98 protein-coding genes, 6 tRNA genes and 1 other RNA gene (2 of these 105 running past the window's edge) are annotated in these 115343 nt (G+C 71.6%); 63 read left to right on the forward strand and 42 right to left on the reverse strand.

From position 1 onward, the window contains the following. Positions 1–878: the 5' portion of a cellulose binding domain-containing protein gene (locus N3K63_RS06985; RefSeq protein WP_261579447.1), read on the reverse strand. The gene continues 1138 nt to the left of window position 1, outside the view; only the first 878 of its 2016 coding nucleotides appear in the window; it begins with the start codon at positions 876–878; its stop codon lies off the left edge, out of view. A gap of 134 nt (positions 879–1012) precedes the next feature. Then, on the reverse strand, positions 1013–1579 hold the full coding sequence (gene def, locus N3K63_RS06990) for a peptide deformylase (protein ID WP_261579448.1): 567 nt from the start codon (positions 1577–1579) through the stop codon (positions 1013–1015). Between the two features lie 57 nt (positions 1580–1636). Here def and N3K63_RS06995 point away from each other — a divergent pair, with 57 nt between their 5' ends. From N3K63_RS06995 to N3K63_RS07015, 5 genes are all read left to right on the forward strand, one after another. After that, positions 1637–2692 (forward strand): DMT family transporter, encoded by a 1056-nt coding sequence (locus tag N3K63_RS06995; protein WP_261580060.1) that lies wholly within the window; start codon positions 1637–1639, stop codon positions 2690–2692. Between the two features lie 14 nt (positions 2693–2706). Further along, positions 2707–2780: transfer RNA gene (locus N3K63_RS07000), tRNA-Ile, on the forward strand. 109 nt (positions 2781–2889) lie between these two features. After that, the gene (locus tag N3K63_RS07005) at positions 2890–3561 is read left to right on the forward strand and encodes a TetR/AcrR family transcriptional regulator (RefSeq protein ID WP_261579449.1); all 672 of its coding nucleotides are present in this window, start codon (positions 2890–2892) and stop codon (positions 3559–3561) included. Next, the gene (locus tag N3K63_RS07010; protein ID WP_261579450.1) at positions 3558–5291 is read left to right on the forward strand and encodes an MDR family MFS transporter; all 1734 of its coding nucleotides are present in this window, start codon (positions 3558–3560) and stop codon (positions 5289–5291) included. Before N3K63_RS07005 ends, N3K63_RS07010 begins: the two co-directional genes overlap by 4 nt. A gap of 154 nt (positions 5292–5445) precedes the next feature. Continuing rightward, positions 5446–5973 carry a DUF3145 domain-containing protein gene (locus N3K63_RS07015; protein WP_261579451.1) on the forward strand — a complete coding sequence of 176 codons (528 nt, stop codon included), beginning with the start codon at positions 5446–5448 and terminating at the stop codon, positions 5971–5973. A gap of 149 nt (positions 5974–6122) precedes the next feature. On the opposite strand, the gene N3K63_RS07020 is transcribed toward N3K63_RS07015, so the two are convergent. The 6 genes from N3K63_RS07020 to aceE form a co-directional block, all read right to left on the reverse strand. Continuing rightward, positions 6123–7361: a beta-ketoacyl-[acyl-carrier-protein] synthase family protein gene (locus N3K63_RS07020; RefSeq protein ID WP_261579452.1), complete on the reverse strand. Its 1239-nt coding sequence runs from the start codon at positions 7359–7361 to the stop codon at positions 6123–6125. A gap of 88 nt (positions 7362–7449) precedes the next feature. Then, positions 7450–7698: an acyl carrier protein gene (locus N3K63_RS07025; protein WP_121058750.1), complete on the reverse strand. Its 249-nt coding sequence runs from the start codon at positions 7696–7698 to the stop codon at positions 7450–7452. Between the two features lie 90 nt (positions 7699–7788). Further along, positions 7789–8790 carry a beta-ketoacyl-ACP synthase III gene (locus tag N3K63_RS07030; RefSeq protein ID WP_261579453.1) on the reverse strand — a complete coding sequence of 334 codons (1002 nt, stop codon included), beginning with the start codon at positions 8788–8790 and terminating at the stop codon, positions 7789–7791. Next, a complete protein-coding gene (locus N3K63_RS07035; RefSeq protein ID WP_261579454.1) occupies positions 8787–9707 on the reverse strand; it encodes an ACP S-malonyltransferase in 921 nt (306 codons plus the stop codon). Before N3K63_RS07035 ends, N3K63_RS07030 begins: the two co-directional genes overlap by 4 nt. A 266-nt stretch (positions 9708–9973) precedes the next feature. Next, positions 9974–11179 carry a PucR family transcriptional regulator gene (locus N3K63_RS07040; RefSeq protein WP_261579455.1) on the reverse strand — a complete coding sequence of 402 codons (1206 nt, stop codon included), beginning with the start codon at positions 11177–11179 and terminating at the stop codon, positions 9974–9976. Positions 11180–11187: 8 nt separating this feature from the next. After that, a complete protein-coding gene (aceE, locus tag N3K63_RS07045) occupies positions 11188–13917 on the reverse strand; it encodes a pyruvate dehydrogenase (acetyl-transferring), homodimeric type (protein WP_261579456.1) in 2730 nt (909 codons plus the stop codon). A 150-nt stretch (positions 13918–14067) separates the two neighbouring features. Between aceE and N3K63_RS07050 the strand changes: the two genes are divergently transcribed. Continuing rightward, positions 14068–14140, forward strand: a tRNA-Val gene (locus tag N3K63_RS07050). An 8-nt stretch (positions 14141–14148) separates the two neighbouring features. On the opposite strand, the gene N3K63_RS07055 is transcribed toward N3K63_RS07050, so the two are convergent. Beyond that, positions 14149–15654, reverse strand: a complete 1506-nt coding sequence (locus N3K63_RS07055) for an amino acid permease (protein WP_261579457.1) — start codon at positions 15652–15654, stop codon at positions 14149–14151. 110 nt (positions 15655–15764) lie between these two features. Here N3K63_RS07055 and N3K63_RS07060 point away from each other — a divergent pair, with 110 nt between their 5' ends. Beyond that, the gene (locus N3K63_RS07060) at positions 15765–16496 is read left to right on the forward strand and encodes a zinc ribbon domain-containing protein (RefSeq protein WP_261579459.1); all 732 of its coding nucleotides are present in this window, start codon (positions 15765–15767) and stop codon (positions 16494–16496) included. An 18-nt stretch (positions 16497–16514) separates the two neighbouring features. Next, complete coding sequence (locus tag N3K63_RS07065; RefSeq protein ID WP_261579460.1) at positions 16515–18221, forward strand: bifunctional 3'-5' exonuclease/DNA polymerase; 1707 nt, start codon at positions 16515–16517, stop codon at positions 18219–18221. A gap of 10 nt (positions 18222–18231) precedes the next feature. Here the strand turns inward: N3K63_RS07065 and N3K63_RS07070 are convergent, their stop codons facing one another. Together N3K63_RS07070 and N3K63_RS07075 are read right to left on the reverse strand one after the other, a co-directional pair. Then, the gene (locus N3K63_RS07070) at positions 18232–19980 is read right to left on the reverse strand and encodes a DUF4012 domain-containing protein (protein ID WP_261579461.1); all 1749 of its coding nucleotides are present in this window, start codon (positions 19978–19980) and stop codon (positions 18232–18234) included. Continuing rightward, positions 19973–20680 (reverse strand): LPXTG cell wall anchor domain-containing protein, encoded by a 708-nt coding sequence (locus tag N3K63_RS07075; RefSeq protein ID WP_261579462.1) that lies wholly within the window; start codon positions 20678–20680, stop codon positions 19973–19975. Before N3K63_RS07075 ends, N3K63_RS07070 begins: the two co-directional genes overlap by 8 nt. A 128-nt stretch (positions 20681–20808) precedes the next feature. Between N3K63_RS07075 and rnpB the strand changes: the two genes are divergently transcribed. Next, positions 20809–21168, forward strand: an RNA gene (rnpB, locus tag N3K63_RS07080) — RNase P RNA component class A. 288 nt (positions 21169–21456) lie between these two features. Here the strand turns inward: rnpB and ppgK are convergent. Continuing rightward, a complete protein-coding gene (gene ppgK / locus N3K63_RS07085; protein ID WP_261579463.1) occupies positions 21457–22278 on the reverse strand; it encodes a polyphosphate--glucose phosphotransferase in 822 nt (273 codons plus the stop codon). A 70-nt stretch (positions 22279–22348) separates the two neighbouring features. On the opposite strand from ppgK, the gene N3K63_RS07090 reads away from it, so the two are divergent. From N3K63_RS07090 to N3K63_RS07105, 4 genes are read left to right on the forward strand one after another with little or no spacing between them, the layout of a single operon-like run. Then, positions 22349–22576, forward strand: coding sequence for an SPOR domain-containing protein (locus N3K63_RS07090; protein ID WP_261579464.1), 228 nt, complete (start codon positions 22349–22351; stop codon positions 22574–22576). Between the two features lie 30 nt (positions 22577–22606). Further along, positions 22607–23944, forward strand: coding sequence for a type I glutamate--ammonia ligase (gene glnA / locus N3K63_RS07095; protein WP_261579465.1), 1338 nt, complete (start codon positions 22607–22609; stop codon positions 23942–23944). A 6-nt stretch (positions 23945–23950) separates the two neighbouring features. Beyond that, positions 23951–26944 (forward strand): bifunctional [glutamine synthetase] adenylyltransferase/[glutamine synthetase]-adenylyl-L-tyrosine phosphorylase, encoded by a 2994-nt coding sequence (locus tag N3K63_RS07100; protein ID WP_261579466.1) that lies wholly within the window; start codon positions 23951–23953, stop codon positions 26942–26944. A gap of 22 nt (positions 26945–26966) precedes the next feature. Beyond that, a complete protein-coding gene (locus N3K63_RS07105) occupies positions 26967–27422 on the forward strand; it encodes a hypothetical protein (RefSeq protein WP_261579467.1) in 456 nt (151 codons plus the stop codon). Positions 27423–27437: 15 nt separating this feature from the next. Here the strand turns inward: N3K63_RS07105 and N3K63_RS07110 are convergent, their stop codons facing one another. From N3K63_RS07110 to glnA (N3K63_RS07120), 3 genes are all read right to left on the reverse strand, one after another. After that, a complete protein-coding gene (locus N3K63_RS07110) occupies positions 27438–27815 on the reverse strand; it encodes a hypothetical protein (protein WP_261579468.1) in 378 nt (125 codons plus the stop codon). 71 nt (positions 27816–27886) lie between these two features. Beyond that, on the reverse strand, positions 27887–28186 hold the full coding sequence (locus N3K63_RS07115; protein WP_261579469.1) for a hypothetical protein: 300 nt from the start codon (positions 28184–28186) through the stop codon (positions 27887–27889). 278 nt (positions 28187–28464) lie between these two features. After that, positions 28465–29889 (reverse strand): type I glutamate--ammonia ligase, encoded by a 1425-nt coding sequence (gene glnA, locus N3K63_RS07120; RefSeq protein WP_261579470.1) that lies wholly within the window; start codon positions 29887–29889, stop codon positions 28465–28467. Between the two features lie 165 nt (positions 29890–30054). Here glnA (N3K63_RS07120) and N3K63_RS07125 point away from each other — a divergent pair, with 165 nt between their 5' ends. Then, positions 30055–30441, forward strand: a complete 387-nt coding sequence (locus N3K63_RS07125) for an RDD family protein (protein ID WP_261580061.1) — start codon at positions 30055–30057, stop codon at positions 30439–30441. 15 nt (positions 30442–30456) lie between these two features. Here N3K63_RS07125 and N3K63_RS07130 read toward each other — a convergent pair whose 3' ends face one another. Then, on the reverse strand, positions 30457–31167 hold the full coding sequence (locus tag N3K63_RS07130; protein ID WP_261579471.1) for a DUF4191 domain-containing protein: 711 nt from the start codon (positions 31165–31167) through the stop codon (positions 30457–30459). 129 nt (positions 31168–31296) lie between these two features. Between N3K63_RS07130 and N3K63_RS07135 the strand changes: the two genes are divergently transcribed. Beyond that, entirely contained in the window at positions 31297–32775 is a 1479-nt protein-coding gene (locus tag N3K63_RS07135; RefSeq protein ID WP_261579472.1) for a hypothetical protein, read from the forward strand. A gap of 28 nt (positions 32776–32803) precedes the next feature. Here the strand turns inward: N3K63_RS07135 and sucB are convergent, their stop codons facing one another. The 3 genes from sucB to N3K63_RS07150 are packed head-to-tail and all read right to left on the reverse strand — an operon-like array spanning position 32804 to position 37446. Beyond that, positions 32804–34552 carry a 2-oxoglutarate dehydrogenase, E2 component, dihydrolipoamide succinyltransferase gene (gene sucB, locus N3K63_RS07140; RefSeq protein WP_261579473.1) on the reverse strand — a complete coding sequence of 583 codons (1749 nt, stop codon included), beginning with the start codon at positions 34550–34552 and terminating at the stop codon, positions 32804–32806. A 57-nt stretch (positions 34553–34609) separates the two neighbouring features. After that, positions 34610–35980 (reverse strand): dihydrolipoyl dehydrogenase, encoded by a 1371-nt coding sequence (gene lpdA / locus N3K63_RS07145; RefSeq protein WP_261579474.1) that lies wholly within the window; start codon positions 35978–35980, stop codon positions 34610–34612. Continuing rightward, a complete protein-coding gene (locus N3K63_RS07150) occupies positions 35977–37446 on the reverse strand; it encodes a leucyl aminopeptidase (protein WP_261579475.1) in 1470 nt (489 codons plus the stop codon). The genes lpdA and N3K63_RS07150 overlap by 4 nt, the downstream gene beginning before the upstream one ends. 131 nt (positions 37447–37577) lie before the next feature. Between N3K63_RS07150 and N3K63_RS07155 the strand changes: the two genes are divergently transcribed. The 3 genes from N3K63_RS07155 (at position 37578) to N3K63_RS07165 (ending at position 40770) form a co-directional block, all read left to right on the forward strand. Continuing rightward, positions 37578–38501, forward strand: a complete 924-nt coding sequence (locus N3K63_RS07155) for a proteasome assembly chaperone family protein (RefSeq protein WP_261579476.1) — start codon at positions 37578–37580, stop codon at positions 38499–38501. 206 nt (positions 38502–38707) lie between these two features. Then, positions 38708–40078 (forward strand): RNA polymerase sigma factor, encoded by a 1371-nt coding sequence (locus N3K63_RS07160; RefSeq protein WP_261579477.1) that lies wholly within the window; start codon positions 38708–38710, stop codon positions 40076–40078. After that, positions 40075–40770: a coenzyme F420-0:L-glutamate ligase gene (locus tag N3K63_RS07165; protein ID WP_261579478.1), complete on the forward strand. Its 696-nt coding sequence runs from the start codon at positions 40075–40077 to the stop codon at positions 40768–40770. Before N3K63_RS07160 ends, N3K63_RS07165 begins: the two co-directional genes overlap by 4 nt. Before the next feature lie 36 nt (positions 40771–40806). Here N3K63_RS07165 and N3K63_RS07170 read toward each other — a convergent pair whose 3' ends face one another. Both N3K63_RS07170 and N3K63_RS07175 read right to left on the reverse strand, forming a co-directional pair. Further along, a complete protein-coding gene (locus N3K63_RS07170; protein WP_261579479.1) occupies positions 40807–41832 on the reverse strand; it encodes a sugar-transfer associated ATP-grasp domain-containing protein in 1026 nt (341 codons plus the stop codon). A 101-nt stretch (positions 41833–41933) separates the two neighbouring features. Continuing rightward, a complete protein-coding gene (locus N3K63_RS07175) occupies positions 41934–42146 on the reverse strand; it encodes a DUF7455 domain-containing protein (RefSeq protein ID WP_261579480.1) in 213 nt (70 codons plus the stop codon). 203 nt (positions 42147–42349) lie between these two features. Between N3K63_RS07175 and N3K63_RS07180 the strand changes: the two genes are divergently transcribed. Continuing rightward, complete coding sequence (locus N3K63_RS07180; protein ID WP_261580062.1) at positions 42350–44422, forward strand: DNA gyrase/topoisomerase IV subunit B; 2073 nt, start codon at positions 42350–42352, stop codon at positions 44420–44422. 237 nt (positions 44423–44659) lie between these two features. Here N3K63_RS07180 and N3K63_RS07185 read toward each other — a convergent pair whose 3' ends face one another. Continuing rightward, on the reverse strand, positions 44660–47107 hold the full coding sequence (locus N3K63_RS07185) for a DNA gyrase/topoisomerase IV subunit A (RefSeq protein WP_261579481.1): 2448 nt from the start codon (positions 47105–47107) through the stop codon (positions 44660–44662). Positions 47108–47167: 60 nt separating this feature from the next. Here N3K63_RS07185 and N3K63_RS07190 point away from each other — a divergent pair, with 60 nt between their 5' ends. Continuing rightward, positions 47168–48307, forward strand: coding sequence for an alkaline phosphatase family protein (locus N3K63_RS07190; protein ID WP_261579482.1), 1140 nt, complete (start codon positions 47168–47170; stop codon positions 48305–48307). 24 nt (positions 48308–48331) lie between these two features. On the opposite strand, the gene sepH is transcribed toward N3K63_RS07190, so the two are convergent. Continuing rightward, the gene (gene sepH / locus N3K63_RS07195) at positions 48332–49348 is read right to left on the reverse strand and encodes a septation protein SepH (RefSeq protein ID WP_261579483.1); all 1017 of its coding nucleotides are present in this window, start codon (positions 49346–49348) and stop codon (positions 48332–48334) included. A 216-nt stretch (positions 49349–49564) separates the two neighbouring features. On the opposite strand from sepH, the gene N3K63_RS07200 reads away from it, so the two are divergent. Then, positions 49565–49858 (forward strand): DUF4193 domain-containing protein, encoded by a 294-nt coding sequence (locus N3K63_RS07200; protein ID WP_261579484.1) that lies wholly within the window; start codon positions 49565–49567, stop codon positions 49856–49858. A gap of 100 nt (positions 49859–49958) precedes the next feature. Here the strand turns inward: N3K63_RS07200 and N3K63_RS07205 are convergent, their stop codons facing one another. Further along, positions 49959–50426, reverse strand: coding sequence for a DUF3093 domain-containing protein (locus N3K63_RS07205; RefSeq protein WP_261579485.1), 468 nt, complete (start codon positions 50424–50426; stop codon positions 49959–49961). A gap of 24 nt (positions 50427–50450) precedes the next feature. On the opposite strand from N3K63_RS07205, the gene dut reads away from it, so the two are divergent. The 6 genes from dut to pepN all read left to right on the forward strand — a co-directional run bounded on the left by dut (position 50451) and on the right by pepN (position 59906). Next, positions 50451–50900 carry a dUTP diphosphatase gene (dut, locus tag N3K63_RS07210; RefSeq protein WP_261579486.1) on the forward strand — a complete coding sequence of 150 codons (450 nt, stop codon included), beginning with the start codon at positions 50451–50453 and terminating at the stop codon, positions 50898–50900. Beyond that, positions 50897–51517, forward strand: coding sequence for a DUF3710 domain-containing protein (locus N3K63_RS07215; RefSeq protein ID WP_261579487.1), 621 nt, complete (start codon positions 50897–50899; stop codon positions 51515–51517). Before dut ends, N3K63_RS07215 begins: the two co-directional genes overlap by 4 nt. Continuing rightward, positions 51514–52293: a DUF3159 domain-containing protein gene (locus N3K63_RS07220; protein ID WP_261579488.1), complete on the forward strand. Its 780-nt coding sequence runs from the start codon at positions 51514–51516 to the stop codon at positions 52291–52293. The genes N3K63_RS07215 and N3K63_RS07220 overlap by 4 nt, the downstream gene beginning before the upstream one ends. 146 nt (positions 52294–52439) lie before the next feature. After that, the gene (acnA, locus tag N3K63_RS07225; RefSeq protein WP_315943083.1) at positions 52440–55268 is read left to right on the forward strand and encodes an aconitate hydratase AcnA; all 2829 of its coding nucleotides are present in this window, start codon (positions 52440–52442) and stop codon (positions 55266–55268) included. 115 nt (positions 55269–55383) lie between these two features. Continuing rightward, positions 55384–57342 (forward strand): 1-deoxy-D-xylulose-5-phosphate synthase, encoded by a 1959-nt coding sequence (dxs, locus tag N3K63_RS07230; RefSeq protein ID WP_261579489.1) that lies wholly within the window; start codon positions 55384–55386, stop codon positions 57340–57342. Between the two features lie 56 nt (positions 57343–57398). Beyond that, on the forward strand, positions 57399–59906 hold the full coding sequence (pepN, locus tag N3K63_RS07235) for an aminopeptidase N (RefSeq protein ID WP_261579490.1): 2508 nt from the start codon (positions 57399–57401) through the stop codon (positions 59904–59906). Positions 59907–59940: 34 nt separating this feature from the next. On the opposite strand, the gene N3K63_RS07240 is transcribed toward pepN, so the two are convergent. The 5 genes from N3K63_RS07240 to N3K63_RS07260 form a co-directional block, all read right to left on the reverse strand. Continuing rightward, complete coding sequence (locus tag N3K63_RS07240) at positions 59941–60657, reverse strand: SPFH domain-containing protein (protein WP_261579491.1); 717 nt, start codon at positions 60655–60657, stop codon at positions 59941–59943. A 221-nt stretch (positions 60658–60878) separates the two neighbouring features. Beyond that, a complete protein-coding gene (locus N3K63_RS07245) occupies positions 60879–63023 on the reverse strand; it encodes a 3-hydroxyacyl-CoA dehydrogenase NAD-binding domain-containing protein (RefSeq protein ID WP_261579492.1) in 2145 nt (714 codons plus the stop codon). A gap of 11 nt (positions 63024–63034) precedes the next feature. Continuing rightward, positions 63035–64237 carry a thiolase family protein gene (locus N3K63_RS07250; protein ID WP_261579493.1) on the reverse strand — a complete coding sequence of 401 codons (1203 nt, stop codon included), beginning with the start codon at positions 64235–64237 and terminating at the stop codon, positions 63035–63037. A gap of 73 nt (positions 64238–64310) precedes the next feature. Next, positions 64311–65507 (reverse strand): HRDC domain-containing protein, encoded by a 1197-nt coding sequence (locus tag N3K63_RS07255; RefSeq protein ID WP_261579494.1) that lies wholly within the window; start codon positions 65505–65507, stop codon positions 64311–64313. Further along, the gene (locus tag N3K63_RS07260; RefSeq protein WP_261579495.1) at positions 65500–66081 is read right to left on the reverse strand and encodes a DUF3000 domain-containing protein; all 582 of its coding nucleotides are present in this window, start codon (positions 66079–66081) and stop codon (positions 65500–65502) included. Before N3K63_RS07260 ends, N3K63_RS07255 begins: the two co-directional genes overlap by 8 nt. Before the next feature lie 25 nt (positions 66082–66106). Here N3K63_RS07260 and N3K63_RS07265 point away from each other — a divergent pair, with 25 nt between their 5' ends. From N3K63_RS07265 to N3K63_RS07280, 4 genes are all read left to right on the forward strand, one after another. After that, positions 66107–67330, forward strand: a complete 1224-nt coding sequence (locus N3K63_RS07265) for an alpha/beta hydrolase family protein (protein ID WP_261579496.1) — start codon at positions 66107–66109, stop codon at positions 67328–67330. Next, on the forward strand, positions 67327–68349 hold the full coding sequence (gene zapE / locus N3K63_RS07270) for a cell division protein ZapE (protein ID WP_261579497.1): 1023 nt from the start codon (positions 67327–67329) through the stop codon (positions 68347–68349). The genes N3K63_RS07265 and zapE overlap by 4 nt, the downstream gene beginning before the upstream one ends. A 166-nt stretch (positions 68350–68515) precedes the next feature. Continuing rightward, complete coding sequence (locus N3K63_RS07275; RefSeq protein ID WP_261579498.1) at positions 68516–69784, forward strand: ammonium transporter; 1269 nt, start codon at positions 68516–68518, stop codon at positions 69782–69784. A gap of 130 nt (positions 69785–69914) precedes the next feature. Further along, positions 69915–70433: a type II toxin-antitoxin system PemK/MazF family toxin gene (locus tag N3K63_RS07280; protein WP_261579499.1), complete on the forward strand. Its 519-nt coding sequence runs from the start codon at positions 69915–69917 to the stop codon at positions 70431–70433. A 12-nt stretch (positions 70434–70445) separates the two neighbouring features. On the opposite strand, the gene N3K63_RS07285 is transcribed toward N3K63_RS07280, so the two are convergent. Together N3K63_RS07285 and N3K63_RS07290 are read right to left on the reverse strand one after the other, a co-directional pair. Beyond that, positions 70446–70784: a YnfA family protein gene (locus N3K63_RS07285; protein ID WP_261579500.1), complete on the reverse strand. Its 339-nt coding sequence runs from the start codon at positions 70782–70784 to the stop codon at positions 70446–70448. A gap of 80 nt (positions 70785–70864) precedes the next feature. Beyond that, a tRNA-Val gene (locus N3K63_RS07290) sits at positions 70865–70940 on the reverse strand. Between the two features lie 157 nt (positions 70941–71097). On the opposite strand from N3K63_RS07290, the gene N3K63_RS07295 reads away from it, so the two are divergent. The 5 genes from N3K63_RS07295 (at position 71098) to N3K63_RS07315 (ending at position 72675) form a co-directional block, all read left to right on the forward strand. Beyond that, positions 71098–71169: transfer RNA gene (locus N3K63_RS07295), tRNA-Gly, on the forward strand. A 55-nt stretch (positions 71170–71224) separates the two neighbouring features. Beyond that, positions 71225–71295 (forward strand) — tRNA-Cys (locus tag N3K63_RS07300). Between the two features lie 26 nt (positions 71296–71321). Beyond that, positions 71322–71393: transfer RNA gene (locus N3K63_RS07305), tRNA-Val, on the forward strand. 90 nt (positions 71394–71483) lie between these two features. Next, on the forward strand, positions 71484–72002 hold the full coding sequence (locus N3K63_RS07310) for a glycine cleavage system protein R (RefSeq protein WP_261579501.1): 519 nt from the start codon (positions 71484–71486) through the stop codon (positions 72000–72002). 7 nt (positions 72003–72009) lie between these two features. Continuing rightward, on the forward strand, positions 72010–72675 hold the full coding sequence (locus N3K63_RS07315) for a DNA alkylation repair protein (protein ID WP_261579502.1): 666 nt from the start codon (positions 72010–72012) through the stop codon (positions 72673–72675). Between the two features lie 46 nt (positions 72676–72721). Here the strand turns inward: N3K63_RS07315 and N3K63_RS07320 are convergent, their stop codons facing one another. Then, the gene (locus N3K63_RS07320) at positions 72722–73882 is read right to left on the reverse strand and encodes an SLC13 family permease (RefSeq protein ID WP_261580064.1); all 1161 of its coding nucleotides are present in this window, start codon (positions 73880–73882) and stop codon (positions 72722–72724) included. 212 nt (positions 73883–74094) lie between these two features. On the opposite strand from N3K63_RS07320, the gene thrS reads away from it, so the two are divergent. After that, entirely contained in the window at positions 74095–76104 is a 2010-nt protein-coding gene (gene thrS / locus N3K63_RS07325) for a threonine--tRNA ligase (RefSeq protein ID WP_261579503.1), read from the forward strand. Beyond that, positions 76101–76643, forward strand: a complete 543-nt coding sequence (locus N3K63_RS07330) for an HIT family protein (protein WP_261579504.1) — start codon at positions 76101–76103, stop codon at positions 76641–76643. The genes thrS and N3K63_RS07330 overlap by 4 nt, the downstream gene beginning before the upstream one ends. A 176-nt stretch (positions 76644–76819) precedes the next feature. Here the strand turns inward: N3K63_RS07330 and pdxY are convergent, their stop codons facing one another. Both pdxY and N3K63_RS07340 read right to left on the reverse strand, forming a co-directional pair. Further along, the gene (pdxY, locus tag N3K63_RS07335) at positions 76820–77671 is read right to left on the reverse strand and encodes a pyridoxal kinase PdxY (protein WP_261579505.1); all 852 of its coding nucleotides are present in this window, start codon (positions 77669–77671) and stop codon (positions 76820–76822) included. Positions 77672–77675: 4 nt separating this feature from the next. Beyond that, the gene (locus N3K63_RS07340; protein ID WP_261579506.1) at positions 77676–79007 is read right to left on the reverse strand and encodes an aminotransferase class I/II-fold pyridoxal phosphate-dependent enzyme; all 1332 of its coding nucleotides are present in this window, start codon (positions 79005–79007) and stop codon (positions 77676–77678) included. Between the two features lie 135 nt (positions 79008–79142). On the opposite strand from N3K63_RS07340, the gene pdxS reads away from it, so the two are divergent. From pdxS to N3K63_RS07390, 10 genes are all read left to right on the forward strand, one after another. Then, a complete protein-coding gene (gene pdxS / locus N3K63_RS07345; protein ID WP_261579507.1) occupies positions 79143–80033 on the forward strand; it encodes a pyridoxal 5'-phosphate synthase lyase subunit PdxS in 891 nt (296 codons plus the stop codon). Then, on the forward strand, positions 80023–80613 hold the full coding sequence (gene pdxT, locus N3K63_RS07350; RefSeq protein WP_261579508.1) for a pyridoxal 5'-phosphate synthase glutaminase subunit PdxT: 591 nt from the start codon (positions 80023–80025) through the stop codon (positions 80611–80613). Before pdxS ends, pdxT begins: the two co-directional genes overlap by 11 nt. 79 nt (positions 80614–80692) lie before the next feature. Beyond that, the gene (locus N3K63_RS07355) at positions 80693–81451 is read left to right on the forward strand and encodes a YebC/PmpR family DNA-binding transcriptional regulator (RefSeq protein WP_261579509.1); all 759 of its coding nucleotides are present in this window, start codon (positions 80693–80695) and stop codon (positions 81449–81451) included. Between the two features lie 60 nt (positions 81452–81511). Next, on the forward strand, positions 81512–82078 hold the full coding sequence (gene ruvC / locus N3K63_RS07360; protein WP_261579510.1) for a crossover junction endodeoxyribonuclease RuvC: 567 nt from the start codon (positions 81512–81514) through the stop codon (positions 82076–82078). Positions 82079–82133: 55 nt separating this feature from the next. Beyond that, positions 82134–82751, forward strand: a complete 618-nt coding sequence (gene ruvA / locus N3K63_RS07365) for a Holliday junction branch migration protein RuvA (RefSeq protein WP_261579511.1) — start codon at positions 82134–82136, stop codon at positions 82749–82751. Further along, positions 82744–83784 carry a Holliday junction branch migration DNA helicase RuvB gene (gene ruvB / locus N3K63_RS07370; protein ID WP_261579512.1) on the forward strand — a complete coding sequence of 347 codons (1041 nt, stop codon included), beginning with the start codon at positions 82744–82746 and terminating at the stop codon, positions 83782–83784. Before ruvA ends, ruvB begins: the two co-directional genes overlap by 8 nt. A 70-nt stretch (positions 83785–83854) precedes the next feature. After that, positions 83855–84370, forward strand: coding sequence for a preprotein translocase subunit YajC (locus tag N3K63_RS07375; RefSeq protein WP_261579513.1), 516 nt, complete (start codon positions 83855–83857; stop codon positions 84368–84370). A 44-nt stretch (positions 84371–84414) separates the two neighbouring features. After that, entirely contained in the window at positions 84415–86127 is a 1713-nt protein-coding gene (gene secD / locus N3K63_RS07380; protein WP_261579514.1) for a protein translocase subunit SecD, read from the forward strand. Next, positions 86127–87116 (forward strand): protein translocase subunit SecF, encoded by a 990-nt coding sequence (secF, locus tag N3K63_RS07385; RefSeq protein WP_261579515.1) that lies wholly within the window; start codon positions 86127–86129, stop codon positions 87114–87116. Before secD ends, secF begins: the two co-directional genes overlap by 1 nt. Before the next feature lie 51 nt (positions 87117–87167). Continuing rightward, positions 87168–89459 (forward strand): RelA/SpoT family protein, encoded by a 2292-nt coding sequence (locus N3K63_RS07390; RefSeq protein WP_261579516.1) that lies wholly within the window; start codon positions 87168–87170, stop codon positions 89457–89459. Here the strand turns inward: N3K63_RS07390 and N3K63_RS07395 are convergent. The 3 genes from N3K63_RS07395 to N3K63_RS07405 form a co-directional block, all read right to left on the reverse strand. Beyond that, positions 89446–89994 (reverse strand): SAM-dependent methyltransferase, encoded by a 549-nt coding sequence (locus tag N3K63_RS07395; protein WP_261579517.1) that lies wholly within the window; start codon positions 89992–89994, stop codon positions 89446–89448. The genes N3K63_RS07390 and N3K63_RS07395 overlap by 14 nt on opposite strands. Positions 89995–90125: 131 nt before the next feature. Beyond that, the gene (locus N3K63_RS07400; RefSeq protein ID WP_390895124.1) at positions 90126–91751 is read right to left on the reverse strand and encodes a DUF349 domain-containing protein; all 1626 of its coding nucleotides are present in this window, start codon (positions 91749–91751) and stop codon (positions 90126–90128) included. Positions 91752–91817: 66 nt separating this feature from the next. After that, positions 91818–92141, reverse strand: a complete 324-nt coding sequence (locus tag N3K63_RS07405) for a dioxygenase (RefSeq protein ID WP_261579518.1) — start codon at positions 92139–92141, stop codon at positions 91818–91820. Between the two features lie 122 nt (positions 92142–92263). Here N3K63_RS07405 and N3K63_RS07410 point away from each other — a divergent pair, with 122 nt between their 5' ends. From N3K63_RS07410 to N3K63_RS07465, 12 genes are all read left to right on the forward strand, one after another. Further along, positions 92264–93586: a replication-associated recombination protein A gene (locus tag N3K63_RS07410; protein WP_261579519.1), complete on the forward strand. Its 1323-nt coding sequence runs from the start codon at positions 92264–92266 to the stop codon at positions 93584–93586. After that, positions 93583–94497 carry a tetratricopeptide repeat protein gene (locus N3K63_RS07415; RefSeq protein WP_261579520.1) on the forward strand — a complete coding sequence of 305 codons (915 nt, stop codon included), beginning with the start codon at positions 93583–93585 and terminating at the stop codon, positions 94495–94497. Before N3K63_RS07410 ends, N3K63_RS07415 begins: the two co-directional genes overlap by 4 nt. A gap of 181 nt (positions 94498–94678) precedes the next feature. Continuing rightward, the gene (rpsD, locus tag N3K63_RS07420) at positions 94679–95308 is read left to right on the forward strand and encodes a 30S ribosomal protein S4 (RefSeq protein WP_261579521.1); all 630 of its coding nucleotides are present in this window, start codon (positions 94679–94681) and stop codon (positions 95306–95308) included. Between the two features lie 144 nt (positions 95309–95452). Continuing rightward, positions 95453–95827, forward strand: a complete 375-nt coding sequence (locus N3K63_RS07425) for an ATPase (protein WP_261579522.1) — start codon at positions 95453–95455, stop codon at positions 95825–95827. Positions 95828–95892: 65 nt separating this feature from the next. Then, the gene (alaS, locus tag N3K63_RS07430) at positions 95893–98550 is read left to right on the forward strand and encodes an alanine--tRNA ligase (protein ID WP_261579523.1); all 2658 of its coding nucleotides are present in this window, start codon (positions 95893–95895) and stop codon (positions 98548–98550) included. Continuing rightward, positions 98550–99023, forward strand: a complete 474-nt coding sequence (gene ruvX, locus N3K63_RS07435; RefSeq protein ID WP_261579524.1) for a Holliday junction resolvase RuvX — start codon at positions 98550–98552, stop codon at positions 99021–99023. Before alaS ends, ruvX begins: the two co-directional genes overlap by 1 nt. Further along, positions 99023–100552 (forward strand): endolytic transglycosylase MltG, encoded by a 1530-nt coding sequence (gene mltG / locus N3K63_RS07440; RefSeq protein WP_261579525.1) that lies wholly within the window; start codon positions 99023–99025, stop codon positions 100550–100552. Before ruvX ends, mltG begins: the two co-directional genes overlap by 1 nt. 9 nt (positions 100553–100561) lie before the next feature. Further along, entirely contained in the window at positions 100562–101401 is an 840-nt protein-coding gene (locus N3K63_RS07445; protein WP_261579526.1) for a shikimate dehydrogenase family protein, read from the forward strand. 4 nt (positions 101402–101405) lie between these two features. Further along, positions 101406–102617, forward strand: a complete 1212-nt coding sequence (aroC, locus tag N3K63_RS07450) for a chorismate synthase (RefSeq protein ID WP_261579527.1) — start codon at positions 101406–101408, stop codon at positions 102615–102617. Next, entirely contained in the window at positions 102614–103138 is a 525-nt protein-coding gene (locus N3K63_RS07455) for a shikimate kinase (protein WP_261579528.1), read from the forward strand. Before aroC ends, N3K63_RS07455 begins: the two co-directional genes overlap by 4 nt. Further along, a complete protein-coding gene (gene aroB / locus N3K63_RS07460; RefSeq protein ID WP_261579529.1) occupies positions 103135–104217 on the forward strand; it encodes a 3-dehydroquinate synthase in 1083 nt (360 codons plus the stop codon). Before N3K63_RS07455 ends, aroB begins: the two co-directional genes overlap by 4 nt. Beyond that, positions 104214–104732: a GNAT family N-acetyltransferase gene (locus N3K63_RS07465; protein WP_261579530.1), complete on the forward strand. Its 519-nt coding sequence runs from the start codon at positions 104214–104216 to the stop codon at positions 104730–104732. Before aroB ends, N3K63_RS07465 begins: the two co-directional genes overlap by 4 nt. A 12-nt stretch (positions 104733–104744) precedes the next feature. On the opposite strand, the gene N3K63_RS07470 is transcribed toward N3K63_RS07465, so the two are convergent. Both N3K63_RS07470 and N3K63_RS07475 read right to left on the reverse strand, forming a co-directional pair. Beyond that, positions 104745–105239: a GyrI-like domain-containing protein gene (locus tag N3K63_RS07470; RefSeq protein WP_261579531.1), complete on the reverse strand. Its 495-nt coding sequence runs from the start codon at positions 105237–105239 to the stop codon at positions 104745–104747. Positions 105240–105338: 99 nt separating this feature from the next. Continuing rightward, positions 105339–107390 (reverse strand): M3 family metallopeptidase, encoded by a 2052-nt coding sequence (locus N3K63_RS07475; RefSeq protein ID WP_261579532.1) that lies wholly within the window; start codon positions 107388–107390, stop codon positions 105339–105341. Between the two features lie 90 nt (positions 107391–107480). On the opposite strand from N3K63_RS07475, the gene N3K63_RS07480 reads away from it, so the two are divergent. After that, positions 107481–108086, forward strand: coding sequence for a winged helix-turn-helix domain-containing protein (locus N3K63_RS07480; RefSeq protein WP_261579533.1), 606 nt, complete (start codon positions 107481–107483; stop codon positions 108084–108086). 19 nt (positions 108087–108105) lie between these two features. Continuing rightward, positions 108106–109485 (forward strand): MFS transporter, encoded by a 1380-nt coding sequence (locus N3K63_RS07485; protein ID WP_261579534.1) that lies wholly within the window; start codon positions 108106–108108, stop codon positions 109483–109485. Positions 109486–109540: 55 nt separating this feature from the next. Here the strand turns inward: N3K63_RS07485 and N3K63_RS07490 are convergent, their stop codons facing one another. From N3K63_RS07490 to N3K63_RS07500, 3 genes are all read right to left on the reverse strand, one after another. Then, positions 109541–109777: a hypothetical protein gene (locus tag N3K63_RS07490; RefSeq protein ID WP_261579535.1), complete on the reverse strand. Its 237-nt coding sequence runs from the start codon at positions 109775–109777 to the stop codon at positions 109541–109543. Then, positions 109777–112353 (reverse strand): valine--tRNA ligase, encoded by a 2577-nt coding sequence (gene valS / locus N3K63_RS07495; RefSeq protein WP_261579536.1) that lies wholly within the window; start codon positions 112351–112353, stop codon positions 109777–109779. The genes N3K63_RS07490 and valS overlap by 1 nt, the downstream gene beginning before the upstream one ends. A 121-nt stretch (positions 112354–112474) precedes the next feature. Continuing rightward, positions 112475–113131 carry a hypothetical protein gene (locus tag N3K63_RS07500; protein ID WP_261579537.1) on the reverse strand — a complete coding sequence of 219 codons (657 nt, stop codon included), beginning with the start codon at positions 113129–113131 and terminating at the stop codon, positions 112475–112477. 227 nt (positions 113132–113358) lie between these two features. On the opposite strand from N3K63_RS07500, the gene ileS reads away from it, so the two are divergent. Further along, positions 113359–115343: the 5' portion of an isoleucine--tRNA ligase gene (ileS, locus tag N3K63_RS07505; protein ID WP_261579538.1), read on the forward strand. 1381 nt of this gene lie beyond the right edge of the window; 1985 of the gene's 3366 nt are visible here — the first part of the coding sequence; the start codon lies at positions 113359–113361; its stop codon lies off the right edge, out of view.

The following is a 115343-nucleotide window of genomic DNA, read 5'->3' on the forward strand; positions in this document are numbered from 1 at the left end:
ACCGGGGTCACCGACTGGCCGGTGCGGGTGTCGTAGACGCGCACCCGCGCACCCCAGCCGTACGAGACGATGTCGTGTCCGATGGACTGCACCTGGTCGGCCTGGTAGGCCCAGAACGCGGAGCTGTCGTCCTGCAGCGTCGTCCAGCCCTGCGCGTCCCAGCGCTCGAGCGGACCGAGCACGTCGCCCAGCACCGCCGAGGTGTAGAGCTTCCCGTCGACGGCCTCCATCCAGTAGTAGCGCGACAGATCGCCGGTGCCGACGCTGCGACGCTGGATCAGCTGCCAGTCCGAGACGCCGTCGGGGGAGTACCAGATCGCGGCGTAGGCCTGGCCGGTGGCGGCGTCGTTCGAGCTGCCCGCGAGGAACAGGTCGACGCCGTCGGTGGAGGCCACGTCGAACACGTGCACCATCGGCGCGACGCCCTCGTTCGCCCAGGCGCCCGAGCGGTTCGAGGCGAACCCGACATTGGTGTCCCAGCCACCCCGCGGATCGATCTCGGGGGCGTACAGCGCGTCACCGACCCGGGTGATCACGTCGATGTCCTCGGTGGGGACGGTGAGGTGCCGGGTGGGTGCGGCGGTGCCCAGATCGTAGCTGTAGAGGTCGATCGGGCCGGTGTTCGCGCCGTAGTCGCCGTAGCCGGCGTAGAGGCGGCCGTCGTCGATGATGAGGTCGCCCACCTTGCGCCCTTCGGCGGTGGGCTGGGTGTCGGCGCCGCGGGCGGCGGCGAACACCGACAGGGCGAGCGGGGTGGTGCGGTCAGCGGCCGATGCCGGTGCCGCCAGGGCGATGCCGGCGCTGACGGCGAGGGTCGCCGTCAGCGCGAGCGCGACGGTGCGTCGCCCACCGCCTCGCAGCGGGGAGGGGTTGTTCACGGGGGTCTCCTTATGGGGTAGGAACGAACACCGCCCCACCGGCGCTGCAGCGACGGTGACGACGGTGTCGTGGTTCACATTCCCATATCGGATGCCGCCGCGACGGCGTGAGGGCCGCGGCAAACCCCGTGGGGTCAGGCGTCGATCTCGTCGACTCCCGGCATCCAGCTCGCACCGGGGCGTCCCCACCCGCGTTTGCGGGCGATCTTCTGCACCGTCTTCCAGTCGCCGTCGTCGAGCCGGTCGATGTAGAGCACGCCGTCGAGATGGTCGAACTCGTGCTGCATGATGCGCGCGCGCCAGCCGTCGACGTCGATCTGCACCGGTGCGCCCTCGAGGTCGGTGCCCGTCACGCGCACGCGGTCGGAGCGGCGCAGCGCGAAGCGCTCACCCGGGAACGACAGGCAGCCCTCCGACTCGTCGTCGGGGTCGGGGGCGCCCGGCTCGGGCGGGGTCATCCACAGCTCGGGGTTGATGATCACCCCGCGCCAGGGGGCGCCGTCGTCGTCCTGGTAGGTGTAGGTGTAGATGCGCAGGCCCACCCCGACCTGCGGGGCGGCCAGTCCCACGCCGGGGGCGGCGTCCATCGTGTCGAACATGTCGGCGACGAGCGTGCGGATCTCGTCGGTCACCTCGCCGACGGGGGCGGCGGGGGCGTGCAGGACGGGATCGCCCATGATGCGAATCGGAAGAACGGCCACGTCCTGAGCCTATCGAGCGGAGCCTGCGGCTAGGGTCGAGGGGTGGAAGCCGCGGTCATGGCGCTGGAGGAGATCACCGACGAACTGGTCGGCATCTTCAAGGACCCCGCGATCCTCATCGGGATCCCGCTGGCGCTGCTGGGCGCGGTGTTCATGTCGTTCGGTGCGCAGTACCAGCACCGCGGCGTGCAGAAGGTCGAACGCCTCACGGCGGTCTCGGGCAACACCGGCCTGACCGGCGGTCAGCTCGTCAACCTGCTGCGGCGCCCCTCGTGGGTGCTCGGCACGGTCATGCTGGGGCTCGCCATCGTCTGCCAGCTCGCGGCCATGTCTTTCGCGCCGCTGATCATCGTGCAGCCGATCGGCGCGATCTCGCTCGTGATCACCACGTTGCTCAACGCCCGCATCAGCGGTCACAAGCCCACACGGCGCTCCATCACCGCCATCGCGCTGTGCGTCGTGGGCATCTTCATCTTCGTGACGATCGCCGCCCTCTACGCCACCGAGACGGCCGTCAGCGACCAGCAGCTGATCACCGTGCTGATCATCCTGGCGGTGGTCATCGTCGTCATCGGCGGTACCTGGCTGTGGCTGCGCCAGCGCACCTCGGCGCTGTTCTACATCGTCGCCGCCGGCGTGATCTACGGCTTCGTGGCCACCCTCGCCAAGATCGTCATCACCCGCATCCAGTACGGCGACTTCGACTGGCTCACCATCATCTGCGTCATCGCGCTCGTGGCCGGCACCGCAGCCGGGGCCTACTTCGTGCAGACCGCCTATGCCTCGGGCCCGCCCGACCTCGTCATCGCCGGCCTCACCGTGGTCGACCCGATCGTCGCTATCGTCATCGGCCTCACCGTGCTGCACGAGGCGGCCACCGCCCCCTTCGGGGCCTACATCGGCTTCGTCATCGCCGGTGCCCTCGCCGTGACCGGTGTCTTCCAGCTGGCCCGCTACCACCCGCAGGTCGTCAGCGACAGCCAGGAGATCCCCATCGCCCGCGGCAGCGAGCCTGCCGTCAAGACCGGGGCGATCCGGCTCACCGAGGCGGTGTCGAAGGTGTGGCCCGAGCCGCCCGTCGACGACGAGAGGCCGCCGCGCACGCGCCGGTAGGCTGGATGGCCCAGGGGGCGGTGGCCAAGCTGGTCAAGGCAGCGGGCTCATAACCCGACGATCGTGGGTTCAAGTCCCACCCGCCCTACGCGAGAGAGCGGTCGCTTCGGCGGCCGCTCTCGGCATGTCCGGGAGCCGTGCGCGCCGCGCGACGTGACGTTCTGCACTTGTAGATGAATAGTGCAATAATGCACTACGTGATCGAAAGTGCAACAGCGTCCCCGCGCGAACGGCGACGGGTCGAGACCACCCGCACCCTGGTCTCGCTGACGCGGCGGGCCACCGCCGCGCACGGCCTCGCGGGATTCACGATCGAGGAGATCTGCGCGCAGGCGGGTGTCTCGCGGCGCACGTTCTTCAACTACTTCGCCTCGAAAGAGGATGCCGTGCTGGGGGTGCCGCTGGGCGCCGACTCCGCCGACGAGGACGAGTTCTTCGTCGCCATGCGGCCGCGCACGCCGGCGGGTCAGCTGTCGCACAACCTCGTCGACGACTTCGCCACGCTCATCGCCGCCCGCTGGGCCAAGCTCGACATCGACCGGGCGTCGGCGGCCGAGCTGATGGCCGCCGCCGAACGGGAGCCGCAGCTGCTGCCGCACATGCTCGAGCGCGGGCGCCTCGACCAGCAGAAGGACATCGCCCTCATCGAGCGGCGCGAGCAGCTGCAGCCGGGCGACCCCCGGGCCGCGGTGCTCGTGCAGATCATCGTGCACCTCGGCCACCTGGCGCTGCCCCTCTCGCTCGACCCCGACGACCCCGAGCCGTTCCCGGCCGCGCTGCAGCGCCTGGTGGCCACGGCATCCGCCCTGTTCTCCTCCCACGACCGCCACCGCCTCCCGAACCCCCACGACCCCGAAAGCGCCGCATGACCGCCACCGCCCCCACACCGACCGTCGCCGCCGGCGACGCGCCGATGCTGCTGACCAGACGCCGCGTCTGGCTGATCTTCTCCGCCCTCATCGCCGGCATGCTGCTGTCGAGCCTCGACCAGACGATCGTCTCCACCGCGATGCCGACCCTCGTCGGCGAACTCGGCGGTGTCGAGCACCAGGTGTGGATCACCAGCGCCTACATCCTGGCGACGACCATCGTCATGCCGATCTACGGCAAGTTCGGCGACATCCTCGGCCGCCGCACCCTGTTCCTCGCCGCCATCGCCATCTTCACCCTCGCCTCGGTGGGATGCGCGTTCGCGACCGACTTCTGGATGTTCGTCGTCTTCCGCGCGATCCAGGGACTCGGCGGCGGCGGGCTGATGATCCTCTCGCAGGCGATCATCGCCGACATCGTGCCGGCCAACGAGCGCGGCAAGTTCCTCGGCCCGCTGGGCGCCGTGTTCGGCCTGTCGGCCGTGGCGGGGCCCCTCCTGGGCGGCTTCTTCGTCGACCACCTCACCTGGCAGTGGGCGTTCTACATCAACATCCCGGTCGGGATCGCCGCGTTCCTCATCGCGCTGTTCGCCCTGCAGCTGCCCAGCAAGCGCGCCGTCAAGCCGATCGACTGGGCCGGCGTCGTGTTCCTGTCGATCGCCACCACCTGCCTCATCTTCTCCACCGACTTCGGCGGCGACCGCGACCACGGCTGGGGCGACCCCGTCACGTGGATGTGGGGCGCGGGCCTGATCGTGGCGGTGGCGCTGTTCATCTTCACCGAGTCGCGCGCCGCCGACCCGATCATGCCGCTGTCGCTGTTCCGCAACCCGGTGTTCGTCAACGCCACCGCGATCGGCTTCGTCATCGGCATCGGCATGTTCTCGGCCCTCGCGTTCGTGCCCACCTTCCTGCAGATGGCCTCGGGCACCTCCGCGGCCGCCTCCGGGCTGCTGATGATCCCGATGATGGTCGGCGTCATGGGCACCTCCATCGCGTCGGGTCTGCTCATCACCAAGACCGGGAAGTACCGCATCTACCCGATCCTCGGCACGGCGATCACGGGCCTGGTCATGGCCGTCATGACGACCCTCACCGCCGACACCCCGATCTGGCTGATCTGCGTCTACCTGTTCGCCCTGGGCGCCGGACTCGGCTTCGTGATGCAGGTCGTCGTGCTCGTCGTGCAGAACGCCGTGCCCGCCGCTGAGCTCGGCACCGCCACCAGCTCGAACAACTACTTCCGCGAGGCGGGGGCGGCGCTGGGCATCGCCGTGTTCGGCGCGATGTTCACCTCGCGGCTCACCGACAACCTCACCGCCGCCTTCACCGGCTCGGGCGCCTCGGCGGCCGAGGCCGCCCAGGCGACGGCGACGATCGACCCGTCCACCCTCAGCGCGCTGCCCGACGAGGTGCGCGACGGCATCGTCACCGCCTACGCCGACGCGCTGGCGCCGGTGTTCTGGTACCTCGTGCCGTTCTTGGCAGTCGCCTTCCTCCTGGCCCTGTTCCTCAAGCAGATCCCGCTGTCCGACGTCGCCGGGCTCGTCGCCCGCGGCGAGGCGATCAGCGGCGAGGAGGCCGAGGCGCTCGAGGCCGCCCAGCGCGCCGAGGCCCGCACCCGGGGCGGTCGCCCCGCCCCGGCCGACACGGCGCCGCACGGCGCCGAGGCGCCCACCGGCGCGGCATCCGCCGCCGGGCGAGACGCGCGCGCAGACGCCGCCGACTGAGGCGCGGCCACCCCGCCGATGGGTCACCGAATCACACGCTTGTGATTTGCGTGGCCCATCGGCGATAATGGGCGCATAACCGCATAGCCCGCCGCTCATCGGCGTCTCGCATCAGGTCGTAGGGGAAGACGTACCTGACAACAAGGAGACGATGATGGTGACACCTGCGTCGACCCCTCGGTCGACCGCACAGGCGCGTGGAGTGATCTTCATCCACTCCGCGCCCCGGGCGCTGTGCCCCCACCTCGAGTGGGCGGTCGGTCGCGCCCTCGGACACGCGGTGAGCTTCGACTGGGCCGACCAGCCGGTGCTCTCCGGCAGCCGCCGCGCGGAGTTCTACTGGGAGGGCCCCGCCGGCACGGGCGCGGCCCTGGCCACGGCGATCCGCGGCTGGGAGCACCTGCGCTTCGAGGTGAGCGAAGACCCCACCCCGCGCAGTGACGGCGGGCGCTGGATGCACACGCCCGACCTCGGCATCCACTTCGCCCAGACCGACACCGCCGGCAACGTCGTCATCCCCGAAGACCGCGTGCGCTACGCGATGGAGATCTCGGCCGGCGACCTGTCGGAGCTGCAGCGCGAGCTGCAGGTGGCGCTGGGCTCGGCGTGGGACGAAGAGCTCGACGCGTTCCGCCACGCCAGCGACGACGCACCCGTCGTCTGGCTGCACAAGGTGGGCTGAGACCCACCCGCACAGACTCGGGCGGGGCAGAGCGCCCGTACCGGCCTCGGACGGCTTCCCGGGGACCGGGATCGCGACCGCACCGCCCGACACGAAAGAAGACGCCCCCGGGGTCCATACCCGGGGGCGTCTTTCGTGGTGTCGCGGGGTCAGACCGAGGCGAACACCGCGACGGCGTTGTGGCCGCCGAAGCCGAACGAGTTGCTGATCGCGAGCTGCTGCTCCGCGCCCAGCGGCGTCGGCGCACCCGAGAGGGCGAACGGCACGGCCGGGTCCTGCTCGGTGATGTTGATGGTCGGCGGGGCGACGCGGTTCTGCAGGGCGAGGATCGTGAACATCGCCTCGAGGGCGCCGGTGCCGCCCAGCAGGTGACCGGTGGATGCCTTGGTCGCCGACACCGGGATCTCGTCGATGCGGTCGCCGAACACGGCGCGCAGGGCGACGTACTCGTTGGGGTCGCCGACGGGCGTGGAGGTGGCGTGCGCGTTGATGTGGGTGACCTCGTCGGCGCCGCGCCCGGCCGAGGCCAGGGCGAGCTCGACGGCGCGTGCCGCGCCGGTGCCCTCGGGGTCGTTGGCGGTGATGTGGTACGAGTCGGCGGTCACGCCGCCGCCGCACACCTCGGCGTAGATCTTGGCGCCGCGCGCCTTCGCGTGCTCCTCGGTCTCGAGGATCAGCACGGCGGCGCCTTCGCCCATGACGAAGCCGTCACGGTCGATGCTGCCGGGGCGCGAGGCGGTCGCGGGGGAGTCGTTGCGCTTGGAGAGGGCCTGCATCGACGAGAACGAGGCGATGGTCACCGGGTGGATCACCGATTCGGTGCCGCCGGCGATCACCACGTCGGCGAGGCCGTCGCGCAGGTGCTCGACCGCGTTGACGATCGACTCGGTGCTCGACGCGCAGGCGCTGGCCACCGTGCGGGCGTAGGCGCGCGCCCCGAAGTGCAGCGAGAGGTTGCCCGCGGCGGCGTTGGGCATGAGCATCGGCACGGTCATGGGAAGCACCCGTCGCGGGCCCTTCTCACGCAGCGTGTCCCACGCGTCCAGCAGGGTCCACAGCCCCCCGATGCCGGTCGCGAAGTCCACGCCCAGCCGCTCCGGGTCGACCTCGGGGCTGCCGGCATCCGCCCACGCCTCCATGGCCGCGACCATCGCGAACTGCGACGAGGGGTCGAGGCGCTTGGCGATGGGACGCTCGAGGATCGTGTCGGGACGCACCTTCGCCTGCGCGGCGAAGGTGACCGGCAGCTGGTACTGCTCCACCCAGTCGTGCTCGAGGGTGCGGGCGCCGGAGGCGCCGTCGAGCAGGGCCTGCCAGCTCTCGGGGGCGGTGCCGCCGATGGGCGACGACGCGCCGATGCCGGTCACGACGATGCGGGGAGTGGTCATGGTGTCCTCGGAGGTCCTCCGGTGGGGGCGTGCGCCCCCACCGGTGCGAATCGATGCCGTCGACGCGGATGCCCGCGTCGGGCGGCGGTCAGGCCTGGTTCGACGTGATGAAGGTGACGGCGTCGCCGACGGTCTTGAGGTTCTTGACCTCTTCGTCGGGGATGGTGACGCCGAACTTCTCCTCGGCGTTGACGACGATCGTCATCATCGAGATGGAGTCGATGTCGAGGTCGTCGGTGAACGACTTCTCCAGCGCGACCTCGTCGGCCGAGATGCCGGTCTCGTCGGTGATGAGCTCTGCCAGTCCGGCGAGGACCTCGTCGTTGCTGAATGCCATGGAATCTCTCCTTGTTGTGGGGGCTGCGGTTTATCGGGACAGCCGGCCCGATCGGGCCGTCTTTCAGTCTAGGGTCGGCGATCCCCGTCGTCAGGGAAGGACGATCACCTGGGCGCCGAACACGAGTCCGGCCCCGAAGCCGATCTGCAGGGCCAGGCCGCCGCTGAGTTCGGGGTGCTCGGCGAGCAGCCGGTGGGTGGCCAGCGGGATCGAGGCCGCCGACGTGTTGCCGGTGGTCTCGATGTCACGGCCGATCACGACGGTCTCGGGCAGGCCGAGCTGCTTGGCGAACTCGTCGATGATGCGCATGTTGGCCTGGTGCGGCACGAACGCGGCGAGATCGGATGCCTCGACGCCGGCCGCCTCGAGGGCGCGGCGGGCGACCTTGACCATCTCCCACACCGCCCAGCGGAAGACCGTCGGGCCCTCCTGGCGCAGCGTCGGCCAGGGGGCGGCGCCGTCGCGGAACTCGACCAGCGTGTGGTTCATGCCCACGGCATCCGCCTTCGAGCCGTCCGAACCCCACACGGTGGGGCCGATGCCGGGGAACTCGCTCGGGCCGACGACGGCGGCGCCGGCCCCGTCGCCCAGGAGGAACGAGATCGAGCGGTCGGTGGGGTCGACGATGTCGCTGAGCTTCTCGGCGCCCACGACGACGGCGTAGTGCGCGGAGCCGGCGCGGATGAGCGCGTCGGCCTGGGCGATGCCGTAGGCGAATCCGGCGCAGGCGGCGTTGACGTCGTAGGCGGCGGCGGGGTTCGCGCCGATGCGGTCGGCGACGATCGCCGACACCGACGGGGTCTGCTTGGGGTTGGAGATGGTCGCCACGATCACAGCGTCGACCAGCGACGGGTCGATGCCGGCCGTCGCGATGGCCTCGGCGGCCGCGGTGCTGGCCAGGTCGATCGCGTCGGTGCCGGCGTCGGCGCGCACGCGCGTGATGATGCCGGTGCGCTGACGGATCCACTCGTCGCTGGAGTCGATCGGCCCGATGATGTCGTCGTTGGGCACGGCGTTCTCGCCGCGTGCGGCGCCGTAGGCGAGCACACGCGTGTGCGCCGGGCCGGTCGACTGGGTGAGGGTGACGGTCATGCGCCTTCTCCGGTCAGCAGGGCGGCCGCAGCCGCGAGGTCGTCGGGGGTCTTCACCGCGACGGTGGGGACGCCCCGCAGGGCCCGCTTGGCGAGGCCGGTGAGGGTGCCCGCGGGGGACAGTTCGATGATGCCGGTCACGCCGTGCTCGGCGAAGGACGCCATGCACAGGTCCCAGCGCACCGGGTTGGCCACCTGCTGCACGAGCAGATCGACCGCTCCGCGCCCGTCGGTGACCACACCGCCGTCGCGGTTGGACCACACGGTGAGGCGGGGGTCGGCGACCGTGACGTCGGCCGCGGCGGCGCCGAGGGTGGCCACGGCGGGGGCCATGTAGGCGGTGTGGAACGCGCCGACCACCTGCAGCGGGATCACGCGAGTGGCGGGAACGGGGGTGGCGGCGAGTTCGGCCAGGGCGGCCAGCGCTCCCGCGGCGACGATCTGACCGCCGCCGTTGTAGTTGGCGGGGGTGAGGCCCAGGGCGCTCAGGCGCTCGAGCACGGCATCCTGGTCGCCGCCGAGCACGGCGCTCATGCCGGTCTGCTCGGCCGCGGCGGCCTCGGCCATGGCGCGGCCGCGCAGGCCCACCAGGCGCATGCCGTCGGAGGGGGCCAGCACACCGGCGGCCACGAGCGCGGCGATCTCGCCGACGGAGTGGCCGGCGACGCCGCCCGGTGCGGTGCCGGCCGCCTCGGTCAGCGCGTGCCACGACAGCAGGCTCGCCGCCACGATGAGCGGCTGCGCCACGCGCGTGTCGCGGATGCGGTCGGCATCCCACTCGGTGCCGGCGGCGACGAGGTCGACCTGCGCCTCGGCGCCGAACTGCTCGAGGCGCTCGCGCGCACCGTCGAGCTCGAGCCACGGAGTGAGGAAACCGGGGGTCTGCGAGCCCTGTCCCGGGAAGACGGCGATGATCACTCGTCCTATCCTGCCAACAAGATGCGCCTATCGACTGGCGAACACGTCACAAGAACCCGAAATCCCTTTGTATGCGCCCCACAGTCCGCGGCTCCGTGCCCTCACCCTCGCCCTCGCCCTCGCTCTCGCCGGCGCCGAGAGAACAACGGGGCGCCGAGGGAACGGGTGCCGCCCGTACTCTCGGCGGTGAGATGTTCTCTCGCGGACCGGCGCGGACGGGCGCGCGCGGGCGAACGGGCGCGGGGCGGATGCCGCGGGGGCGGGGGTCAGCCGCGGCGAGGGGGAGCGGGGCGGCGGCGGGTGACGTCGGTGCCGATCGAGCCGAGCACCAGCGCGGTCTGCAGGATGAGGGCCTCGCGGGGGCCGGTGGCGTCCCATCCGATGACGTCCGAGACGCGCTTGAGGCGGTAGCGCACCGTGTTGGGGTGCACGAACAGCTCGCGGGCGGTCGCCTCGAGCGAGCGCCCGTTGTCGAGGTAGCTCCACAGGGTCGCCACCAGGTCGGTGGAGTGGGCCAGCAGCGGCCGGTAGATGCGCTCGACGAGGGTGGCCTTGGCCAGCGGGTCGCCGGCGAGGGCGCGCTCGGGAAGCAGGTCGTCGGCCTCGACGGGGCGCGGCGCGTGACGCCAGGCCTTCGCGACGGCGAAGCCGGCCAGGGCCGCGCGGGCGCTCTGGCTCGCGTCGACCAGGGCGGGCACGGCCGGTCCCAGCACCAGGTGCCCCGGGCCGAACCCCGGCTCCAGGCGGCGGGCGATCTCGACGAAGGCCAGCGTCTCGGCATCCTCGTCGGCGTCGGCACGGCCGATCACCACGACCAGGCGCAGGCCCTGCACGCCGATGAGCACGTCGATGCCGAGCTTGCGGGCCAGGCGCCGCAGCTGGTCGACGTCGAACTGCGGGGGCGTGGTGCCCACGAGCACCGACACCTCGCCGTGGCCGTGCCAGCCGAGGGCGGCGATGCGGCTGGGCAGCTCTTCGTCGGCCTCGCCGGTGAGGATCGAGTCGACGACGAGCGCCTCCAGGCGCGCGTCCCACAGGCCGCGGGCCTCGGCGGCGCGCGCATACACGTCGGCGGCGGCGAAGGCGACCTCGCGCGAATAGAGCAGCATGCTCTCGCGCAGGTCTTCGGCGCGGCCGGCCACGCGCTCCTCGGTCACCTCGACGGTGACGCGGATGAGCTGCAGCGTCTGGGTCAGGCTGACGCTGCGCAGCAGTTCCCGCGGCGCGGCGGCGAAGATGTCGGCCGCGATCCACGGCTGGGCGCCGGGATCGTCATACCACTGGATGAAGGCCGAGATGCCGGCCTGTGCGACCAGCCCCACCGCGCTGCGGCGCCCCGGGGGCATCTCGGCGTACCACGGCAGCGACTCTTCGAGTCGGCCTGTCGTGGCCGTTGCGAGATCCCCCGAGATGCGGCGGAGCCAGGCGAGTGTCTCCGCCTTCTCGTGCGGCGGGGTGGGACCGGTCGGCATCGATGTCGTCAGCTCTCGCCGCCGGCGTTGCCGGTGGTTCCCGCCGTGACGTCGTACAGACGGTACTTCTCGATGGCCTGCGCCGACAGCGACCGGTCGACGAGTCCGTCGTCGGCCAGCGCCTGCAGCGTGCGCACCACGATCGACGGGCCGTCGATCTTGAAGAACCGGCGGGCGGCGGCGCGGGTGTCCGAGAAGCCGAAGCCGTCGGCGCCGAGCGTCGCGAAGCGGCGCGGCACCCACGGGCGGATCTGGTCCTGCACGGCGTGCATGTAGTCGCTGACGGCGACGACGGGGCCCGTCGTGTCGTGCAGCTTCTGCGTGAGGTACGCGGTGCGCGGCTCGTCGTTCGGGTGCAGGAAGTTGTGCTCGTCGGCGGCCAGGCCGTCGCGTCGCAGCTCGGTCCAGCTGGTGACCGACCACACGTCGGCGGTCACGCCCCAGTCGTCCTTCAGCAGCTGCTGCGCCTCCAGGGCCCACGGCACGCCCACGCCCGAGGCCAGCAGCTGGGCACGGTGGCCCTCGCCGTCGCCGATCGAGACGCGGTGGATGCCGCGCACGATGCCCTCGACGTCCACGCCCTCCGGCTCGGCCGGCTGCACGATCGGCTCGTTGTAGAGCGTGATGTAGTACATGACGTTCGGGTCGGGGTGGTTGCCGCCGTACATGCGGTCGATGCCCGAGCGCACGATGTGGGCGATCTCGTACCCGTAGGCCGGGTCGTACGACACGGTGGCGGGGTTGGTGGATGCCAGCAGGTGCGAGTGGCCGTCGGCGTGCTGCAGGCCCTCACCGGTCAGGGTGGTGCGACCGGCGGTGGCGCCCATGATGAAGCCGCGCGCCATCTGGTCGCCGGCGGCCCACTGGGCGTCGCCGGTGCGCTGGAAGCCGAACATCGAGTAGAAGATGTAGACCGGGATCAGCGGCTCGCCGTGCGTCGAGTACGACGTCCCCACGTTGGTGAACGCCGCGACGGCGCCCGCCTCGTTGATGCCGACGTGCATGATCTGGCCCTGCGGGCTCTCCTTGTAGGCCAGGAGCAGCTCGCGGTCGACCGACGTGTAGTTCTGGCCGTTCGGGTTGTAGATCTTCGCGGTCGGGAAGAACGCGTCCAGGCCGAAGGTGCGCGCCTCGTCGGGGATGATCGGCACGATGCGGTGACCGAAGTCCTTCACCCGCAGCAGGTCCTTCAGCAGGCGCACGAACGCCATCGTGGTGGCGATCTCCTGCGTGCCCGAGCCCTTCTTCGGCAGCGCGTAGGCCGCGTCGTCGGGGAGGGTGATCGGCACGTGGTGGGTGCGGCGCTCCGGCAGGAACCCGCCCAGGTCGCGGCGACGCTCCAGCATGTACTGGATCGTCTCGTCCTCCATCCCGGGGTGGAAGTACGGCGGGGTGTAGGGGTTCTCCTCGAGCTGCGCGTCGGTGATCGGGATGCGCATCGAGTCGCGGAAGTGTTTGAGGTCCTCGAGGGTCATCTTCTTCATCTGGTGGGTCGCGTTGCGGCCCTCGAAGTGGTGACCGAGGCCGTAGCCCTTGATCGTCTTGGCGAGGATGACGGTCGGCTGGCCCTTGTGGGCGGCCGCGGCCTGGTAGGCGGCGTACAGCTTCTGGTAGTCGAGGCCACCGCGGCGCAGCTTGCCCCAGATGTCGTCGTCCGACCAGTCCTCGACCATCTTCAGCGTGCGCTCGTCGCGCCCGAAGAAGTGGTCGCGGATGAACTTGCCGTCCTCGGCGCGGTAGGTCTGGAAGTCGCCGTCGGGGGTGGTGTTCATGAGGTGGCGGAGGGCGCCGTCGGTGTCGACCGACAGCAGCTCGTCCCAGCCGCGGCCCCAGACGACCTTGATGACGTGCCAGCCGGCACCGCGGAAGAAGCTCTCCAGCTCCTGGATGATCTTGCCGTTGCCGCGCACCGGGCCGTCGAGGCGCTGCAGGTTGCAGTTGACGACGAAGGTGAGGTTGTCCAGGCCCTCGTTGGCGGCGACCTGCAGCTGGCCGCGGCTCTCGACCTCGTCCATCTCGCCGTCGCCGAGGAAGGCCCACACGCGCGAGTCGCCGGCATCCTTGATGCCGCGGTTGGTGAGGTACTTGTTCGTCATCGCCTGGTAGATGGCGTTGATGGGGCCGAGGCCCATCGAGACGGTGGGGAACTGCCAGTAGTCGGGCATGAGCCGCGGGTGCGGGTAGGAGGGGATGCCGAGGGCACCCTTCGACTTCTCCTGACGGAACCCGTCGAGCTGGTCCGCCGACAGGCGTCCCTCGAGGAACGAGCGGGCGTAGATGCCGGGGGAGGCGTGGCCCTGCACGAAGATCTGGTCGCCGCCGGTGGGGGCGTCCAGGCCCCGGAAGAAGTGGTTGAAGCCGACTTCGTAGAGCGAGGCCGACGATGCGTAGGTCGAGATGTGGCCGCCGACGCCGATGCCGGGGCGCTGCGCGCGGTGCACGGTGACCGCGGCGTTCCAGCGGATCCACCGGCGGTAGCGGCGCTCGAGCTCCTCGTCACCGGGGAACTCGGGCTCGTTCTCGGTGGCGATCGTGTTGATGTAGTCCGTCGTCGGCACCTGCGGCACGTTCAGGTGCAGGTCGCGCGAGGCCTGGAGCAGGCTGAGCATGATCTCGCGTGCGCGCCCGGCGCCCTTGTTGTCGACCAGCTGGTGGAGCGACTCCTGCCACTCGGCAGTCTCATCGGGGTCGCTGTCCAGCGGGCCCTGCGAGTACGGATCCTGATCGTTGACAGTCACAGAAGACCTTTCTTCGTCTGGCAGATCGTGCCAGGGACAGGGTGTGGAACGCGCGCGGCTTTGTACAGCACTGACAACGCATCCCGGATCAGCCTAGTCACTTCCCCGGGTCCACGGCGCGCGTGGGTCACCGCCGTAGACTGGTGCCGAGGGCCTTTAGCTCAGTTGGTAGAGCGCCACGTTTACACCGTGGATGTCGTCGGTTCAAGCCCGGCAGGGCCCACCTCATCCTCACTCGTCGTCGCGGGCGACGATCTTCGGCGCCGCCGGGTTGAGGTACCGGCCGCCGTCCTTGCCCAGCCGCGAGTGCCGGTGCCCGTAGGCGAAGTAGACGATGAAGCCCAGCGCGAGCCAGATGAGGAAGCGCAGCCAGGTCTCCACCGACAGGTTGAGGGCGAGGTAGGTGCACACGATCGCCGACAGGATCGGCAGCACCGGGCTCCACGGCACGCGGAAGCCGCGCTTGAGGTCGGGGCGGGTGCGGCGCAGCACCACCACGCCCACCGAGACGAGCACGAACGCCGACAGCGTGCCGATGTTCACCATCTCCTCGAGGATGCCGACGGGGGTCAGCCCCGCGACGAGGGCGACCACCACGGTGACGATGATGGAGATCAGCCACGGCGTGCGGCGGGTGGGGTGCACCTTGGCCAGCGACTGCGGCAGCAGCGCGTCGCGCGACATCGCGAAGATGATGCGGGTCGCCCCGATCAGCAGGGTGAGCACCACGGTGGTCAGGCCCGCCACGGCGCCGGCGGCGATGATGGTGCCCATCCACGGCTGCCCGTACTGCACGAAGGCGTTGGCCAGGGCCGCCGCCGGGTCGAGGTCCTGGTAGGGGACCATGCCGGTGACCACGAGCGAGACGGCGCAGTAGAGGATGGTGCAGATCACCAGCGAGGCGATGATGCCGATCGGCAGGTCGCGCTGGGGGCGCTTGGTCTCTTCGGCGGTGGTGGCCACCACGTCGAAGCCGATGTACGCGAAGAACACCAGGGCGGCGCCGGCGAAGATGCCGCCGACGCCGAAGGCCATCGGCGCCGAGCCCGAGAAGAACTGCAGCAGCGGCTGGGTGAGCCCGGTGGCGGCCTCGGTGGGCACGGCATCCGGCACGAACGGGGAGTAGTTGGCGGGGTTTACGAACATGAGGCCCGCGACGATCACGAACAGCACGATGAACAGCTTCACGCCCACCAGCACCAGGTTCACGCGCATCGACTCGCGGATGCCGAGGGTGATGAGCGCGCCGAGCACGAGCACCAGCACGATGGCGGGCAGATCCACCACGCCGCCGTAGGAGATCTCCGGCGGCAGCGCCAGGCCGAACTGCTCCAGCAGCACCCCGAGGTAGGCGCTCCAGCCCTGGGCCACGACCCCCGCGCCCAGGAACATCTCCAGGATGAGGTCCCACCCGATGATCCACGCGAACATCTCGCCGAGCGAGGCGTACGAGAAGGTGTAGGCGCTGCCCGAGACCGGCACCGTCGAGGCGAACTCGGCGTAGCACATGGCCGCCAGGGCGCACGCGATCGCTGCGACGACGAAGCTCAGCACGATCGCGGGGCCCGCCACCTCGTGGGCCGCGCGGCCGGTGAGGGTGAAGATGCCGGCGCCGATGACCACGCCCACCCCGAAGACGGTGAGATCGAACGCCGACAGCGACTTGCGCAGGCGGAACTCCGGCTCCTCGGTGTCGGCGATCGACTGCTCGACGGATTTGGTGCGCATGACGCTCATGGGATGTCCTCCCGGTCTCGGTGGGTGCAGGACGCGCGCCTGCTGTTCCGGTGCCACATGCTATTGCCGAGCGGATGCCGGGCGATACGGCCCGGGATAGTGTTTGTCGTGTGAAAGCCAGCTTCTCCGACCAGCTCCGTCTTCTCGAGCTCGCCCGTCTCGACCGGGATGTGAGCGCCGCGGAGACGGCTCGTCGCCACCCGCCGCAGACGGCGCGGGTGCAGGAGCTGCTGGCGCAGCGCCAGGCGCAGTCGACCGAGCTGACGGGCCTGCTCGCCGCCCGCGACGATGCGCAGACCGAGCTGTCGCGCCTCGAGACCGACGTCGCGCTGGTGGATGCGCGGGTCGCCCGCGACCGGCAGCTGCTGGCCACCAGCAGCAACGCCAAAGAAGTGCAGGGACTCGAGCACGAGCTGGGTTCGCTCGCCAAGCGCAAGAGCGACCTGGAAGACCTCGAGCTGGAGATCATGGAGCGCCTGGAGGCCGCCGAGGCGTCCGTGGCCGCCCAGCAGGCGCTGATCGCCGCCACCAACGACGAGGGCGCCCGGCTGAGCGCCGAGGGCAAGGCGGCCGTCGCCGAGGCGACCGCCCGCCAGGAGGCCGCCGCCCGCGACCGGGCCGCCGTCGCCGCGGCACTGCCCGCCGACCTCGTCGCCCAGTACGACAAGCTCAGCGCGGGCAGCGCCGGTGCCGGACTGCTGCGCCGCCGCACCTGCGAGGGCTGCAACATGGTGCTCTCCGGCACCGATCTGCAGACCGTGCGCCAGGCCGCCGAAGACGACGTGGTGTTCTGCCCCGAGTGCGGGTGCATCCTGGTGCGCACCGACGAGTCGGGCCTGTGACGGCCACCCGGTGATGCCGTGACCACCGCGCCCCGCTGGCGCGTGGTGGGGCGTGGCGAGGGCGGCGCGATCACCGTCGTCGACCTCGACCGGAACGGCGACCGCCTCGCCGTGCACGCCTTCGATGACGATGCCTTCCGCCGTGCGGTCGCCGCCGATGCGGAGGCGACCCGCTGGGTGTGGCACGACACGCGGTGGTGGTACCGGATGCTGCTGGATGCCGGCATCCGCATCTCGCGCTGTCACGACCTGCGCCTCAGTCACGCGATCCTGCGTACGAGCGCCTGGGCCGACGCACCGGCGCTGCGGGCGGCGCGCGGGTGGGATGCCGGTGGTCCGCTCGAGGAGGCCGGACCGCAGGCGCTGTTCGACCTCGACGGCGGTGACGTGCCGGTGCTGCCCGAGAGCCTCGACGAGGTGCTCGCCGAGTTCGAGCGCCAGCGCGAGGCGGTGACCGCCTCGCCGCAGCGCGCCCGGCTCGAACTGCTGCTGGCCGCCGAATCGGCGGGCGCGCTCGTGGCCGAAGAGCTGCACGCGGCCGGGGTGCCGTGGAGCCGGGAGGTGCACGCGGGGATCCTCGATGCCACGCTGGGCCCGCGCCCGCTGGCGGGGGGTGTGCCCGCGCGCATCGCCGAGCTCGGCGCGGTGGTGCGGGCCGCGCTCGGCGACGACCGGGCGAGCCTCGATTCGCAGCCGAAGCTCCTGCGGGCCCTGCACCGCGCGGGGGTGCCGGCGACGTCGACCAACCGGTGGGAGCTGGCCGAGTACGACCACCCGGTGATCGCGCCGCTGCTGGAGTACAAGAAGCTCACCCGGCTCGCCAGCGCGAACGGCTGGGCGTGGCTGGAGGAGTGGGCGCCGGCGGGCCGGTTCCGACCGGTGTACGTGCCGGGCGGGGTGGTGACGGGCCGCTGGGCCTCGTCGGGCGGCGGCGCCCTGCAGCTGCCCCGACAGCTGCGACCGGCGGTGCGCGCCGATCCCGGGTGGACCCTCGTCGTCGCCGACGTGGCCCAGCTCGAGCCCCGGGTGCTGGCGGCGATGGCGGGCGACACCGCGTTGGCGGCTGCCGCGCGCGGGACGGACCTGTATGCCGGGATGGTCGGCGAAGGGGTCGTCACCTCACGGCAGGAGGCGAAGATCGCGATGCTCGGTGCCATGTACGGCGCGACCACCGGTGACAGCGGGCGGCTCGTGCCGGCGCTGCGCCGCGCCTACCCGCGCGCGATGGGACTGGTCGACGAGGCCGCCGCCGTCGGCGAGGCGGGGGGAGTGGTCACCACCTGGCTCGGCCGCAGCAGCCCCGCCCCCGGATCCGGCTGGCAGCGCGTGCAGCAGGAGGCGAGCGGGGCCGACGCCTCGGCCGCCGACGAGACCCGCGCTCGCCGCAGTGCGCGCGACCGCGGCCGGTTCACCCGCAACTTCGTCGTGCAGGGCAGTGCCGCCGAGTGGGCGCTGGCGTGGCTGGCCGACCTGCGCACCCGTCTGGCGGCGCTGCCGGTCGCGGACGCCCCCGCCCCGGCATCCGGCCCGGTGTTCGCCGCGCGGGCGCACCTGGCCTTCTTCCTGCACGACGAGATCATCGTGCACGCCCCGCAGGAGCAGGCCGAGGCGGTGGCCGTCGCGGTGCGCGAGGCCGCCGACGCCGCGACCCGGCTGCTGTTCGGCGGGTTCCCCCTCGACTTCCCCCTCGACCTGCAGATCCGCGCCGACGCCGCCAAAGGCTGACGCCCGCGCGTCATCCGCAGGAGACGGGCACCGCCGCGCCCGGGCGGGGAGTGGTGGCCATCGGCGTGTGCAGCAGCACCGGCGCGGCGGCGCCGGGGGAGGCGGCCACGAAGCGGAACTCCACCACGTTGCGCTCCTGGGGCGAGAGGTTCACGCGCAGGGCGCTGGTGGGGAAGCCCCCCTCGTCGGCCTGGGCGACCACCACCGGGGCGCCCGCCTTGGTGACCGAGCTCAAGAGCGTCCCGGGCGGTGCGGCGACGGCCACGGTCGTGCCGATGTCGCCGACGCCGGTGCCGAACATCCCGCGGCCGGTCACGTCGCCGGGCAGCGAGGTGGCGGCATCCAGCGGAGCGGTGCTGGTCATGGTGAGGCGCACGATCACGTCGGCGCGGCCGTCGGCGCGGCACTGCGCCGCCCCGACCTGCAGCCCCACGTCGAGGTAGACGCCCATCTTGCCGCCGGTGCCGTCGTTGAACGACACCGCATACGCCTCGTCGCCAGCGAGGCGGTGGCGGGCGGCGGGTCCGCCGAGGGCGCTCGCAGCCAGGGCGCTCTGCACCTGCGGGTCGGCCGACCACGCAGACACGCGCCCGTCGGACACCGGGCCCGCCAGCGCCGCGCCCCAGGCGAGCGGGTCGGGCGGCGCGGCCACCATCCGGGCGAACACCCGCGCGGCGGCGTCTTGCATGAACCGGGTCTGCCCGTCGGTGTCGAGCGTGCGGTACGGGTCGACGAGCAGGCGGGTGAGCGCGTCGTCGGCGGTGATCGTCGTGCCGTCGCCGAGGTCGACCGGTCCCACCACCCGCAGCGCCGCCACGAGCACCATCGGGTCGACCGACAGCACCAGGTCGGGCGCGGCGCCACCCCGCTGGGTCCACCAGGCGGCGGCGAGCCGGGCGGTGAGGGTGAAGTCGGTGGGCATCGACGCGTTCTGCACGAAGCGGCCCACCACGTCGCCGTACAGCGCGGTGAGCGCGTCGGGCACGGGCGCCACCGGCGTCGAACGCGCGGCGAAGTCGGCCGACGACGCCTGCGCGTCGAGCGTGAAGGTGCCGTCGTGGGCGGTGAGCTGCAGGAACGACCCGGTGATCCCGCCCCCGGTGCGCAGCTCCGCGTTGTTCTGGATCATCACCAGCACGGTGACCGGGGCGTCGCCCTCGGCGACGGATGCCAGCGGTGCCAGCGCCGCGGCGGTCTGCAGCGTGGGGAGGGCCTCGTGCAGCAGCGACCGGGTGCGCTCGACGGCGCCGGCCACAGGTGGCAGCAGCGTGCCCGTGTCGATGCCGCGCAGCAGGGCGTCGGCGCGGGCTGCCTGCGCAGCCAGGGGCGCCATCGCCGCGCCGGCGGTGGCAGGCTGCAGCCCGCCGGTGCGCAGCGCGTCCACCAGGGGCTCCGCGCTCACGGCGGCGGCACCGAGGGCGCCGGCGAGGGTCTGCACCGCGGCGAGGTCGCCGCCGAGCACCGGGGCCAGACCGGCGACGGCCCAGGTGGGGTCGGCGGCGACCTCCCGGGCGGCGGCCAGTTCGCGGGTCAGCGTGCCGGCGGCATCCGCGAGCCCGGCGGGGTCGTCGGCGGCGACCGCCTGGGCGGCCCTCTCGCCGGCGTCGCGCGCCGCGTCGAGGTGGGTGGCGGCGGTCACCACCCGCAACCCGAGCCAGATGAAGGCCGCAGCGACGACGGTCAGCAGCACCGCGCACCCGATCAGCAGGATGCGCAGGCCGCCGCCCTCTCGTCGTCGCAGCGGGATGCCGTCAGGCACGACGCCGGCGCAGGAGCAGCACGCCGCCGATCACGACCGCCCCCACCGCCGCACCGGCCACGACGGCGACCGCGGCGGCATCGCCGCCGGTGGCCGCCAGCGGAGTGCTGCCCGAGGCCAACGGGGTGCCCGTGACCGTGGGCGAGGCGCACGCCGAAGTGGCCGGCGGGTAGGCCAGCGGCACCGCGAGCACCGGGTTGACCTCGATCGACGCGGTGATGCGGTCGCGGGTCCACGCGAAGTTGCCGTCGACCTCGACCCACTCGCCGTCGCGATACTCCCACCCGGGCCAGCCGGTGCCGTTGCCCGCGTCGTCGACCGACGCCCCGGGCCACAGCAGCGTGCCGCTGAGCGCCCCCGAGCTCACATCGCCCAGCGGGATCTCCACCCGGTTGACGCCGTCGGTGATCACGAGCACAGCATCGTGCCCGGTCGCCGTGTCGTCGGGATCGGTCAGCTGCACGCGATACGAGATGACGGGCGCGTCGCGCACGCACATCACGTCGACCGACGAGCCGACCAGGCTCGGTTCCCGAGGTGGCGGCGGTGGCGGTGGCGCGTACACACCGACGTCGCCGACCTCCGTCTCGGTGGTGTCCGCCGGCTCCGGCGGCGGAGAGTTCTCCGCGTACGCCGGTGCGGCACTGGCCCACAGTGCGGCCGCCATCACGGCAGCCGCCCACAAATGACGCTTCTCCATCGTTCTCCCCCAATGAGTCCGATAGCATCGGGCGCCCCATACGCCCGTTCCCCGGTGCCGACTCTAGACCCTGCGCCCGCTTCCGACAACGGGGTCGGCGGCGCGGCGCGTAGGATCGGGGATGCGAATGGGTCGGCCGGACGGTCGCGTGGCGGGCAACCGCACCGAGGAACGTCCGGGCTCCACAGGGCAGGGCGGTGGGTAACACCCACCCGGAGTGATCCGCGAGACAGTGCCACAGAGAGCAGACCGCCCCGGTTCCGACCGGGGTAAGGGTGAAAGGGTGGTGTAAGAGACCACCGGGGTCGTGGTGACACGACCCGCACGGTAAACCTCGCCCGGAGCAAGGCCAGACAGGGGATGTTGACGCGGCTCGCCGAGTCCCCGGGTAGGCCGCTGGAGCGGCACGGCAACGTGTCGCCGAGAGAGATGACCGTCGAAGGGGCTCAGCCCCGGAACAGAACCCGGCGTACAGGCCGGCCCATTCGCCCCCGCGTCGCCCGCCCCCCGCGGCATCCGCCCGCCCCCGCGGCGCCCGCCCGCCCGCGCGGCCTCCGCCCGGCCCCGCGGCATCCGCCCGGCCCGGCGGCATCCGCCCGGCCGCGAGAGAACACCTCACCGCCGAGAGAACGGTCGTGACCCGTACCCTCGGCGCGCAGTTGTTCTCTCGCCGTCAGGGCGTGAGACCCCAGGGCGTGAGACCCCAGGGCGCGAGACCCCAGGGCGCGAGACCCCAGGGCGTGAGACCCCAGGGCGTGAGACCCGCGAGCGCGCGGTCAGTCGGTGGACTTGGCCACGAGCGTGGCGGCTTCGGCGGGGGTGCTGGTCGGGGCGTCGGCGGCCAGCGCCAGCGCCGCGGCGCCGATGATGCCGGCGTTGTTGCGGTGCACGGCGGGGACGATCGGGGTGTCGAGGTCGAGCAGCGGCAGGAACCGGTCGGCGTGCTTGGAGACGCCGCCGCCGACGACGAACAGGTCGGGGCTGAAGAGGAACTCGAGGTGCGAGTAGTAGCGCTGCAGGCGCGCGGCCCACTCCTCCCACGAGAGGTCTTCCCGCTCCATCGCCGAGTAGGCGGCGACGCCCTCGAAGTCGCGCTTCTTCTCGGCGCGCTGCAGGTGACCGAGCTCGGAGTTGGGGATGAGCACGCCGTCGTACATCAGCGCCGTGCCGATGCCGGTGCCGAGGGTGGTGAGGATCACGAGGCCGTCGACGTCCTTCGCGGCGCCGTAGCGCAGCTCGGCCACACCGGCGACGTCGGCGTCGTTGGCGAAGTGGATCTCGCGCCCGAGGCCGTCTTCGAAGAACGTCTCGGCCTCGAAGCCGATCCACTTGTCCGACACGTTCGCGGCCGACATGGTGCGCCCGCGGCGCACGATGGCGGGGAAGGCGACCCCGAGCGGCACATCCGCGCCGGTGACCTCGAGGGTCTCGAGCACCACCTTCACGGCAGCCAGCACGTCCTTGGGCTCCGCGCCCGCCGGGGTGGCGACCTTCACCCGGTCGGTCAGCAGCGAGCCGTCGGCCAGATCGACCAGTGCCCCCTTGATGCCGGTTCCACCGATGTCCACACCGACTGCATGCTGCGTCTTGGTCGCCATGTTTCCAGCCTATCGAGCCGCGAAGACCGCTCAGTAGGATCGAGCCACCGGCATCCGAGACGAGGGCTTCATGAGCGGCGAAGACAAGTACTGGTACAACCTGAACACGGGCGAGGTCGAGCGCGGCTTCGAGTCCCCGTCGGTCGATCGGGCGGGCCCGTTCGACACGGCGGAGGAGGCGGCACGCGCCCCCGAGATCCTCGCCGAGCGCTCCCGCGCGTGGGCGGCCGAAGAGAGCGCCGACGACGACTGGGGTGGCACCGGCGCGGGCGCATCGGGGGACGACACGGCCCGATAGGCTGGCGGGACTGGCTTCGGAGAGGACGCGATGGACAAGCAGCGGGACTTCGTACTGCGCACGATCGAGGAACGGGGCGTCAAATTCGTGCGCCTGTGGTTCACCGACGTGATCGGCACCCTGAAGTCGGTCGCGATCGCGCCCGCCGAGGTCGAGGGGGCCTTCAGCGAGGGCATCGGCTTCGACGGCTCCGCCATCGAGGGCCTCACGCGCTCCTACGAGTCGGACCTGCTGGCCCACCCCGACCCCACCACGTTCCAGACCCTGCCGTGGCGCGGCGAGATCGACCCCACCGCGCGCATGTTCTGCGACCTGACCACCCCCGACGGGCAGCCGGCCGTGGCCGACCCGCGCCAGGTGCTCAAGCGCACGCTCGCCAAGGCCGCCGACGCCGGGTTCACGTTCTACACGCACCCCGAGATCGAGTTCTACCTGCTGAAGTCCTCGTCGTACGGGCCCGAGGGCCCCGAGCCGGTCGACTCCGCCGGCTACTTCGACAACGTCCCCGGCGGCACGGCGCACGACTTCCGTCGTCGCTCGGTGCGGATGCTGGAGGACCTGGGCATCTCGGTCGAGTACAGCCACCACGAGGGCGGCCCGGGTCAGAACGAGATCGACCTGCGCTACGCCGACGCGCTGGCCACGGCCGACAACATCATGACCTTCCGCACGGTGGTCAAGGAGGTGGCCATCGAGCAGGGCGTCTACGCGACGTTCATGCCGAAGCCGCTGTCGGGCAAGCCCGGCTCGGGCATGCACATGCACATGTCGCTGTTCGAGGGTGACCAGAACGCGTTCTACGAAGAGGGTGCGCAGTACCACCTCTCCAAGACGGGGCGCCAGTTCATCGCGGGGCTGCTCACGCACGCCAACGAGATCTCCGCCGTCACCAACCAGTTCGTCAACTCCTACAAGCGGCTGTGGGGCGGCGACGAGGCCCCCAGCTTCATCTGCTGGGGTCACAACAACCGCTCCGCGCTCATCCGCGTGCCGCAGGCCAAGCCCAACAAGGGGCAGTCCACGCGCGTCGAGTACCGCGCGCTCGACTCGGCCGCCAACCCCTACCTGTCGTTCGCGCTCATGCTCGCCGCCGGGCTCAAGGGCATCGAAGAGGGATACGAGCTGCCCGCCGAGGCCGAGGACAACGTCTGGTCGCTCACCGACTCCGAGCGCCGTGCGCTGGGCTACTCGCCGCTGCCGGCGAGCCTCGACCACGCCCTGGAGTACATGGAGGACTCGGAGCTCGTCGCCGAGACCCTCGGTGAGCAGGTCTTCAACTACGTGCTGCTCAACAAGCGCAAGGAGTGGCAGGAGTACCGCTCCCAGGTCACCCCGTTCGAGCTGAAGAGCAACCTGGAGATGCTCTAAGCGGCCATGTCGTCGACCGAGCGGACGTCCGGCCTCACCGGCCTTGCCCGACTCGGCTTCGCGGGACTGTCGCAGGCCGACGCCGGCCTCGACGAGCTCGCGGAGCTCATCGGCATCCCGCGCGGCGACCTGCTCGCCGACGTCGAGCGGGCCGCCGACCCCGACGAGGCGCTCGGTGCGCTGGTGCGCATCGCACGACGTGACGCGGATGCCGTCGCGGCGGCGTTCCGCCGTGCCGCGGTGCCGCTGTGGCTGCTGCTGGGGGCCTCCAGCGGCTTCGCCGACTTCTATCTGCGGCACCCCGAGGAACTCGCCGACGTCGCGCCCCGCACGCAACTGCCGACCGCCGCCGAGCTGCGCGACGAGATGCTCGCCGCCGTCGACGTGGATGCGGGCGGATTCGCGGCATCCGGCGGCGACGACCGCTGGGTCGCGCTGCGCGTGCGCTACCGGCGCCTGCTCGCCCGGATCGCGGTCGTCGACCTCTCGGCGCCCGATCCGGTCGAGGTGCTCGCCGAGGTGGCGGGCGCTCTCGCCGACGCCGCGGGGGCCGCCCTGGAGGCCTCGCTCGCCGTCGCCCGCACGCGGGTGTCGACCGGGGGAGCCGGGGCGGGGCTCTTCCCGCGCGACGAGGTCGCCGCCACCGCGCTGGCGATCATCGGCATGGGCAAGACCGGGGCGCGCGAGCTCAACTACGTCAGCGACGTCGATGTCATCTTCGTCGGGGGAGCGGTGGATGCTGACGCCGACCTCTCCGAGAGTCGCGCCATCGACATCGCCACGCGCCTGGCCGTGCAGACCATGCGCGGCATCTCGGGCGTCGAGATCGAACCGCCGCTGTGGGAGGTCGATGCCAACCTGCGCCCCGAGGGCAAGCAGGGCGCCCTCGTGCGCAGCCTCGAGTCGCACCTGTCGTACTACGACCGCTGGGCCAAGAGCTGGGAGTTCCAGGCGCTGCTGAAGGCCCGCCCGATCGCCGGCGACACCGCGCTCGGCGAGGCCTATGTCGCCGCGGTGCAGCCGAAGGTGTGGACCAGCGCGGCTCGCGAGAACTTCGTCGACAGCGTGCAGCGCATGCGCGAGCGCGTCACCGACCACATCCCCGCCGGCGAGGTCGCCTCGCAGCTCAAGCTCGGCCCCGGCGGCATCCGCGACATCGAGTTCACGGTGCAGCTGCTGCAGCTGGTGCACGGTCTCGCCGATGACCGCATCCGCCAGCGCGGCACGCTGCCTGCCCTCGACGCGCTCGTCACCGAGGGCTACATCGGCCGCGCCGAGGCGGGCACCTTCGCCCATGACTACCGGGTGCTGCGGGTGCTCGAGCACCGGCTGCAGCTGTGGGGTCTGCGCCGCACCCACCTCATGCCCGAGTCGCCCGAGGCACGCCGCGTGCTGGCACGCGCCTCGCGACTGGCCGAGACCGGCGAGGGCGTGTGGCAGCTGTGGGAGTCGGTCAAGCGCGAGGTGCGCGACATCCACGTGCGCCTGTTCTACCGGCCGCTGCTGTCGGCCGTGGCGGCCCTGCCGGTCGACGAGCAGACGCTCTCGCCCGAGCACGCCCGCGACCGCCTGGCTGCGATCGGCTTCCGCGACCCGGCCGGCGCCCTGCGCCACATGGCCGCCATCACCAGCGGCATCAGCCGCAAGGCGACGATCCAGCGCGCGCTGATGCCGGTGATGCTGCACTGGTTCGCCGACGGCGTCGACCCCGACTACGGTCTGCTGGCCTACCGGCGGGTGAGCGAGCGGCTCGGCGACACCACGTGGTTCCTGCGCATGCTGCGCGACTCGTCGGGCGCCGCCGAACGCCTCACCCGCGCCCTGTCGGGCTCGCGCTACATCGGCGAGCTCATGGAGTGGATCCCCGAGTCGGTGGCCTGGCTCGACGCCGGCGAGCAGCTGCGCCCGCGCACCGGGCTCGCCCTGCAGGAGGAGGCCCGCGCCATCCAGGCCCGCCACGAGGCGCTCGACGACGCCTCGCGCGCGATCCGGGCGATGCGCCGCCGCGAACTGCTGCGCCTGGCGCTGGCCTCGGTGGTCGGCACCGTCACCATCGAAGAGCTGGCCTTCGGCCTCACCACCGTCAGCGAGGTCACCATCCAGGCGACCCTGCGTGCCGTCCGCCGCGACGTGGTGCCCGCCGAGGATGCCGCGCTCGATTTCGCGGTCATCGCGATGGGCCGCTTCGGCGGCGCCGAGCTGGGCTTCGGTTCGGATGCCGACGTGCTCTACGTCTACGACGCGAACGGCATCGACCCGCAGCGCGCGCATGAGCTCTCGCTCAAGCTCGTGGCGGGGCTGCGCGCCCACTCCGAAGACCACCGGGTGCCCTTCGAGCTCGACGCCGACCTGCGGCCGGAGGGCCGCAACGGTCCGCTGGTGCGCTCGCTCGACGCCTACGCCGCCTACTACCGGCGCTGGTCGGTGTCGTGGGAGGCGCAGGCGCTGCTGCGCGCCCGCGGCGTGGCCGGCAGCGTCACGCTGCTGCGCCGTTTCCTCGCCCTCGCCGACGAGGTGCGCTACCCGGCCCGCATCGAGCTGCAGGATCTGCGGGAGATCAAGCGCATCAAGGCGCGCGTCGAGAACGAGCGCCTCCCGCAGGGCGTCGACCGCTCTCGGCACCTCAAGCTCGGGCCGGGCGGACTCAGCGACGTCGAGTGGCTGATCCAGGCGATCCAGCTCGAGCACGCGCACGCCGTGCCGGGCCTGCGCACCACGTCGACGACCGACGCGCTGCGCGCGGCCCGCGAGGCGGGCCTGCTGCCAGAGGCGGCCGCGGTCAACCTCGCGGCATCCTGGCGGCTGGCCAGCCGCCTGCGGTCGGCCAACACGCTGCTGTCGGGGCAGACCAGCGACGTGCTGCCCACCGACCGCGGCAAGCTCGACGGCATCGGCCGGCTGCTCGAGTACGCCCCCCGTTCGGCGACTCGCGTCGAAGAGGACTGGCTGCGCACCGCACGCCGCAGCCGGCGCGACTTCGAGCGGCTCTTCTACGGCTGATGCCGAGGAGTGGAGGGATCGGATGACCGAGGCCACCGAGCCGCGATCGCCGCGCACGCGCGCCTGGGCGTGGCTGACGGGGATCGGCACCGCCGGCGTGCTGGCGTGCACCATCTTCGGCATGCCCGGCCGCCGGCGGTACGCCGAGTTCGATCCCGATGTCGCCGTCACCGCGACGATCGTGATCGGCGCGATCACCGCCCTGTGCCTGCTGGCGTCGTTCGCCTTCCCGCAGAGCCGGGCGGCGGCCAAGACGTTCGTCACCGTCTGCACTGCGGCGCCGCTGGCGGCGGCGGTGATGCTGACGATCCGCGCCGTGGGCCTGCTCGCCGGCGATCCGTCGCGGTTCACCGATGCGCAGTTCGCGGTCTGGTTCGGGGTGTGCGCCGGTGTGGCGCTGCTGCACGTCGCGGTCACCGTCGTCGCCCTGCGACGGCATCCGAAGCTCTTCGCCGCCGAACCGCCCGCCTCCGCCTAGGGCGTCGCCTGGCGGCTACGCCTGGCCGGAGGCGCCGGCACAGGCGGCGATGACCCTCGCGGCGAACCGGTGCGCCCCCCAGCATCGGACCTTCAGGACTCGTGCGGGGGTTGCGATCGCGACGATCCGTGTGAGGATGCCGGGCAGAACCTCGACGCCGGTGACATCCTTCAGCGATATCGAGACATCGAGGGTTCCCGACTGGGCGGCGCGGTTCACGACGTTGGGGGAGAACTCGACGGTCTCCTCGGTGAGGGTGACGCGCCCGCCGACCCAGAGACCTCCCCACAGCGCGCGGAACCCTGACAAGGCAAGGCCTACGCCGGATACGCGGGCCTCGGCGTCCTCGACGAGGGCGTTCGCGATCTTCGAGACGAGGATCCGGTCGCTCACAACAGCAGTGTGGCTCGCCCCGCGCACCGAGTCCAGATGCCGCCGCCGGCGACGTCGCGCGATGGACGACGTCAGGAGTTGAGACGCGCCAGGGTCGACACGGCCATGAAGGCCCCGGCGACGAGAACCCAACCGACGAAGCCGCCGAGTGCGTACCAGAACGCCCGCCGCCCACCGAGCCACGCCCGCACCGCCAGCACGATCCCGGCCGCGAGAACGGCGAGGGGGAAGACAGTGAATCCGAATCGGAAGGCCTCGGCGAGCCAGGACGCGGAAATGCCGTGCTGGTGGAAGTACCAGTTGAGCTCCATGCTGCCGAAGAGGAGAGCCCCGATGAAGATGTGGAGCGCGGCGAGGACAGCCACGATCAACACGAGGACGGTCGCCGGGCGATCCCATCCTGGTACGCGACGCCGCGGCCCATCATCACGCGACGGCGCCGCCGGAGTTGCGGACTCCGAAGCATCCATGCGCGACCCCCCCCGCCTCGCCGACGTACTGCCTCGCACGATAGCCCGCCGCCGACCTGCATGCGAGGGGAGTCGTCGCGCATCCACGCGTGGTCGAGGAGATCTGGGGGAACGGAGAAGGCCCCCGCAGCGCGTGCTGCGGGGGCCTCCTCCGTCGGTCTCAACCGGGCGGAGCCGGGTCAGACGCCGAAGTACAGCTCGTACTCGAACGGGTGCGGGCGCGCGGCGAGCGGCTTGATCTCGTTCTCGATCTTGTACTCGATCCAGGTCTCGATCAGCTCGGGCGTGAAGACGCCGCCCGCGAGCAGGAACTCGTTGTCGGCGCGCAGCGCCTCCAGGGAGTCCAGCAGCGAGTTGGGCACCTGCGGGATGTTCTTGGCCTCCTCGGGCGGCAGCTCGTAGAGGTCCTTGTCGACGGGCTCGTGCGGCTCGATGCGGTTCTTGATGCCGTCCAGGCCGGCCATCATCTGCGCGGCGAAGGCCAGGTAGGGGTTGCCCGAGGCGTCGGGGGCGCGGAACTCGATGCGCTTGGCCTTCGGGTTCGAGCCGGTGATCGGGATGCGCACGGCGGCGGAGCGGTTGCCGGCCGAGTAGACCAGGTTGACCGGAGCCTCGTAGCCCTTGACCAGACGCTTGTAGGAGTTCAGCGTCGGGTTGGTGAAGGCCAGCACCGCGGGGGCGTGGGCCAGCAGGCCGCCGATGTACCAGCGGGCGATGTCGGAGAGACCGCCGTAGCCCTTCTCGTCGTAGAAGAGCGGCTCGCCGTTCAGCCACAGCGACTGGTGGGTGTGCATGCCCGAGCCGTTGTCTCCGAAGAGGGGCTTGGGCATGAAGGTCGCGACCTTGCCCCACTGCTCGGCGACGTTCTTGACGATGTACTTGAACTTCAGGATGTCGTCGGCCGAGTGGACCATCGTGTCGAAGCGGTAGTTGATCTCCTGCTGACCACCGGTGCCGACCTCGTGGTGCGCACGCTCGAGCACGAGGCCCGACTCGATGAGACGCAGCGAGATGTCATCGCGGAGGTCGGCCGTCTTGTCGACGGGGGAGACCGGGAAGTAGCCGCCCTTGTAGGGGGTCTTGTTGCCCAGGTTGCCGCCCTCTTCGGCGCGGCCGGTGTTCCACGCGCCCTCTTCGGAGTCGACCGAGTAGAAGCTCGAGTTCTGCTTCACCTCGTAGCGGACGTCGTCGAAGATGTAGAACTCCGCCTCGGGGGCGAAGAAGGCGGTGTCGGCGATGCCGGTGGAGGCGAGGTACTTCTCGGCCTTCTTGGCGACCTGGCGCGGGTCCTTGGCGTAGATCTCGCCGTTGCGCGGGTTGTAGATGTCGAAGATCATGACCAGCGTCTTCGCCTCGCGGAACGGGTCGAGGTACGCCGTCGACACGTCGGGGATGAGCTGCATGTCCGACTCGTGGATGTTCGCGAAGCCTCGGATCGAGGAGCCGTCGAACAGCTGGCCGACGGTGAAGAACTCCTCGTCGACGGTCGAGGCCGGAATGTTGAAGTGCTGCTGGACGCCGGGAAGGTCCGTGAAGCGGATGTCGAGGAACTTGACGTCCTCATCCTTGATGTACTTCAGCACCTCGGACGAATCTTTGAACATGGAGTCTCCAAGATCGGGTGGTGGAACAGCCTGAGCGGCTGCGTCGAACTTATCGGCGCGGGGTTGCTCGGCAGTGTCCCGCATGTTTCCGGCATGTTACACGGACGCGGTTAGGCTGATCCGGTGAGCGCGACCGACAACGACTATCCCGGCGAACGACTCGGGATGCCGGAATCGGGCAGCGGCAGCATCGCCCGTCCGGGGCGGCGCATCGGGGCCCTGCTCATCGACTACGCGGCCGCGACGATCATCGCCACCGCGTTCTTCGGCTACGACCAGTTCGCGCTCCCATCGGAGGCGGGACTGTCGCTGTTCGCCCCGATGATGGTCTTCGTCGCACTGCAGGTGCTGTTCATCCCCACCCTCGGCGGCAGCCCGGGCCACCGCATCCTCGGCATGCGGCTGCAGCTGCTGCACGGCGGCTGGGCGGGCCTGTGGCGCCCGATCGTGCGCACGCTGCTGCTGGCGCTGGTGATCCCCGCAGTGGTGTGGGACGCCGATCAGCGGGGCCTGCACGACAAGGCCGCCGGCACGGTGCTGCTGCGCGGCTGAACCGCCGACGCGCGGTCAGCGCGGGCGGGGCGCGCGCGCCTTCATCGGGTCGATGCCCTTGGGGATCGGCAGCGACGTCACCGACTGCGACACCGACTCGATGCGCTTGAGGACGGCGGCCATCGTGCCGCGGTCGATCTTGGTCGGCAGCGCCTTGATGGTGGAGGCGAGCTTCGCGATCGGGACATCGCCCTCGCCGTGACCGATGTAGAAGACGTTGATCGGCACACCGGTGGCCACGCGCTGGGCCTTCATCTTCTCGTCCGAGACGAGACGGGTCAGGCGCCCGCGCGATCCCTCGCCGATGATGACGACACCGCCGCGACCGACGACGCGGTAGACGGCGTCCTGGGTCTTCGGGTTGACGCCCACGGGGGTGTCCGACGCCGACCACTTGCGGCCGAGCGCGGTCGACAGCACGTGGCCGGCGGCGCCGGGCATGCCGTCGATCTTCTTGTACATCGCCGTCGTCGACAGGCGCGTCAGCGTGATCATGGCGGCGAGGATGCCGAACATGACACCGGTGACGCCCCACAGGATGATGCTCCAGATCGCCATCGGCGGGATGAAGAACCCGACGAGCACGCCGAGGCCGGTGACGACCACGATGATCGCGATCAGCACCCACGGCAGCCACGGGTACACGTCCTTGGTGAAGGTCACGAGGGAACGGAGCTGACGGAAGAAGCCGGGCCGCTTCTCCGGAGAGGTACTGCGCGAAGACATGCCCTCCAGCCTACCGGCGCACCGGCGTTCTGACACGCCAGTTCCTCCCCAGACGACTCTTCTCGGGCACTGTCCACCGGATGCGGTGCTGCGGGCCCCGACAGGGCGGCCGGCGCGCACACTGGCGGCATGTCCGACACCGACCTGCTGGCCCCCACCGTGCTGCGCGTTCTCGATGCCGTCCAGGCGCCCTACCCGGCGCTCCTGGTGGCGGGGGAGCCGCCCCGACTGTGGGTCGAGCTCGACGAGGGCGCGCCCGCCGCGGTGTGGGACGCCGATCCCGCCGAGCACCTGCTCGCCCCCCTCGATCTGGCGCGCACCGCGCTCGGCGTGGCTCTCGTCCTCCCGGCCTGCCCGCAGCGTCTGGGCGAACTGGTGCACCGCCGCCTGGCGATCGAGGATGCCGAGGCGGTGACCATCGCCGTCAGCGTGCTGCGCGGGTGCGTGGCCGCGCTGGCGCGCGCGTGCCCGACCGGCACCTGGTGGGTCACCGACGAGGGCAGACCGGTGCTCGCCGTCGGGGGCACGGCGGATGCGGTCGCCGAGGGCGCGGCGCTCGTCGACGCCCTCGCTGTCGGCCGCGCCGGCCCGTTGGGCGACGCGCTCACCGCCACCGCCGGGGCGCTGAACGAGCCGGCGGGGCTGCGGCGCCGTGTCGACGTGCTCGAGGAGGCGCTGTTCGCGGCCGCCGACCCCGGGCCGCTGCGCGCGGATCCCGTTCCGTTGCGGGCGCGGGAGCTGGCCACCGCCGCGCTGGTCACCCGGGCCGACCTCGCCGCGCAGGTCGACCCCGGCATCGCCGCACGGGTGGGCGCCGTGGTCGAGGGCACGATGCGCGCGCTGGCGCAGTGGCGCGACGCGCGCCGGGAGCAGGCGGCGCGGCGCCGCGAACGCGGGCAGGGGAGGCAGGCGAGCACGGCGGGCGTGCTTCGGGGTGCGGGACGGATGCGGGAGGCGCCGCCGACGCTCGCCGTCGGCACCGAGCGTGCGGTGTCCACGGCAGGCGTCGATGCACCACGCGTCGGTGCACCACGCGGGGGTGCGGCACGTGGGGGCGGGCGCAAGCCGGTGCTGGTGGGCGCCGTCGTCGCCGCGGGCATCGTGCTGGCCGGGGTCGCGTGGCCGGCTCCCGCCGACGAGCGCCGGGGCGCCCCCGCCGGGCCGTCGGCGGAGGCGGAGGAGGTCGAGCAGTCGACCGGGGCGACGGCAGCTGGCGGCGGTGCAGACGGGCATTCCGCGGCCGACCCCGCGGAGCCTCCCACAGTCGGGGCGGACGGCGGGCAGGACGCCGAGACGGGTGAGGTCTCGCCGCCACCGCCCGCGGCACCGTCCGAGGGTGCGCTGGCGGCGGGGACGGCGCTGCTCGCGCAGTTCGCCGCATGCACCGACGACGCGTGTCGGCGCGCGCATCAGGAAGATCCCGGCGCGGTGCTGCCGGCCGGACCGGCGACCGGCGCCGGCGAGCCGACCGTCGAGCTCGTCGACGAGTACGGGGGCGTGGCGGTGCTGCGGGCCGCCACCGCCGATGCCACGCAGTTCGTGGTCATCGTCGATGTCGGGCAGACATGGCTGATCCGCGACGTCTACGACGCCGCGGATCAGCGATGAGGGGGGTCCGGCACTGCGGACCGGTCGATCAGATGCCCAGGTCGCCCTCGAACTGCGCCGCCTCGAGGCGGGCCTTCAGCGCGCCCAGGAATCGGGCGGCGTCGGCACCGTCGATGATGCGGTGGTCGTAGGAGAGGGCGAGGTACACGTAGGAGCGCACCGCGATCGCATCCTTGCCGTCGACCGAGACCACGCCCGGCTTCTTCACCACGGCGCCGAGGCCGAGGATCGCCGACTGCGGCAGGAAGACGATGGGCGTGTCGAACAGCGCGCCGCGCGAACCGGTGTTGGTCAGCGTGAACGTGCCGCCGGCCAGCTCGTCGGGCTTGAGCTTGTTGTCGCGCGTGCGGGCGGCGAGGTCGGCGATGTCACGCGCGAACTGCGCGAGGTTCTTGCCGGCGGCGTCCTTCACCACGGGGGTGAGCAGGCCGCGCTCGGTGTCGACCGCGATCGAGATGTTCTCGTTCGGCGGGTAGACGATCTCGTCGCCGTCGACCGTGGCGTTGATGATCGGGAACGCCTGGAGCGCCTCGACGGCGGCCACGGCGAAGAACGGCAGGAACGACAGCTTGTCGCCGGTCTTCTGCTGGAACTCGCCCTTGACCTTGTCGCGGAACGACGACAGCTTCGTGACGTCGACCTCGACGACCGTCGTCAGCTGCGCGGTGGCCTGCATCGAGGCCACGGCACGCTCGGCGATGACCTTGCGCAGACGCGACATCTTCTGGGTCGTGCCGCGCAGCGGCGAGACCTCGACGGCCGCCGGAGCGGGCGCGGCAGCAGCGGCGGGCGCGGCGGCGGCGGGAGCCTTGGCGGCCTCGGCAGCCTTGAGCACGTCCTCCTTGCGGATGCGACCGCCCACGCCGGTGCCGGTCACCGAGGCGAGGTCGACGCCCTGCTGCTGCGCGAGACGGCGCACGAGCGGGGTGACGTAGGTGGGGCCGTCATCCGACAGCGACGGCGCGGACGACTCGGCGGCGGGAGCGGCGGCCGGGGCCTCGGCGGCGGGAGCCGGAGCTTCGGCGGCAGGCGCCTCGGCCGGAGCGGCCGGAGCCTCGGCCGGAGCCTCGGCGGGAGCGGCGGGCGCCTCCGCGGCGGGGGCCGGTGCCTCTTCGGCGGGAGCGGCGGGAGCCTCGGCGGCGGGCGCGGGGGCACCGGAGCCGACGCGGGCGAGCACGGCGCCGACGGCGACGGTCTCGTCTTCGGCGACGACGATCTCCTGCAGCACACCGGCGACCGGCGACGGGATCTCGGTGTCGACCTTGTCGGTGGAGATCTCCAGCAGCGGCTCGTCGACGTCGACGTTGTCGCCGACCTGCTTGAGCCAACGGGTGACGGTGCCCTCGGTCACGCTCTCACCCAGTTCGGGGAGCACGATGTCCTTCGCGTCGCCGGAGGCGGCGGGCGCCTCGGCGGCGGCGGGCTCGGCGGCGGGGGCTTCGGCAGGCGCGGCCTCGGCGGCGGGCGCCTGCTCGGCTGGGGCCTCGGCGGGCGCGGCTTCGGCCGGCTCGGCGGGGGCGGCCTCGGCGGGCGCGGCGGAGCCGTCGCCGATCTTCGCCAGGACGGCGCCGACCTCGACGGTCTCGTCTTCCTGCACCAGGATCTCCTCGATGACGCCCGACACGGGCGACGGGATCTCCGTGTCGACCTTGTCGGTCGAGATCTCGAGCAGGCCCTCGTCGGCCTGGACGGTGTCACCGACCTTCTTGAGCCAGCGGGTGACCGTTCCCTCGGTGACGCTCTCGCCGAGCGCGGGGAGGACCACGGATGTGCTCATGGGTATGTCTCCTTCAGAAAGTTCGATTCGTGTCTAGCTTAGTGACCGGTCCGGTCGTCAGAGCGCGTGCAGCGGCTTGCCTGCCAGCGCGAGGAATGCTTCGCCGAGCGCTTCGCTCTGCGTGGGGTGGGCGTGGAGGAACGGCGCGATGTCTTCCGGGTGGGCTTCCCAGCCGACGGCGAGCTGCCCTTCGGTGATCAGTTCGCCCACGCGATCGCCGAGCAGATGCACCCCGAGGATCGGTCCGTCGGCGGTGCGCACGACCTTCACCAGGCCGCCGGTGCCGATGATCTCGCTCTTGCCGTTGCCGGCCAGGTTGTACTCGTATGCGACGACCGCGTCGCCGTGCACCTCGCGGGCCTGGGCCTCGGTGAGGCCGACCGAGGCGGCCTCGGGACTCGAGTAGGTGACGCGGGGGATCGTGGACTCGGGGACGGCGACGGGGGAGAGTCCCGCGATCTCCTCGGCGACGAAGATGCCCTGCGCGAACCCGCGGTGGGCCAGCTGCAGACCGGGCACGATGTCGCCGACGGCCCAGACGTGCGCGGCGGCGGTGCGCAGGCGCTCGTCGACTGTGACGAATCCGCGGTCGAGCACCACGCCGGCCTCTTCGAAGCCCAGACCCGCCGTGGCGGGACCGCGGCCCACCGCGACCAGCAGCACGTCGGCCTCGAGGGCGGTGCCGTCTTCGAGCGACACCGTCACCCCGGCATCCGTCTGGGTCGCCCCGGCGAAGCGGGAACCGAGCCGCGACTGGATGCCGCGCTTGCGGAAGGCCCGCTCCAGACCCTTGCTGAGGGCGATGTCCTCGTTGGGGACGAGGTGGTCGAGCGCCTCGACGATCGTGACCTCGGCGCCGAACGAGCGCCACACGCTCGCGAACTCCACGCCGATCACGCCGCCGCCGAGGATGACCGCGTGCTGCGGCACCTCGCCGAGGGCGAGCGCCTGCTCGCTGGTGAGGATGCGGCCGCCGATCTCGAGGCCGGGGAGCGACCGGCTGTACGACCCGGTGGCGAGCACCACGTCGGTGCCGCGGTAGAGGTCGTCGCCGACGGCGACGGCGGGACCGTCGACGAGGCGACCCTCGCCGGGGACGACGGTGATCTTGCGTGCGCTGATGAGCCCCTGCAGGCCCTTGTACTTCTTGGCGACGATGCCCTCGCGGTAGGCGGTGACCCCGGCGACGTCGATGCCGCCGAAGGATGCCGTCACGCCCACGTGCGCGGCGCCGCGCACGTGCTCGGCGACCTCCGCCGCGTGCAGCAGGGCCTTGGTCGGGATGCAGCCGCGGTGCAGGCACGTGCCGCCGAGCTTGTCCTTCTCGACGAGCGCGACCGACTTGCCGAGCTCTGCCGCACGCAGGGCCGCCGCGTAGCCGCCGCTGCCGCCGCCCAGCACCACGAGGTCGAAGTCGTGCTCGGTCATCGCGCACCTCCCACGAAGTCGATGAGCGTGCGCACCGTGGCCGCCGTCGGGCCCTTGTCGACCGCGCCGTAGGCGGCCTTGGTCGTGCCGGAGCCGGCGATGTCGAGGTGCACCCACGGGATGCGCGCGGCGTCGGGCTCGTCGGAGACGGTGCCCACGAAGCGGCGCAGGAACAGCCCGGCGAACAGCGAGCCGCCCGACGGGTCGCCGATCTTCGCGTTCTGCAGGTCGGCGATCTGCGAGTCGAGCTCCTCCTCCATGTGGTCGGGGAGCGGCAGCTGCCAGGCGTCCTCGCCGGCGCGGGCGGCGGCGGCGAGGTAGGCGGCGACGGTCTCGTCGTCTCCCATCACGCCGGTGTGCCGGTTGCCGAGGGCGACCGAGATCGCCCCGGTGAGGGTCGCGACGTCGACGATCACGTCGGGCCGGGTGCGGCTGGCGGCGACCAGGCCGTCGGCGAGCACCAGGCGGCCCTCGGCGTCGGTGTTGAGCACCTCGACGGTGGTGCCGTCGAGGATGCGCACGACATCGCCCGGGCGCGTGGCCCGCCCCGAGGGCATGTTGTCGGCGATGCACAGCCAGCCGGTGACGCGCACCGGCAGCGCGAGCTCTGCGGCGGCGCGCACCACGGCCAGCGCCGTGGCCGCTCCGCACATGTCGTACTTCATGCCGACCATGGATGCCGGCGGCTTCAGCGACAGGCCGCCGGTGTCGAACGTGATGCCCTTGCCCACGATCGCGACGTGGCGGGTGGCGCCGGCGGGGGAGTAGTCCACCCGCACGAGGCGCGGCGGGCGGTCCGAGCCCTGTCCGACCCCGAGGATGCCCCCGAAGCCCTGCGCCTCGAGCTCCTTCTCGTCGAGCACCTCGACCTCGACGGGGAGGCCGGCGACGGCCTCGATGGCGCGCTCGGCGAAGTCCTGCGGGCCGAGCCACTGGGCGGGGGTGTGCACGAGGTCCTTCACCAGCGCCGCGGCGGCGCCGAGCGCCGTGGCGGCCGCGGCATCCGCCTCGGGAAGCTGTTCGGGCGCGACGACGATCACGCGCGCGGCGCGGGGCTTGCCGCCGTCGTTCTTCTTGTAGCCGGCGAAGCGGTAGCCGCCGAGCACGGCGCCTTCGGCGAGGCCGCGCAGGGCGCCTGCGGGCGCGCCGGGGGCGCCGACGGCGATCGCCTCGAAGCCGGTCGTGGTGCGCACCGCCGCGCCGACGGCGTCACGCAGGCGGTCGGCGGTGGGCGCAGCGCCCGTGCCGACCACATACAGCGGGAGGGAAGTGACCTGGGGCGCCGACACCCGCAGGGTCTGACCGGGGGCCCCGGTGAACCCGACGGCGGTGAGCGCCTCGGCCAGCCCGGGCCAGGGGCCGAGCGCGTCGCCGGACTCGTCGGCCGGCGGAAGGGCCAGCAGCAGGGCGTCGGCTTCGACGTCGGAGAGGGGCGCGGTGGTGGACGACAGCTCCGGATACGGCATTGCCCCATCCTTCCACGACGCGCCGCGACCGCGGGGCTGCCACGGCGAGCTCCGCGCGCGGGCGGCGCCCTGTTCGCTGTCAGCATGACGCCGACGGATCCGCCCTCCGCAGAGGCTCGTAGAGTGAATGCATGCCGCTCTCCGGTCCGCTTTACGAACGAGTCGCCTCGGCCCCGCCGGTTCCCGCCGGGCTGCCGATGGTCATCGTGCTGACCGGCTTCACGGATGCCGGCGGCGCGGTCGCGCGGATGCAGGAGTTCTTCCACGAGTCGCTGGAACCGGCGCCCGTGGTGTCGTTCTCCTCCGACGTGCTGCTGGACTACCGCGCCCGTCGCCCGGTGATCAGCTTCCAGGCCGACCACCTCGCCGAGTACCGCCCCGCACGGCTGGAGCTCTCGCTCGCCCACGACGCGCTGGGCCAGCCCTTCGTGCTGCTGTCGGGCTTCGAGCCCGACTTCGCCTGGGAGGCGTTCGCCGAGACCGTCGTGGGACTGGCGGAAGGCCTCGAGGTCGCCACCGTCACGTGGGTGCACGCGATCCCGATGCCCGTGCCGCACACCCGCCCGCTGGGCACCACCGTCAGCGGCACCCGCACCGAGCTGACCGAGGCGCACTCGGTGTGGAAGCCCCGCACCCAGGTGCCCGCCACCGTCGGCCACCTGCTCGAGTACCGCTTCGCGCAGGCCGGCGCCGCCGTCGCGGGCTTCGTGCTGCTCGTGCCGCACTACCTGGGCGACACCGAGTACCCCGCCGCCGCCCTGGCGGGCCTGGACAGCGTGAGCGTGGCGACCGGCCTCGTCTTCGACGTCGACGACGTGCTTGAGGAGAACCGCGCCTACCTCACCAAGGTCGACGATCAGGTGGGGGCCAGCGAAGAGCTCACCACGATGCTGCAGGGACTCGAGGCCCGCTACGACGCCTATATGGCCGGCTCCACCCTGGGGCAGCCCATCATCCACGCCGGCGACCTTCCCAGCGCCGACGAACTGGCCGCCGAGCTGGAACGCTTCCTCGCCGACCGCCGCTCCGACGACGACCGTCGCGGCCGGATCTGACGCCCGCAGAGGGAATGTCGGGGGCGCCGGGGGCGTTTGAGTCGACTACGGGCAGGACACGCGCCGGAACCGGCGATGATGTGTGCGAGAATGGACGTTCCGACCCGTTGTCAACCCCGAGATCGCCGCGAGAGCGTCGTTCGGGACTTGACAAGGGTCTTACTCCTGTCCGCGAACCCGGCGAGAGTGCCGGTGAAAGGCGAACCGTGACGGCAGGCACGAAGACCACACGCAAGACCGAGGAGACCGAGGCCCAGGCCGAGGTTGCTCCGGCTGCGAAGACCCCCGCGAAGAAGGCGGCGGCCAAGACCACCGCCGCCAAGGCGCCCGCAGCAAAGGCACCCGCGGCCAAGAAGGCTCCCGCGCGCTCGGCGAAGGCCGCGCCCGCGAAGGCATCCAAGGCGAAGTCCGCTCCTGAGGACGACGACGCCGACGAGGAGGAGATCGACGACGAGGCCCTCGAGGTCGACGCGGCCGACGGCGACGACACCGAGGCGGCTCCGGCCGCCAAGGGCGAGGCCAAGGACGCGTCCGACGACGAGGACGGCGACGAGGAGGAGGGCACCAAGCCCGCCTTCACCGAGCCGCTGCCCACCGGCGCGATCGTCATCTCGTCCAGCGACGAGGACGACGTCCCCGTCTACTCGACGCAGATCACCGGCGCCACCGCCGACCCGGTCAAGGACTACCTGAAGCAGATCGGCAAGGTGCCGCTGCTGAACGCGGCCGAAGAGGTCGAGCTCGCGATGCGCATCGAGGCGGGCCTGTTCGCCGAGGAGAAGCTGTCGCACATGACGGCTGCCGAGAAGTCGAACCAGCTCGGACTCGACCTGCAGTGGGTCGCCCGCGACGGTCAGCGCGCGAAGAGCCACCTGCTGGGCGCGAACCTGCGCCTCGTCGTCTCGCTCGCCAAGCGCTACACCGGCCGTGGCATGCAGTTCCTGGACCTCATCCAGGAGGGCAACCTCGGTCTCATCCGCGCGGTCGAGAAGTTCGACTACACCAAGGGCTTCAAGTTCTCGACGTACGCCACCTGGTGGATCCGTCAGGCGATCACCCGCGCCATGGCCGATCAGGCACGCACCATCCGCATCCCGGTGCACATGGTCGAGGTCATCAACAAGCTCGCCCGCGTGCAGCGGCAGATGCTGCAGGACCTGGGCCGCGAGCCCACGCCCGAAGAGCTCTCGCGCGAACTCGACATGACCCCCGAGAAGGTCATCGAGGTGCAGAAGTACGGCCGCGAGCCGATCTCGCTGCACACTCCGCTCGGCGAGGACGGCGACAGCGAGTTCGGTGACCTCATCGAGGACACCGAGGCGGTCGTGCCGGCCGACGCCGTGGGCTTCACCATGCTGCAGCGTCAGCTGGAGTCGCTGCTGGACTCGCTCAGCGAGCGCGAGGCGGGCGTGATCCGCATGCGCTTCGGCCTCGGCGACGGTCAGCCCAAGACCCTCGACCAGATCGGCGACACGTTCGGCGTCACGCGTGAGCGCATCCGCCAGATCGAGTCGAAGACGATGGCCAAGCTCCGCCACCCGTCGCGGTCGCAGTCGCTGCGGGACTACCTCGAATGAACCCCGCGCCCAACGAGGGCAAGTCCCTCGAGGCGGTCGTCGACGGGCAGACGTACGCGCGGATCCCGATCCGCACCCGCGTCGTCATGCCCGGCGACGACCTCGACGCGTTCGTCGCCGAGTACGCCAAAGACCAGCTCCAGCCCGGTGACCTGCTGTTCGTCACCGAGAAGATCGTCGCGATCACGCAGGGTCGGTCCTACCTCGTGGCCGACATCCACCCGCGCCGGCTGGCGCGCTTCCTGTCGCGCTACGTCGTGAAGACGTCCTACGGCATCGGCCTGGGCATGCCCGAGACGATGGAGATGGCGATCCGGGAGTGCGGGACGCCCCGCATCCTGTTCGCCGCCGCCGTCGCCGCGGTCACCAAGCTCTTCGGCCGCCGCGGTGACTTCTACCGCATCGCGGGCGACAAGGCGCGCTCGATCGACGGTCCGACCCGGCACACCATCCCGCCCTACAACAAGGCGGTCGTGCTGGGTCCGAAGGATCCCGCGAAGGTGGCGGCGCGCCTGAAGGCGCAGCTGCAGGCCGACGTGGCCGTCGTCGACATCAACGACATCGGCGGCAACATCCTCGGCTCGACGCTCGATCGTGCCGGCGAGGCGCGGCTCGTGCGCATCCTGCACGACAACCCGCTCGGTCAGCAGCACCAGTCCACGCCGCTGGGCATCATCCGCCCCGTCGGCTGACAACGGCGCGCACAGCGCACACGAAGCGGCGGTGGGTCAGTCCAGACCCATCGCCGCTTTGTAGCGCGGCAGGTGGCCGTGGCGCACACCGGTGGCGCTGGGCTTGTTCTCGAACACGCCCGCGCCCCAGTTGCCCTCCAGCAGCACCGGGCCCCCCGGGCCCATCACGACGTCCCAGCCCACGTAGCGCACCTGCGGCACGACGAGGGCCACCTCGGTCATGAACGCGGGCAGCTGGTCCATGTGGGGCAGCTGGAAGTCGGCGACCCGCCGACCGCTCTCGGGGTGGGTTTCATAGATCTCGCCGTTGATGTCGTAGCCGTTGCCCAGCGAGTGCCCGGCCTCGTCGAGGGCGACGTAGAACCCGCCGAACGCACCCTGGTCGCTGACCTGACCGCGCCCGAACTTCTGGGCCATGTTGATGATGGCGACGGTGCCGTCGTCGCGGACGAAGGTCGTCACGCGCGTCGTGTTCACGGTGCCGGCGCAGTAGGCGGCCAGGTCGGCGTGCTGCACGATGTTCTCCTCGAGGAGCACCTCGTCCTTCTCGAGCAGCATCGCGTGGAAGGCGTCCCAGTCTTCGACCTCGGCCGCCTCGTAACGGCGCACGCCGGCGCCGGACTTGCTCACCGGCACCTTGGCGATGAACGTCGGATGCCGCTGCGCGAACGCCTGCACCTCGGCGGCGTTGCCGGGCACGACCTCCAGCCACTCGCGACGCAGGAACGCGTCGAAGTCTCGGTTGAAGGCCACCTTGTGGTGGAAGCGGTGCACGTGGGCGGGGTCGTCGAAGCGGTGGGAGAACTCCATCGCGAGCGGGCTCGTGACCCAGGTGGCCCGCTCGGCACGCGTGAGGATGGCGAAGTCGAACTCGATGTAGTCGTTGAAGCCCACGCGGTGCCGCGCCGCCGACCACAGCATGTCGGCGACCACGAGCGGGTAGCTCTTGCCGTGGATGCGGGCGGTCTTGCGCGCGCGGTCGGTGACCGCCTTCACGTCGATGCGGACCGCGCGTCGTCCGAGGACGCGGAGGCGGTGCAGCGGGGAGAGGCGAGGCGACATGGAAGAGTCCTCCAGGGGGATCGGTACCGAGCCAGTCTAGGTTCGACGGGCGGGTGCCGACGCCTCCGGAGGACTCTCCGAAACGGTGGGGCCGGTGCGGGTCAGGAGCTCAGACGCGCGGTCTCGTCGTGCCACGAGGTGGCGACGGCGCGCAGCTTCTCTTCGTACTTGCGGCCGTGGTGGGCGCAGAACAGCAGTTCCGATCCGTTGACCTCGGCGGCGATGTAGGCCTGGGCGCCGCAGGAGTCGCAGCGATCTGCGGCCGTCAGGCGGAACTCGAGGACGGCGGGCTCTGCGGTGGTCGACATGCTCATTTTCGGGTGCCTCCTCGTGCGTGTGGATCCGGTGCGGTGTCCTTGCAATACAACCATGTGGTGGCGCCCACAATGCCCGGCGGCGGTGACATTTCGCTGTGCGCGTACGGCGTTTCCCTCCGTGGCCGCGGGGGAGGAGCGGGGTTGCGGTCGCGCGCGTGTGTCGCCGGGGCCGGTGTCGGCACCCGCGGCTACGCTGGAGGATTGTGACCTCCGAGTATTCCGCCCATCATCTGCAGGTGCTCGAGGGCCTCGAGGCGGTCCGCAAGCGGCCGGGCATGTACATCGGCTCGACCGACTCCCGCGGGCTCATGCACTGCGTCTGGGAGATCATCGACAACGCGGTCGACGAGGCCCTGGCCGGCAACGGCTCCCGCATCGACATCATCCTCCATGCCGACGGCAGCGTCGAGGTGCGCGACCGCGGCCGCGGCATCCCCGTCGACGTCGAACCGCGCACCGGACTCACCGGTGTGGAGGTCGTCTTCACCAAGCTCCACGCGGGTGGAAAGTTCGGCGGCGGCTCCTACGCGGCATCCGGCGGTCTGCACGGCGTCGGCGCGTCGGTGGTCAACGCGCTCAGCGAGCGTCTCGACGTCGAGGTCGACCGGGGCGGCAAGACGCACTCCATGTCGTTCCACCGCGGCGAGCCGGGCCAGTTCGCCGGCGACGCCCCCGACTCGCCCTTCACGCCGTTCGAGGCGTCGTCGCTGCTGCGGGTCACCGGCAAGGCGCCCCGCGGGGTCACCGGCACCCGCATCCGCTACTGGGCCGATCGGCAGATCTTCACGAAAGACGCCGCCTTCCACCTTGCGGAGCTCGAGCAGCGCGCCCGCCAGACCGCGTTCCTGGTGCCGGGCCTGGAGATCGTCATCGCCGACGAGCGCGGCCCCGAGCGTGTCGAGACCAGCTACCGCTTCGACGGCGGCATCTCGGAGTTCGCCGAGTTCCTCGCCCCCGACGCCGCCGTCACCGACGTCTGGCGGCTCACCGGCTCGGGCACCTTCACCGAGACGGTGCCGGTGCTGCAGCCCACGGGCGCGATGGTGCCCACCGATGTCGAGCGCGTGTGCGAGGTCGACATCGCGCTGCGCTGGGGCACCGGCTATGAGACCCTGACCCGCTCGTTCGTCAACATCATCGCCACCCCCAAGGGCGGCACCCACCAGGCCGGCTTCGAGCAGGGACTCATGAAGGTGCTGCGCTCCCAGGTGGAGCAGAACGCCCGGCGTCTGAAGGTCGGCAACGACAAGCTCGAGAAGGACGACATCCTCGCCGGCCTCACCACCGTGCTCACCGTGCGCCTGGCCGAGCCCCAGTTCGAGGGGCAGACCAAAGAGGTGCTCGGCACCCCGGCCGTGCGCACCATCGTCGCCGGTGTCGTGGCCAAGGAGCTCGCGGCGCGCTTCGCGTCGACCAAGCGCGACGACAAGACCCAGACCTCGCTCGTGCTCGACAAGGTCGTCTCCGAGATGAAGGCGCGCATCTCGGCGCGCACCCACAAAGAGACCCAGCGCCGCAAGAACGCGCTCGAGTCGTCGTCGCTGCCGGCCAAGCTCGCCGACTGCCGCACGCAGGACGTCGCGCAGTCCGAGCTGTTCATCGTCGAGGGCGACTCGGCGCTCGGCACCGCCAAGCACGCCCGCAACAGCGAGTACCAGGCGCTGCTGCCCATCCGCGGCAAGATCCTGAACGTGCAGAAGGCCTCGATCAGCGACATGCTCTCCAACCAGGAGTGCGCCGCGATCATCCAGACCATCGGTGCCGGCTCCGGCCGCTCGTTCGAGCTCGAGTCGGCGCGCTACGGCAAGATCATCCTCATGAGCGACGCCGACGTCGACGGCGCCCACATCCGCACCCTGCTGCTGACGCTCTTCTTCCGTTACATGCGGCCGCTCATCGAGGCGGGGCGCGTCTACGCGGCGGTGCCGCCGCTGCACCGCGTGGTCGTGATGAACCCCGGCAGCAAGCCCAACGAGACGATCTACACCTACTCCGACCGCGAGCTGCAGACGCTCCTGGCGAAGCTGACGAAGTCGGGGAAGCGCTGGCAGGAGCCGGTGCAGCGCTACAAGGGCCTCGGCGAGATGGACGCCGACCAGCTGGCCGAGACCACCATGGACCGCGCCGGTCGGCTGCTGCGCCGTGTGCAGGTGCAGGATGCCGACGCCGCCGCGCACTCGTTCGAACTGCTCATGGGCAGCGACGTGGCACCGCGCCGCGACTTCATCGTGTCCTCGAGCGACCGCCTCGACCGCGAGGCGATCGACGCCTGACCCGCGCCTCCCTCCGCGGGTCGTCGCTGCGCCCCTCCGGTCGTTGAGCGAGCGCAGCGAGTCGAAACGCCCGCACCCCCGGTCGAGCGACCGCAGCACCCCCGGTCGTTGAGCGAGCGCAGCGAGTCGAAACGCCTGCACCCCCGGTCGTTGAGCGAGCGGAGCGAGTCGAAACGCCCGCACCCCGGGTCGTTGAGCGAGCGCAGCGAGTCGAAACGCCCCAGCGGGCCGACGGCGTCAGCTGACGGCCGCGCCCACGGCCGAGACGACCGCCTCGAGGGTCTGACCCGACGCGTCGCGCTTGGCTCCGGCGGCCGGCAGCGTGCGCACCGATCCGTCGGCGCCGACGGCGCGGGGGCCGTCGCCGACCCACGCGAGGGTGATCGCGTCCTCGCCCTTCAGGAAGCGCTGCGCGCGCACCCCGCCGGTGGCTCTGCCCTTGGCCGGGAACTCGGTGAACTCCGACACCTTGCCCGATCCGGCGTCGGTGCCGGCCAGGGCCTGCGTCGAGCCGGCGATGGTGACCACGACCGTCTCGTCGCCGGCGACGACCGCATCGAAGTACACGGCGCGCTCTCCGGCGGTGATGCGGATGCCGGCCATGCCGCCGGCCGCGCGACCCTGCGGCCGCACCTGGTCGGCGCCGAAGCGCAGCAGCTGCGCGTCGGAGGTGACGAAGACGAGCTCGGCGTCGTCGGGAGCCGCCGCGGCGCCCACGACGGTGTCGCCGGGCTTGAGCGCGATGATCTCGATGTCGTGCCGGTTCAGCGGCAGCTCGGCGGCCGACACCCGCTTGACCACGCCCTGGGCGGTGCCCAGCGCCACGACCGGAGACTCCTCGAGCGGCACGATCGCGACGACGTGCTCGCTGCCGGTGAGACCGAGGTACTGGTCGGCCTTGGTGCCGGCGGCCAGCTGCACCGAGTTGGCGGGAAACGACGGCAGGTCGACGGGGGAGAAGCGCACCAGGCGGCCCGCGGTGGTGACCGCGCCCAGCTCGCCGCGGGTCGTCGCGTTCACGGCGGAGCGGATCGCGTCGTGCTTCGAGCGGCGCGCGGGAGGCAGCACCGTGCCGTCTTCGCCCAGCTCGGCACGCACCATCCGCCCCGTCGCCGACAGCAGCACCCGGCAGGGGGCATCGGCGATCTGCAGGTCGACCGGGGCCGCGCTGCGCGAGCGGGCCGCGACCGGGCCGCCGTTGAGCAGCAGGGTGCGGCGCGGGGTGCCGAACATGTCGGCGGCGGCGTCGAGCTCGCGGGCGACCTGCGCGCGCAGCAGCACGTCGCTGGCCAGCAGCGCCTCGAGCTCGGCGATCTCGGCCTTGAGGTTGTCGCGCTCGGTCTCGAGCTCGATGCGGGAGAACTTCGTGAGGCGGCGCAGCCGCAGCTCGAGGATGTACTCCGCCTGCGGCTGCGACAGGTCGAACACGTCCATGAGGCGGCCGCGGGCCTGCTCGCCGTCGTCGGAGGCACGGATGACCTGGATGACCTCGTCGATGTCGAGGATCGCGATGAGCAGACCCTCCACCAGGTGCAGGCGCTCCTGGCGGCGCGCCAGACGGTAGCGGCTGCGACGGGTGACGACCTGCAGACGATGCCCGAGGTAGACCCGCAGCAGCTCTTTGAGGCCGAGCGTCTGCGGGCGGCCCTCGACGAGGGCGACGTTGTTGATGCCGAACGAGTCCTCCAGCGGCGTGAGCCGGTAGAGCTGCTCGAGCACGGCGTTGGGGTCGAAGCCCGTCTTGATGCCGATCACGAGCCGCAGCCCGTGGTTGCGGTCGGTGAGGTCGTTGACGTCGGCGATGCCGGTGAGCTTCTTGGCGCCGACGGCATCCTTGATCTTCTCGATCACCCGCTCGGCGCCGACCATGTAGGGCAGCTCGGTCACGACGATGCCGGTGCGGCGCGGGCCGAGCGATTCGACCGAGACCTTCGCGCGGGTGCGGAAGGTGCCGCGACCCGAGGCGTAGGCCTCTTTGATGCCGTCGAGGCCGACGATCACGCCGCCGCCGGGAAGGTCGGGGCCGGGGACGAACTCCATGAGCTCTTCGAGGGTGGCCTCGGGGTGCTCGAGCAGGTGGATGGCCGCGGCGACGACCTCGACGAGGTTGTGGGGCGCCATGTTGGTGGCCATGCCCACGGCGATGCCGGTGGTGCCGTTGACGAGCAGATTGGGGAAGGCGGCCGCCAGCACCTCGGGCTGCTGGAACTGTCCGTCGTAGTTGGGGATGAAGTCGACGACGTCCTCGTCGAGGTTCTCGGTGAGTGCCAGGGCGGCCGGTGCCAGTCGCGCCTCGGTGTAGCGCGCGGCGGCGGGGCCGTCATCGAGCGAGCCGAAGTTGCCGTGACCGTCGACCAGCGGCACGCGCAGCGCGAACGGCTGGGCGAGGCGCACGAGGGCGTCGTAGATGGCGGAGTCGCCGTGGGGGTGCAGCTTTCCCATCACCTCGCCCACGACGCGGGCGCTCTTGACGTGGCCCCGGTCGGGCCGCAGCCCCATCTCGGCCATCTGGTACAGGATGCGTCGCTGCACCGGCTTGAGGCCGTCGCGCGCGTCGGGCAGGGCGCGCGAGTAGATCACCGAATAGGCGTACTCGAGGAACGAGTCCTGCATCTCCGCCGAGACATCGACGTCCTCGATGCGCTCGGGTGCGGGGGACGGCGAGTCGGTGCGCGAAGCGGCCATGGGGTCGGGTGATCCTCCGGAAGAAAGGGGCCGCGCCCGCCGTGTGCGAGACTGGCCCCGATGTCCCTCAGCCTACCCGTGGACCCGCCTTCGGCCCGGAGCCTCACCGGCGTCGTCGCGGAGTCGATCCGGTCGCTGTCGGGCTCGTCCGCGTGGTTCGCGCCCGCCCGCTCCGCCATCGTCGTGCTCGTCGACGGGCTGGGGCGCGGCAACCTCACCGCCCGGGCCGGCCACGCCCGCTTCCTCGCCGGCGCGCTCACCAAGCGGGATGCCGCGCGCACGACCTTCCCGTCGACGACGGCCACCGCACTCTCGTCGCTGCTGACCGGCGAGGATGCCGGCCGTCACGGCATCGTCGGGTATCGGCTGCGGGTGCCGGGCACCGACCGCACGCCCGATCAGCTCGGCGGCTACGAGTCGGACGGCCTCGACCCCCTCACCTGGCAGCGCAGCGTGCCGCTGCTGGAGCGCCACGTCGCCACCGGCGCCCGGGCGTTCGCGGTCTCGCGCGCCCGTTACGCCACCACCGGCTTCACGATCGCGCTGCAGCGCGGCGCGACCTTCGTCGCGGCCGAGTCGATCGCCGAGCGCCTCGCGGTGGCCGCGGCCCTCGCCGCCGCCCACGACGGGGCGGTCGTCTACGTCTACGCGCCCGAACTCGACACCGTGGGCCATGCCGCCGGGTGGGAGTCGGACCGCTGGCTGCACGCGCTGGAAGAGCTCGACCGCGACGTGGCCGCCTTCGCCGCGTCCCTCGCCCCCGACGTCGGGGCGGTGGTCACCGCCGACCACGGCATGGTCGACGTGCCCGCGCACCGTCACGTGCTGCTGGCCGAGGGCGACGGCCTGCTCGACGGCGTGAGACATGTGGCGGGGGAGCCGCGGATGCTGCACCTCTACGCCGACGAGGGCGCCGCCGACGGCGTCGCCTCACGCTGGCGCGAGAGCGAATCGGGCAGGTCCTGGGTGCTCAGCCGTGCCGAGGCGGTGGCGGCGGGACTGTTCGGGCCGGTGGTCGACGCGGAGGTGCTGCCGCGCATCGGCGACGTGCTGGTCGCCGCCCGCGCCCCGATCGCCTATTACGACGACCGCCTCACCGACAAGCGCGCGCAGCGCATGATCGGCCAGCACGGCTCGCTCACCGATCAGGAGCGGATCGTGCCCCTCGTGCGCCTCGGCGCCTACGCGACCCCGCGCTGATCCGGTCTGGGTCGGGGGTCGGCCTCAGGCGTCTTCGGTGCGGGCGCCGAAGACGATCTCGTCCCACGACGGCATCGAGGTGCGGCCCTTGCGGCGCGTGGGCTCCTCGGTGGGCTCGTCGACCTCGTCGCCCGGCGTGGCCGGCTCGTAGCCGGGCTCCAGCGCGTCGAACAGCGCCACCGGCGTGGCGGCGGCCGGCGTCGCGGGACGCTCGTCCCCCTCGCCCGGCATCGGCTCGCGCTGACCGCGGCGACGGCGCAGTGCCTCGAGCAGGTCGGCCGTCTCGGCCGAGGTCACCGCCTGGTCGGGGGCGCGCTTGATGGCCGCGTCGCGCACCGCCGGAGCGACGGGTGCGCGCACCTCGGGAACGCCGGGCTCGGCCTCCACCTCGGTGTGACGCGGACCGAACGCACCGCTGTCGAAGCGGGAGGCATCCTTGCCGGGAGCGGAGTCGAGGGCGCGCAGGCGCGGGATGAGTCCCTCCGGCAGCGACCCCTGACGGGACAGCTGCACGGCGTCGGCGTTCTGCGGCGACAGCGTGGAGCGGCGCGGGTCGAAGCCCCAGCGCGCGTCGTGGTCGATCTCGTTGGCGGTGAACTCGACCTTCACGATCCAGCCGCTGCTGTCGCGCCAGCTCGTCCAGCGTTCGCCCGAGGCGCCCGCCTCGGCGAGCTTCGCGCGCACGGCCGTGCCGAAGGTGGGCTGCGCGTCGGGTTCGAGCTCGCCGCCCAGCAGCACCGGCACCGCGAGGGCCTGGCCGACGATGTGCTCGCGCTCGGCGAGCACGGGGCGCTCATAGCGCTCCACGTCTTCGACACGGACCCCGAGCAGCTCCGCCACCTCCTGCGCCGACAGACCGGCGCGGATGTGGCCCTGGATCTCGCGCGGCCCCGGACGCGCCACACGCGGCTCGTCGTCGCGCTGCGCCCGACGCAGCTGCGCCTTCAGCGTCTCGTCGACGGCGAGGGTGAAGCGATCCCCGGACTCGGTGGCGAGCACGAGCGCGCCGTCTTCGAGACCGATGACTTTGAGCTGTTCCATGCGAAACACCCCTCCCGTTCCTGCGTATGCGGCCATGGTGTCACAGGCCTCCCGTGACCACGGGAATATCGAGGGCGTGCCGCGAGTTCAGACCGTTGCCGTCCGGACGACCCCGTCCGAAGGAGGCGGCATTTGCGAAATGGCATCCGGTCATGCAAACTATGGCCGCCCGATGCCCCGGCATGAAGCACCACCTGGAAGAAGAGACGTTCGAGAATGGCCACGGATTACGACGCCCCCCGCAAGACCGAGGACGACAGCGAGTCGATCGAGGCGCTGAAGGAGCGCGTGCCCGACAAGCTGTCCGGCGCCGTCGACGTCGAGGACGCCGACAACCCCTCCGGCTTCGAGCTGCCCGGCGCCGACCTGTCCGACCTCGAGCTGGATGTGGTCGTGCTGCCCCCGCAGGAAGACGAGTTCACCTGTGTGGAGTGCTTCCTCGTGAAGCACCGCACCCAGATCGACCACGACACCGCCATCGGCGCGGTCTGCATCGAGTGCGCCGCCTGAGCGGCCCCGATCGCACCGCCGTCGACACGACGACCCGCCGTCCCTGACGGCAGCAGCGCCGCCCCGATCGAGGGCGGCGCTGCGTCGTGGTGCGGGGGAGTCAGGCCTGCTGCTGGGCGCGGCGGATCGCCGCCGCCACCCGGTCGGGGGTGCGCGATGAGAACACCCACGCCGTCACCGGGTCGTCGGCGTCGTTCAGCGGCACGCGCACGACACCGTCGATGCCCCCGCGCAGCATGTGGAACACATCACGGCCGAGCCCCGGGCCGCGCATCTCGCGGGCCTCGGCGCCCGTGAAGACCTCCGGCTCGCCCAGGAACTCCACCGGCACGTGCCCGCGGCCCACGCGCAGTTCGCCGCCCTCCACCGCGATCGACGGCGCGGCGGCGATGAGCAGGGCGATGAGTGCCGCCGCCACCACCAGGCCGATCACCAGGGCGAAGGTGGCATCCATCGGAACGAACACGAGGGCGACCATCGGGGCGCTCACCGCGGCGCTCACCAGCGCCCACAGCGACGGGCTCAGCCGCTCGCGATAACGGACGGTCGCTGCGGACAGGTCGCTCATGGTGTTGTGCATTACCCTCGTGGAGTGATCGAAACCGTGGACGTCCCCATCATCGCATCGCAGATTCCGGGGTACGCGCATCCCGGTGATGCCGGGGCCGATCTGGTCGCCGCCGAAGCGGTGCGACTGGAGCCCGGGCACCGTGCCCTCGTGGCCACCGGCGTGCGCATCGCGCTGCCCGACGGCTTCGCCGCGTTCGTCGTGCCGCGCAGCGGCCTGGCCGCCAAGCACGGCATCACGATCGTCAACGCGCCGGGCACCGTCGATGCCGGCTACCGCGGCGAGATCAAGGTCTCGCTGCTGAACACAGACCCCGAGCACGCGTACGAGGTCGCCGTCGGCGACCGCATCGCCCAGCTCATCGTCATGCCCGTGTCGCGGGCACGATTCATCCCGGTCGACGACCTGCCCGACAGCACCCGAGGCGAGGGCGGATTCGGATCGACCGGCTACCAGTCGGGAGGCGCTTCATGAGCGACGAGACCGCAGAGCCCCGCGTCGAGACGGCGGAGGCCACCACCGGGAAGTCGGCGCCGGTCGACCGTTCCGCCGACGGACCGTTCGACGAGTCCGAAGCCAACCCGGTGCGCCCCTACATCGACCTCGGCGGCATCAAGATCCTTCCCCGCGAGGGCCTGAACCTCCGCCTCGAGGTCGAGGAGCAGACCAAGCGCATCGTCGCGGTCGGCCTCGACTACGCCGACTCGACGCTGCAGGTGCAGCCGTTCGCGGCGCCGCGCTCCACGGGCCTGTGGGACGAGACGCGTGAGCAGATCCGTCAGCAGATCCGCCAGCAGGGCGGCCGCGTCGAAGAGCGCGAGGGCCCGCTGGGCGCCGAGCTGCTGGCCGAGGTGCCCGTCGCCGGCGCCGCCGACGCCCAGGCCGGCAAGCGCATCGCCCGCTTCGTGGGCGTCGACGGTCCGCGCTGGTTCCTGCGCGGCGTCATCGGCGGCGCCGCCGCGATCGACGTGGATGCCGCGGCGAAGGTCGAAGACCTCTTCCGGTCGATCGTGGTGGTGCGCGGCGGTACGCCGATGCCCCCGCGCGACCTCATCCCGCTGAAGATGCCCGCCTCTCCCGGCACCGCATGAGCACCCCCGGCGCCGCCCCCGACGACGCCCCGCGCCCGGACGACGACCCGCTGCGGCCGCCGCCGGCATCCGAGGCGACCTCCGCGTCCGAGCTGCTCAGCCAGGCACTCGGCGGCGCCGCCCGGCGCGCCGGGCTCGACCCCGCGCAGGAGAAGACCACCGGCCACGTCGTGTGGGCCGCGATGGGCGGCTGGCGCGGCGTGCTCGAGTCGGTGCTGCCCGGCCTCGTGTTCATCCTCGTGTTCACCCTGACGATGGACCCCGAGACCCGCGAGGGCGACCTGTGGCTCTCGCTCGGGCTGTCGGTGGGCATCGCGGCCCTGTTCACGATCGTGCGGCTCGTGCAGCGCTCCACCCTCACCGCCGCCGTGGGCGGCCTCGTGGCCACCGCGGCCGCCGCCGCCCTGGCCCTTCTCACAGGTCGCGGTCAGGACAACTTCGTGCCGGGGCTGATCACCAACGCGGTCTACGGCACCGGCATGCTCGTCTCCGCCCTCATCGGCTGGTCGATCATCGGCCTGGCCGTCGGGTTCCTCATGAACGAGGGCACCGCCTGGCGTCGCGACCCGCGCAAGCGGCGGGTGTTCTTCTGGCTCACGATCGCCTGGGCGGCGCTGTTCTTCGCGCGGCTCGCCGTGCAGCTGCCGTTCTACCTCAGTGGCGACGTCACCACCCTCGGCACCCTGAAGCTCGTCATGGGGCTGCCCCTGTTCGCGCCGCTCGTGGCCGTCACGTGGCTCACCGTGCGTGCCCTCTACCGGCGCACTGCCGACTGACTCCGGATGCTATATTTATCTTGACATCAAGATAAATCATCCCCTGCGGTCGGTTAGGTTCGCCTCACTAGCATGGCCCGAGACGCCCGGGGATGATGGGGGAGCGGGCTTCGTCGCCCGCTGCCGGCCGACGAAGGAGAGCAGACGTGTCCACAGTTGACAGCTTCGGTGCCAAGAGCACTTTGACAGTCGGCGAGACCGACTATGAGATCTTCCGCATCGACACGGTCGCCGGCTTCGAGAAGCTGCCGTTCAGCCTGAAGGTGCTGCTGGAGAACCTGTTGCGCACCGAAGACGGTGCCAACGTCACCAAGGCGCAGATCGAGGCGCTCGGCTCGTGGCAGCCCGACGCCGAGCCCGACACCGAGATCCAGTTCACCCCCGCCCGCGTGGTGATGCAGGACTTCACGGGCGTGCCCTGCATCGTCGATCTCGCCACCATGCGCGAGGCCGTCACCAGCCTCGGCGGCGACCCCAACAAGATCAACCCGCTCTCGCCCGCCGAGATGGTCATCGACCACTCGGTGATCGCCGACCTGTTCGGCACCGAGAACGCCCTCGAGCGCAACGTCGAGATCGAGTACGAGCGCAACGGCGAGCGCTACCAGTTCCTGCGCTGGGGCCAGACCGCGTTCGACGACTTCAAGGTCGTCCCCCCGGGCACCGGCATCGTGCACCAGGTGAACATCGAGCACCTCGCCAAGGTCATCTACGACCGCGAGGTCGACGGCGTGCTGCGCGCCTACCCCGACACCTGCGTCGGCACCGACTCGCACACCACCATGGTCAACGGCCTCGGCGTGCTCGGCTGGGGCGTCGGCGGCATCGAGGCCGAGGCGGCCATGCTCGGCCAGCCCGTCTCCATGCTCATCCCGCGCGTCGTCGGCTTCAAGCTCACCGGCACCATCCCCGCCGGCGTCACGGCCACCGACGTCGTGCTGACGATCACCGACATGCTGCGCAAGCACGGTGTGGTCGGCAAGTTCGTCGAGTTCTACGGCGAGGGCGTGGCCAGCGTGCCGCTGGCCAACCGCGCCACCATCGGCAACATGAGCCCCGAGTTCGGCTCGACGGCTGCCATGTTCCCGATCGACGACGTCACCCTCGACTACCTGCGCCTGACCGGGCGCGACGAGCAGACCGTCGCCCTCGTCGAGGCGTACGCCAAGACGCAGTCGCTGTGGCACGACCCCTCGCGCGAACTCGCCTTCAGCGAGTTCATGGAGCTCGACCTCGGCACCGTGGTGCCCTCGATCGCCGGCCCCAAGCGCCCGCAGGACCGCATCCTGCTCTCGGAGTCGAAGGCGCAGTTCGAGAAGGACATCCTCGACTACGCCGACGTCGAGCACGACCTGGTCGACCTGGAGATCTCGGAGTCCTTCCCGGCCTCCGACCCGCCCGGGAACACCCCCGAGAACACGGCCAGCCAGCACGTGCACGTGCACCGTTCGCACGCGCCGGCGTCGGCGTCCAAGCCCACCCCGGTGGTCACCCCCGAGGGAGAGCACTACACGCTCGACCACGGCGCGGTCACCCTGGCGGCCATCACCTCCTGCACCAACACGTCCAACCCGTCGGTCATGATCGCGGCGGGCCTGCTGGCCAAGAAGGCCGTGGAGAAGGGCCTCACCCGCAAGCCGTGGGTCAAGACCACGCTCGGACCGGGCTCGAAGGTCGTCACCGACTACTACGAGAAGTCGGGCCTGGACCGCTCGCTCGAGGAGATCGGCTTCTACACCGTCGGCTACGGCTGCACCATCTGCATCGGCAACTCGGGACCGCTCATCGAAGAGGTCTCGGCGGCCGTCAACGAGAACGACCTGGCCGTCACCGCGGTGCTCTCGGGCAACCGCAACTTCGAGGGCCGCATCAGCCCCGACGTCAAGATGAACTACCTCGCCTCGCCGCCCCTCGTGGTCGCCTACGCGCTGGCCGGGTCGATGAACTTCGACTTCGAGACCGATGCGCTGGGCACCGACGCCGACGGCAACGACGTGTTCCTCAAGGACATCTGGCCGGCCCCCGACGAGGTGCAGCAGGTGATCGACTCGTCGATCTCGCGCGAGCAGTTCATCAAGCAGTACGCCACCGTCTTCGACGGCGACGACCGCTGGCGCAACCTCCCCACCCCCACCGGCCCGGTGTTCGAGTGGGACGCCGACTCGACCTACGTGCGCAAGGCCCCCTACTTCGAGGGCATGACGATGGAGCTGACCCCGGTCGCCGACATCAGCGGCGCCCGCGTGATGGCCACCCTCGGCGACTCGGTCACCACCGACCACATCAGCCCGGCCGGCAACATCAAGGCCGGCACGCCCGCCGCGCAGTACCTCACCGAGCACGGCGTCGCGCAGAAGGACTTCAACTCCTACGGCTCGCGCCGTGGCAACCACGAGGTCATGATCCGCGGCACCTTCGCCAACATCCGCCTCAAGAACCAGCTGGTGCGCGAGGTCAACGGCGGCGCCGAGGTCGAGGGCGGCTACACCCGCGACTTCACGCAGGAGGGCGGCCCGCAGTCGTTCATCTACGACGCGAGCCAGAACTACCAGGCTCAGGGCACGCCGCTGGTGATCTTCGGCGGCAAGGAGTACGGCTCCGGCTCGTCGCGCGACTGGGCGGCCAAGGGCACGAGCCTGCTGGGCGTCAAGGCGGTCATCACCGAGAGCTTCGAGCGCATCCACCGCTCGAACCTCATCGGCATGGGCGTCGTGCCGCTGCAGTTCCCCGAGGGCGAGAGCTGGGCGTCGCTGGGCCTGGACGGCACCGAGATCGTCTCGATCGAGGGCCTCGAGCAGCTCAACGACGGCGTCACGCCCAAGACGGTGAAGGTCACCGCCGCCCCGAGCGAGTTCTCGGCCGACGGCAAGGAGACCATCGTGTTCGACGCCAAGGTGCGCATCGACACGCCCGGTGAGGCGGACTACTTCCGCAACGGCGGCATCCTGCAGTACGTGCTGCGCTCGCTCGTCTGAGCCCGCGAGAGGCCAGGCCCCGGTTCCCGTGTCGGAACCGGGGCCTTCCCGCTTCCGGGGCGTACGTGAGGTGCGTGGCTAGACTGGGTCGTCTTCGTGGTTCGAAAGGTGTCGGATGTCACTGCTGTCGTCGATCTCGGGTCCGCGCGACCTGGACGCGCTGTCTGCCGCCGAACTGCAGCAGCTCGCGCAGGAGGTGCGCGACTTCCTCATCGAGAACGTCGCCCGCACCGGCGGGCATCTCGGCCCGAACCTCGGCGTGGTCGAACTGACGATCGCGATGCACCGGGTGTTCGACTCGCCGGCCGACCCGTTCGTCTTCGACACCGGTCACCAGTCCTACGTGCACAAGCTCCTCACCGGCCGTCAGGACTTCTCGCAGCTGCGCTCCCGCGGCGGCCTCGCCGGCTACCCGCAGCGCTCCGAGAGCGAGCACGACGTCGTGGAGTCCTCGCACGCGTCCAGCTCGCTGAGCTGGGCCGACGGCATCTCGCGCGCCCTGGCGCGCACCGGCCGTGCCGACCGCCACGTCGTGGCCGTCGTCGGCGACGGCTCGCTCACCGGCGGAATGACGTGGGAGGCGCTCAACAACATCTCCGACGACAACGACCGCAACCTGGTCATCATCGTCAACGACAACGGCCGCTCCTACGCGCCCACCATCGGCGGCATGGCGCGCTACCTCAACCGCGTGCGCACCACCGACGGCTACGAGAACCTGCGCCGCGGCTCCGACTCGTTCTTCCGGCGCCTGGGCCCTCCCGGCCGGGCGCTCTACCGCGGCGTCCGCGGCGGCACCCACGGGTTCCTGTCGCGCTTCGTCAACAACGAGGCGCTCTATTCCAACCTCGACATCAAATACCTCGGTCCCGTCGACGGGCACGACCTGCCGACCCTCATCGAGACGCTCGAGCTGGCGAAGTCCTACGGTGCCCCGGTGATCGTGCACACGATCACCGAGAAGGGCCGCGGCTACGAGCCCGCCCGCAACGACGAGGCCGACCAGTTCCACGCCGTCGGCAAGATCGACCCCACCACGGGCGAACCGCTGGGCGCTGCCGATGCCGTCGCGTGGACCGACGTGTTCGCCGAGTCGCTGGTGGCCGCGGGCGACGAGCGCGACGACATCGTGGCGATCACCGCGGCGATGCTGCGACCCACCGGGCTGCAGCCGTTCGCGCAGCGCTTCCCCGACCGCGTGTTCGATGTCGGCATCGCCGAGCAGCACGCCGTGGCATCCGCCGCCGGCCTCGCCTTCGGCGGCCTGCACCCCGTCGTCGCCATCTACGCGACCTTCATGAACCGCGCGTTCGACCAGGTGACGATGGACGTCGCCCTGCACCGCGCCGGCGTCACCTTCGTGCTCGACCGTGCCGGGGTCACCGGCCCCGACGGCCCGAGCCACCACGGCGTCTGGGATCTCGCGATGCTCCAGCTCGTCCCCGGCATCCGCATCGCCGCACCGCGTGACGCGGAGCGGCTGCGCGAGGAGTTCGCCGAGGCCATCGCCGTCGAGGACGGTCCCACGGTCGTGCGCTTCCCGAAGGGCGCGGTGGCCGCCGACCTCCACGCCGTCGAGCGCCTGCCCGACGGTGTGGACGTGCTGACCCGCAGCGGCGGCGAGGACGTGCTCATCGTGGCCATCGGCCCCATGGCCCACACCGCCATCGCCGTGGCCGAGCGCCTCGCGGCGCAGGGCATCGGCGCCACCGTGATCGACCCGCGCTGGGTCGTGCCCGTGCAGCCGTCGGTCGTCGACCTCGCCGCGCGTCACCGTCTCGTGATCACCATCGAAGACGGCATCCGCGTCGGCGGCATCGGCACCCGCGTGCGCCAGGTGCTGCGCGAGGCCGGCGTCGACACCGCGGTGGACGAGCTGGGTGTGCCCGACGAGTTCATCGACCACGCCTCGCGCGAGCAGATCCTCGCCGACGCCGGGCTCACCCCCGCCAAGATCGCCCACGACGTGGTCGCCCAGGTGCTCGGCACCCGCATCCCCGTCGCCCGGCCGTCCGCCGACGCCGAGGGCGTGTGGGCGCTGCCGGATGCCTCTGAGGAGCACCGCCCGCGCTGAGGCGGCTCTCACGTGCGGCGGCGGGGTCACGGCGGGTGACGTGCCAGCATGGAGGGATGAGCTCCGCCGACCTGCGCCGTGACGAGACCGCCGACCGTGCCCGGCACATCCGACTCGAGACGGTCGAGGTCGACCTCGATCTGCGCGGCGCCGGCGATGCGGGACAGGACACCTTCCCCACCACCTCCACCCTGACCTTCGCGGCCGATGCCGACACCACCTGGATCGACTTCCTCGGCGCGGCCGTCGACGAGGTGCTCGTCAACGGCGAGGCGCACCCGGTGGACTGGGACGGCGCCCGCATCCGGGTGAGCGGACTGACCGCCCGCACCACCGTCACCGTGCGGGCGCGCGGCGTGTACAGCCGCTCGGGCGAGGGACTGCACCGCTTCCGCGACCCGGTCGACGGCGAGGTGTACCTCTACACGCAGTACGAGCCGGCCGACGCGCGCCGCGTGTACCCGGTGTTCGAGCAGCCCGACCTGAAGGCGCGGTGGTCGATGCGGGTGTTGGCACCCGCCGCGTGGACGGTGCTCTCCAACGGCGCGGCGCTCTCGCAGGAGCCCGTCGACGGCGGCATCCGCACCGTGTTCGCGCCCACGCTGCCGCTGCCGAGCTACATCACCGCCGTCGCCGCCGGCCCCTATCACCGGGTCGACGGCGCGTGGGAAGGGCCCGAGGGGACGGTCGCGCTGGGCGTGCTCTGCCGCGCGTCACTCGCGCCGCACCTCGACGCCGACGAGATCCTCGACATCACCCGCCGGGGCCTCGGCTTCTTCGGCGAGGCCTTCGGGTCGGTCTATCCGTGGGGCAAGTACGACCAGATCTTCGTGCCCGAGTACAACCTGGGGGCGATGGAGAACCCCGGCCTGGTGACCTTCACCGAGGCCTATGTGTTCCGTGGTGCGGCCACCGCCGCCCAGCGCGAGGGACGGGCCAACACGATCCTGCACGAGATGGCGCACATGTGGTTCGGTGACCTCGTCACGATGCGCTGGTGGGACGACCTGTGGCTCAAGGAGTCGTTCGCCGACTACATGGGCGCCCACGCCTCGGTGGCCACCGGCCTCTACCCCGACGCCTGGGTGACCTTCGCCAGCCGCCGGAAGGCGTGGGCGTACGAGCAGGATCAGCTGCCCACGACCCACCCCATCGTCGCCGACATCCCCGACCTCGAAGCCGCGAAGCTCAACTTCGACGGCATCACCTATGCCAAGGGCGCCGCCGTGCTGCGGCAGCTGGTCGCCTTCGTCGGCGACGACGAGTTCTTCGCCGGTGCACGCCGGTACTTCGCCGACCACGCCTACGGCAACACGACCCTCGCCGACCTGCTCACGGCGCTCGAGCACGCCTCGGGTCGCGACCTGTCGGCGTGGAGCGCGGCGTGGCTGCAGACCACCGGCATGTCGCAGATCGCCGTCGAGCGCACCGGCGACGGCCTGGCCGTCGTGCAGACCGACCCCCGTCCGCACCGCTTCCGCATCGGATGCTACGACCTCGACCGGGGCGCGCTGTCGCGGCGCGACAGCATCGAGGTCGACATCGCCGCAGCCCGCACCCCTGTCGCAGACGCGGACGTCCCGGGCGCCGGCGCGCCGGCGCTGATCGTCCCCAACGACGACGACCGCACCTACGCGAAGGTGCGCCTCGACGACCGGTCGCTGGATGCCGTCGCCCAGGGCCTGTCGACCCTCGACGACGCGCTGACGCGCGCGGTGATCCACGCCGCCCTGTGGAACGCGGTGCGCGACGGCGACCTCCCGGTCACCCGCTATCTCCAGATCATCGGGGCCCATGCCGCCGCGGAGCCCAACGTCGGGCTGCTCGCCGACGCGCTCGCCCACACCGGCTACGCCCTGGCCCACTACGCGGCGCCCGACGCGCGCACGGCCGCCGCCGACGCCTGGCTCGACACCGCCTGGAGCGCCCTCCACCGCGCCGCCCCCGGCAGCGACGCCCAGCTGGCCTGGGCGCGCGCCGTCGGCGCCGCGGCCACCGTCTCGGCGGCGCGTGCGCCCGAGATCCGCGCGATCCTGCGGGGCGGGCAGCCGGCGCCTGCCGGCCTGCCCCTCGACCCCGAGCTGCGGTGGAGCTGGCTGCTGGCGCTGGCCACCACCGGGCACGCCGATGCGGCTGACGCCGACGCCGAACTCGCCCGCGACGACACCGCGAAAGGACGCCTCGGCCACCGTGCCGTGCTGGCCGCCCGACCCGATGCCGCCGTGCGCGCCGCCGCGTGGACTGCGGCGTGGGAGGACCACGCGCTGTCCAACGACGAACTGGATGCCGTCATCACCGGCATCCGTTCGGGCGGTCGTCGTGATCTCATCGCCGCATTCGACGACGACTACTTCGCGCGCATCGACGAGGTGTGGCGCCGGCGCAGCATCGAGATCGCGCGGCGTCTGGTGCGGGGACTGTTCCCCGCCGCCGCCTCCACCGAGGCCGCCGACGCCTGGCTGTCGGCGCATGCCGACGCACCCGGGGCGCTGCGCCGCATCGTGATCGAGCAGCGCGACGGCCTCGCGCGCGACCTGCGCGTGCGGGCGGCGCAGCCGCGCTGACCGCGGGGGAGCGGCGCCGGCCGGTGCGGCGTGCTCAGGCGCTGCGCACGAGCGAGACCGCGGCGCCCCACTCCGCCGGCAGGGCGCTCATCGCCTCGGCGCCCGCGGTGCGGCCGCTGATGGCCTCGGCGAGCAGGTAGCCGTCGGTGAGGGCGTCGCCGGTGACGACCACCGACAGCAGTTCGATGCCGCACGCCGCCCGCACCTGTGCGGCGCAGGCGTCGACGACCGCGGCCGACAGGTCGAGGTTGCCGGGCAGTGCGGTGCCGCCCTGGGTGCGCACGAGGTCGCGCAGCGTCGCCCCGACGATGTTGCCGACCCGCTCCTTCACGTTGACCACGTCGAGCTCGAACACCCGCAGATCGTGGCCGGTCACGATCGGTCGCCAGTCGAACGACGCGTGCACCAGGTGCTGATGCCCGGCGGCGCCGGTGAGCTGGCGCGGGGGAAGGTCGGTCGAGCGCACGCGCGCATCGACGCGGCGGTACCACGCGAGGATCGGGAAGACCGGGTGCGAGCCCGGTCGCAGCACGAGCACCTCACCGGCCTCACCGCGCCCCGGGCGGCTGCGGCGGCGGATGATCGGCTTGCCGTTGCGTGTGCGGATCGCCGCCTCGCCCTCGTCGATGGTGACGATGAGGATCTTGAACAGCGCCGGCACCACCAGCAGCACGGTGAGCACCGCGCCGCCGGTCTTGATCAGCGCGTTCATGTTGCCGGTCCCGAACAGCGACGTGATCGACTCGATCATCCGGTCCGCCTCCGCGTGAGAGCCCCGCTCATGCCCTCAGGATGCCGGGTCGTCGGCAGCGCGCAGTGCACAACGGCCCTCGTGCGCGATCTGTTCACCCAGAGTTCCCGCCCCGGCGGGCAGCCGGTCGCCTCCACGCCCGAGCGGGGCCCCGGACCGTGGTCCGGAGCCCCGCTCGGAGGGCCGGGCGCTCGAGGGCGGCCGCGGTGTCAGCCCGTGTCTCAGCCGACGACGCCGCGGATCTGCGGAGTGTGGAACGTGCCTTCGAACACCCGCTCCGACGCGCCCTCGCGGTCGAGGTACGGCGTGGCGCCGCCGTCGATGAACGGCCAGCCGGCGCCGAGGATGAGGCACAGGTCGATGTCCTCGACCTCGGGGACGACGCCTTCGTCGAGCATGAGGCGGATCTCCTGGGCGAGGCCGTCCTGCACGCGGCGCAGGATCGTCTCGGCGGAGGCCGGGGTCTGCCCGACGTGGCCCTTGAGCACCTTCTCGGCGGCCTTGGTGAAGCCGGTGACCCGGCCGCCCTTGTCCTTCTCGACGACCGCATCGAGCTCTGCCAGCGCGTGGAAGTTCTCGTTCGCGTAGAACCGGTCGGGGAAGGCGCGCACCATCGTGTCCTGCACGTGGGCGGCGACCTTCCAGCCCACCAGGTCGATCAGCTGGAACGGGCCCATCGGCAGCCCGATCGGACCGAACGCCTTCTCGACGTCGGCCACCGGGGTGCCCTCGTACACGGCGCGCGCCGCTTCGCCCATGACCTTCGCCAGCAGCCGGTTCACGACGAAGCCGGGGGCATCGGCGGTGAGCACCGCGTTCTTGCCCAGTCCCTTGGCGACCACGAACGCGGTCGACAGCGCGGCCTCGCCGGTCGCCGGGGTCTTCACGATCTCGATGAGCGGCATCACCGCCACCGGGTTGAAGAAGTGGAAGCCGACGAGCCGCTCGGGGTGGGCGAGCTTCGCACCGATCTCCTCGACCGACAGCGACGAGGTGTTGGTGGCCAGCACCGCATCCTCGGCGATGATCTGCTCGATCTCGGCGAAGACGGCCTGCTTGACCCCGACCTCCTCGAACACGGCCTCGATGACGAAGTCGCAGTCGGCGTAGAGGCTCTTGTCGGTGGTGCCGGTCACCAGCGCGCGCAGGCGGTTGGCGGCGTCGGCATCCAACCGGCCCTTGGCCTCCAGCTTGCCGATCTCGTCGTGGATGTAGGCGACGCCCTTGTCGACGCGGGCCTGGTCGAGGTCGGTGATGAGCACCGGAACCTGCAGCTTGCGCACGAACAGCAGCGCGAACTGGCTCGCCATGAGGCCCGCACCGATGATGCCGACCTTCGCGACCTTCTTGGCCAGCGCTTTGTCGGGGGCGCCCACCGGGCGCTTGGCCCGCTTCTGCACGAGGTCGAACGCGTACATGGACGCCGCGAACTGGTCACCGGTCACGAGGTCGGCCAGTGCCTCGTCTTCGCGGGCGAAGCCCTCGGCCTTCGTGCCGCCCTTGGCCTTGTCGAGCAGGTCGAGCGCGACGTAGGGGGAGCGGGGGACCGTGCCGATCTTCGACTCGAGCATGCCGCGGGCCACCTTGATGGCGATGGGCCACTTGGTGAGGCGTTCGATCTTGCCCGGCTCGTTCTTGCGCACCACCTTGTGGTCGCCGGTGAGCACGCGGTCGGCCCACCGCAGCGAGTCTTCGAGGTAGCTCGCCGCGGGGAAGATCGCGTCCATGATCCCGAGCTCGTAGGCCTGCGCGGGCTTGAGCACCCGGTTCTGCTTGAGCGGGTTCGAGACGACGACCTCGAGGGCGTTCTCGATGCCGATGAGGTTCGGCAGCAGGTAGGCGCCGCCCCAGCCGGGGATGATGCCGAGGAACACCTCGGGCAGCGCGATCGCCGCGGCCGAGGCGTCGACGGTGCGATAGGTGGAGTTGAGCGCGATCTCGAGGCCGCCGCCCAGGGCGAGGCCGTTGACGAACGCGAACGAGGGCACACCCAGCTCGGACAGCTTGCCGAGCACGTGGTGGCCGAGCTGCGCGATCAGCTTGGCGTTGTCGCGCGAGCCGACGTTGCTGACCTCGCTGAGGTCGGCGCCGGCGGCAAGGATGTACTGCTTGCCGGTGATGCCGACGGCGTCGATCTCACCCGACGCCGCCCGGGCGGCGAGGCCGTCGAGCGTGGCGCCGAGCGCCGTGAGGGTGGCGGGGCCCAGCGTGTTCGGACGCGTGTGGTCGCGGCCGTTGTCGAGGGTGATGAGGGCGAGCACCTTGCCGCTGGCGAGGGTGATGTCGCGCACCGGCGACTGGGTCACCACCTCGGTGTCGGACAGGGCCAGCAGGGGAGTGAAGTCGATCTGGTCGTAGTTCGTCATCGGGGTCAGCCTCACTTCTTCTTGCCGTTGTAGTGGGGGTTCTCCCAGATGACCGAGCCGCCCTGGCCGAGCCCGACGCACATCGCGGTGAGGCCGTAGCGCACGTCGGGGCGCTCGGCGAACTGCGCGGCGAGCTGGATCATCAGACGCACGCCCGATGCGGCCAGCGGGTGCCCGAGGGCGATCGCGCCGCCCCACTGGTTGACGCGGGGGTCGTCGTCGGCGATGCCGAAGTGGTCGAGCAGCGAGATCACCTGGATGGCGAAGGCCTCGTTGAGCTCGAACAGACCGATATCGGAGATCGACAGCCCCGCCTTGCGCAGGGCCTTCTCGGTGGAGGGGATCGGGCCGATGCCCATGATCTCCGGCTGCACGCCGGCGAAGGCGAACGACACCAGGCGCATCTTGGGGGCCAGGCCCAGCTCCTTCACGGCGCCGCCGCCGGCCAGCAGCGACATGGTCGCGCCGTCGGTGAGCGGCGACGAGGTGCCGGCGGTGACCCGTCCGTGGGGACGGAACGGGGTCTTCAGCGCGGCGAGGTCGGCCATCGTCGTCTGCGGACGGCGACCCTCGTCGACCGTCGCGAGGCCCCAGGCGCCCTCGGCGTCCTTGACGGCCACCGGCACCAGGTCGGGCTGGAACCTGCCGGCGTCGTAGGCGGCCTGCGCCTTGTGCTGGCTCAGCATCCCGAACCGGTCGGAGCGCTCTTTGGTGAGGTGCGGGAACCGGTCGAAGATGCGCTCGGCGGTCACGCCCATGTTCAGCGCGCCCGGGTCGACCATGCGCTCGGCGACGAAGCGGGGGTTGGGGTCGGCGTTGCCGCCGATGGGGTAGTGGCCCATGTGCTCGACACCGCCGGCGAGGGCGACGTCGTACATCCCGACGCCGATGGCGCCCGCCATCGTGGTGACGCTGGTCATCGCGCCGGCGCACATCCGGTCGATCGCGAAGCCGGGCACGGTCTGCGGAAGACCGGCGAGGATCGCGACCGAGCGTCCCAGGGTGAGACCCTGTTCGCCGGTCTGGCTCGTCGCGGCGATCGCGACGTCGTCGACGCGATCGGCGGGGACGTTCGCGTTGCGCTCCATCAGACCGATGGTGGCCTTCACCGCCAGGTCATCGGAGCGGGTGTTCCAATACATGCCCTTCTCGCCGGCACGCCCGAAAGGGGTACGTACGCCGTCGACGAAGTAGACGTCCGAGAGCTCGGCCACACTGCCTCCAGAGATTTGGGATCTAGTCCAGCCTAAGGTGAGACTGAGTCCCGCGAAATCGGTTGGCTCGAGTCTACGACGCCGATTCGGGCGTGTCGGCCGGCTCCTGCAGGGAACCGACAAAGGCATCCGAGATCACGTGTGCGGTGCGCTCGACCTGCCACGGCCGGGCGCCGTGCGCCTCGAGGGCCGAACCGATGGATGCCGCGTCGACAGCCTCCGGCGGGGTCCACGCCACACGGCGCAGCGTATCGGGGGTGAGCAGGTTCTCGGTGGGCATCCGCAGGTCGAGGGCCAGCTGCTCCACCTTCGGGCGCGCGGCCTTCAGGCGCGCGTCGGCGGCGGGGTTGCGGTCCGCCCAGGCGCGTGGCGGCGGCATGCCGTCGCCCGGGGTGCGCTCCACGGGCAGGGCGGGATCGGCCCGTCCCGCCTCGATCGCGGCCCACCAGCGGTCGAGCTGGCTGCGGCTGGCGCGGCCGGTGAACTCCTTCACGCGGGCGAGGTCCTGCTTGGTGGCGGGATCGGCGAGCACGGCGGCCACGAGGGCGCGATCGGGCACGAGCCGGCCGGGGGAGACGTCGACCTCTTGCGCGTACTCCTCGCGCGACGTCCACAGGGCGCGGGCCACGGCGAGGGCGCGGCGGCCGCGCACGGTGTGCAGTCCGCTCAGGCGGCGCCACGGCTCTTCGCGCGGCGGCTTCAGCGGGCGGGTGCGCACCGCTTCGAACTCCTGGCGGGCGACGTCGGTCTTGTCGGACTCGGCGAGCTCGGCCACCAGCACGTCGCGCACGTCGACCAGGTGCAGCACGTCGAGCGCGGCGTACTCCAGCCACGGCTGCGGCAGCGGGCGCGTCGACCAGTCCGAGGCGGAGTGGGCTTTGGCGAGGGTGATGCCGATGGTGTCCTCGACGACCGCGCCGAGGCCGACCTTCTCGTGGCCGAGCAGGCGCGCGGCCAGCTCGGTGTCGAAGATCACCGGCGGCTCCAGGCCCTCTTCGCGCAGCGACGGCAGATCTTGGCTGGCGGCGTGCAGCACCCACTCCTCGTCGCCGATGGCCTCCTGCAGCGCGGTGAAGTCGCCGATCGCGGGCGGATCGAACAGGAACACGCCGGCTCCGCGGCGGTAGACCTGGATGAGATAGGCGCGCTGCGAGTAGCGGAAGCCGGAGGCGCGCTCCACATCGACCGCAACCGGGCCCTCTCCGGCCGCGAGCACCGCGGCGGCGTCGATCAATCCGGCGAGATCGTCGATGACGACGAATTCAGCCACGTGATGACCTCGACGATCCGAACACGGCGATACCTTCCGACCCGGGCGGCAGACCCGCCAGCATGCACACCAGCTCTGCCCAGGCGTCCAGGTGTGCGGCGAGGTCGCCTTCGGGCGACCACGACGCTCGCAACTCTATCTGGGCGCCGTCGCCTTCGTCTGCGAGGGAGCCGAATCCCTTCGAGAGGGTCTTGGTCGCCGTTCCGGATGCGGAGTGGAACCGTGCCCCGCGGGCGTGGAGCGCATCGACCAGCCACGACCAGGCGACGTCGGCCAGCAGCGGGTCGGTGCCGATCTCCGGCTCGAGCGGCGCCTGCGCGAAGCAGACGATGCGCCAGGGGCCGCCCCAGGCGTCGGGCTCGTCGATGTCGTGCAGCAGGATGAAGCGTCCGGCCCCGTAGGCGGAGTCGGCTCCCTCTTCGTCGGGGCGCACGTCGGCCGCGAAGGCGACGGCGTCGGGGGCCAGCGACCCGGGGGCGGGGATCTCACGCACCACCAGGTCGGCGCGGAACGACAGCGCGCGCAACCCGTCGACCACGGCGGGGAAGGTCGACGCCGAGCGGTGTTCGTCCACGTCGACAGACTAGAGTGGGGGCACGATGAACGGATCCAGGCGCGCCGATCCGAACGGCGCCACCCCGGCCTCCTACCGGGCGCTGCGCGCGGCCCTGCTGGCTCTCGCATCGGCCCTGCTGGCCCTCACCTCGGCGATGGCGCTGGTCTCGGTGCGGATGGCCCGCCGTGTCGTGCTGCCGGCCGCCCGTCGCGCCGACACCAAGATCGTCGGGGTCGACGTCACGGCGCAGACGATCACGCTCGGCCGCACCCCCGACACCGAGCTGCCCGGGCGCTACGGCCTGTTCACCGCCGGCACCGCCGAGTACATCAAGCTCGGCTCGGTGCTCTCCTCCGACGAGAACACGGTGACCCGCAAGCTCCTCACCCACGTCGCCGCCGACGCGCGGCTCGCACCCGACGCGGCTTTCAGCGGCTGGTACTACGACCACCCCGAGCAGCTGCATCTGCCGTTCCGCGCTGAGCTGGTCGGGGCGCCGGTGGGCCCCTGCCCGGCGTGGGTGTTCCCCGCCGAGGGCGACAGCGACACCTGGGTCATCCAGATCCACGGGCGCGGCACCACGCGCGCCGAGTGCCTGCGCGCCGTGCCCGTCTTCCACGCCCGCGGCATCAGCTCGCTCGTCGTGTCGTACCGCAACGACGGCCAGGCGCCGCGCAGCCGGTCGGGCACCTATGCGCTCGGGGCCACCGAGTGGCGCGACGTCGACGCCGCCATCGGGGTCGCCCGCCGCCGCGGCGCGAAGCGCGTGCTGCTGATGGGCTGGTCGATGGGCGGCGCGATCGCGCTGCAGCTGGCGCTGCAGTCGGCGCACCGCGACCTCATCGCGGGGGTCGTGCTCGAATCGCCGGTCGTCGACTGGCGCACGGTGCTCGCCTTCCAGGCGCGCCTGAACCGCCTGCCGCAGCCGGTGGCAGGCATGGCCATCGGCGCCCTCGGCGCCGACTGGGCCAGTCACGTCACCGGTGCCGGCGCGCCGATCCCGTTCGACCGGCTCGACGTCGTCGCCCGGGCGCAGGAGCTGCGGCATCCGATCCTGCTGCTGCACAGCGACGACGACGGGTTCGTCCCCTCCGACGCGTCCCACGAGCTGCTGCTGGCGCGCCCCGACCTGGTCGAGATGCACGTGTTCGACGTGGCGCGGCACACCAAGCTCTGGAACTACGACCAGGACCGCTGGACGGCCGCGATCTCGGACTGGCTCGACCGCCACGACTTCGGCAGCGTGCCCTCTAGGGTTGACGGGTGACTTCCGCCCCCGGCTCCGCCGTGCATCTGAGTGAGCGCACCCCTCAGGTCTCCGGCGACGAGATGGTCGCCGCCATCGTGCCGCCGCCGCAGTTCGACGACGCCACGTTCGAGACCTACCGCGCCGACGCGCACTTCCCCTCGCAGGCCGAGGCCAAGGAGCTGCTGCAGGTGTTCGCCGCCGGGGGAGCGCCCGCCGCACGCGGCGGCCTGTTCCGGCGCGCGAAGAAGGGGCCCGAGCTCAAGCCCGGCGTCTACCTCGACGGCGGCTTCGGCGTCGGCAAGACCCACCTGCTGGCATCCGTCTATCACGCGATGCCGGCCCGCCGGAAGTACTTCGGCTCGTTCATCGAGTACACCGCGCTGGTGGGGGCGCTGGGCTACCAGAAGACCGTGGAGCTGTTCCGCGGCGCCGACCTGCTGTGCATCGACGAGTTCGAGCTCGACGATCCCGGCGACACGATGGTCATGACGCGGCTGCTGGGCGAACTGGTGCCCACCGGCACGCGGCTGGCGGCCACCTCCAACACGCCGCCCGGCGCGCTCGGCGAGGGACGCTTCGCCGCGCAGGACTTCCTGCGCGAGATCCACGCGATGTCCGCCAACTTCCAGACGCTGCGCATCGACGGCACCGACTACCGGCAGCGTTCGGTCGACGGGCACGCGGTGGTGCTGGCGGATGCCGAGTACCCCGCGGCGCTGCAGGCGGCCGCCGGCACGGCATCCGACGACGGCTTCGGCGACCTGATCCGCCATCTGGCCACCGTGCACCCGTCGCGCTACCTGCGCCTGCTCGACGGCATCTCGCTCATCGGCCTGCGCGATGTGGCCGCCTTCGACGACCAGTCGGCGGCGCTGCGCTTCGTCGCCTTCGTCGACCGCGCCTACGACGCGCAGATACCGGTGCGGGCCACCGGCACGGCGCTCGACCGCGTCTTCACCGACGACATGCTCGCCGGCGGGTACCGCAAGAAGTACCTGCGCGCCATCTCGCGCCTGGTCGCTCTGACCCACTCCTGAGCGGTTGCGAGGCCGGTTCCCGGCGCCGCGAAACCTGATGTTTACGCTCGGGGCACCCGTGTAACGAGCGTGAAACACGACCTGCACGGCGGGGGAAATCGGAGCGCCCGACACTGGGGGGACCCGACGCTACACCTGCGTCCCTGCAGAGAGGTTTCCCTTCGACATGGATCAAGGCAACACCGCATTCATGCTCATAGCAGCCGCGCTCGTCCTGCTGATGACGCCCGGCCTCGCTTTCTTCTACGGCGGCCTCGTCAAGGCCAAGAGCGTCATCAGCATGATGATGCTCAGCTTCGGCGCCCTCGGTCTGATCGGCGTGCTGTGGGTGCTCTACGGCTACGCCATCGCCTTCCCGGCCGCTGAAGGCACCGTGGCACCCTGGGCGATCGACTGGAGCGCGCTCGGCCTGAACAGCCTGCTCGAGACGCCCGAGGGCGCCGCGTACCCGCCCATGGCCTTCGTCTGCTTCCAGGCGACGTTCGCCATTCTCACCGTCGCGCTGGTCTCCGGCGCCATCGCCGACCGTGCCAAGTTCGGCTCGTGGATGATCTTCGCCGGCCTGTGGGCGACGATCGTCTACTTCCCGGTGGCCAGCTGGGTGTTCAACTTCGGCCTGGCCGAGGACGGCAGCTTCGCCTACGGCGGCTGGATCACCAAGGGCCTCCAGGACGTCTTCGGCGTCGGCGCGATCGACTTCGCCGGTGGCACCGCGGTGCACATCAACGCCGGTGCCGCAGCCCTCGCGCTCGCTCTGGTGCTCGGCCGTCGTGTCGGCTTCCAGAAGGGCGTGCACGTCCCCCACAACCCGCCGTTCGTCCTCCTGGGCGCCGGTCTGCTGTGGTTCGGCTGGTTCGGCTTCAACGCGGGCTCCGAGCTCGCCGCCGACGGCACCGCCGCTCTCGCGTTCATCAACACGATCGCCGCCCCGGCCGCCGCGCTGCTGGCCTGGCTCCTCGTCGAGAAGATCAAGGACGGCAAGCCCACCTCCGTCGGCGCCGCCTCCGGCGCCGTCGCGGGCCTGGTCGCCATCACCCCGGCGTGCGCGTCGCTGCACCCGGTGTGGGCCATCGTGCTGGGCCTGCTGGCCGGCGCCGTGTGCGCCCTGGCCATCGAGCTCAAGTACAAGTGGGGCTTCGACGACTCGCTCGACGTGGTGGGCATCCACCTCGTCGGTGGTCTCATCGGAACGCTGTACCTCGGCTTCTTCGCCAACAACACCGGTCTGTTCATGGGCGGCGACGCGTCGCAGCTCATCGTCCAGGCGATCGCCGCGGTCAGCGTGCTGGTCTACTCCTTCGTGCTGGCCTACGTCATCGGCTTCGCGATCGAGAAGACGATCGGCTTCCGCGTCAAGAACGAGGACGAGGTCGCCGGCATCGACACGGTCGTGCACGGCGAAGAGGGCTACGTCCTCACCGACGCCCGCGCCTGACGGCCGGCGTCACACCGCACCACCACACCGCACGGAGGGCGCTGGGCTTCGGCCCGGCGCCCTTCGGCGTGTGCCGGGTGGATGCCGGGGCGTGCCGATCGTGGATGCCGGGCGCGCTAGCATCCGTCGAATGGGAATCTTCTCGTGGATCGGGCGCCTGCTCGGCCGCCCGCGACGCACCGCCGCCCGTCAGCCCACCCGTGCCACCGTGGCCGGCGCGCAGGGCGTCACGGCGACCTGGCAGGTCGCCGATCCGTCACGCCTGGCGCTGCGGCTGCGTTACGCCCCGCTGCGCAACGGCGGAGCGGACGCGGGGGAGATCGTGTGGGGCTGGGTGCCCTTCGCCGAGTCGCCCACCGAAGGCAAGGATCGTCCGCTGCTGGTGGTCGCCCCGCACGACGCGCTGCGCGTCTACGCCGTGAAGCTCACCAGCAAGGCCCCCACCAGTCCGGGCGCGGTCGCCCGTCACGTGAGCATCGGCACGGGGCCGTGGGACCGCCAGCGCCGCGAGTCGTGGGTCAACCTCGATCAGCTCTACAGCGTGCACGTCCACGGCATCCGCCGTGAGGCCGCCGCCCTCGACAAGCGCACCTTCGCGCGCGTGGCCGCGACCCTCTCGCGGCGCTACGGGTGGCGCGTCGACGGCTGACGGCGAGACGCCTCAGTCGGCCTGGTGGGGCGCGAGGATGATGATCGCGGCGCCGAGGAGCGCCACGGCCGACCCGACGTAGTCCCACGTCGTCGGCTTGAACCCGTCGATCACGATGCCCCACGCGAGCGAACCGGCGACGAAGACCCCGCCGTAGGCGGCGAGCACGCGTCCGAAGTGGGCGTCGGGCTGCAGTGCGGCGATGAAGCCGTACGCGCCCAGGGCCGCGATGCCGAGCAGGGCGAACAGCCAGCCCCGGTTCTCGCGGACCGACTGCCAGATCAACCAGGCGCCGCCGATCTCGGCGATCGCGGCGAGGACGAACAGGACGACGATGCGCGCGGTGGTCACCCGCCGAGTCTGCCAGGCGCGTGTTCTCGTGAAGCGACGATCGGGAATGCGAAAACCCCCGCACAGGGCGGGGGTTTCGATGGTGGGCGATACCAGACTCGAACTGATGACCTCTTCCGTGTGAAGGAAGCGCGCTACCAACTGCGCCAATCGCCCGTTGCCTCGGATGCGATCCGGGGCCGAGAGTCGATGCTACCGGATGCCGGCGCCAGTACCGAATCGGCGCGGGCGACACGCGCGGGGCGACCCCGGTTTTGCACTCTGGCCAACCTCGGCTAAAGTCATACGAGTGCCCGGCGCAAAGCCGGAACACGCGGATGTAGCGCAGTGGTAGCGCATCACCTTGCCAAGGTGAGGGTCGCGAGTTCGAATCTCGTCATCCGCTCGAGTGCGGGGATCTCTTTTCGAAGGGGTCACTCCACGTGGGTCGAACCACACACGGTGGCGTGGCCGAGCGGCTAGGCACCGGCCTGCAAAGCCGTTTACACGGGTTCGAATCCCGTCGCCACCTCGCTCACAACTGAACAGCCTTCACAGGCGCGATTGGCGCAGCGGTAGCGCGCTTCCCTGACACGGAAGAGGTCACTGGTTCGATCCCAGTATCGCGCACCGAACAACCCCCGGACTTCCGGGGGTTTTTTCGTTTCCGGGGCGGATGCCGCCGGTGTGCCCGCGCGAGCGCGCCGCTAGGCTCGGGCCATGGCAGATCTCGTTCTGACCGTCGTCGGCGACGACCGGGCGGGGCTCGTGCGCGCCCTCGCCGACACCGTGGCGGTGCACGGCGGCAACTGGGAGCGCAGCGAGCTGGCCGAGCTCGCCGGAGCGTTCGCCGGCATCGTGCTGGTCACCGTCCCCGACGACGCGGCGCCCCGCCTGATCGAGGCCCTCGAAGCCCTCGACGGGATGCTGCGGGTGACCACGCACGCCGGCACGCGCGGCGGCGCGGTCACCGCTGCCGCAGAGAGCCGCCGCTTCTCCTTCACCGTGCTGGGCAACGACCGACCCGGCATCGTGCGGGAAGTGACTGCCGCGATCGCCGCCCATGCGCTCAGCATCGACAGCTTCACCAGCCGCACGCTCGAGGCGCCCATGGCCGGCGGCACCCTGTTCGAGGCGGCCGTGGCCGTGCGGGTGCCGGCGGATGCCGACCTGGCACCGCTCGTCGCCGAGCTCGAGCGGCTCGCCGGCGAGATCCAGGTCGACCTCACGCTCGCCTGACATCCCGATGGACGCTCTGGCAGACGCGGTGCGCGCCGCCCTGCGGGAGGCCGCCGATCCGGCCCGCGCGCCCGGGCAGCAGGCCTACATGAAGTCGGCCATGCCGTTTCTCGGCGTCTCGGTTCCCGAGACACGGCGGCTCACCCGCACCGTCGCGGCGGAGATCGCGGGCCGTGACGGCGCGGCGCTGCTGCCCGCGGCATCCGCGCTCTGGGACGACGCCACCCACCGGGAGGAGCGATATGCCGCGCTTGCGCTGCTGGCCCTGCCGGCTCTGCGCCGCGATCCCGCGATCGTCCCCGTCGTGGAGCGGTTCGTCGTCGACGGGGCCTGGTGGGACATCACCGACGAAGCCGCCCATCGGGTGGCGGATCTGCTCGACGCCGATCCGGCCGCGATGAGCGCGCAGGTGCGCGCCTGGGCGGGCAGCGACGACCTGTGGCTGCGGCGGCTGGCGATCATCGGGCAGCTCGGGCGCCGGGACCGCGTCGACGGCGACCTGCTCACCGACGCCATCGAAGCCAACCTCGACAGCGACGAGTTCTTCCTGCGGAAGGCCATCGGGTGGGCGCTGCGCGACTACGGCCGCACCGCCCCCGACTGGGTGCGCGCGTTCGTCGCGGCGCACGAGCTCAGCTCGCTGAGCCGCCGAGAGGCCCTGCGCCGCCTCTGAGCCGGATCACCGCACGGCGAGCGGGCTCAGCATAGGGCGAGCGGGCTCAGCGCAGGGCGAGCGGGATCACAGAGAGCCCGACGATCAGCGGTGCGGCGAGCAGTCCCAGCAGCATGTAGCGCCGCCACGGCACCTCGACGCCGACGGCGCGCAGGCGCTGATGCCACAGGAGGGTCGCCAGCGACGCCCACGGGGTGATCAGCGGCCCGGCGTTGACGCCGATGAGCAGGGCGGCCAGGCGCGTGGGGGAGTCGGCCGTCGATTCGAAGGCGAGGTAGGCGGGCAGATTGTCGACCAGGTTCGCCGCAAGCATGCCGGTGCCCGCGAGCCGCCACAGGTCGACAAGCGTCTCTCCTGCGCCGGCGACCGCCGAGAGCACCGCCCCGCTGCCGAGTGCCTCCAGCGCCCCGACAGCGAGGAACAGCCCCGATGCGAACACCAGCAGGCTCCACGGCACGAGCCGCACGTCGAGCACGGCGGGCGACCGCCACGCGAAGAACACCGTCAGCGCCGCCGCGGCCACCACGGCGGGAAGCCAGGGCGGCAGCCCGCTGACCAGCAGCGGCAGCAGCAGGGCCACCACGACCGCGGCCACCCGCAGCTGGGTGCGATCGGCCACCCGCGGCGCCGCCGCGGGCACGTGGCGCCCCGTGAGCGCGCGCCGGTGCAGCACGAACAGCAGCGCGACCGTGACCGCGACAGCCACGACCGCTGACGGGCCCATCAGGGCGAGGAAGCCGAGCGGGCCGATCTCGCCCAGCCGGTGCTCGGCGAGCAGATTAGTGAGATTCGACACGGGCAGGAACAGCGAGGCGGTGTTGGCGAGCCACACCGTCGTGAAGGCGAACGGCAGCGCGGGGAGCGCGTTGGCGCGGGCCACCGCGATGACGACGGGGGTCAGCAGGACCGCCGTCGTGTCCAGCGACAGGAACGCCGTCGACACCGTCGCCAGCGCGACCACCAGCAGCCACAGCAGCACCGTGCGGCCCCGCGACAGGCGGGCGAGGAACCCCGCGACCACATCGAACACGCCGGCGACCGCGGCGAGCTCGGCCACGACGGTCACCGCCACGACGAACAGCAGGATCGGCCACACCCGCTCGGCGATCGCCAGCGCCTCGGCCGCGGGCAGCACGCCACCGACCACCGCGGCGCCGCCGAGCAGCAGCAGCGCGGCTCCGACGAGGGCGAGCTTCACGGCATCCATCATGGCCGCTTCCGGCACCGCGGATCGCACACCCGGATGCCGGGGCGAGCCCGAGCCGAACGGGAGAGGCGGCGGCGATAGACTCGGTGCATGGAACACCGCCGGATCACCGTCGTCGCGACCGGCACGCGAACGCTTCACGCCTGAGCGGGCGGGGCGCGGCGCGCCCGAAGCTGAGCATCCTGTTCGAGCCACCTTCTGGAGACGTTCCCTTGACCATTCCCTCGCCCTCGTCCGACGTGTCGTACCCGGCCGACGGCTTCGCCCTGTTCCCCGACCGCTCCGTCGTCGCCCTGCGCGTCAACGGCGAGCTCAAAGACCTCGCCACGGTGGTCACCGCCGACGACCAGGTCGAGCCGGTCACCGTCGACAGCGCCGACGGCCTCAGCATCCTGCGCCACTCCACCGCGCACGTGCTCGCCCAGGCCGTGCAGCGCATCAAGCCGCAGGCCAACCTCGGCATCGGTCCGCCCATCACCGACGGCTTCTACTACGACTTCGGCGTCGCCGAGCCCTTCACCCCCGAAGACCTCAAGGCGATCAAGAAGGAGATGGAGCGGATCGTCCGCGAGGGCCAGCGCTTCGTGCGCCGCGTCGTCACCGACGACCAGGCGCGCGCCGAGCTCGCCCACGAGCCGTTCAAGCTCGAGCTCATCGGACTCAAGGGCGGGTCGGCGGATGCCGCCGAGGGCGCCTCGGTCGAAGTCGGCGCCGGCGAGCTCACCATCTACGACAACGTCACCCGTGACGGCGAGACCGCGTGGAAGGACCTCTGCCGTGGGCCGCACGTGCCCTCCACCCGCATGGTCGGCAACGGCTGGGACCTCACCCGCGTGGCGGGCGCCTACTGGCGCGGCAGCGAGAAGAACCCGCAGCTGCAGCGCATCTACGGCACCGCCTGGCCCACCAAGGACGAGCTGCGCGCCTACCAGCACCGCCTCGAAGAGGCCGCCAAGCGCGACCACCGCAAGCTCGGCAAGGAGCTCGACCTGTTCTCGTTCCCCGACGAGATCGGCCCCGGCCTGTCGGTGTTCCACCCCAAGGGCGGCATCATCCGGTACGAGATCGAGCGCTACATGCGCGAGCGCCTGCTCGCCAACGGCTACGAGGTCGTCAACACCCCGCACATCACCAAGGGCGACCTGTTCATGACCAGCGGCCACCTGCAGTGGTACGCCGACGGCATGTACCCGCCCATGGTGCTCGACGAGGTGGTCGACGCCGACGGACACGTCAGCCGCGAGGGCCAGGAGTACTACCTGAAGCCAATGAACTGCCCGTTCCACAACCTGATCTTCCGCTCGCGCGGCCGCAGCTACCGTGAGCTGCCGCTGCGCCTCAGCGAGTTCGGGTCGGTGTACCGCTACGAGAAGAGCGGCACCCTCGCCGGCCTCACCCGGGTGCGCGGCATGACCCAGGACGACACGCACATCTACGTCACCGCCGACCAGGTCAAGGGCGAGCTCGTCCACAGCCTCGAGTTCGTGCTGCAGACGCTGCGCGACTACGGCCTCAACGACTTCTACCTCGAGCTGTCGACCAAGGAGGACGGCAACCCGAAGTTCATCGGCGACGACGCGCTCTGGGCTGACGCCACCGCGACCCTGCGCGAGGTGGCCGAGGGCTCCGGACTGGAACTGGTGCCCGACCCGGGCGGCGCCGCCTTCTACGGCCCGAAGATCTCGGTGCAGGCCCGCGACGCGATCGGCCGCACCTGGCAGATGTCGACCATCCAGCTCGACTTCAACCAGCCCGAGCGCTTCCAGCTCGAGTACACCGGCCCCGACGGCGAGAAGCACCGCCCGGTCATGATCCACCGTGCGCTGTTCGGCTCGATCGAGCGGTTCTTCGCGATCCTGCTCGAGCACTACGCCGGCGCGTTCCCGGTGTGGCTCGCGCCGGTGCAGGTGGTCGGCATCCCGGTGGCGGATGCCTTCGCGCCCTACCTCGACGAGATCATCGCGAAGCTGCGCCAGCGCGGCGTGCGTGCCGAGGTCGACCACTCCGACGACCGCATGCCGAAGAAGATCCGCACCCACACCACGCAGAAGGTGCCGCTCCAGCTCATCGCCGGCGAGCAGGACAGCTCGGCCGGCACCGTCTCGTTCCGCTTCCGCGACGGGTCGCAGACCAACGGCATCCCGGTCGACGAGGCGATCGACAAGATCGTCGGCGCCATCGCCTCGCGCACGCTGGTGAACACGGCGGAGGACCTCGCGTGACCGACGGGGAACTCGAAGACGCGGCACGCCTGGCGGGTGTGCCCGACGAGTTCCAGCGGCTGTGGACGCCGCACCGCATGGCCTACATCGCCGCCGGGCCCGAGGTGCTGCGCGAGCAGTGCCCGTTCTGCGCGGCGCCGGAGAAGTCCGACGCCGACGGACTGATCGTGGCGCGCGGGCGCACGGCCTACGTGCTGCTGAACCTGTTCCCGTACAACTCGGGTCACCTGCTGGTGTGCCCGTACCGTCATATCGCGACGTACGACCAGGCCAGCCCCGAAGAGGTCGCCGAGATCGGCGAGCTCACCCAGATCGGGATGCGGGTGCTGCGGGAGGTCGCCGGCTGCGACGGCTTCAACCTGGGTATGAACCAGGGCGCGGTCGCCGGCGCCGGCGTCGATGCGCACCTGCACCAGCACATCGTGCCGCGGTGGGCGACCGACGCGAACTTCTTCCCGATCATCGCCAAGACCAAGGCCCTGCCGCAGCTGCTGGGCGAGGTGCGCGAGTCGGTGGCATCCGCCTGGCCCCGGGCCTGACCCGAGGCGACCCGCTCCGACCGGCGCGCAGCGAACCGGCCGCGCGACCGGGCGCGCCGGCGCCGCGGCGCATAACTCAGGCAGAATCGGCCGTCCGGGCCGATTCGGCGCCCGCAGACGCGAAACTGCCTGAGTTATGCGCCGGTGGCGCGGGGTGAGGGCGGGCGGATGCCGCGTCAGCGCACCTGCGTGACCTCGAACTGCAGGCGGGGGTGAGCGTAGAACTCCTGCGACTCGATGAGCTGCAGCTCGCGCGTGCCGGCGTCGAAGGTGGTCTGCAGCAGGTCGAAGACGCTCGAGGTGGTGCGCGCCAGCGCCGCCCCGGCGTCGCCGGTGGCCTGCAGGTGCGCGGTGAACAGCGCCGCGGTGACGTCGCCCGAGCCGTTGGCCTTCATCGGGATGTGCGGGGTCTGCACGATCCAGGCGCCGTCGTCGGTGACGGCGAGCATCTCGATGGTCCCCTCGGGGCGGTCAGGCCGCTCCACCGAGGTCACGAGCACGGTCGAGGGACCCATCGCGCGGGCGAGGTCGGCCGAGGCCAGTGTCGAGGCGAGGTCGGCGGGTTCGGTGCCGGTGAGGAAGCCGAGCTCGAACTGGTTCGGCGTGATGATGTCGGCCGCAGGGACGACCTTCTCGCGCAGCAGCACCGGGATCGCGGGGGCCACGAAGCAGCCCGACTTCGCGTTGCCCATCACCGGGTCGCACGCGTAGACGGCGGCGGGGTTCTCGGCCTTGACCCGTGCCACCGCGTCGAGGATCACATCGCCGATGCCCTCGCCGCCCTGGTAGCCCGACAGCACGACGTCGATCTCGCCGAAGACACCGCGCTCCTGGATGCCGGTGAGCACGTCGCGCACGTCGTCGGGGGATATGAGCGGGCCGCGCCACGCGCCGTAGCCGGTGTGGTTGGAGAAGTTCACCGTGTAGACCGGGAGCACCTCGACGCCGATGCGCTGCAGGGGGAACACGGCGGCGGAGTTGCCGACGTGCCCATAGGCGACGGCGGACTGGATCGACAGGATCTTCACGGGATCATCCCACTTTCAGAAGACGGGCCGCCTCGACGGCGGCGTGGATGTCGGCGGCCAGGCGGCGGGCCTGGTCATCGGAGAGGTCGTGGACGGTGAGGCGCAGGTGCGCGGCGGCATCGTCGTCGGCGAGCACGAACTCGTCGCCGGGGCGGGCAAGCCACCCGCGGCGCATGAGCTGCTCGGCCACGGCGCGCGCCGGCACCGGCACCCGCACCCACAGGTTGAGGCCGTCGCCGACGGCGACCTCGACATCGTGGCCGCGCAGCAGGTCGGCGAAGGCGGCGTTCGCGCGGGCGTAGTGGGCGGCGGCCGAGCGGATGCCGTCGGTCACGGCCTCGTCGGTGAGCTGGGCGTGTGCGAGGCGCTGCAGCAGGTGGCTCACCCACGTGGTGCCGGGGCTCAGGCGCGTGGCCAGGCGTTCGGCGGTGTCGGGGTCGGAGGCGGTGACGGCCAGGCACATGTCGGGTCCCAGGAACTTCGACACCGACCGGATGAGCGCGAACCGGCGCTGGGTGGGCCCGATGAGCGAGTGGAACGGGCGCGACGACAGCAGGGAGAAGTGGTCGTCCTCGATCACCAGGAGGTAGGGATGCTCGGCCAGCACCGCGCGCAGCTGCGCGGCGCGCTCGGCGCTGAGGCTGGCGCCGGTGGGGTTCTGCGCGCGGGGCGTGCACACCACCGCGCGCACCCCGGCCGCGATGGCGGCCTGCAGGCCGGCGACGGTCATGCCCTCGGCGTCGACGGGGACGGGCACCGGGCGGTAGCCGCCCAGGCGCACGGTGTTCATGCTCGACAGGAAGCAGGGGTCTTCGAGGGCGACCGCGTCGTCGCGGGTGAGGGTCTGGGCGAGCAGTCGCTCGATGGCGTCGGAGGCGCCGCCGGTGACGGTCAGGCGGAACTCGAGCGCGGGGTCGACGGCAGCCCGCATCCAGTCGCGCGCCCAGCCTTCCAGGCCGCGGTCGATCACCGGCTCGCCGTAGAGCACGGTGCGACGGCCGATGCGCGCGAGCGCCGGGGTGGGGTCGGGGATGAGGGCGGGATCGGGGTTGCCGGTGCCGATGTCGCGCAGCACGCTGCCCTGGGCGAAGCCCTCCTGCGCGATGGGCGCGCGTCGGGCGACGCGGGTGCCGGCGCGGCCGCGGGTGACGACGACCCCGGCGGCGGTGAGCTGCTTGTAGGCGGCGACGACGGTGTTGCGGTTGACGCCGAGGTCGTCGGCGAGGGTGCGCACGGGAGGCAGGGGAGCTCCGGCGGCGAGGGCGCCGCGGTCGACGAGTTCGCGCACGCTGTCGGCGATGTCGCCGGCGGTCGTGCCGGTGATCTCGGCGGTCATGCGCCCTCCTTCGCTCGTGGCGGTGTTGCCTCCGTGGCCGGCGGGTTCGCCGCTGGCCGGCCCTGACGAGTCTAGGTGGTGGAACATGGTAGTTTTTGGCCTAGGTCAAACGTCGTCATCTTCGAAGGAGCCCCCGTGTCCACTGCCACCACCGGATCGTCACGCGTCAAGCGGGGCCTCGCCGAGATGCTCAAGGGCGGCGTCATCATGGACGTCGTCACCCCCGACCAGGCCAAGATCGCCGAGGATGCCGGGGCCGTGGCCGTCATGGCTCTCGAGCGGGTGCCCGCTGACATCCGGGCCCAGGGCGGGGTGTCGCGCATGAGCGATCCCGACATGATCGACGGAATCATCGAGGCCGTCTCGATCCCGGTGATGGCCAAGGCGCGCATCGGCCACTTCGTCGAGGCCCAGGTGCTGCAGGAGCTGGGCGTGGACTACATCGACGAGTCGGAGGTGCTCTCGCCGGCCGACTACGTCAATCACATCGACAAGTGGGGCTTCACGGTGCCCTTCGTGTGCGGCGCGACGAACCTGGGCGAGGCGCTCCGTCGCATCAACGAAGGCGCGGCGATGATCCGCTCCAAGGGCGAGGCGGGCACCGGCGACGTCTCGGAGGCGATGAAGCACATCCGGCGGATCCGCGGCGAGATCGCCGCGCTGACCGCCCTCCCGGCCGACGAGCTCTACGTCGCCGCCAAAGAGCTGCAGGCGCCCTACGAGCTGGTCGCCGAGATCGCGGCCACCGGCACGCTGCCGGTGGTGCTGTTCGTCGCCGGGGGCGTGGCCACCCCCGCGGATGCCGCGATGATGATGCAGCTGGGAGCCGACGGCGTGTTCGTGGGCTCCGGCATCTTCAAGTCGGGCGATCCGGCCGCGCGGGCGGCGGCCATCGTGAAGGCGACCACCTTCTTCGACGACCCGAAGGTCGTCGCCGACGTGTCGCGCGGGCTGGGGGAGGCGATGGTCGGCATCAACGTCGCCGATCTGCCCGCCCCGCACCGCCTCGCCGAGCGTGGCTGGTAGCCCCCGGGTCGGCGTGCTCGCCCTGCAGGGCGACGTGCGCGAGCATCGCCGGGTGCTGACCGCGCTCGGTGCCGAGGTGGTGTCGGTGCGGCGCCCCGACGAACTGGCATCCGTCGACGGGCTCGTGCTGCCGGGCGGCGAGTCGAGCGTCATCGACAAGCTGATCCGCGCCTTCGGCATGCAGCAGCCGCTGCGGGATGCCGTTGCGGCCGGGCTTCCGGTGTACGGCACGTGCGCGGGGATGATCCTGCTCGCCGACCGCATCGTGAACCCGATCGCCGGTCAGCAGAGCATCGGCGGCCTCGATGTCGACGTGGAGCGCAACGCCTTCGGCGGCCAGGTGGAGTCGTTCGAAACGGCCCTCGACGTCGTCGGCTTCGACGCGCCCGTCCAGGCCGCGTTCATCCGCGCGCCGTTGGCGACACGGGTCGGGCCGCGGGCGCACGCCATCGCGACGCTCCCCGGCGGCGGTGTGGTGGCGGTGCGCCAGCAGGCGCTGCTGGCCACCGCCTTCCACCCCGAGGTGGCCGGCGAGACCCGCTTCCACGAGCTGTTCCTGGATCTCGTCCGCGCGGCGTGAGCACGCGGTGAGCGCGCCGTGAGCACGCCGTCCGCATGCCCGCATCGGCAGCGGCGAGTTGCCCTGTAAAATCGAGCGCATGTCCGGACACTCCAAATGGGCCACGACCAAGCACAAGAAGGCTGTCATCGACTCGCGTCGTGCCAAGTCGTGGGCCAAGCTCATCAAGAACATCGAGGTCGCCGCGAAGCTCGGCGGGGCGGACCTGCAGGGCAACCCGACCCTGTTCGACGCCGTGCTCAAGGCCAAGAAGACCTCGGTGCCCAAGGACAACATCGACCGCGCGATCAAGCGCGGCGCGGGCATCGGCGGCGAGTCGGTCGACTACGCCTCGATCATGTACGAGGGCTACGGCCCCAACGGCGTGGCGCTGCTCATCGAGTGTCTGACCGACAACAAGAACCGCGCCGCTGCCGAGGTGCGCACGGCGCTCTCGCGCAACGGCGGCACGCTGGCGGACCCCGGTTCGGTCGCCTACAACTTCCACCGCAAGGGCGTCATCGTCGTCTCCGGTGAGGGCACGACCGAAGACGACGTCATGCTGGCGGCGCTGGAGGCCGGTGCCGAGGAGATCGAGCCCCACGCCGAGGGCTTCGAGGTCATCACCGACCCGTCCGACCTCGTCGCGGTGCGCACGGCGATCCAGGAGGCCGGCATCGAGTACGAGTCGGCCGACGCCGAGTTCGTGCCCTCGCTCAAGGTCGAGGTCGACGCCGAGACCGCGCGCAAGATCTTCCGTCTCATCGACGCCCTCGAAGACAGCGACGACGTGCAGAACGTCTTCAGCAATTTCGACCTGACCCCCGAGGTGCAGGCCGAGCTCGAACAGGACGAGTGACCCGCACTGCGGTCCGCGTTTCTGGAGCGGATGCCGCCTGCCCGCACGTAGCGTGGGGGAGTGGCATCCGCTCTTCGCGTTCTCGGGGTCGATCCCGGCCTCACCCGTTGCGGGGTGGGCGTGGTCGATGTCGCCCGTGACCGCTCGGCGTCGCTCGTGCACGTCGGGGTGGTGCGTTCGTCTCCCGATCTGCCGATCGAGCGGCGCCTGCACGCCATCGCCGAAGGCATCCGCGCCGTGCTCGACGAGCACCGGCCCGATGTGGTGGCCGTGGAGCGCGTGTTCGCCCAGAACAACCGTCACAGCGTGATGGGCACCGCCCAGGCCAGCGGCATCGCGCTGCTCGTGGCCGCCGAGCGCGGACTGCCCGCCCACACCCACACCCCCTCCGAGGTGAAGGCGGCCATCAGCGGCTACGGCGCGGCCGACAAGCGGCAGGTGCAGACGATGGTGGCCCGGGTGCTGCGGCTGGACGCCCTGCCGCAGCCGGCGGATGCCGCCGACGCGCTCGCGCTCGCCCTGTGCCACGCCTGGCGCGGCGGCGGTGCGGCCCCGGCGGCCGGCGGCGGCGCGCTCACACCCGCCCAGCGGGCCTGGGCCGACGCGGAGCGCGGCGCCCGGCGATGAGGTCGACATGCGTGTCGCTCGAACAAATCTGCGAATCCTGCTCTAGGCTTGTGGCATGATCTCGTCACTGCGCGGCCGCGTGCTGCATCTCGACTCCGAGAGCGTCGTCATCGACGTCGGCGGCGTCGGCTTCGCCGTCGCGGTCACCGCCCAGGTCGCCCGCGAGTTCCACATCGGCGACGACATCGTGCTGCACACGACCCTCATCGTGCGCGAAGACGCGCTCTCGCTCTACGGCTTCCGTGAGCGCGAGGAGCTCGGCGTGTTCTCGCTGCTGCTGAGCGTGTCGGGGGTGGGCCCGAAGTCTGCCCTCGGCGTGCTCTCGTCGCTGACCACCGCCCAGATCGCGGATGCCGTGGCCGCCGAGGACGACGCCCCGTTCCGGCGCGTGTCGGGGATCGGCCCGAAGACGGCCAAGCTCATCGTCGTGCAGCTGGCCGGCAAGCTCACCGCCGTGGCCGCCAGCACCTCGCGGCCCGCCGCCGCCCCGGGCGCCCTCGCGCCGCAGGTGATCGCGGCCCTCGTCGCCCTGGGCTGGAACGAGCGGATCTCGGCCGAGGTCGTCACCACCGTGATGGCCGAGGCGCCCGCCGACGCGGCATCCGTGCCGGCCCTGCTCAAGCAGGCGCTCGCCCACCTCGGCCCCGCCCGCCCGGAGCCGCGCGGTGTCTGACGGCCGCGACCCCGCCGCCGCGGAAGACCAGACCGAGCTCGCCGTCGAGGGCGCGCTGCGTCCGACGTCGCTCGGCGAGTTCGTCGGGCAGCAGAAGGTGCGCGGCCAGCTGCAGCTGCTGCTGGACGCCGCCCGCATCCAGCAGCGCCCCGCCGACCACATCCTGCTGTCGGGCCCTCCGGGCCTGGGCAAGACCACCCTCGCGATGATCGTCGCGCACGAGAGCGAGCGACCGCTGCGCATGTCGAGCGGTCCGGCCATCCAGCACGCCGGCGACCTCGCCGCGCTGCTGTCGAGCCTCACGCCCGGCGAAGTGCTGTTCATCGACGAGATCCACCGCATGGCGCGCTCGGCCGAAGAGATGCTGTACCTCGCGATGGAGGACTTCCGCATCGACATCATGGTCGGCAAGGGCGCCGGCGCCACCAGCATTCCGCTCGACCTGGCCCCGTTCACCCTCGTGGGGGCGACGACCCGCTCGGGCATGCTGCCCAACCCGCTGCGCGACCGGTTCGGCTTCACCGCCCACCTCGAGTACTACGAACCCGGCGAGCTCGAGCAGGTGATCGCCCGATCGGCGGCGGTGCTCGACATCCAGCTGCCCGCGTACGCGCGCGCCGAGATCGCCCGTCGCTCGCGCGGCACGCCCCGCATCGCCAACCGCCTGCTGCGGCGCGTGCGCGACTACGTCATCGTCCACGGTGAGCGAGACGGCGCGCTGCCGCGTGCCACCACCGCCGACGTCAACGCCGCGCTCGAGCTGTACGACGTGGATGCCATCGGCCTCGACCGCCTCGACCGTGCCGTGCTCGACGCGGTCGTGCGCCGGTTCCGCGGCGGACCGGTGGGGCTGAACACCCTCGCGGTCACCGTCGGGGAAGAGGCCGACACGATCGAGTCGGTCGTGGAGCCCTACCTCGTGCGCATCGGCTTCCTCGGCCGCAGCCCCCGTGGCCGCATCGCGACGCCGGAGGCCTATGCGCACCTCGGCGTGATGCACCCCGAGGGGGCGCTGAGGCTGGATGACCTATAATCGCTGAGGGCTCCGGTCCACTCTCGCCGCCTGCTCGCGGCACACCACCGTGAAAGGCGCGCCTTCCTCCATGTTCTTCGCATCGACGCAGCAGACTCAGCAGGCCGACCCGGTCATGTCGTTCTTCGCCCAGTACGGGATGATCCTCATCCTGGTCGTGCTCATCGTCTTCATGTTCTGGAGCTCGCGTCGCCGCGCCCAGCGCAACAAGGTCGAGCAGGAGGCGAAGGCCCGCGCCATGGTCCCCGGCGTGAAGGTGCTCCTGCAGGGCGGCCTGTACGGCGTGCTGACCGAGTTCGACGGCGACGACCTCTCCAAGTCGGCGAAGGTGGAGCTCGCTCCCGGCGTCGAGATCGAGGTGCACAGCCAGGCGATCCTGCGCGTGGTCGAGAACGAGGACCTCACCGAGGAGGAGTTCGTCGAGGCGGAGGCCGAGAAGGCCGAGTACGAGTCCGACGTCGCCGCCGGCGTGGTCACCTCCCTCAGCGACGACGCCGCCCACCGCCCCGCGCCCGAGGCGCCCGCGGTGCCGGCCGAGGCCGCCGCCTCGCCGTCCGCCGAGCCGGACGACAAGCCCAAGGCCTGACCGCACCCACCGCCCCCCGCGGTCCCTCGTAGGAAGCTCCCTCCGTGGCAACACCTCCCACTGTCCGGCATGCCTGGCGTGCACTGACCGGACTCATCGTCTTGACCGCGCTCCTGTTCGGCGTCAACGCCCTCGGGGTCTACGTCTTCAAGGGCAGCTCCTGGGCACCCGAGCTCGCGCTCGACCTGCAGGGCGGAACGCAGATCATCCTCGAGGCGAACACGCCCGACGGCAGTGCGCCCACGCCCGAGCAGATGGACCAGGCCGCCGCGATCATCCGCCAGCGCATCGACGCCTCGGGTGTCGCCGAGGCCGACGTGACCACGCAGGGCGGTAACCAGATCGTCGTGCAGGTCCCCGGCCAGGTGGACGACGAGACCCGCAACCGCATCGAGGCCTCGGCCCAGATGCAGCTGCGCGCGGTCTTGTACACCGGCAGCCCGGCCACGAGCTTCGTGGGGGAGGACGGCGCCTCGACGCCCTACCCGACGCCCGACGGCTCGCTGAACTCCACCCCGACCACCGCGCCCACCAACGGCAGCGACCCGGCGTGGGTGACCGACCAGCTGCAGGCCGAGTTCCTCGCCTACGACTGCGCCAGCGCCGACAACGACCCGGCCAACGCACCCGCCGACCAGCCGCTGATCACGTGCGACCCCACCGGCACGGTGAAGTACATCCTCGGCCCGGTCGAGCTCGACGGCTCGTCGATCGACGATGCGACCAACGGCCTCGTCACCACCAACAACCAGTGGGCCGTCAACCTCGTCTTCGATGCCGACGGCACCGAGACCTTCGGCAAGATCAGCCAGCGTCTCTACGGTGAGACCGCGCCGCGCAACCAGTTCGCGTTCGTGCTCGACGGCGTCGTGATCTCGGCTCCGTCGATGAACGGCGTCATCCTCGACGGCAAGCCGCAGATCACCGGCAGCTTCACGCAGGAGACCTCCAAGACCCTCGCCGACCAGCTCAAGTACGGCGCCCTGCCGCTGAGCTTCGAGGTGCAGAGCACCAACTCCATCTCGGCGACCCTCGGCTCGCAGCAGCTGCAGATCGGCCTCATCGCCGGCCTCATCGGCCTGCTGCTGGTGGCGGTCTACTCGCTGGTGGTCTACCGCGCCCTCGGCTTCGTGATCATCGCGTCGCTGATGGTGATGGGTGTGCTCACCTACATCACGCTGTGCATCCTGGCCTGGCGGATGGGCTTCCGCCTGTCGCTGGCCGGTGTGGCGGGTCTGATCGTGACGATCGGCTTCACCGCCGACTCGTTCATCGTCTACTTCGAACGCATCCGAGACGAGCTGCGCGACGGCAAGTCGATCACCGGCGCCGTCGAAGACGGCTGGGGCCGCGCCAAGCGCACGATCTACATCTCGAAGTCGATCAACATCCTCGCCGCCGTGGTGCTGTACATCCTCGCCGACGCCACCGTGAAGGGCTTCGCGTTCACGCTGGGTCTGACGACGCTGATCGACATCCTGATCTTCATCCTGTTCACCCACCCGGTGCTGCAGCTGCTGGCGCGCACCCGCTTCTTCGGCGTCGGCCACAAGCTCTCCGGGCTCGACCCCGAGGCCCTCGGCGCGGTCTACCGCGGGCGCGCGCAGTTCCGCGCTCCGGTGGCCACGGGCAAGAGCGGAGCGCAGAAGCGCGCGGCCCGCTCGCGCGGTGAGGCCGAGAGGCGCCAGACGATCGCCGAGCGCAAGCAGGCCGAACTCTCGACATCGTCGCGCTCGACGAAGGAAGCAGGCGAGTGATGCGTTCCATGAACGACCTCGGCAACGACCTCTACACCGGGAAGACCTCTTTCCCGTTCGTCGGCAAGCGTCGCCTGTGGTTCATCATCGCGGCGATCCTCGTGATCGGCGCGGCCCTGGTGCCCGTCTTCCGCCCGATCCAGTTCTCGATCGAGTTCACCGGCGGCTCGCAGTTCACCGTGAGCGGTGTGACCGCGCCCGATCAGACCCTCGCCACCGAGGCGGTGCAGTCCGTCGTGCCCGGGGCCACCACCAAGGTGACCACGATCGGCGACGACACCGTGCGGGTGCAGACCGACCAGATGAGCGATGCCGACACGCGCGCGGTCACCACCGCCCTCGCCGACATCTACTCGGTCGACGAAGCCGACGTCAGCTCGTCGTTCATCGGACCCAGCTGGGGTCAGGACGTCACCCGGCAGTCGCTGTGGGGCCTGGCGATCTTCCTCGCGCTGACCTTCCTCATCCTGGCCGTGTACTTCCGCACGTGGAAGATGTCGGTGGCGGCCATCATCGGCCTCGTCGACGTGCTCGTCATCACCGTCGGCGTCTACGCGCTGTTCGGCTTCGAGATCTCGCCCGCCGCGGTGATCGGCTTCCTCACGATCCTCTCCTATTCGCTGTACGACACCACCGTCGTCTTCGACAAGATCCGTGAGAACACCCACGAAGACGGGGAGCAGTCTGCGCGCCTGTTCGGCGAGTCGGTCAACCTCGCGGTGAACCAGACGCTCATCCGCTCGATCAACACGACCGTCGTCGCGGCCCTGCCCACCGGCGCGATCCTGTTCATCGGCGCCCTGTGGCTCGGCGCGCAGACCCTGACCGACATCTCGCTGTCGATCTTCGTCGGCACGATCGTCGCCGCCTACTCGACCCTGTTCGTCGCGGCGCCGCTGTTCTCGCTGCTGCGCGAGAACGAGCCCGCGATCCGGGCCCGCGACGCGCGGGTGCGCGAGGCGCGCGAGCTCGCCGTGGCCGCGGCCTGAGCGGGGCCGGGCCAGGCGTAGGATGGGGTTTCGCAGCGCGGAGGTGACCGGATGACCGAGACGTCGCACGGTTCCGCGCCGAAGGCCCCGCAGGTGCCGGCACAGCCCGCACCGCAGGCCGGTTCGCTGCGGCGCCTGGTGCCGCGGCTGTTCTCGCGCTCCGCCGGTCGCGGCGGCGTCGAGCAGCTCATCCGCACGGTGCGCACGCATCACCCCAAGGGCGACATCGCGATCATCGACCGGGCCTACCGGGTGGCCGAGGCCGCGCACGCCCAGCAGAAGCGCCAGAGCGGCGAGCCCTACATCACGCATCCGCTGGCCGTCGCGCAGATCCTCGCCGATCTGGGCCTCGGGCCGCGTGCGATCGCCGCCGCGCTGCTCCACGACACCGTCGAAGACACCGCCTACCGCCTCGACGAGCTGCGCGCCGAGTTCGGCGACGAGGTCGCGATGCTCGTGGACGGCGTGACCAAGCTCGACAAGGTCAAGTACGGCGACGCCGCGCAGGCCGAGACGGTGCGCAAGATGATCGTCGCGATGTCCAAAGACATCCGCGTGCTGCTCATCAAGCTCGCCGACCGGCTGCACAACGCCCGCACCTGGGGGTTCGTGCCGCCCGAGAAGGCGGCCAAGAAGGCCACCGAGACCCTCGAGATCTACGCTCCGCTGGCCCATCGCCTCGGCATCCAGGCGATCAAGAGCGAGCTCGAAGACCTCTCGTTCGCGGTGCTGCACCCCAAGCTCTACGTCGAGATCGACAGCCTCGTCAAGCAGCGCACCCCGCAGCGCGAGCAGTACGTGCAGAAGGTGATCGAAGCCGTCGAGGCCGATCTGCGCGACCTGCGCATCCGCGGGCGCATCATGGGCCGCCCCAAGCAGCTCTACTCGGTGTACCAGAAGATGGTGGTGCGCGGCCGCGAGTTCGACGACATCTACGACCTCATCGGCATCCGCGTGCTCGTGGGCACCGTGCGCGACTGCTATGCCGTGCTCGGCGCGATCCACGCGCGGTGGACGCCGCTGCCGGGCCGCTTCAAGGACTACATCGCCACGCCGAAGTTCAACCTGTACCAGTCGCTGCACACGACGGTGATCGGACCGGGCGGGCGCACCGTCGAGATCCAGATCCGCACCAACGAGATGCACCAGCAGGCCGAGTACGGCGTGGCCGCGCACTGGAAGTACAAGGAGCAGATGGGCGGCGGCAAGCCCGACGCCAAGTCGGTCGACACCGACATGGCGTGGCTGGCCCACATCTCCGACTGGCAGGCCGAGACGGCCGACCCGGGTGAGTTCCTCGACTCTCTGCGCTTCGAGATCGGCGCCAAAGAGGTCTACGTCTTCACCCCCAAGGGGCGCGTGGTGGGCCTGCCCGCGGGGGCGACGCCGGTCGACTTCGCCTACGCGGTGCACACCGAGGTCGGCCACCGCACGATGGGCGCCAAGGTCAACGGGCGACTGGTTCCCCTCGAGTCGGAGCTCAACTCGGGCGACGTCGTCGAGGTGTTCACCTCGAAGAACCCCGATGCCGGTCCGAGCCAGGACTGGCTGAGCTTCGTGAAGTCGACCCGCGCGCGCAGCAAGATCCGCGGGTGGTTCACCAAGGAGCGGCGCGAAGAGGCCGTCGAGCAGGGCAAGGAGGCCATCGCCCGCGCGATGCGCCGTCAGAATCTGCCGCTGCAGCGCCTGATGAACCAGGACTCGTTCACCGAGGTCGCCCACCAGCTGCGCTACGAAGACGTCACCGCGCTCTACGCCGCCGTCGGCGAGGGGCACGTGTCGACCCAGTCGGTGATCGAGAAGGTCACCACGCTCGTCAAGGCCGAGGAGGACACCTCCACCGGCCCGATCGAGATCCCCACCGTCGGGCGCTCCCGCGCTCCCCGCGGCGGCGACTCGGGCGTTCTCGTGCGCGGCGCCCCCGACATCCTCGTCAAGCTCTCCAAGTGCTGCACGCCCGTCCCCGGCGACGAGATCGTCGGCTTCGTCACCCGCGGCAGCGGGGTGTCGGTGCACCGCGCCGACTGCACGAACGTCGCCTCGCTGTCGGCCGACGCCGAGCGCATGATCGACGTGTCGTGGGCCCCGACGACCAAGAGCGTGTTCCTTGTGCACATCCAGGTGGAGGCCCTCGACCGCTCGGGCCTGCTCAGCGACATCACCCGGGTGCTCAGCGAGCACCACGTCAACATCCTGTCGGCCTCGGTGCAGACCACCAACGACCGTCTCGCCCTCAGCCGCTACGTGTTCGAGATGGGCGACATCGTGCATCTCGATCGCGTGCTCAACGCGGTGCGCCGCATCGACGCCGTCTACGACGTCTACCGCGTCACCTCGTCGTGAGCGCGGTCAGATAGTCCACCGCGCGCCGCTTGTGGTGCACGGGCGGCCCTGACCGCAGGGTCGCGAGACCGCGGGCTGCCAGGTGCGGGTCCCATGCGGCCATCGCCGCGATCGCCGGCTCCGCATCGCCCCGCCCGTCGACGAGGTCGCGCACCAGGTCGGTGAAGGTGCGCACCGGCGAGGTCACCAGCACCCGGCCGATGAGCTCGGCGTCCTCGGGCGGCACGGGCACGTCGCGGTAGCTCAGCCGCGGGTCGAGGGCGTACGGCGTGTGGCGGCCGCCGCAGCGCTGACCCCGGTGCCGCAGCGGCGGCTGCGGCAGTGCCCCGTGCACCCAGGCCGCGCTCTCATGGGTGGCCGCGAGCGTGTCGCCCAGCAGCGATCGCAGCGAGGCGGCGCGCAGTTCGCGGGTCTCGACGGCATCGGCCGGCATGAACGCCTCACCGACTTCGACGACGTCGCCGTCCAGACGCGCCGCCGACAGTTCGGATGCCGTCAGCCGGTCACCGGGGTAGTACAGGAAGGGCCAGACCATGACCGCACTCTGCCCTGGTGTGCGCGGGCGCGGGGGCAGCGACGGCCGGTCTGTGGACAACCCCACCGTCCGCAGGCCGGGGGAGGAAGCGCCGGAATGGTGCGCCGGCACCTCCCGGTGGCGTCAGCCGGTCAGCCGCCGAGGGCCTTCAGCCAGCCCTTGCGCGCTTCCAGCGCGTCGGATGCCTTCGAGATCGCGGCCGGGTTGCCCGTGGCCTTGGCGGCCTCGAGCTCCTCTTCCAGCTTCGCGATGGCGTCGTGCAGCTGCGAGGTCATGTCGTTCTGACGCGCCTTGGTCTCGGGGTTGTTGCTCTTCCAGTCGGCGTCCTCGCGGCCCTTGACGGTCTGCTCGATCTTGCGCAGGTCGTCGTCGAGGGCGCGCTCGGCCTCGCGCGGGAAGATGCGACCGATCTCGTCCCAGCGGCGCTGGATGCCGGTGAGCAGGTTGCGCGCCTTGGCGGTGTCCTTCTCCTTGGGCACGGCGGCCGCCTCGACCAGCAGGGCCTTCTTGGCGTCGATCTTCTCCTTCGACGCCTCGGCGTCGGCGTGCTCGCGGTCGGCGCGGGCGCCGTAGAGCGCGTCGCCGGCCGCCTTGAAGCGGGCCCACAGCGCGTCGTCGACCTTCTTGCCGGCACGGCCGACCGTCTTCCACTGGTCGAGCAGGTTGCGGTACTCGGCGATGCCGTCCTCACCCTTGGGGGCGAGGGCCTCGGCACGCTCGGCCAGGCGGGTCTTCGCATCCCGCGACGAGCGGTGCTGCTCGTCCAGACCCGAGTAGAACTCACGACGGTGCTTGTCGAGCGTGGCCCGCGCGTCGCGGAACCGCTTCCAGAGCTGCTGGCCGAGCGCCTTGGGCAGTCGCGCCCCCGAGCTCTGCTGGGCCTGCCACTGCTCGAACAGCGCGGTGATCTCGGCGGTGGTCTGCTTCCACTGGATCGACTTGGGGTCGCGGGCGGCGAGGGCCTCGATCTTCTCGACCAGGGCGACGCGGTCGGCGGTGGCCTGCTCGCGGGCTTCGCGGGCCGCCTCGGCCTCTTCGGCCGAGGCCTCGGTGAGCGCACCGGCCAGCGCGTCGAGGCGGGCCTCGAGCGCGGCGAGGTCGCCCACGGCGGCGGCGCCGGTGAGGCGCTCGCGCACGGTCTTCAGGGTGCCGCGCAGGTCGGACGCCGAGGCGCCGCCGCGGCGGTGGCGCACCTCGAGAAGCGTCACCTCGCCGGCGAGGTCGGCGTACTTGCGCTGGAAGTAGGCCAGCGCCTCGTCGGGGGTGCCGTCGGGGTACTGCCCGACCACGCGCCACTGGTCGCCTTCGCGCACCGACACGGTGCCCTCGTCGTCGACGCGGCCCCACGGCTCGCCGGAGACGGGTGCGGCGGGGACGGCCGGCTTCACGGCGGACGGCCGCGGCCGCGGCGCCGGGGAGGGGGCGGGCGACGGAGACGGCGCGGCGGGCGCGGCGGGCGCGGCGTCCTCGGACGGGGCCTCCTCGGCCGGGGCCTCCTCGGCGGCTGCCGCTTCGGGCTCGGCGGCCTCGGGCTCGGCGGCCTCGGGCTCGGCGTCGCTCGCGGAGGCGACGGCATCCGGCTCGGCATCGGCCGTGGGCGCGTCGGCCTCGGCAGCGGGGGCGTCGGTCGCCGCGGGGGCGTCGGTCGCGTTCTGCGCACCCTCGACGGTGTCGGTCTGCTCCGCCTCGACGGCGTCGGAGACAGACGACTCGGTCGTCGAGTCGTCGGGGGTTGCTGCAGTGGTGTCGGAAGTCACAGGTGCACCTCGTCGCGGCTCACGCCGCCTGGCGGTCGGGGTAGGCACTCAGCCTAGCGGGCGGGGTCAGGGGGTGGGAGTGGGCGAGACCGGCTCGGTCTCGACGTCGGTGGGGGTGGGCGCGGGGGTCGCCGGGTCGGTGGGCGCCACGGTGCCGGTCGGCGTCGCCGAAGGAGAGGGGGCGGGTGCCGGGGTGCCGGGGCCGACCGTGTAATAGGCGACCTGCCCGCCGAGGACGGCGAGGATCAGCACTCCGCCGGCGACGCCGGCGATCAGGTTGTCGCGGCGACGGCGACGCAGCAGACCCGCGTGGAAGTCGCGGCGGGCCTGATACAGCCGCCCGCGGTCGCGCTCGGCGCGCGTCTGCCTCTTGTTCGCACCCGTCGCCACGGGACCTCCTTCGATTCCCGGGATCCCGGGGCAGGGCAAAGCCTACGGGGCCGCTCGCGCGCGCGACAAACCGGCGCGCACCCCGCCGCGCCGGTGTCGCCGCACGCGGATAGCCTGGAGCGGTGACCACGGCATCCGCGCTCTTCCAGGGGCAGACCCCGCTCGCGGTGCGCATGCGGCCGGTCTCGCTCGACGAGGTGGCCGGTCAGCAGCATCTGCTGCGTCGCGGATCGCCGCTCGTGTCGCTGGCCGACCCCGACGCCAACGCGACGCGCGCCGTGTCGGTGATCCTGTGGGGACCGCCGGGCACCGGCAAGACCACCCTCGCCCAGGCGATCGCGCGCACCTCGGGCCGCCGCTTCGTGGAGCTGTCGGCGGTCACCGCCGGGGTGAAGGACGTGCGCGAGGTCATGCAGGAGGCGATGACCCAGCGCGACCTGTACGGCATGTCGACGATCCTCTTCCTCGACGAGATCCACCGCTTCACCAAGGCCCAGCAGGACGCGCTGCTGCCGGGCGTGGAGAACGGGTGGGTCATCCTCATCGCCGCCACCACCGAGAACCCCTCGTTCTCGGTGATCTCGCCGCTGCTGTCGCGGTCGCTGCTGCTGACCCTGCAGCCGCTCACCGACGACGACCTCGGGATGCTGATCGACCGGGCCGTCACCGACCCGCGCGGGCTCGCCGGGGCCGTCGAGCTGTCGGCCGAGGCGCGCACCGCACTCGTGCAGCTGGCCTCGGGCGACGCGCGCCGGGCGCTGACCGCGCTGGAGGCGGCGGCATCCATGCCCGAGGGCGACGAGAACACGGTCACCGCCGACCACGTCGCCCAGGCCGTCGACCGCGCCCTGCTGCGCTACGACCGGCAGGGCGACGAGCACTACGACGTCATCAGCGCCTTCATCAAGTCGATCCGCGGCAGCGACGTCGACGCCGCCATGCACTACCTGGCACGCATGATCGAGGCGGGGGAGGACCCCCGCTTCATCGCGCGGCGCCTGGTGATCTCGGCATCCGAAGACATCGGACTGGCCGACCCGCAGGCGCTGCAGATCGCCGTGGCCGCCGCCGACGCGGTCGCCTTCATCGGCATGCCGGAAGGGCGCATCCCGCTGGCCGAGGCCACCGCCTATCTGGCGACGACCGCCAAGTCCAACGCCGCCTACAACGCCATCAACGCCGCCATCGCCGACGTGCGGGCGGGCGGCTTCGGGCGCGTGCCCACCCACCTGCGCGACGCGCACTACCCCGGCGCCAAACGCCTCGGACACGGCAAGGGCTACATCTACCCGCACGACCTCGACGTCGGCGTGGCCACCCAGCAGTACCTGCCCGACGAGTTGCGGGGCCGCCGCTACTACGAGCCGACCGGGCGCGGCGTGGAGCGCGACATCTCGGCGCGGGTGGAGAAGATCCGCAAGATCCTGGGCAGCGACGGCGCATGAGCGCCACCTGGGACGAGCGCATCGGCCGGTTCTGGGCCCGCGCCGACGACGCCGAACCCGAGCGGATGCGGCGGGAGCTCTCGGCGCTGATCCTCGAGCGCCGCGCCGACGACCCCGACGTGCTGTTCGAGCGCGCGTCGCTGCACGACTATCTCGGCGAGGAGGAGGCGGCGATCCCGCTGTACCGGGCGGCGCTGGCGGGCGGGCTGGCCGATCCGCACCGCACCGCCGCGACCATCCAGCTCGCCAGCTCGCTGCGCAACGTCGGTCAGCCGTCGGCGGCGATCGCGCTGCTGCAGCACGTGCCGGCCGACGATCCGCTCGCCGACGCGGCCCGGGCCTTCCTCGCCCTCGCGCTGCTCGACGACGCCAAGCCGGGGCCGGCGCTGCGCACCGCGCTGCACGCCCTCGCCCCGCACCTGCCCGCCTACAACCGCGCCGTGGAGATGTACGCCGACGAGGCGATGTCGCCACCGCGGGCGCGCAACGTGGTCGTGGCCCTGATCGTGCAGGACGGCTGGGTGCTCGCCGAGGAGTACGCCGCCACCGGCGACCACGGCTCGTTCCTCCGGGCGCCGGGCGGCGGCCTGGAGTTCGGCGAGACCACCGCGGCCGGGATGCGCCGCGAACTCGACGAAGAACTCGCCGCCGATGTGCAGGAGGCGCGGCTGCTGGCCGTGACCGAGAACATCTTCACGCTCGGCCCCAAGCACGGGCACGAGATCGTGCACGTGTTCGCGGTGCGCAGCACCCGGCTGGAGGCACTGCCGCGCGGGTCGCGACTGCCGGTGCTCGACAGCGACACCACCGTCGGCTGGTACCGCATCGACGACCTCGCCGGCGGTGACCCGCCGTTCTATCCCGACGGGATCCTCGACCTCGCACGGCAGCTGGCGGCGGGCGAGATCTGAGCGCAGGGCGCACGCAGCGCGGTCTGATAACATGAACCGGCTCGAAACCGTGTTTTCGGGCATCCCCCTCCTCTGAATCAGACCTCTCGGCGTGCCCCGGCGTGCAGTCCGAGCAGGGCGAGGAACGGGAGATACGTCCGCGAGCCGTGACAGCCACGGCCGCGTCAGGAAAGGAATCTTCGTGGCTACGAAGTCCCAGGACCGCCGCAAGGTGCGCCTCTCGCGCGCCCTCGGCATCGCGCTGACCCCCAAGGCGGCCAAGTACCTCGAGAAGCGTCCTTACGCTCCCGGTGAGCACGGCCGCACCAAGCGCAAGCAGGACAGCGACTTCGCGGTCCGTCTGCGCGAGAAGCAGCGTCTTCGCGAGCAGTACGGCATCCGCGAGAAGCAGATGCGCAACACCTTCAACGAGGCCCGCCGCAAGGACGGCCTGACCGGTGAGAACCTGGTCGAGCTGCTCGAGATGCGTCTGGACGCCCTCGTGCTGCGTGCCGGCTTCGCCCGCACCACCGCGCAGGCCCGCCAGCTCGTCGTGCACCGCCACATCCTCGTGGACGGCCAGCTCGTCGACCGCCCGTCCTTCCGCGTGAAGCCGGGCCAGCTCATCCACGTCAAGGCCAAGAGCGAGGGCACCGAGCCCTTCCAGGTCGCAGCCGCCGGCGGTCACGCCGAGGTGCTGCCCCCGGTTCCGGCCTACCTCGAGGTCGAGCTCGACAAGCTGCAGGCGCGCCTCGTGCGTCGCCCCAAGCGCGCCGAGGTCCCCGTGACCGGCGACGTGCAGCTGGTCGTCGAGTACTACGCCGCGCGCTGAGCGGATCGTCATCGCTCGCCCGTACTCCGGGCGATCAGGAGGGCGTCGGGTTCATCCCGGCGCCCTTCGGCGTTCCCGCCCGGTGCCCCGTCCGGTGCGTACCGGGGGAGCGGTGCACCGATCCGAGCATCTAGCATGGGTCGCATGAAGAACGCGCTCTGGTTCGTGGTGGGACTCGCCGGCGGCTTCGTCGCAGCCCACCTGGTCAACAAGGACCCCCGGGGCCACGAGCTGCTCGCCGAGGTCGACGCGCGCATCTCGGAGTTCACCGACCGCATCGCCGACGCCTACCACGAGCAGGAGGCGCAGATCGCCGGACTCGTCGAGAGCGCGAAGGTCGCCGCGGGCGACGCCGCCGGCCGCGCCGCCGACATCGCCTCCGACGTGACCGACCGCACGGTCGCCGCCGCCTCCGACGCGGCATCCGCCCTCGCCGACGCGGCATCGGACGCCGCCGCCGCGGCCGGCGACTCGGTCAAGGGCGCGGCGAAGAACGTCGCCGACAAGCTCTCCGACTGAGCACCTGCTCCCCACCATCCCTGTTCGCGACGCCGTGTCGTCGCGCGCCCGCAAGAGGAACGCACATGAAGACCGCTGAGATCGCCCAGCGCTACCTGGACTACTTCGAGAAGAAGGGTCACACCATCGTGCCGTCGGCGTCGCTGGTGACCGACGACCCGGCCCTGCTGTTCACCGTGGCCGGCATGGTGCCCTTCATCCCGTACCTGAGCGGCGACGTGCCCGCCCCGTACCGGCGCGCGGCCGACAACCAGAAGTGCATCCGCACCAACGACATCGAAGAGGTCGGCAAGACCCCCCGTCACGGCACCTTCTTCCAGATGCTGGGCAACTGGTCGTTCGGCGACTACTTCAAGGAAGGCGCCATCGGCTACGCCTGGGAGCTGCTGACCACCCCCGAGTCCGACGGCGGCCTCGGCTTCGACCCGAAGGACCTGTGGGTCACCGTCTACGAAGAGGACGACGAGGCGCGCGATCTCTGGCTGAAGCTCACCGACCTGCCCGAGGAGCGCATCCAGCGTCTGGGCAAGGACACCAACTACTGGTCGACGGGCCTTCCCGGCCCCGCCGGCCCCTGCTCGGAGATCTTCTTCGACCGGGGCCCCGCGTACGGCATCGACGGCGGCCCCGCCACCGACGACGACCGGTACGTCGAGATCTGGAACCTCGTGTTCATGCAGTACGAGATCACCGATGTGAAGAGCAAGTACGACTTCACGATCGTCGGCGAGCTGCCCGCAAAGAACATCGACACCGGCATGGGGCTGGAGCGCATCGCGTTCCTCAAGCAGGGCGTCGACAACATGTACGAGACCGACCAGGTGCGCCCGGTGCTCGACAAGGCCGTGGAGCTGTCCGGCCGCACCTACGGCGCCGACCACGAGGACGACGTGCGCTTCCGCGTGATCGCCGACCACGTGCGCTCCTCGCTGATGCTGCTCGCCGACGGCGTCACCCCGTCCAACGACGGGCGCGGCTACATCCTGCGCCGCCTCATGCGCCGGGCCATCCGCTCGATGCGCCTGCTGGGCGTGGACGGTGCGAGCTTCGCCGAGCTGTTCGCCGCGTCGCGCGACGCGATGAAGGAGGCGTACCCGATCGTCGAGACCGACTACGAGCGTCTCGCCCAGTACGCGCTGGCCGAGGAGGCCACGTTCCTGCGCACCCTCGCGGCCGGCGAGACCCTGCTCGACGACTCGCTCGCGCAGACCAAGCAGGCCGGCGGCACGACCATCCCCGGCTCCGAGGCCTTCCTGCTGCACGACACCTACGGCTTCCCGATCGACCTGACGCTCGAGATCGCCGAAGAGGCGGGCATCACCGTCGACCGCGCCGCGTTCGACGAGCTGATGCAGGAGCAGCGCGCCCGCGCCAAGGCCGACGCGCGCTCGCGCAAGCGTCAGCTGGCCGACACCAGCGTCTACCGCGACTTCCGCGCCCAGGGCGAGACCGTCTTCACCGGCTACACCGAGCTGGAGACCGCCTCGCGCATCCTCGGCATCCTCGTCGACGGCCACCCCGCCCAGCGGGCGCTGGCGGGCGAGGTGGCCGAGGTGATCCTCGCCGAGACGGCGCTCTACGCCGAGAGCGGCGGCCAGGTCGCCGACAAGGGCGTGATCGTCGGTCCCGGCTACGAGCTCGAGGTGCTCGACGTGCAGAAGCCGGTCCCCGGCCTCATCAGCCACACCGTCGAGGTCACCAGCGGCGAGGTCGGCATCGGCCAGCCCGCCACCACGGTCGTCGACACCGCCAACCGGCGCGCGGCCCGGCAGGCCCACTCCGCCACGCACCTGGTGCACGCGGCGCTGCGCGACACGCTGGGCAAGAGCGCCACCCAGGCGGGCTCGCTCAACCGCGCCGGCTACATGCGCTTCGACTTCTCGTGGGGCCAGGCGCTCTCGGATGCCACGAAGTCCGAGATCGAGGAGATCGCCGGCAACGCCGTGCGCGACAACCTCGAGGTCACCACGCGCGTGCTGCCGCTGGCCGAGGCCAAGGAGCTCGGTGCGATGGCCCTGTTCGGCGAGAAGTACGGCGACACGGTGCGCATGGTCGACATCGGCGGGCCGTGGTCGCGCGAGCTGTGCGCCGGCACCCACGTGTCGACGTCGGCGGAGATCGGGCTCATCTCGCTCGTCGGCGAGTCGTCGGTGGGAGCCTCCACCCGCCGCGTCGAGGCCCTCGTCGGACTCGACGCGTTCCGCGACCTCGCCGCCGAGCGCGCGATCGTCTCGCAGCTGTCGTCGAGCCTGAAGGCGCCGCGCGAGCAGCTGCCGGCACGCATCGCCGAGCTGCAGGCCAACCTCAAGGCGGCCGAGAAGAAGATCGCCCAGTTCGAGGCGAAGGCCCTCGGCGACCGCGCCCCGCAGCTGGCCCAGACCGCCACGCGCGTCGGGGCCCACCTGCTGGTCGCAGAGGCGATCGGCGCGGCCGGCTCGGGCGACGACGTGCGCACGCTCGCGCTGCAGGTGCGCGACCGGCTCGGGTCGGATGCCGTGGTGGTCGCCCTGGCCGCCGAGGTCGGCGGACGCCCCGTGGTCATCGTCGCCACCAACGACGCCGCCCGCGCGGCGGGTGCCAAGGCCGGTGCGCTGGCCAAGGCCGCCGCCGGTGCGCTCGGCGGCGGTGGCGGCGGACGCGACGATGTCGCCCAGGGCGGCGGCGCCGATGTCGCGGCGATCCCCGCGGCGCTGGACGCCGTGTCGGCGGGGCTGGCCTCGTAGTGACCGGATTCCGTCGCGGCACGCGACTGGGTGTCGACGTCGGCAAGGCGAGGGTCGGTGTCGCGCGCTGCGATCCCGACGGCATGCTGGCGGTGCCGGTGGAGACGGTGGCGCGGGGCGAGGCGGCGGTGGCCCGGGTGGCGGCGCTGGCTGCGGAGCACTCCGCGTTCGAGGTGCTCGTGGGGCTGCCGCTGAGTCTCAGCGGCGCCTCGACGGCCTCGACCGACGATGCGCGGGCCTTCGCCGGCGAGTTGGCGACCGCGACCCGACTGCCCGTGCGACTCGTCGACGAGCGCCTCAGTACGGTCTCGGCGCACGCGGCGCTGCGCGAGGCGGGGCGATCCCAGAAATCGTCTCGTAGGATTGTCGACCAGGTCGCCGCCGTCGTCCTGCTCCAGCAGGCGATCGACGTCGAGAAGCGCACCGGAAACCCTGCCGGTGAGCTGCTGGAAGATCCCCTGGAGCACGCCTGATGCCCGACACTCCGTCGAACGACGATCAGTTCGCCGACTTGTTCAGCCGTCTCCCGTCCGCGCGCAGCGCCGCCGACACGGATGCGGGTGCTCCCCGCCCGGGTGAGTCCGGTGCCCGCGACGAGGCCGCCCGTGGTGAGCCATCCCGCGCCGCCGACACCGGCGCGCCGCTGAGCCGACGCGCCGCACGGGCGGCCGCCCAGCCCGACACGGCCCCCGGCGCCGCACAGCCCGCGGCCGCCCAGCCGACAGCGCCGCAGCCGGCCGCCGCGCAGCCGGTACCGGCCACGGCGGCTCACGCCACCGCATCCGGCCCGCCCGTCACCCCCGGAACACCGGCTGCCCCCGCACCGGCCCCGGCCGGGGGCACGCTGGATGCGCTCTTCGGCGGCGAGCTCGACGCCGACGAGCAGATCCGCCACAAGCGGCAGGCCGCCGACCGGCGCAAGAGCCGCATCGCGAAGTGGGTGATCCTGGGCGTCGTCCTGGCCATCCTCGGCGGCATCGTCGGCGGCGGCTACTACGTGTGGTCGACCTACGAAGACAAGATCCGCGCCTTCATGGGCTGGGAGGAGCCGCGCGACTTCGCCGCGGACGAGGCCACCGGTGAGGCCACCGTGACGATCGTCGCCGGGGACAACGGGTCGAGCATCTCGCAGACGCTCTTCGACGCCGGCGTCACCAAGACCCCCGACGCCTTCTACCGCTACCTCGTCGACGAGGTGCTCAATCCGACCTTCTACCCCGGCGCCTACAAGCTGCAGCAGAAGATGACCTCGGCGGCTGCGCTGGAAGCGCTGGAGAACCCCGACAACAAGCTGGAGAACACCGCCCAGCTGCGCGAGGGTCTCACCGTCGACCAGTCGCTGCCGATCCTCTCCGACGGCACCGGCATCCCGCTGGAGGAGCTGCAGGCGGCCGTCGCCGATCCCTCGGCCTACGGCGTGAGCGCGCAGAGCCTCGAGGGCTGGCTGTTCCCCGCCACCTACACGTTCGGTCCCGACGCGACCGCGCAGTCGGTCATCCAGACCCTCGTCGACCGCACCGTGACCTCGCTCGACTCCGCCGGCGTGCCGGTGGAACGGCGCGAGGAGATCCTGAACATCGCGTCGATCATCCAGCGCGAAGCCCGTTTCGAGGACGACTTCTACAAGGTGTCCCGCGTCATCCAGAACCGACTGTCGCCCGACAACGGCGAGACGTTCGGCAAGCTGCAGATGGACTCGACCGCCCAGTACGGCTACGGCGAGATGCACGACGGCACCGTGAGCTCGTCGCGGGAAGCTCTCGAAGACGACAACGCGTGGAACACGTACGTGCACCCCGGGCTGCCGATCGGTCCGATCGCCAACCCCGGCGACGTCGCGATCGACGCGGCGATGCACCCCGCCGACGGGCCCTGGCTCTACTTCGTCACCGTCAACCTCGCCACCGGCGAGACCGTCTTCACCACCACCTACGCCGAGCACCAGAAGGCCGTGACGCAGTGGCAGGACTGGTGCAAGGCCAACCCCGACTCCGGATGCTGAGTCGCTGACGTGACCGCGACGGCCCTGGAGGTGTGGGGCGACCCGATCGCACACAGCCTGTCACCGGTGCTGCACGGCGCCGCCTACCGGCACCTGGGGTGGGACTGGACCTACGGCCGCCGCCGCGTCGACGAGCGCTCGTTCGCCGCGGAGCTGGCAGGGCTGGATGCCACCTACCGCGGGCTGTCGTGCACGATGCCCCTGAAGGGCGTCGCCCACGACGCCGCGGTGTGGCGCGACGACCGCGCGGCGGCCACCGGCGCCGCCAACACGCTGCTGCTCGGCGCCGACGGCCCCCGCGCCTGGAACACCGACGTCGGCGGCATCGTGCGGGCCCTCGCCGACGAGGGGATCACCGACGCCGAGACGGTGCGGATCGTCGGCGCCGGGGCGACGGCCACCTCGGCCCTCGCCGCGTGCGCCGAGCTCGGCACCCGCCACGTCGACATCGTCGCCCGGCGCCCCGACGCCGCCGCGTCGCTGCAGCAGCTGGGGGAGCGCCTGGGCCTCGCGGTGACGGCATCCGCGCTGTCGGGCGCAGCCGCCGCACACCGCCCGGCCGCCCTCACCCTGTCGACGCTGCCCGGCGCGGCGGAACTGCCCGCCGAGGTCGCCGACGGGCTCGCCGCGGGCGGCGGGCTGCTCTTCGACGTCGTCTACGGACACTGGCCCACCGCACTGGCCGAGGCGTGGCAGCGCGCCGGACACCGGGCCGTGCCCGGCACCGGGATGCTGCTGCACCAGGCGGTGCTGCAGATCCGCGTCTTCGCCACCGGCGACGTGTCGCAGGCGCTCCCCGACGAGACCGCCGTCGTCGACGTCATGCGCCGCGCGCTCGTGGGAGGATAGGCGAATGCTCCGCGTCCTCACCGCCGGCGAATCGCACGGCCCCGAACTGGTCGCCATGATGGAGGGTCTGCCTGCCGGCGTCCCCGTCTCACGCGCCGAGATCCAGGCAGACCTCGCTCGTCGCAAGCTCGGCTACGGCCGCGGCTCGCGCATGAAGTTCGAAGAGGACGAGCTGACGATCTCGTCGGGGGTGCGCCACGGCTACAGCATCGGCAGCCCCATCGCGGTGCGCATCGGCAACACCGAGTGGCCCAAGTGGACCGAGGTCATGAGCGCCGAGCCGGTGCCGCTCACCGAGATGTCGCGCGGCCGCGGCGCCGCCCTCACCCGCCCGCGCCCCGGTCACGCCGACCTGGTGGGCATGCAGAAGTACGGCTTCGACGAGGCCCGGCCCATCCTCGAGCGCGCCAGCGCCCGCGAGACCGCCGCGCGCGTCGCCCTCGGCGCGATCGCCCGCGCGTTCCTCGGCGAACTCGGCATCCGACTGGTCAGCCACACCCTCTCCATCGGGCCCGTGCGCGTGCCGGACGGCGCGGCCCTGCCCACCCCCGACGACGTCGACGCGCTCGATGCCGACCCGCTGCGCTGCTTCCACGCCGACACCTCGGCCGCGATGGTCACCGAGGTCGACGCGGCCAAGAAGGACGGCGACACGCTCGGCGGCATCGTCGAGGTGCTCGCCTACGGCCTGCCCCCGGGGCTCGGCTCCCACGTGCAGTGGGACCGGCGTCTGGACGCCAAGCTCGCGCAGGCGCTCATGGGCATCCAGGCCATCAAGGGCGTGGAGGTCGGGGACGGGTTCGAGACCACCCGCCGCCGCGGCTCCGCCGCCCACGACGAGCTGTTCGCCGCCGACGGGTCGATCACCCGCTCCAGCGACAAAGCCGGCGGCACCGAGGGCGGCATGTCGACGGGCACCGTGCTGCGCGTGCGCGCCGGGATGAAGCCCATCGCGACCGTTCCCCACTCGCTGCGCACCGTCGACGTCGCCACCGGCGAAGCCGCCACGGCGCACCACCAGCGCTCCGACGTGTGCGCCGTGCCCGCCGCCGGCGTCGTCGCCGAGGCGATGGTCGCCCTCACCCTCGTCGACGTCGTGCTCGAGAAGTTCGGCGGCGACTCGGTCGCCGAGACGCGCCGCAACCTCGAGGGCTACCTCGCCGCCATCCCCGAGAGCCTCCACACCGCCGCGGACAGCGACGCCTCGCTCGGATGACCGCGCGCGCGATCGTGCTCATCGGACCGATGGGCGCGGGCAAGACGAGCGTCGGCAAACGTGCCGCCAAGGCGCTCGGCATCCCGTTCTACGACAGCGACGCGGCCGTCGTGCGCGCCCACGGCCCGATCGCCGAGATCTTCACCACCCACGGCGAGGAGCACTTCCGCGCGCTCGAGCGCGACGCCGTGGCCGCCGGACTGGCCCAGGGGGGCGTCGTCGCCCTGGGCGGCGGCGCCGTGCTCGACCCGCAGACGCAGCAGCAGCTGGCCGGGCATCGGGTGGTGCTGCTCACCGTCGATCCCGCCATCGTCGCCGGTCGCATCCGCGGGGCCGCCCGGCCCCTCCTCAACGACGACGTCGACGACCCGGTGGCGCGCTGGAACGCGGTCTACGACGCGCGGCGCGAGCTGTACACCCGTCTGGCCGACGTCACCTTCGACACCTCGACCGGCCCGCTGCAGGGGATCGTCGACGCGATCGTCGACTGGGCGCGCAACGAACAGGAGCCTCTCCCATGAGCCAGTCCACCGTCATCACCGTCGCCGGTGACGAGCCCTACGACATCACGGTCGGCCGCGGCATCCTGCCCCTCGTGGGCGAGGCGCTGCCGCCCGGCGCCCGCCGCGTGCTCGTCGTGCACCCGCCGACGCTGGCCGCCGCCGCCGCCGACCTGCGCGAGCAGCTGACGGCGTCCGGTGACCGCCAGGTGCTGCTGGCCGAGATCCCCGACGCCGAGCAGGGCAAGCGCGTCGAGGTCGCCGCGTTCTGCTGGCAGGTCATGGGTCAGGCCGACTTCACCCGCACCGACGCCGTCGTGGGCTTCGGCGGCGGGGCCGTGACCGACCTCGCGGGCTTCGTCGCGGCCACCTGGCTGCGGGGCGTGGCGGTCGTGCAGGTGCCCACCACGGTGCTCGGCATGGTCGACGCGGCCGTGGGCGGCAAGACCGGCATCAACACCGCCGAGGGCAAGAACCTCGTGGGCGCCTTCTGGCCGCCGCGCGCGGTCATCTGCGACCTCGACCTGCTCGACTCGCTGACCGACAACGAGCGTGTCGCCGGCTTCGCCGAGGTCGTCAAGGCCGGCTTCATCTGGTACCCCGAGATCCTCGACCTCATCGAGGCCGACCCGGTCGCCGCCGTCGACCCGCACTCCGACGCGTTCCGGCGCTGCATCGAGCTGGCAATCGAGATGAAGGCGCGGGTCGTGGGGGAGGACCTGCGCGAGGCGGGCCTGCGCGAGGTGCTCAACTACGGCCACACGCTGGGGCACGCCATCGAGCACGCCGAGCGCTACCGGTGGCGCCACGGCGCGGCCGTCTCGGTGGGCATGGTCTTCGCCGCCGAGCTGTCGCGCCTGGCCGGCAGACTCTCGGATGCCGCCGCGCAGCGCCACCGCGACATCCTCGAGCTGCTGGGGCTGCCGACGACCTACCGGGCCGGCGCATGGAACCAGCTGCTGGCGACGATGCAGCGCGACAAGAAGACCCGCGGCTCGATGCTGCGCTTCATCGTGCTCGACGACATCGGCAAGCCGACCGTGCTGCAGGCCCCCGACGAGTCGCTGCTGTTCGCGGCCTATCAGGAAGTCGGGGAGTGACCTCGCCCGTCGTCCGTCGGGTGGCGCTGCACGAGTGGCGCGAGGTGCGCGACCTGCGCATCCAGGCGGTCGGCGACGAGAACGCGGCCATCGCGTTCACCACGACGCGCGACGAGGAGCTCGCCCGCGACGACGCCTTCTGGCGCGGTCGCACGGCGGGGGCGGCGATGGGCGACAACGCCGCCCAGTTCGTCGCGATCGTCGGCGATGCGTGGGTGGGCTCGGCCAGCGTGCTGCTGCGGGCGGCCGACGCCCCGGCGGCGGGCGCGCTGCGGGCCGATGTCGTGGGCGTCTACGTCGCTCCGGTCCATCGCGGTGCCGGCATCCTCGGGCTGCTCTTCGACGAGGCCGCCGCCTGGGCGCGTGCGCAGGGCTGCGATGCGCTGACCCTCTCGACCCACCTCGACAACGCGCGTGCGCGGGCCGCGTATCGCAAGGCCGGGTTCACCCCGACCGGCGTCACCTTCACCAGCTCGGTGGGACCCGAGCTGGAGATGCGGCGCGCCATCGCGTGAGACGGGCCGCCGTCAGTCCCGCACGGGCAGGATGAGGTCGGTGCGCAGCTCGGCCGGGTCGTCGGTCGGGTCGCTCACATAGCTCTCGATCCAGACGCCCGTCGGGGTCTCCTGGACAGCGTGCACCAGCTCGGCCCACGCCTGCCCGAGCCCGTCGTACGCGCCCGTGTGGGTCGTGGCGATCGCGGGCCCGGACGGCAATGCCGAGCCGATCACCGCGACGGCGCCGACGACGACCGGCTCGGTCGGCGCCGCGGCCACGGGGAAGCCCAGTTCGAGGTCGAACGTGTCCATCGGGTCGCCGTAGTAGATCGCCAGCGCGGGCCCGGTGGGCACCAGGGTGCCGTCGCCGAAGAGCCCCGCGATGGCGGAGTACCCCTGGTCGAAGGCGTCGCGGAGAGCGTCGATGCGGATGCCCTCGTGGCGGACCACCGCCAGCGGCAGCGGGTCGAGCTGGATGCGGGCGGGGGAGGCGAACGGGGCGTCGGGGAAGGCTGCGCGTGACATGCGGTCATCCTCCCAGCTCGGTGCGCACCCGTCCATGGTGGACGAGCGCCCCGTCGGGCGGGCGTGGGCCTGCCCGGCGGGGCGCCCGGTCGGTCGTCGTCAGTCGGCGAGGCCGCGCCGGGCCAGCAGCGGGGCGATCTCGGCATCGCGCCCGCGGAAGTCGCGGTAGGCCTCGAGCGGATCCTTCGACCCGCCCACGCCCAACAGGCGCGTGCGGAACCGGTCGCCGTTCTCGCGGGTGAGTCCGCCGTTCTCGCGGAACCACTCCACCGTGTCGGCGTCGAGCACCTCGCTCCAGATGTACGAGTAGTAGCCGGCGCTGTAGCCGCCCGAGAACACGTGGGCGAAGTACGTCGACGAGTAGCGGGTGGGAACGGCCGGGTTGTCCAGACCGATCTCGGCCAGCGCCGCGGCCTCGTAGGCGCCGACGTCGTCGATCGCGGCCGCAGCGGCCGCCGACGGCGAGTGCCACATCTGGTCGAGCCAGGCCGCGGCGAGGTACTCGCTGGTCGAGAAGCCCTGGTTGAACGCCTCCGAGGCGTGGAGGCGCTCGACGACGTCCTGCGGCAGCGGCTCGTCGGTGTCGATGTGACGCGCGTAGGCGGCGAGGATCTCGGGCCACAGGATCCACATCTCGTTGACCTGGCTCGGGAACTCGACGAAGTCGCGGAACACGTTGGTGCCGGCGAAGTGCGGGTAGGTGACGGTGGCGAACAGGCCGTGCAGCGCGTGGCCGAACTCGTGGAACAGCGTCGTGACCTCATCGAGGGTCAGCAGCGTCCTGCCGGAGGCGGGCTGGGGCACGTTGAGGTTGTTGACGACCACCGGGGCGGTGCCGCGCAGGTCGGACTGCAGCACGATCGAGTTCATCCACGCGCCGCCCCGCTTGGTGTCGCGCGTGTACAGGTCGAGGATGAACAGGCCCAGCGCCGAGCCGTCGGGGTTGAAGACCTCGAACACGCGCGCATCGGGGTGGTAGGCGGGCAGATCGGGCCGCTCGGTGAAGGTGATGCCGTACAGGCGGTTCGCGGCGGTGAACACGCCGTCCTGCAGCACGCGCTCCGCCTCGAACCACGGCCGCAGCGCGGTGCGGTCGAGATCGTAGCGGGCGGCGCGCACCCGCTCGGTGTAGAACGCCCAGTCGTGCGCTTCGAGCGCGAAGCTCTCGGGTCCGGCGTCGATGATCTGCTGCAGGGCCGCCTCCTCGCGGCGCGCGTTGGCCGCAGCCGGCACCGCGAGGCGCCGCAGCAGGTCGTGCACCGCCTCGGGGGAGCCGGCGGTCTCGTCGCTGGTGATGTAGGCGGCGTGCGACGGGTAGCCCAGCAGCTCGGCGCGCTCGGCGCGCAACCGCACGATCTCGGTGAGCACGGCCCGGTTGTCGTTGTCGTTGCCGCGCGACCCGCGCGAGCGCGAGGCCTCGAGCAGGCGCCGGCGGCTCTCGCGGTCGGTGAGGCTCGACAGGTAGGGGTGCCCGGTGAACAGCGTCAGCGTGATGACGTACGAGCCCGGCAGGCCGCGATCGTCGGCATTGCGCGCGGCGGCCGAGATCTCGCCCTCGGTGAGCCCGGCGAGCTGGTCGGCCGAGTCGAAGACGACCGCCAGGTCGTTGGTGTCGGCGAGCAGGTTCTTCTCGAAGGCCGTCGTCAGCACCGACAGGCGCTGGTTGAGCTCGACGAGACGCTCCTTCTGGGCGGCGTCCAGGCCCGCACCGGCGTGGGTCATCTCGCGGTGGTGGCGCTGCACCAGGTAGCGCTGCTCGGCGGTGAGGTCGAGCGCGTCGAGGCGGTCGTGCACGGCGCTGATGCGGCCGTAGAGGGCGGCGTCGAGCTGGATGGCATCCTGGTGGGCCGACATCAGCGGCGCGAGCGCCTCGTCGATCTGCTGGATCTCGGGCGTCGCGTCGGCCGACGAGACCGTGTAGAAGGTGCGCGCGACGCGGCCCAGCAGGTCGCCGGCCCGCTCCAGCGGCACGAGCGTGTTCTCGAACGTGGGCTCGTCTGCCGACGCGGTGATCGCGTCGATCTCGGCGCGGTGGGCGGCGAAGGCCTCGGTGAAGGCGGGCAGGTAGTGCGCGGGCCGGATCTCCCGGTAGTCGGGCAGACCGTACGGGAGGGTCGGGGGAGCGAGCAGGGGGTTCACGGCATCCGTCATCCCCCCCAGCGTATTCATCGATCGCGAGCTCCGGGCCATTATGCAAAGAAATGCTTGCATCCATCTGTTTGCAAAGCTATCTTTGCATGCATGAGCGACGAGAAGGATGCCGGGACACCGACCACCGCACCGGTGCGCACCCTCGACCAGGGGGCGCTGAAGGCGCTCGCGCATCCGCTGCGCGTGCAGATCTACGACATCCTGTCGCAGCAGGGCGCGCAGACCGCCTCGAGCCTGGCCGAACTGACGGGGGAGTCGTCGGGGTCGACGAGCTATCACCTGCGGGCCCTGGCCAAGCACGACCTCATCCGCGAGGTCGAGGGGCGCGGCTCGGCACGTGAGCGGTGGTGGGAGCGCCCGCGGGGCGGGGTGTCGTTCACCAACCCCGATGCGCTCAAGACCCCGTCCGGGCGGGCCGCCTCGCAGGTGGTCATGACCGAGTTCCTCGGCCGGCGCCACCAGCAGCTCATGCGCTACATCACCCAGAGCATGAACGCCCCGGCGCTGCCGTCCGAGGACGAGGCGCTCATCTCGACCTCGACGGTGCCGCTGACCCCCGCGCAGTCCGCCGAACTCATCCGCCGGCTGCAGGCCGTGGTCGACGAGTTCTCCGACGCCTACCGCGGACAGGAGTCCCCGGATGCGCGCCTGTTCAACATCCGAGCCGATGTGTTCCCGCTTCCGGACGAAGCCTGAGCCGAGGAAGGCCACCACCATGTTCGTCGACGCCTCCACCGACACCTCCCGCGACGACGCCGACGCGTCCGCGGCACCCTCCCGCGGCCTCGGCCGCGACTTCGGCAAGCTGTGGACCGCCTCGGCGTTCAGCAACCTCGCCGACGGCATCGGGCGCACCGCCGTGCCGCTGGCGGCGACGACGCTGACCTCCGACCCGCTGGCCATCGCCGCGCTGGGCGCCCTCGCCTTCGTGCCCTGGCTGCTGTTCGGTCTGCCCGCCGGCATGATCGTCGACCGCTTCGACCGCCGCATCGTCATGGCGGTGGCCAACACCCTGCGCGCCGGCGTCGCGCTGTGGCTGGCCATCCTCGCCGTGGGCGGCGGCCTGACGATGCCGGCCCTGCTCATCGGCACCCTCATCTTCGGGCTCGGCGAGACGCTGTTCGACAACGCCACCATCGCGATCGTGCCGACCGTCGTGCGCCGCGATCAGCTCGACCGCGCGAACGGCTGGATGCAGGCCGCCCAGATCACGATCGACAACTTCGTGGCCAGCCCCATCGCCGGTGTGCTGTTCGCGCTCTCGCTGGCGCTGCCGCTGTGGACCGGCGCCGTCGGCTACCTCGCGCCCATCGTGCTGGCCCTGCTGCTGCCGCTGTCGGCAGCGCACGCGCTGCGCCGCACGCCCGAGCCCGCCGCGACCCCCGCGGCCACAGCGACCGCCGCGGCCGCCCCGCCCGATGTGGCGCCCGGCGTGGTCTCCGAACCGGTCGCCGCGCCGGCGCCGGCGGAGGCGGTGCCGTCCCGTGCCACGCTGCGCGACGCGCTCGGGTTCCTCGTGCGCCACCGCTACCTGCGGGCGATGGTGCTGTTCACCTCGATCATCGGCTCGTGCCTGTCGTTCGCGCAGGCGCCCATCGTGCTGTTCTTCCTCGACACCATGGCCGTCCCCGCCTACGGCATCGGCTTCGTCACCGCCGGCATCGGGGTCGGCGCGCTCGTGGGCTCGCTGGTGGCCGCCCGTCTGGTGGCGCGCCTCGGCCGGGGCCCCGTGATGTTCTCGGCGACGCTGCTCAGCGGCGCGATGCTGCTGGCCACCGGTCTCGCCCCCGAGGTGTGGTCGGCGGTCACCGCCTTCGCGATCAGCGCGTTCGCCGTGGCGATCTGGAACGTGCCGTGGGGGAGCCTGCGCCAGCAGATCGTCCCGCCCGAGCTGTTCGGCCGGGTGCTCGGCGTCATCCGCACCCTCACCTGGGGCATGTTCCCGCTGGCCACGATGCTGGGCGGCTGGGTCGCACGCTACGACCTGCGCGCCCCGCTGGTGATCGGGGGCGCCGTCGCGGTGGTCACGACCCTCGTCGCGGTGCGCCTGCTCATCGTCGGCACCCGCCAGGCCCACGCCGACGCGGTCGTCTGACGGCGCCGTTCACCCGGCGGCCGGCGCGCGGCGCGGCCGCCGGGTGAACGCGTGCTCAGGACAGGGGGTCGTCGGCGTGCCCCACGATGACGTCGCCGGATGCCGTCAGCGACACGGTCACGCCGGTGTCGAGCTCGGCGATCGGTCGCCCCTCGAGGAAGGTGAGCGTCCAGCTGGGCCGGGGCGACTCGCCGGGCAGCAGCGCCTCGACGGCGGCCAGCTGCGCGTGGAGCGCGGCGGGCACCGCCGCCGGGGGCACCGTGCCGGCGGTCCACCGCGTACCCAGACGCATCACGCCTCCTGCGGGGCCAGCACGATGCCGGTCACCGCGAGCTGGTCGGCGACCTCGTAGGTCACCTCGGCGATGCGTCCGACGGCCTTGAGGTCGCCCTCGGCGGCGCGCAGGGCGTCGAGCGCGGCGGCCGGACCTGCCAGCACGATGCGCTCGACGGGCGTCTTCTGCGAGGCCTTGGCCTCGGTCTTGGCGCGGCGGATGCCGATGAGCGCCTCGCCCACCCGGGCGAGCACCGCCGGGTCGCCCTCGATGCCCAGGGGCTCGGGCCACGGCGCGGTGTGCACCGAGCCCTCCTCGAACCACGACCACGACTCCTCGGCGGCGAAGGCCAGCACCGGGGCCAGCAGTCGCAGCAGCGTCGACAGGGCCAGGCGCAGCGCGAGGGCGGCCGAGGCCTGTCCCGCGTCGGTCTGGTTGTAGGCGCGCTCCTTGACCAGCTCGAGGTAGTCGTCGCAGAACGTCCAGAAGAACGCCTCGGTCACCTCCAGCGCGCGGGCGTGGTCGTAGGCCTCGAAGGCGCGGGTGGCGTCGCGCACCACCTGGTCGAGCGTCGCGAGCATCGCGGCGTCGAGCGCGTGGGTGATCCGTGCGCCCTCGGGCACCGGGAACGACAGCACGAACTTCGCGGCGTTGAGCACCTTGATCGCGAGCCGGCGGCCGATCTTCACCTGCGTCGGGTTCTGCGGGTCGAAGGCCGCGTCGGCGCCCAGGCGGCTGGAGGCCGCCCAGTAGCGCACCGCGTCGGTGCCGTGCTGGTCGAGGATGTCGGCGGGGGTGACGACGTTGCCCTTCGACTTGGACATCTTCTTGCGGTCGGGGTCGACGATGAAGCCCGAGATGGCGGCATCCGACCACGGTGCCCGGTCGTCTTCGAGTGCGGAGCGCAGCATCGTGGAGAACAGCCAGGTGCGGATGATGTCCTGACCCTGCGGACGCACGTCGAACGGGGCGACGAGCTCCCACAGCTGCGGGTCGCGCTCCCAGCCGCCGGCCAGCTGCGGCGTCAGGGACGAGGTCGCCCAGGTGTCGAAGATGTCGCGCTCCGCGTCGAAGCCGCCCGGCACCCCGCGCTGGTCGGCGGTGTAGCCGGCCGGCACATCGGTGGTCGGGTCGATCGGCAGCAGCGCGGTGTCGGGCACGATGACGCGGTCGTAGTCGCGGTCGCCGTTCTCGTCGAGGCCGTACCAGACCGGGATCGGCACGCCGAAGAAGCGCTGACGCGAGACGAGCCAGTCGCCGGTGAGGCCGTTGGTCCAGTTCTCGTAGCGCACCCGCATGAAGTCGGGGTGCCAGTCCATGCCCTTGCCGAGTGCGATGAGCTTGTCGCGCAGGGCGCCGTCGCGGGCGCCGTTGCGCAGGTACCACTGCCGGGTGGAGACGATCTCCAGCGGCCGGTCGCCCTTCTCGTAGAACTTCACCGGGTGGGAGAAGGGCTTGGAGACCTCGAGCAGCTCGCCCGACTCCTGCAGCAGCTCCACGACGCGCTTCTTGGCGCTGAAGACGGTCTTGCCGGCCAGCTCCGCGTAGGCGGCGCGGGCGGCGTCGGTGGTGAGCACGTCGGGGGCGTCGGGCAGCACGCGGCCGTCGGCACCGAGGATCGTGCGGTTGGGAAGGTCGAGCTCACGCCACCACACGATGTCGGTGACGTCGCCGAAGGTGCAGACCATCGCGATGCCCGAGCCCTTGTCCTTCTGGGCGAGGGGGTGGGCCAGCACCGGCACCTCCACGTCGAACAGGGGAGTGCGCACCGTCTGCCCGAAGTAGGGCTGGTAGCGCTCGTCGTCGGGGTTGGCCACGAGCGCCACGCACGCCGCGAGCAGCTCGGGGCGCGTGGTCTCGATGAGGATGTCGCCCGAGCCGTCGCTCTTGTGGAACGCGATGCGGTGGTACGAGGCCTGCTGGTCGCGGTCTTCGAGCTCGGCCTGCGCGATGGCGGAGCGGAAATCGATGTCCCACAGGGTCGGCGCGAGCGCCTGGTAGGCCTCGCCGCGCTGCAGGTTGCGCAGGAACGCGAGCTGGCTGATGCGGATGGTGTCATCCGAGATGGTGCGGTAGGTCTGCGTCCAGTCCACCGACAGCGCGAGCTGGCGGAACAGGTTCTCGAAGGTCTTCTCGTCTTCGAGCGTGAGCTTCTCGCACAGCTCGATGAAGTTGCGGCGGCTGATGGGCACCTGATCGGCCGGCTTCAGGCTCTTCGCGTCGCCCTGGAACGGCGGCACGAAGTCGGCGTCGTAGGTGAGCGAGGTGTCGCAGCGCACGCCGTAGTAGTTCTGCACGCGGCGCTCGGTGGGCAGGCCGTTGTCGTCCCAGCCCATCGGGTAGAACACGGTCTTGCCGCGCATCCGCTCGAAGCGGGCCTTCACGTCGGTATGCGTGTAGCTGAACACGTGACCGATGTGCAGCGAGCCCGACGCGGTGGGCGGGGGCGTGTCGACCGAGAACACTCCGCCGCGGCCGCGGCGGGCGGCGGCGTCGCGGTCGAACAGGTAGGTGCCCTGCGCCGACCAGGCGGCATCCCACTTCTGCTCGAGGCCTTCCAGGGCGGGCTTGTCGGGAATCTGCGCGTTCGACATGGGTCTCTCCTCGAGCGGATATGTGCGGCACTGTGTGAGCGTGCCTGAGTGTGGGTGCGGCAAGTCTACCGGGGGTCACCCGCCGGCGCCCCGTGTCGGGAGGGGCCCCGCGGCGGCGGGATCAGCGCACGCGGATGCCGAGGGCGGCGGCCAGCGCCTCGGCGTGCTGCGCGACCTGGTGCGCGTCGAGGGTCGCGTCGCGCAGCCCCCGCGGATCGGTGAACGACAGGGCGTCCAGTCCCCGCAGGTCGACGTCGACCGCGCGCAGCTCGCGGGTGTCGACCTCGTCGACGCGCGTGCGCTCGAAGCGCACCCGGGTGAGCCGGGCGTCGGGCGCATCGAGGGTGCCGATCTCGCAGTCGACGACGTGCAGGTCGTTCACTCGCGCCGAGGCGAGGGAGAGGTAGTCGATGCGCAGGCCCCGCAGCACCACGCCGTCCCATTCGGCGCGCAGGCCGTCGATGCTGCCGATGCGGCCGCCCGAGACCACGGTGTCACGCCAACTGCCCTCGCGGGCGACCACCTCGACGGCGCGCATCTCGCCCACCTCCACGTCGACCAGCGCGGCCCCGGTGAGGTCGAGCCGGTCGACGGATGCCGTCACGATGCGCGCCTCGACGATGCGGGCGTGGGCGGCGTCGACGTCGCCGGTCAGTCCGGTGAGCCGCACGGCCTGCAGGTCGGTGCGCGCGGTGAGCGCGTCGAGGTCCTGCAGGACGTCGGGAAGGTCGGGCTCGACGGGGCGGGGCGGACGGGGAGCGGAGCCGGGTCGTGCCATACCGGTCAGCCTACGGGCCCGGTATGATGGGCTTTCCAGCGTCGATCCGGCCATCACCGGGGAGCTCTCGGAAGAACGGGGCCTCGGCCCTCACTAGAACCGAGCGGGGCAGGCCCGTCACAGCCGCAGGAGAGTGGCCCGGGTGCGACACCGTGCACGGGCAAGCGGGGTGGTACCGCGGTCGACAGATCGTCCTCGCAGGAAGCATCGCAACCTGCTGGAGTGACATGGTCTATCCCCGTAACAGTGCCGAACCGGTCGTCCCGAGCCCGCGTCTGCCCGACGTCGAGCGCGGCATCCTCGCGTTCTGGAAGCAGGACGACACCTTCCGCGAGTCGATCCGGCAGCGCGAGGGCGCTCCGGAGTGGGTCTTCTACGACGGACCGCCCTTCGCCAACGGCCTGCCCCACTACGGGCACCTGCTCACCGGGTACGCGAAGGACCTGTTCCCGCGCTTCCAGACCATGTGCGGCAAGAAGGTCGACCGCGTCTTCGGCTGGGACACCCACGGCCTGCCCGCCGAGCTCGAGGCGATGAAGCAGCTCGGTCTCACCGAGAAGAGCGAGATCGTCGAGATGGGCATCGACGCGTTCAACGCGAAGGCCCGCGAGTCGGTGCTGGCCTACACGCGCGAGTGGGAGGACTACGTCACCCGCCAGGCCCGCTGGGTCGATTTCGAGCGCGGCTACAAGACCCTCGACACCGGGTTCATGGAGTCGGTGCTGTGGGCGTTCAAGAGCCTGTGGGACAAGGGCCTGGCCTACGAGGGCCACCGCGTGCTGCCCTACTGCTGGCGCGACGAGACCCCGCTGAGCAACCACGAGCTGCGCATGGACGACGACGTCTACAAGATGCGCCAGGACCCGTCGGTGACGGTGACCTTCCCGCTGGTGGGCGCCAAGGCCGAGGCGCTCGGGCTCACCGGCGTGCGGGCGCTGGCGTGGACGACCACCCCGTGGACGCTGCCGACCAACCTCGCCCTGGCCGTCGGACCCGACATCTCGTACGTCGTCGTGCCCGGCGGCCCCGCCGGGGCTGCCGACGTGCCCGCGGGCGATGACCCCGAGGGCGCCACCGCGCACCGCTACCTGCTGGCCGCCGAGCTGCTGGGCGCCCACGCGAAAGAGCTCGGCTACGCCGACGCGGCCGCCGCCGTGGCCGCTGTCGAGCGCACCGTGGTCGGTGCCGAGCTCGCCGACGTGCACTACGACCGGCTGTTCGACTATTACGCGGATGCCGAGACGTGGGGCACCGGGTCGGCCTGGCGCATCCTCGTCGACGACTACGTCACCACCAGCGACGGCACCGGCATCGTGCACCAGGCGCCCGCCTACGGTGAGGACGACCAGCGCGTCACCGAGGCCGCCGGCATCCCGCTCATCATGAGCCTCGACGACGGCGGACGGTTCCTGCCGCAGGTCGCCGACGTCGCCGGCGAGCTGTGGATGGATGCCAACCGGCCGCTGATCCGCCTGCTCAAGGCGCAGGGGCGTCTGCTGCGCGAGGCGAGCTACGAGCACTCCTACCCGCACTGCTGGCGGTGCCGCAACCCCCTCATCTACAAGGCCGTCTCGAGCTGGTTCGTGCGGGTGACGCAGATCAAGGACCGCCTGCTCGAGCTCAACGAGCAGATCACGTGGGCTCCCGAGAACGTCAAGCACGGGCAGTTCGGCAAGTGGCTCGAGGGCGCGCGCGACTGGTCGATCAGCCGCAACCGGTTCTGGGGCTCGCCCATCCCGGTGTGGAAGAGCGACGACCCCGAGCACCCGCGCGTGGACGTGTACGGCTCGCTGGCCGACATCGAGCGCGACTTCGGGCGGCTGCCGCGCAACGAGCAGGGCGAGGTGGACCTGCACCGCCCGTACATCGACGACCTCACCCGGCCGAACCCCGACGACCCCACCGGGCGCTCGACGATGCGACGCATCGAGGACGTGTTCGACGTGTGGTTCGACTCGGGCTCGATGCCCTACGCGCAGGTGCACTACCCGTTCGAGAACCGCGAGTGGTTCGACACGCACGCGCCCGCCGACTTCATCGTCGAGTACATCGGGCAGACCCGCGGCTGGTTCTACGTCATGCACGTGCTCTCGGGCGCGCTGTTCGACCGGCCGGCGTTCGCCGGCGTCGCCTGCCACGGCATCGTGCTCGGCAGCGACGGGCAGAAGATGTCGAAGTCGCTGCGCAACTACCCCGACGTCAGCGAGGTCTT

Origin of the sequence: Microbacterium festucae (genome assembly GCF_025421715.1) — a bacterium.
In the GTDB taxonomy this organism is placed as follows: Bacteria; Actinomycetota; Actinomycetes; order Actinomycetales; family Microbacteriaceae; genus Microbacterium; species Microbacterium festucae.

Coding starts and splice junctions, on each gene's coding strand:
- N3K63_RS07425 (WP_261579522.1), top strand. CDS start 95,453: ATGAAGAACGCGCTCTGGTTCGTGGTGGGACTCGCCGGCGGCTTCGTC.
- valS (WP_261579536.1), bottom strand. CDS start 112,353: ATGTCGAACGCGCAGATTCCCGACAAGCCCGCCCTGGAAGGCCTCGAG.
- N3K63_RS07395 (WP_261579517.1), bottom strand. CDS start 89,994: ATGGTCTGGCCCTTCCTGTACTACCCCGGTGACCGGCTGACGGCATCC.
- secF (WP_261579515.1), top strand. CDS start 86,127: ATGCGTTCCATGAACGACCTCGGCAACGACCTCTACACCGGGAAGACC.
- N3K63_RS07355 (WP_261579509.1), top strand. CDS start 80,693: ATGTCCGGACACTCCAAATGGGCCACGACCAAGCACAAGAAGGCTGTC.
- N3K63_RS07105 (WP_261579467.1), top strand. CDS start 26,967: ATGACCGAGGCCACCGAGCCGCGATCGCCGCGCACGCGCGCCTGGGCG.
- N3K63_RS07025 (WP_121058750.1), bottom strand. CDS start 7,698: ATGGCATTCAGCAACGACGAGGTCCTCGCCGGACTGGCAGAGCTCATC.
- N3K63_RS07470 (WP_261579531.1), bottom strand. CDS start 105,239: ATGTCACGCGCAGCCTTCCCCGACGCCCCGTTCGCCTCCCCCGCCCGC.
- N3K63_RS07315 (WP_261579502.1), top strand. CDS start 72,010: ATGGACGCTCTGGCAGACGCGGTGCGCGCCGCCCTGCGGGAGGCCGCC.
- N3K63_RS07055 (WP_261579457.1), bottom strand. CDS start 15,654: ATGAGCGTCATGCGCACCAAATCCGTCGAGCAGTCGATCGCCGACACC.
- alaS (WP_261579523.1), top strand. CDS start 95,893: ATGAAGACCGCTGAGATCGCCCAGCGCTACCTGGACTACTTCGAGAAG.
- N3K63_RS07020 (WP_261579452.1), bottom strand. CDS start 7,361: ATGACCACTCCCCGCATCGTCGTGACCGGCATCGGCGCGTCGTCGCCC.
- mltG (WP_261579525.1), top strand. CDS start 99,023: ATGCCCGACACTCCGTCGAACGACGATCAGTTCGCCGACTTGTTCAGC.
- N3K63_RS07310 (WP_261579501.1), top strand. CDS start 71,484: ATGGCAGATCTCGTTCTGACCGTCGTCGGCGACGACCGGGCGGGGCTC.
- N3K63_RS07475 (WP_261579532.1), bottom strand. CDS start 107,390: ATGACGGATGCCGTGAACCCCCTGCTCGCTCCCCCGACCCTCCCGTAC.
- N3K63_RS07155 (WP_261579476.1), top strand. CDS start 37,578: ATGCCGCTCTCCGGTCCGCTTTACGAACGAGTCGCCTCGGCCCCGCCG.
- ppgK (WP_261579463.1), bottom strand. CDS start 22,278: ATGGCGACCAAGACGCAGCATGCAGTCGGTGTGGACATCGGTGGAACC.
- N3K63_RS07265 (WP_261579496.1), top strand. CDS start 66,107: ATGAACGGATCCAGGCGCGCCGATCCGAACGGCGCCACCCCGGCCTCC.
- N3K63_RS07215 (WP_261579487.1), top strand. CDS start 50,897: ATGAGCGACGAGACCGCAGAGCCCCGCGTCGAGACGGCGGAGGCCACC.
- glnA (WP_261579470.1), bottom strand. CDS start 29,889: ATGTTCAAAGATTCGTCCGAGGTGCTGAAGTACATCAAGGATGAGGAC.
- N3K63_RS07375 (WP_261579513.1), top strand. CDS start 83,855: ATGTTCTTCGCATCGACGCAGCAGACTCAGCAGGCCGACCCGGTCATG.
- N3K63_RS07415 (WP_261579520.1), top strand. CDS start 93,583: ATGAGCGCCACCTGGGACGAGCGCATCGGCCGGTTCTGGGCCCGCGCC.
- N3K63_RS07015 (WP_261579451.1), top strand. CDS start 5,446: ATGGTGACACCTGCGTCGACCCCTCGGTCGACCGCACAGGCGCGTGGA.
- N3K63_RS07040 (WP_261579455.1), bottom strand. CDS start 11,179: ATGCCGACCGGTCCCACCCCGCCGCACGAGAAGGCGGAGACACTCGCC.
- N3K63_RS07175 (WP_261579480.1), bottom strand. CDS start 42,146: ATGAGCATGTCGACCACCGCAGAGCCCGCCGTCCTCGAGTTCCGCCTG.
- N3K63_RS07170 (WP_261579479.1), bottom strand. CDS start 41,832: ATGTCGCCTCGCCTCTCCCCGCTGCACCGCCTCCGCGTCCTCGGACGA.
- N3K63_RS07030 (WP_261579453.1), bottom strand. CDS start 8,790: ATGACCGTCACCCTCACCCAGTCGACCGGCCCGGCGCACACGCGTGTG.
- N3K63_RS07010 (WP_261579450.1), top strand. CDS start 3,558: ATGACCGCCACCGCCCCCACACCGACCGTCGCCGCCGGCGACGCGCCG.
- N3K63_RS07390 (WP_261579516.1), top strand. CDS start 87,168: ATGACCGAGACGTCGCACGGTTCCGCGCCGAAGGCCCCGCAGGTGCCG.
- dxs (WP_261579489.1), top strand. CDS start 55,384: ATGTCACTGCTGTCGTCGATCTCGGGTCCGCGCGACCTGGACGCGCTG.
- N3K63_RS07320 (WP_261580064.1), bottom strand. CDS start 73,882: ATGGATGCCGTGAAGCTCGCCCTCGTCGGAGCCGCGCTGCTGCTGCTC.
- N3K63_RS07090 (WP_261579464.1), top strand. CDS start 22,349: ATGAGCGGCGAAGACAAGTACTGGTACAACCTGAACACGGGCGAGGTC.
- N3K63_RS07480 (WP_261579533.1), top strand. CDS start 107,481: ATGAGCGACGAGAAGGATGCCGGGACACCGACCACCGCACCGGTGCGC.
- N3K63_RS07135 (WP_261579472.1), top strand. CDS start 31,297: ATGTCCGACACCGACCTGCTGGCCCCCACCGTGCTGCGCGTTCTCGAT.
- N3K63_RS07075 (WP_261579462.1), bottom strand. CDS start 20,680: ATGGAGAAGCGTCATTTGTGGGCGGCTGCCGTGATGGCGGCCGCACTG.
- N3K63_RS07100 (WP_261579466.1), top strand. CDS start 23,951: ATGTCGTCGACCGAGCGGACGTCCGGCCTCACCGGCCTTGCCCGACTC.
- N3K63_RS07490 (WP_261579535.1), bottom strand. CDS start 109,777: ATGCGTCTGGGTACGCGGTGGACCGCCGGCACGGTGCCCCCGGCGGCG.
- N3K63_RS07185 (WP_261579481.1), bottom strand. CDS start 47,107: ATGGCCGCTTCGCGCACCGACTCGCCGTCCCCCGCACCCGAGCGCATC.
- ruvA (WP_261579511.1), top strand. CDS start 82,134: ATGATCTCGTCACTGCGCGGCCGCGTGCTGCATCTCGACTCCGAGAGC.
- N3K63_RS07205 (WP_261579485.1), bottom strand. CDS start 50,426: ATGAGCGACCTGTCCGCAGCGACCGTCCGTTATCGCGAGCGGCTGAGC.
- aroB (WP_261579529.1), top strand. CDS start 103,135: ATGAGCCAGTCCACCGTCATCACCGTCGCCGGTGACGAGCCCTACGAC.
- lpdA (WP_261579474.1), bottom strand. CDS start 35,980: ATGACCGAGCACGACTTCGACCTCGTGGTGCTGGGCGGCGGCAGCGGC.
- N3K63_RS07240 (WP_261579491.1), bottom strand. CDS start 60,657: ATGATCGAGTCGATCACGTCGCTGTTCGGGACCGGCAACATGAACGCG.
- N3K63_RS06995 (WP_261580060.1), top strand. CDS start 1,637: ATGGCGCTGGAGGAGATCACCGACGAACTGGTCGGCATCTTCAAGGAC.
- N3K63_RS07130 (WP_261579471.1), bottom strand. CDS start 31,167: ATGTCTTCGCGCAGTACCTCTCCGGAGAAGCGGCCCGGCTTCTTCCGT.
- N3K63_RS07275 (WP_261579498.1), top strand. CDS start 68,516: ATGGATCAAGGCAACACCGCATTCATGCTCATAGCAGCCGCGCTCGTC.
- sepH (WP_261579483.1), bottom strand. CDS start 49,348: ATGGAACAGCTCAAAGTCATCGGTCTCGAAGACGGCGCGCTCGTGCTC.
- N3K63_RS07485 (WP_261579534.1), top strand. CDS start 108,106: ATGTTCGTCGACGCCTCCACCGACACCTCCCGCGACGACGCCGACGCG.
- N3K63_RS07150 (WP_261579475.1), bottom strand. CDS start 37,446: ATGCCGTATCCGGAGCTGTCGTCCACCACCGCGCCCCTCTCCGACGTC.
- pepN (WP_261579490.1), top strand. CDS start 57,399: ATGAGCTCCGCCGACCTGCGCCGTGACGAGACCGCCGACCGTGCCCGG.
- N3K63_RS07220 (WP_261579488.1), top strand. CDS start 51,514: ATGAGCACCCCCGGCGCCGCCCCCGACGACGCCCCGCGCCCGGACGAC.
- N3K63_RS07340 (WP_261579506.1), bottom strand. CDS start 79,007: ATGACCGCCGAGATCACCGGCACGACCGCCGGCGACATCGCCGACAGC.
- glnA (WP_261579465.1), top strand. CDS start 22,607: ATGGACAAGCAGCGGGACTTCGTACTGCGCACGATCGAGGAACGGGGC.
- N3K63_RS07280 (WP_261579499.1), top strand. CDS start 69,915: ATGGGAATCTTCTCGTGGATCGGGCGCCTGCTCGGCCGCCCGCGACGC.
- N3K63_RS07455 (WP_261579528.1), top strand. CDS start 102,614: ATGACCGCGCGCGCGATCGTGCTCATCGGACCGATGGGCGCGGGCAAG.
- N3K63_RS07500 (WP_261579537.1), bottom strand. CDS start 113,131: ATGGCACGACCCGGCTCCGCTCCCCGTCCGCCCCGCCCCGTCGAGCCC.
- N3K63_RS07165 (WP_261579478.1), top strand. CDS start 40,075: ATGAACCCCGCGCCCAACGAGGGCAAGTCCCTCGAGGCGGTCGTCGAC.
- N3K63_RS07200 (WP_261579484.1), top strand. CDS start 49,565: ATGGCCACGGATTACGACGCCCCCCGCAAGACCGAGGACGACAGCGAG.
- aroC (WP_261579527.1), top strand. CDS start 101,406: ATGCTCCGCGTCCTCACCGCCGGCGAATCGCACGGCCCCGAACTGGTC.
- N3K63_RS07190 (WP_261579482.1), top strand. CDS start 47,168: ATGTCCCTCAGCCTACCCGTGGACCCGCCTTCGGCCCGGAGCCTCACC.
- sucB (WP_261579473.1), bottom strand. CDS start 34,552: ATGAGCACATCCGTGGTCCTCCCCGCGCTCGGCGAGAGCGTCACCGAG.
- N3K63_RS07245 (WP_261579492.1), bottom strand. CDS start 63,023: ATGACGAACTACGACCAGATCGACTTCACTCCCCTGCTGGCCCTGTCC.
- N3K63_RS07125 (WP_261580061.1), top strand. CDS start 30,055: ATGCCGGAATCGGGCAGCGGCAGCATCGCCCGTCCGGGGCGGCGCATC.